Below are 107,928 nucleotides of genomic sequence, written 5' to 3' on the forward strand. Positions count from 1 at the left end.
ATCACGGCTTTATTCGGAGGGATCGTCGTTGGTGTGCTGATCATCGCTGGCGCCGTGTGGCTATGGGGCGGCCAACAGTCCAGCGGTGGTGTCGCCCCCACGGCCTCCTCGTTCGTACCGACCGCGTTCGAACTACGCGGCACTCTGGATCTGACTGACGGCGCCACTGGCTACGCTGACTCAGGCGAATGCGCCGGGTACCGCGGCTACGACGACATCGCCGAAGGCGCTCAGGTCACTGTCTACGATGCGTCCGGCAAGGCTGTGGCGTTAGGGAAGCTGAGTAACGCCCAGTACGAAGGCAGCGTGTGCAGCTTCGAGTTCGTTGTGGGGAACGTCCCGCTCGGGGAGAACATCTACCAGGTCGAGGTTTCTCACCGTGGAAAGGTGTCCTACACGTTCGAGCAGGCGAAGGCCGGCAAGGTTGCGCTGTCGCTCGGTAGGCGCTGACCACCCCTCTCCTGGTGCCTCAGTAGCGGTTGATGGCGGCTTTGATCGCGTCAATCTCGACCACGGGCACCGGGTTCGGGGAGCCGTTGACCCGCTGCCGCCGTGCCTTCGGGCACTCCACGCTGGCCGCGGTCAGCGCCTCCCCGGACCGTTTGGCGTCCCACCTGATCCGGGCCGCGAGTTCGGCGACGGCGACCAGGCCAGTCTCGTCGTCCTCGATGACGTCGACCAGCAGACCAAGCACGTCGGGTCCGCCGAGCACAGTTTCTCCTGCCGCGTCGCCAGCACCAGGCCGACGCCCTTGTGGATCCTGAGCAGCTTCGCTTATAGGTGCTGGCACCGAGGATGGCTTCCGACGGCTGCTACGTGATGACCTTGAGCGCGAACCGGGTGCCGAACTCGCCTCGCAACCGGTCCGGCAGCACCTTGCCGTCAGGCTTCTGCGTGGTCAGCACCAGCGAGTACCCGGCGGCCGGGCCGGTCTTGGCGATGTAGGTCAGCAGGTCGCAGATCCGCTGCCCGATCCTCTTGCCCTTCGGGTTCTCCGGGTCGATCGGGAGATCGTTCTCGCCCCGAGTCGAAGGTGACGCTGGAGATCATCCGCGTCCCCACCCACGGGATGCCGCTGGCCGTGATCGTGGTGGACGAAGTGCAGAACTACCTGGGCCCTTGCCGTCTGCCACGATCAACCTGACGTACAGGTCCAGGGAGGATGAGCCGCACCTCGTTGACGGCCAGCACGGACGCCAGCGCCTCCCGCTTGGCGATGACGTCGGACGCCTTCCGGGACGGCGGCAGATCCAGCACCATTGGTCCACCCGGTGGCGTCGTTGCCTGGGCGCTCGACCATCAGCAGCCCTTCGGCCTTGCCGATCGCGCCAGCCGCCCGGAACGCCTCCACGAGATTGTTGCCGTCCATCAGCATGACCAGCGACCGGGCACCGCCGAGCGCGGCCTGACGACCCGGTGAACCGTCCTTGCGGCGTCCAACAGCGGCGAGCGCCAGCGTGGTGACACCGGCGACAACGACGACTGCGACCCCGCCTGACACCCACCACCACACGGTGCCGCCGAGCCCGGTCACCACCGCGCCGGTAACGCTGATCCACGCGCGCCGGCGGCGCACGACGGCGATGTCCTGCCACCGCGTCGCCAGGGTGTCAGTCGACTTCGCGGCGGGCGTAGAAGTCGGCTACCCGGACCCACTGCCACCACGCCCGGCAGGCGACCACGCAGCCGCGCAGAACGGTTCGGCAAGCCCCGCATCGCCGCCGCGGATCCCGGGCAGGGGGCGCCCGAGCAGGCGCCCGGCTACGGGGTCGAGGCCGAGGAGCCCGACGTGGTCCCCGAGGACGACGACCGCGACTAGCCGCCCAGCTCGTTGACGGCGGTGGAGATCGTGGCCGCCTCACGTTCCAGCGCGTCGTCCGGCGAACTCTCGTCGACGCCCCGGCCCAGCAGCTCGGCCCTCGACACGAGCAGCATCGCACCGCGGAGGCCGTCGGTGTCCAGGTCGTCGACCTTGACCACCTCGACCCTGCCCTCGACCAGCACCAGGGTGGGGTCCGGCACATCGGACGCCAGCAGGGCGCGCAGGTCACTCGCCTTCACCGTCATGGCTTCGACCTACCCGCCGCCGGCCCCGTGAAACGCGGGCCGTTCTTGAGCACACCCGCGCCCGGGTGCTCAAGAACGGCTCCCAGTGTCACGCCGGGGTCGCCACCTGCTCGCTGACCACCTGCGCCGCCGCCGACACGAGCGCCGTCACGGACGGGTTGGTGGAGTTGTCCTGGCGCCACGCGAACTGCGTGTACACCCGGAACGGCGGCACCCAGGGCAGTCGGCGCAGCCGGCCGTCGGCGAGCTCCGCCGCGACCGTCACCTCGGGGACGAGCGAGATCCCCAGGCCCGAGGCGACCGCCCGCTTCGCGGCGTCGATCGAGTCGAGCGCCAGCACGGGCGACTTCGACTCGGCGTCCTGCAGGCCCAGCGCCTGCTCGAACTGCTCGTAGTAACTGGCGCCGTTCTCGGCCCGGATGAGCGTGCTCCCGCGCAGCTCGTCCTCGGTGATCACCGAACGCCTGGTCAGGGCGTGGGTCGGCCCGGCGACCATGACCAACGGCTCGGGGCACAGCACCGTCGTCTCCAACCCCTCGCGGGGCTCCACGGAGCCGATGAAGAAGGTGCAGTCGAGCCGTCCCTCGCGCACCGAGGTCAGGTTGGCCTGGGTGTTGCGCGAGTGGAGTGAGATCTGGACGCTCGGGTAGCGCCAGCACATGTACTCGATCAGTGGTAGCAGACGGTAGTCGGTCAGACTCTGTGCGCTGCCGATGACCAGCTTGCCGTGCGGCTCGCCGTTCATCGTGATCGCTTTCCTGGCCTTGTCGGTCAGGGTGATGATGTTCCGCGCGAAAGGCAATAGCTCGACACCGGCAGAGGTCATCTGGATGCCGCGCGGAAGTCGTCGGAACAGGGGGACGCCGAGGGTCTCCTCGAGCGCCTTGATCCGAGTGGTTATAGTGGGTTGTGAGCAATTCAGCGTGGCGGCTGCCTTGGTGAAACTGCCCGTTTGAACCACAGTTGTGAACGCCAAAAGCTGACGCGTCTCCATGGAGCTCCCCAACGGTGCGTGTAAGTGGTCCACGATGAGGCCGGTACGGGACGGCATCGTGATCTCTTGTGCGTGGCGGCAGTTGACCTGGCCGTGCTGATCAGGCGCGGCCCGAGGTCGATCAACATCGCCGCGCTACCGCCAGGGGTGGAACGCGGTGGCCGGGAGGCTCCCCGGGGGCCGGTCGGACCCCGAAGCGACAGCCGGCGCCCAGTGGTGGTCCTGGGTTAGTGTTCGGCAGCGGCGGAATGGATCTCATCGGGTCATCGGCACCTTGTCTGGTAGGTGGTTAAAGAGCTCGATGACATTGTCTCGCTCGTTCCTGTCGGTCCCGGTTGCCGGTTGCGTCCGCTGCTGACCCCCCAGAACGTCCGGCAACGCCAATTATTGCTGGTCCAACATGCGGATCCGGGCGTCACGCTACCTGAAACCCACACTAATGGACTACGGCGGTTGGAGTCATCTCGACAAGTGAAAGTTTTCTGGCGAGCGCTACTCCAAACGGCCTCAATTCACTCTTTGTGGCGAACCTCCCCTCCGCGATGGTTGCCGACTGTTAGTCGCCTCTACGACATACGTGTTACACGACCCGGGTCCTGCCTCGCTCGGTGCTGACGCTCTCCGCAGTGCTCACGGCTCCCATTGCCACTCGAACGGAGTAACGGATCACCCTGTCGATCGACCGTTGGGCCGCATAGGTACACCCGAATCGCCTCTGGCGAAACCGCGAAAATGCGGTCTGCTAGCCCGTTGACGTGAAGCTGCCGGCCGTGGTTGGGGGTCGCGGCGGGCGGCCCGGCGGGACAGCCGGGGAGCGCCGGCGGCGGGTGGTTAGGAACCAGCGTTGTGATTTCCACCGCCCGCGGCGGCCGTCCCGCGAGGTGGACGCGGGGCCCGGCGGGTGCGTCCGGACGGCGGTACGGAGGGGCGCGGCGGAGCCCCTGGCCGACAACCCCCTCGAAAGGGTGAAATTCCGCCGCCCGCGCGAATTCCCGAAGCGCCGGCGAAGGCATTCCCGGCCACCCGGTATTGCCGCCGCAATGGCCGGCGGCGGCCGTCGGGCCCGCCGTCACGCCCGGTTGCGGCACCCGGAGCCGGGGTGCTAGCGCCGCCGCGTCCGCCGACCGCCTAGACTCAGGCGGAATCCCGGCACGCGCCCACGCGTTCCCCGGGGTGTTCCGCACGTCATGCCCGTTACGAGGAGACCACGTTGAAGAGCACCGTCGAGCACCTGAGCCCGACGCGGGTCCGGATCAACGTCGAGGTGCCGTTCGACGAGCTCAAGTCGGACTTCGACCGCGCGTACCGCAAGCTGGCCAAGCAGGTCCGCATCCCCGGCTTCCGCCCCGGCAAGGCCCCCGCCCGCGTGCTGGAGAGCCGCATCGGCCGCGCGCCCGTGCTGGACGAGGTCGTCCAGGAGGCCATCCCGGCCAAGTACCTGGAGGCCGTCACCTCCGGCGAGCTGCGCACCCTGGGCCGCCCCGACTTCGAGGTGACCAAGATCGAGGACGGCGAGTCGCTGGCGTTCACCGCCGAGGTCGACGTCCGCCCCGAGATCACGGTCCCCGCGTTCGGCGAGCTGACCGTCAGCGTCGACGACCAGGAGGTCACCGACGAGGACGTGGACACCCAGCTCGACGAGCTGCGCGCCCGCTTCGCCACCCTCACCGGCGTCAAGCGCCCCGCCCAGCAGGGCGACTTCGTCGTGGTCGACCTGTCGGCGACGGTGGACGGCGAGGAGGTCGAGGAGGCCAAGACGACCGGTCTGTCCTACGAGATCGGGTCCGGCCAGCTCGTCGAGGGCATCGACGACGCCCTGATCGGCGCGTCCGAGGGCGAGTCGAAGAACTTCACCACCACCCTGGTCGCCGGTGACCACGCGGGCCGCGACGCCGAGGTCACCGTGGTGCTGAACTCGGTCAAGGAGCGCCAGCTCCCCGAGCTGGACGACGAGTTCGCGCAGCTCGCCAGCGAGTTCGACACGCTGGACGAGCTGAAGGCCGACCTGCGCACCCGGCTGGCCCGCGTGAAGAAGATGCAGCAGGGCGTCCAGGCCCGGGACAAGGTGCTGGAGGCGCTGCTGGCCAGCGTCGACGTGCCGCTGCCCGAGGCCGTCGTGCAGGGCGAGGTCGAGGCGCGGGCGCACGACGCCATCCACGCGCTCGACCACGACGAGGCGCGCTTCGCCGAGTGGCTGGCCGAGCAGGGCCAGACCCAGGAGGAGTTCGACGCCGAGGTCCGCCAGGCGTCCGAGCAGGCGGTCAAGACCCAGCTCGTGCTGGACGCGATCGCCGACGCCGAGCAGCTCAACGTCACCGACGCCGAGCTGACCGAGCGCATCATCTACCAGGCCCAGCGGTTCGGCATCAGCCCGGACGAGTACGTCAAGCGGGCGCAGCAGTCCGGCCAGCTCGGCGCGATCTTCGCCGACGTGCGCCGCGGCAAGGCGCTGGCCTCGGTCGTGCGGCAGGCGACCGTCAAGGACTCCGCCGGCAACACCCTGGACCTGGACGAGCTCTTCGGCGAGACGAAGTCCACTGAGGAGCAGGAACCCGCGAACGCGGAGTGAAGCCCTGAGCGAACGCGGGCGGTGTCGGGACGTCGACGCCGCCCGCCTTCGTTAAGGTCGTTGCTACGAGACTCTTTTCGGCACAGCTAGTCGGCAAAGTTAGGCAGGCAGACGTGACGCAGCATTCCTTCCCGACGCCCTTGATGCGAGCGGCCACGGGGATGAACCTCAACGACTCGGTCTACGAGCGCCTGCTCCGCGAGCGGATCATCGTGCTGGGGTCGCAGGTCGAAGAGGGCATCGCCAACCAGATCACCGCCCAGCTCCTCCTGCTCGCCGCGGAGGACCCGGAGAAGGACATCACGCTCTACATCAACTCGCCCGGCGGCTCGGTGACCGCGGGCATGGCGATTTTCGACACGATGCAGCTCATCGAGCCGGACGTGGCCACCTACGCGATGGGCCTGGCCGCCTCGATGGGGCAGTTCCTGCTCTCCGCGGGCACGCCCGGCAAGCGGCACGCGCTCCCGCACGCCCGCATCCTCATGCACCAGCCCTCGGCCGGTGTCGGCGGCACGGCGGCGGACATCGCGATCCAGGCGGACATGCTCACCAGGACCAAGCACGAGATGGCCGAGCTCATCGCGCAGCACACGGGTCAGCCGGTCGAGCGCATCATCGCCGACTCGGACCGCGACCGCTGGTTCACCGCCCAGGAAGCCCTCGAGTACGGCTTCGTGGACAAGGTGATCACCCGTGCCAGCCAGGCGACGACCAACTGACCGCGAGCAGAGCACCAGGAGACCTGAAGTGAGCCAGTTCCACGCGCCGCAGTCCCGGTACGTGCTCCCGTCGTTCGTCGAGCGCACCAGCTACGGCATCAAGGAGTCCAACCCGTACAACAAGCTGTTCGAGGAGCGCATCATCTTCCTCGGCGTGCAGGTGGACGACGCGTCGGCCAACGACGTGATGGCCCAGCTGCTCGTGCTGGAGTCGGAGGACCCCGACCGCGACATCCTGATGTACATCAACTCGCCCGGTGGCTCGTTCACCTCGCTGATGGCCATCTACGACACCATGCAGTTCGTCCGCCCGGACATCCAGACCTACTGCCTGGGCCAGGCGGCCTCGGCGGCGGCCGTGCTGCTCGCGGCGGGCACCCCCGGCAAGCGGCACGCGCTGCCGAACGCCCGGATCCTGATCCACCAGCCGGCCACCGAGGGCGTCTACGGGCAGGTCTCCGACCTGGAGATCCAGTCCAACGAGATCCAGCGGGTCCGCCGGCTGCTGGAGACCACGCTCGCGCGGCACACCAGCCGCTCGCCCGAGCAGGTGCGCGCCGACATCGAGCGCGACAAGATCCTCACCGCCGACGAGGCCAAGGAGTACGGCATCGTCGACAGCGTCCTGCCCTACCGGAAGCTCTCGGCGAAGTAGTCCCGGCGTGGCGTCCGACACGCCGAGCCGACCAGGGGTCCTGCCCGGTTCGGCGTGTCGGGGGCACGCTGGTCCTCCCGCACAGGCGGGTAGGACAGGTACCGTCGAGGGGAACGGGCGGACCCCGCACCCAGCGGGCACTCGCCACATCAGCAGTCAGGCGCACCTCACCAGGTCGTGCGCCGGAGGGGACAGAGGTCAGCGGTCATGGCACGTATCGGTGACGGCGGCGACCTGCTGAAGTGCTCTTTCTGCGGCAAGAGCCAGAAGCAGGTGAAAAAACTCATCGCCGGACCGGGTGTCTACATCTGCGATGAGTGCATCGACCTCTGCAACGAGATCATCGAGGAAGAACTCGCGGAGGCCGGCGACGTCAAGCTCGACGAGCTGCCCAAGCCCGCCGAGATCCACGAGTTCCTCGACCAGTACGTGATCGGCCAGAACGAGGCCAAGCGCACGCTCTCGGTGGCGGTCTACAACCACTACAAGCGCATCCAGGCAGGTGACCGCGGGCGTGAGGGCCGCGACGACGGCGTGGAACTCGCCAAGTCGAACATCCTCATGCTCGGTCCGACCGGGTGCGGCAAGACCTACCTGGCCCAGACGCTCGCCAAGATGCTGAACGTGCCGTTCGCCATCGCGGACGCCACGGCGTTGACCGAGGCGGGCTACGTGGGCGAGGACGTGGAGAACATCCTCCTCAAGCTCATCCAGGCGGCGGACTACGACGTCAAGCGCGCCGAGACCGGCATCATCTACATCGACGAGGTCGACAAGATCGCTCGAAAGAGTGAAAACCCGTCGATCACGCGCGACGTGTCCGGTGAAGGCGTGCAGCAGGCGCTGCTGAAAATACTGGAGGGCACGACGGCCTCCGTGCCGCCGCAGGGCGGGCGCAAGCACCCCCACCAGGAGTTCATCCAGATCGACACGACGAACGTGCTGTTCATCGTGGCGGGCGCGTTCGCGGGCCTGGACAAGATCATCCAGGACCGGGTCGGCAAGCGCGGGCTCGGCTTCGGCGCCGAGGTGCGCACCAAGGCCGAGGTCGACGCGGCGGACTACTACGCCGAGTCGATGCCCGAGGACCTGATCAAGTTCGGTCTGATCCCGGAGTTCATCGGCCGGTTGCCGATGGTCGCGAGCGTCACGAACCTGGACAAGGCGTCGCTGGTCCGCATCCTCACCGAGCCGAAGAACGCGCTGGTCAAGCAGTACCAGAAGCTGTTCGAGATGGACGGGGTGGAGCTCGAGTTCACCCGGACGGCGATGGAGGCGGTCGCGGACCAGGCGATCCTGCGGGGCACCGGCGCCCGCGGCCTGCGGGCGATCATGGAAGAGGTCCTGCTGCCGGTGATGTACGACATCCCCAGCCGCACGGACGTCGCCAAGGTCGTCATCACGGAGCAGACCGTGAAGGAGAACGTCAACCCGACCATCGTGGCGCGGCAGCCCTCGCGGCGCGAGCGCCGCGAGAAGTCCGCCTGAGGACCGGTCCGGGTTGTCCCTCCCGCACGTCCTGATCCTGCACGGCCTGGGCGGCTCCGGGCCGGAGCACTGGCAGAACTGGCTGGCAGGCGAACTGGCCCACCACGGTGGGTCGGTCGACCTGCCCCTGTTCAGCTCCCCGGACGCGCCGAGCCTGCCGGCGTGGCTGGCGGAGCTGCGGTCGCACCTGGCCGCGATGCCGGCGCCCGACTCGGGTGAACGCGTCGTGGTCGCGCACTCGCTGGCCGCGCTGCTGTGGCTGCACCACGCGGCCGGCGAGTTCGACGAGGCGCTGCGGGTCGACCGGGTGCTGCTGGTCGCGCCGCCCGCGCCCGACTACGACGGCGAGCCGCTGATCCGGGACTTCCTGGGGCCGCGGCTGGACCCGACGGCGGTGCGGCGGGCGGCGGTGTCGACCCGGCTGGTGGCGGGCGAGGGCGACTCCTACTGCACGTTGGCGCAGGCCAAGGAGCTGGCCGAGGCGTTGCGCGTGGACCTGGACGTGATCGTGGGCGGCGGTCACCTGAACGTGGACGCCGGCTACGGTCCGTGGAGCGCGGTGCTGAAGTGGGTGCGCAGCGGGCGGGTGCCGCTCACGCCGCGGTGACGGTCACCCGGAAGAGGGTGAACGAGGCCAGGAACGGGCCCATGCGCAGGTCGGTCAGCCACGCGTCGGCGGCCAGGCGGGCGAGCTGCCGGCCGACCACCGGGTGCGGCACGACCCGGTCGCACACGAAGCGGTTGAACGCCAGGTTCACGGCCACCGGGCCGGGGTCCACGGCGAGGGTCTCCCCAGTCCGGTTGCGCCAGCGCGGCGCGACCGGTGGGGCGCAGCACGCGGCGCAGCTCGGCCAGGACGGCGGCCGGGTCGGGGACCTGGTGCAGGACCCGGTCGAGCCGGGCGCGGTCCACGCTGTCGTCCTCCAGCGGGAGCGCCTGCGCGTCGGCGCGCAGCACGGTCACCGTGGTCGGCATGGGGTCAGGCAACCACAGCCGTGTGGAGGAACCGTGGGCGTCAGGGGACGCGCTTGCCGAGGAAGCGGATGACGTCGGGGACGACCTTGCGGTAGAGGGCGTCGTCGTGGCCGCCGGGGACGATGGAGGCCACGGCGGGCCGGGTGGCGGCGATGAACCGGCGGGTGCCGGTGATGAAGCGGTCCCGGTCGCCCGCCCAGACGCCGATCGGCGTCGCGCCCAGCTTGTCGGTGTTCTTCAGCGGGTCCAGCTCGGCCCAGGCGGCGGGGCTCGCGAACGCGCCGCGCTGCGACATCTCCGCCCAGTCGGTGAGCAGGGCGGGGGCGATGGCGGCGACGGCCCGGACCGGGTCGCGGCGCTCGTGGCGCCGGCGGGCGTAGAGGAGCGCGCCGAAGCCGCCCATCGACACGCCGGTGCAGGCGAACGGGGCCCCGAAGCCGCGTTCCCGCAGCCAGCGGGGCACCTCGTCGAGCAGCATGGCCAGGGGGTCGTCGCCGGGCACGTTCTCGTGCCAGTAGTGGTCGCCGCCGTCCACCGCGACGAACCCGAACGGCGGGACCTGGCGCCGGGCGACGGCCGCGACCAGCACCGCGTCCATGTTCGCCACGGACGCGAGGCGGGCGGTGCCGTGGCGGCCGTGCAGCAGGATCGACATGGGCAGGTCTTCGGTGCGGGTGTTCGGCGGCACCATGGTGAGCAGGTCCACGTCGCGGCCCCGGTGCTCGGAGCGGACGCGTTCGATCGTGACCACGGCGCGTTGGACGGCCGGCACCGGGCCCGCCACGCCGAGCGCGTGGCGCAGGGCCTCGCCGAGCGGCGCGTTGCCGTGCAGCGCGGCGGTCACGCCCGCGGTCGCCAGCGCGCCGCCCGCCAGCGCGGTGAGCGCCGTCCGTCTGCTGAGCATGGTTCACCCCTCCGGGCACATCGCTGTGAACCGCGCTCGCGTTTCTTCAGATCGCCGAGCGGCTGCGCAGTTCCGCGATCTGCTCCGGGGTGTAGCCGAGCCCGTGCAGCACGTGGTCGGTGTGCTCGCCGAGGGCGGGCACCGGCGCCGGGGTCCACGTCCACGCCGACGAGTCGACCGGCGGGCGCAGGGCGGTGACGTGGCCGCCCGGCACCGGGACGGTGGCCCGCCGGTCGCGGGCGACGAGCTGCGGGTGGGTCGGGAGGTCGGCGACGCCGCGGGTCCGGGCGGCGGGCACGTCCGCCTCGTCCAGGGCCCGGAGCAGGTCGGCGGCGGTCCAGCGGGTGAAGTCGAGCTGGGCGTGCAGCTCGTCGCGGTGGGCCACGCGGGACGCGACGGTGGTGAAGCGGGGGTCGTCGGCGAGGTCGGGGCGGTCGAGGAGGCGGCACAGGCGTCGCCACTGGGGGTCGTTCTGCACGGCCACGTGGACGGTGCCGTCCGCGCACGGGAACGGGCCGTACGGGGCGATGGTGGCGTGGTGCGCGCCGGTCCGCGGCGCGGCTCGGCCGGTGCCGGCGGCGTAGAGCATGGGCTGGTGCATCCACTCGGCCATCGCCTCGAAGAGGGACAGGCCGAGGGTGGCGCCCTCGCCGGTCCGGGCGCGGTGCAGGAGGGCGGCCAGGACGGCGGACTGGAGTTGGACGCCGGCGGCGATGTCGGCCACCGAGATGCCCACCCGCGCGGTGACGTCGTCCCTCCCGGTGAGGTCGATGAGGCCGGTCTCGGACTGGACCAGGGCGTCGAACGCCTTGCGCGCCGCGTACGGCCCCGGCTGCCCGTAGCCGGAGAGTTCGCCGATCACGAGATCGGGTTTCACCTGCCGGAGTGCGGCGGCGTCCACGCCGAGCCGGCGCGCGGCGTCCGGCGAGAGGTTGCACAGGACCACGTCGGCGGTGGCGACGAGGCGGCGCAGGACGTCGCGGGCGTCGGGGTGCTTGAGGTCGAGGGTGAGGGACTCCTTGCCGACGTTGGTCCAGGCGAAGTAGGAGGAGACCTCGCCGCAGGCGGTGTCGTAGTAGCGGGCGAAGTCGCCCTCCGGGCGCTCGACCTTGACCACCCGCGCGCCCAGGTCGGCCAGCAGCCGGGTGGCGTAGGGCACCGCGACCGCCTGCTCCAGGCTGACGACGAGCACCCCGTCCAGGGGTCTCACGCGGCGACCCGGTCGTGGCCGGTGTAGACGTTCATCGAGTCGCCGCGCAGGAACCCGACCAGGGTCACGCCCTGCTCCTCGGCCAGGTCGGCGGCCAGCGAGGACGGCGCGGAGACGGCGGCGAGCACCGGGACGCCGGCCATCGCGGCCTTCTGCACCAGCTCGAACGACGCCCGGCCGGAGACCATGAGCACGGTGCCCGCCAGCGGGACGCGGTTCTGCAGCACGGCCCAGCCGAGGACCTTGTCGACCGCGTTGTGCCGGCCCACGTCCTCGCGGACGACCAGCGCCTGGCCGGTGGTGGTGAACAGCCCGGCCGCGTGCAGGCCGCCGGTGGCGGCGAAGACCTTCTGCCGCCGGCGCAGCTCGTCGGGCAGGCCGGCGAGGACGTCCACGTCGACGGTGGAGTCGTCGTGGGCGGGTGAGTGCCTGGTCTTGAGCTTGACCGCGTCCAGCGCCGCCTTGCCGCAGACGCCGCACGACGACGTGGTGTAGAAGTTGCGCTCCACGCTCGCGTCCGGCGGCGCGACGCCCTCGGCGAGGGTGAGGTCGAGCACGTTGTAGGTGTTGACGCCGTCCGGGCCGGCGCCCTCGCAGAACCGCGCGACGGCGATGTCCTCCAGACCGGTGATGACGCCCTCGCCGAGCAGGAAGCCGTGCGCCAGCTCGACGTCGTGGCCGGGGGTGCGCATGGTCACGGTGAGCGCCTTGCCGCCCACCCGCAGCTCCAACGGCTCCTCGGCGGCGAGCGCGTCGACCCGTTTGCGGGACGTCCGTCGCGCGAACGTGACGACTGGACGACGCACGGTGACCCGCCCCATCGCGTGCCTCCTTCTGCTGGCCGGGTGGTCTCGCGGTCCAGGTTACGGACTGCGGGGCGGGGTGGTCGTCCACTTCGGACCCGCGCGGGCAGCTGCGGGATCGCGGCGGCGTCGTCTGGCAGAGTCGGGTGCGTGGATACCTACGACGTGGTGGTGGTCGGCGGCGGGCACAACGCGCTGGTGGCGGCCGCGTACCTGGCGCGGGCGGGTCGCACGGTGCTGGTGCTGGAGAAGCTCGACCACGTCGGCGGCGCGGCGGTGAGCGAGGAGGCGTTCCCGGGCGTGCCGGCGCGCCTGTCGCGGTACTCGTACCTGGTCAGCCTGCTGCCCGACCGGATCGTGGCGGACCTGGGGCTGCGGGTGGCGTTGCGGTCGCGGTCGGCGTCGTCCTACACCCCGGCGGGCGACCTGCTGGTGGAGCGCGACCCGGGCCCGGCGACCGCCGCCTCGTTCCGGGCGCTGACCGGCTCGGACGCCGAGTGGGAGCGGTGGCGGCGCTGGTACGACGACCTGGAGGTGCTGGCGGAGGCGTTGTCGCCGACGCTGCTGGAGCCGCTGCTGTCGCGCGAGCACGCCCGGCTGCGGGTCGACTCGGTGGCGCGGATGCGGCTGTGGGACCAGGTGGTGGAGCGGCCGTTGGGCGAGACGCTGGAGGAGCTGTTCGCGCACGACGTGGTGCGCGGCGTGGTCGCCACGGACGCGTTGATCGGCACGCACGCGTCGTTGCACGACCTGAAGGCGAACCGGTGCTTCCTCTACCACGTGATCGGCAACGGCACGGGGGAGTGGCAGGTGCCGGTGGGCGGCATGGGCGCGGTCACCGGCGAGTTGCTGCGGGTGGCGCGCGAGGCCGGGGCGGAGGTCGTGACGCGGGCCGAGGTGACCCGCGTCGAGGCGGACGGCGTGACGGCCGAGGTGGACTACGACGGCCGCACGGTGGGGGCGAGGTTCGTGCTGAGCGGCGTCGCTCCGTCCACTTTGGACCGGCTGTGCGGTCGGCCGGCCGCGCCGGTGGCCGAGGGCTGCCAGGTGAAGGTGAACATGCTGCTGGAGCGGCTGCCGAGGTTCCGCAGCGGCGTGGACCCCCGGGTGGCGTTCGCCGGGACGCTGCACGTGGACGAGTCGTACGGGCAGTTGGAGGCGGCGTACCGGGAGAGCGCGGCCGGTCGGACGCCGTCGGTGCTGCCGGCGGAGATGTACTGCCACACGCTGACCGACCCGTCGATCCTCGCGCCGGAGCTGGTGGCGCGCGGGTGGCACACGTTGACGCTGTTCGGCCTGCACACGCCCGCGGCGTTGTTCGAGCGGGACAACGCGGGGTTGCGGGACGAGCTGGTCGGCCGGTACCTGGCCGGGCTGAACGCCCACCTGGAGGAGCCGATCGAGTCGTGCCTGGCGAGGGACGCGAACGGCGAGCCGTGCCTGGAGGCGCGCACGCCGCTGGACCTGGAGTCGGAGCTGGGCCTGCCGCGCGGCAACATCTTCCACGACGAGCTGGCCTGGCCGTTCGCCGAGCACGAGGAGGAGGTGGGCCGGTGGGGCGTGGAGACCGACGTGGCGAACCTGTTCGTCTGCGGCGCGGGGGCCCGGCGCGGCGGCGGGGTCAGCGGGATCGGCGGGCACAACGCCGCCATGGCGGTGCTGGAGCGGTGACGCCGTGAGCGACGTCCACAACGAGATCAGCGGCACCGTGTTCGGCCCGGTGCTCCAGGTCGGCCGGGTGGACTCGCTGACCGTCGTGGGGCCGGCCGCGCCGGTGACCCCGGCGAGCCTGCCGGTGGACGAGGGGTTCGTGGGCCGGGCCGCGGAGCTGAACGCGCTGCGGGACTTCCTGTCGCCCGCCGGCGAGCGGACCGCGCTGGCCGTGGTGGGCCTGGCCGGGGTGGGCAAGTCGGCGCTGGTGGTGCGGGCCGCGCACCTGGCGGTCGGGGCGGGCTGGTTCCCCGGCGGCGTGCTGTTCGTGGACGCCCAGGGGTACAACGACGACCGGCGGTTGAGCGCGAACGACGCGTTGGCCTCCCTGCTCCGCGCGCTCGGCGTGCCCGGCGAGGCCATCCCTCCCGGCCAGGGCGATCGCGAGGCGCTGTACCGGTCGCAGCTGGCGGCGCGCCCGGCCGTGCTGGTCGTGGTGGACAACGCGTCGTCGGCCGACCAGGTGCTGCCGTTGCGGCCCGCCGGTCGGGCCCACCGCATGGTGTTGACCAGCCGGGACACCCTGCCGGTGCCCGGCGCGCGGCGGATCGAGCTGGACGTGATGAGCGCCGCCGAGGCCGTGGCGGTGCTGGAGGACGCGGTCCGCGCCGTGGACCCGGACGACGACCGGATCGCCACCGACCCGGCGGCGGCCGGCGCGTTGGCCGGGTCGTGCGGCTTCCTGCCGCTGGCGTTGCGGATCGTCGCCGAGGTGGTGGCCGACCGGCGGGGCGAGGACCTGACCCGGTTCGCCGAGTCCATCGGCGCGGCACACGACCGGTTGAGCGAGTTGGCCTACGACGACTCGGTCGACGTGCGCACGGCGTTCAACGCCTCCTACGCGCGGCTGCCCGCGGACCAGGCGCGGATGTTCCGCCTGGCCGCGCTCCACCCCGGTCGCACGGTCACCGCCGCGACCGCCGCCGCGCTGGCCGGCGTCACGCCCGCCCTGGCCGGGGTGTTGTTGATCCGATTACGGCGCGCGCACCTGCTCCAGCGCGGTGTGGTGGCCGACGAGTACCGGTTCCACGACCTGCTGCGCATCTACGCCGCCGAAAGGTGCGCCGCCGTGGAGTCCGAGGAGGCACGCCGCACGGCGCAGCGCGCTCTGGTGGACCACTACGTGACGCGCGCCAAGGGCGTGCACAGCCACCTGGACCCCGGCTCGGCCGTCCGGGAGGTGTTCGCCGACCGCTCGGCGGCCCTGGCCTGGTTCGACAGCGAGGTGCACAACCTGCCGCCGGTGCTGGACCTGGCCGCGCGCCACGGGTGGCACGCCGAGGTGCGCGACGCGGGCAGCGCGTCGTTCCGGTACTTCGACCTGCGCCGCCCCCCGGAGTGGATGCCGGTCGAGCTGATGGCGCTGGCCTCCGCACGGGCCCTGGGCGACCGGATCGGGGAGGGCAAGGCGCTGAACGGCCTGGGCAGCGCCCACCACCGGCTGCGGCGGTTCGACGAGGCGCTGACCCACTTCCGGAGCGCGTTGGCGTTGTTCTCCGAGGCGGGGTCGCTGCGGGACCAGGCGCACTCGCTCAACAACATCGCCTCGACCTACGCGGTGACCGGCCGCTTCACGGAGGCCGTGCCGCACCTGGAGCGCAGCGCCGCCGCGTACCGGGCCGCCGGGGACCGGGACGGCGAGGCGCGGTGCCTGGCGAACCTCGGCAAGCTGCACAACGACCTGGGCGACCCCGGTCGGGCGATCGACTTCTACCGGCGCGCGCTGGACCTGCGCCGGCAGGTCGGCGACCGGGACGGCGAGGGCGACTGCCTCAACGGCCTGGGCATCGCCTGCGAGCGCCTGGACGCGCTGGACGAGGCCGAGCGGCACTACCTGGCCGCGCTGGAGGTGTACCGGTCGACGGGCAACCGGCACGGCGAGGGGCAGGTGCTGGGCAACCTCGGGCAGGCGCTGGGCGGCGCGGGCCGGTTCGCCGAAGCGCTCGGCTACCACGAGCGGGACCTGGCCATCGCGCGGGAGGTCGGCGACGCGCACGGCGAGGCGATCTCGCTCTACAACCTCGGGCTCACGCACTGGTCGTTGGGCGACCCCGACCGGGCCGCCGAGCACCTGCGGCACGCGGCCGGGCGGTTGGACGAGACGAACGACCCCGCCACGGCCGAGGCGGCCCGCGACTCGCTGCGGCGGCTGGAGGCCGAGCGGACCGCGGGCCGCACGTGGTTCAGAGGGCGGCGAAGAGGTCGGTGACCAGCCGCTGGGCCCGGTCGGCGGTCGCGCCGGACGTCACGGTGATCTCGATCGCGCCGGCGCGGGCGACGACGGCGGTCAGGACGACCTCGCCCGTGACGGCGGTGGCGCGGTACGCCTCGTCGTGGAAGCCGGGCAGGTCGGTGACCTGGCCGTGCTCGCGCCGCCCCTCGGCGAAGGAGGCGGCGTCGACGCCGGTCCGGAAGCGGACCTCGGTCGTGCCGCCGTCGTAGGTGCAGCGCACGACGTTGCCGGCGATCGTCTGCCGCGGGTGGTTGAGCCGCAGCCCCAGGGCCGCGCCGACCACGTCCGGCGGCGCGTCCGCGCAGGTCAGGCCGGCCGAGTCGGTCGCGGCCGGTGACGCCTCCGGCGCGGCGGCCGGCGGGCTCGGCGGCGCGCTCGTGCACGCGGCCAGCACGAGCAGGGCCACGGCGGGGAGCACGGTCCTCATCACGTGCGTAGGTTCGCCCGAACGGCCGCAGGCGTTACCGGCCGTCAGACCGCCTCCAGCCGCACCACGATGGACTTCGACGTCGGCGTGCCCGACCCGGTGGCCGTGGAGTCCAGCGGCACCAGCGCGTTGGCCTCCGGGAAGTACGCCGCCGCGCAGCCCCTCGCCGTCGGGTAGGCGACCACCCGGAACCGCTCGGCCCGCCGCTCGGTGACGCCCGTCGGGTCGTCCGGCCACTCGCTGACCAGGTCCACGTGCTGCCCGTCGCGCAGGCCGAGCGCCGTCAGGTCCTCGGGGCTGACGAACACCACCCGCCGGCCGTCCTTCACGCCCCGGTAACGGTCGTCCAGCCCGTAGATCGTGGTGTTGTACTGGTCGTGGCTGCGCAGCGTCTGGAGCAGCAGCCGGCCCGGCGGCACGCGCAGCACGGTCAGGTCGTTCGCCGAGAAGTGCGCCTTGCCCGACCGGGTGCCGGTGAACTCGCGGGCGTCGCGGGGCGCGTGCGGCAGCACGAAGCCGTCCGGCCGGCGCACCCGCTCGTTGTAGTCGGCGCAGCCCGGCACGACCCGCGCGATCCGGTCCCGGATCAGGTCGTAGTCCTTCTCGAACTCCTCCCACGGCACGGGGTGCGCCGGCCCCAGCACGGCCCGCGCCAACCGGCACACGATCGACACCTCCGACAGCAGCCGGTCGCTCGCCGGGGCCAGCCGCCCCCGCGAGCGGTGCACGACCGACATGGAGTCCTCGACCGTCACGAACTGCTCGCCGGTGTGCTGCACGTCGCTCTCCGTGCGGCCCAGCGTGGGCAGGATCAGCGCCGTGCGCCCGTGCACCACGTGCGACCGGTTCAGCTTGGTCGACACGTGCACGGTCAGGTCCAGCTTCCGCATGGCCGCCTCGGTCACCGCCGTGTCCGGGGTGGCGGAGACGAAGTTCCCGCCGACGGCGAAGAACACCTTCGCCGCGCCGTCGCGCATGGCCCGGATCGACGCCACGGTGTCGAACCCGTGCTCGCGCGGCACCTCGATGCCGAACTCGGCCTCCAGCGCGGCCAGGAACTTCTCCGGCATCTTCTCCCAGATGCCCATGGTCCGGTCGCCCTGCACGTTCGAGTGGCCGCGCACCGGGCACAGGCCCGCGCCCGGCTTGCCGATCATGCCGCGCAGCAGCGCCACGTTCGCGATCTCGCGGATCGTCGGCACGGCGTGCTTGTGCTGGGTCAGCCCCATGGCCCAGCAGAAGATCGTGCGCTCCGACTCCGCGAGCATCCGGGCGAACCGCTCCACCTGCGCCCGCGGCAGCCCGGTGGCCGCGTCGACCGACGCCCAGTCCAGCCGCCGCACGTGCTCGGCGTACTCGGCGAACCCGTCGGTGAAGCCCTCGACGAACGCGGTGTCGACCGCGTCCCAGGACAGCAGCAGGTTGCCCGCCGCCTGGAACAGCGCCTGGTCGCCGCCCAGCCGGATCTGCAGGAACTCGTCGGCCAGCTTCGTGCCCGCGCCGACCAGGCCGCGCGCGTTCTGCGGGTTCTTGAACCGCAGCAGCCCGGCCTCGGGCAGCGGGTTCACCGCCACGATCCGCGCGCCCGCGCGCTTGGCGTCCTCCAGCGCGGACAGCATCCGCGGGTGGTTCGTGCCCGGGTTCTGGCCCACCACCACGATCAGGTCGGCGCGGGCGAAGTCGTCGATGCCCACCGAGCCCTTGCCGATGCCGGTCGTCTCCGACAACGCCGCGCCGGACGACTCGTGGCACATGTTCGAGCAGTCCGGCAGGTTGTTCGTGCCGAACGAGCGCACCAGCAGCTGGTACAGGAACGCGGCCTCGTTGCTGGTGCGGCCCGAGGTGTAGAACACGGCCTCGTGCGGGCTCGCCAGCCCGTTGAGGTGGGAGGCGACCAGCGAGAACGCCTCGTCCCAGGCGATCGGCTCGTAGTGCGTCGCGCCCTCGCGCAGCACCACCGGCTCGGTGATCCGGCCCTGCTGCCCGAGCCAGTAGTCGGTCTTGCCGGCCAGCTCCGCGACCGGGTGCGCGGCGAAGAACTCCGGGCCGACGCGCCGCCGGGTCGCCTCCTCGGCGACCGCCTTCGCGCCGTTCTCGCAGAACTCGGCGAGCTTGCGGTGCCCCTGCGGCTCCGGCCACGCGCAGCCGGGGCAGTCGAACCCCTCGCGCTGGTTGAGCAACCGCAACGTGGTCGCCGTGCGGGTGACGCCCATCTGCTCGACCCCGCGCCGCAGCGACACCGCGACGCCGGGCAGGCCCGCCGCCCACCGCTTGGGCTCGCTCACGTCGAGCCGGGACTCGTCGATGTCCTGCCGGGGCGGGGTGCGGTCCATGGCCCCATTGTGCAACCAGCCGGTACGCCGCCGGCGCGCCCCGCGCGAGCGCGCCGGCGGTCTGTCCGATCGCCGGCCGCGCCGAGGGCGACGCGGACCGCTGCCACGGGCCCCAAGGGGTTGCGATCGGCCCGTGGAACCGACGTCCTCACCTGCGGCGATCCGGTGATCAACGCTCATTGTGATCGCCGTCACTGTGCTGCGAATCGTCCGATCGGGTGACCTCAGCGGTGGCAGCTGTCGGCCGTCGGCATCGGTCGGTCCGGGTCGAAGTAGTGCTCCGGGTCCTCGCGCGCGTCGGCCCCCACCGGCGCCCGGCGATCCGCGATCGCCGGCGCGAGGAACCCCCGGTCGGCCGCCTCGCACGACATCGAGTAGCGGAAGCCGGACGACTCCCCGGTCCACAGGCCGTGGCTGCCGTCCCGGAAGGTCGGGCCCGAGCGCACCACGTAGGTCATCCTGACGCGATCGAGCGCGACGATGTCCATCGGACCGGTCAGCCGGCCCGGCTCCGCCGTGGCGAACGCGTAGGCGACCGCGTAGTTCGTGTGCACGACCAGCTCGCCGGCCTTGCCCGCCTCCGCCCGCATCGACCCGCTGACCTTCGGCGCGACCGGCAGCAGCGGCCACTCCCGCGCCACCCGCGTCACCACCAGGCCGGCCTCGACGTCGTGGCGGCCGTCGAACAGCGGGCGCATGTGGTCCTGCAGGTCCGGGGCGAGCAGCCCCAGGAACGGCTCCACGTCGTGCCCCTCGACCACGCGCCGGTCCAGCCGCGACGTGACGACGGCCCACCGGACCCGTTCGTACGCCGCCGCCACCCGGTCCGCGGTGAACTCGCCGAACGCCTCGGCCCGCGGCACGACGACCCCGGCCTCGCCGTCCGCCCACCCCTCGACGGGCGTGCCGGCGAACGGCCGCGCCAGGTCCACCCCCGACCACGGGCCCGGTCCCGACCCGTCCCGCTCCCGCAGGCTCCACCACGACGCCCCGACGAGCAGCGCCACGACGAGCGCCACGGCCGTGACCGTCCGGGCGCGGCCGGCGGGCAGCCGCCGTCGCGGTCGGCGCACCCGCTTCGGGCGCTCGGCGCGGGCCGCCTTCTCCGCCCGCCGGGTCGCCTCCCGGATCCACTTCTCGTCGTTCAAATCCGGGTGGTCTTCCAACCCGTACGCGTCCACAGTCCCCCCAGGCGAGTGATGCCCTCACTCGATCGCCGCGGGGAACGGACGCGTTACCGCCCGTCGCGGGTCAGTCCGGACAGCCGTCGGTGGGCGACGACGGCGCGCCCAGGTCGAAGTCCAGCCCCGTCGGCAGGGCGGGCTCGGTGAACGCGGGCGCGAGGAAACCCCGCTTCGCCGCCGAACACCCGATCGAGTGCAGCGACCCCACCGACGAGTCCGCCCACAACCCCTCCACCCCGGGACCGCCCGTGCGCAGCGAGTACCGCACCTGGAACCGCGACAACGCCACCACGTCCAACGGCCCCCGCACCGCCTCCGGCCGGTCCGGCGTGAACGCGTACGCGAACGTGTAGTCCGTCCGCACCGCCAACTCGCCCTCCGGCCCCACCTCGGCCACCATCCCGCCGCGCACCTTCGGCTCCGCCTCGGCGAGCCGCACCCCCTGGTCCACCCGCGTCACCGCCAACGCCGCCTCGCCGTCGTTGCGGCCGTCGAACAGCACCCGCAGCGAATCCCGCAGGTCCGGCGCGAACAGCCCGAAGAACGGCTCCAGGTCGTGGTCGCGCACCACCCGCCGGTCCAACCGCGCCGCGACCACCGCCTCCCGCACCCGCTCGTAGGCCGCCGCCACCTGCTCGGCCGAGTACGGACCCACCGGCCCCGCCTCCGGCGCCACGACACCCTCCGCGCCGTCCGCCCACGACGCCGCCGCCGTGCCCGCGAACGGCCGGTCCGGGTCCACCGGCGCGTCCAGCCCCCGGCTCACCGCGCCGTCCGTCCCCGTCGCCAGCACGGCCCACCCCAGCAGCACCGCCGCCACCGCGATCGCCGCCCCGACCCAGAACCGCCGCCGCGGTCGCCGCGGCAACGACCGCAACCGCGCCGCCCGCGCCTCCCGCTCGGCCCGCCGCACCACGTCCCGAGCCCACTTGCGGTCCTGCAGGTCCGGGTGGTCCTCGATCCGGTACTCGTCCACGTCACCGCCCCCACGCTCGCCAAGCCCTACCCAAGGCGTTACCAGGTGACGGGTGAGTTGTCGATACGGACGGTCACCGCCGGGGCGCCGTGCGGCACCCCGCCATCGGCCACCGGCGCCGCTACCAGGTATCTGGTGAGAAGTCGATACCCGCCCCTCCGTAGACTTTCGGGCGTGACTGAGACCCCCACCGCACCCCAGCGCTCCGAACTCCCGCCGGCCTGGAACCCGGCCGAGGTAGAGGCCGGGCTGTACGAGCGGTGGGTCGAGCGCGGCTACTTCACGGCCGACGCCACCAGCGACAAGCCGCCGTTCACCATCGTGCTGCCGCCGCCGAACGTCAACGGCAGCCTGCACATGGGCCACGCGCTCAACCACAGCATCATGGACGCCCTCAGCCGCCGCCGCCGCATGCAGGGCTACGAGGTCCTCTGGCTGCCCGGCACCGACCACGCGGGCATCGCCACCCAGACCGCCGTCGAACGCGCCCTCGCCGGCGAGGGCAAGTCCCGCCACGACGTCGGCCGCGAGAAGTTCGTCGAGCGCGTCTGGGAGTGGCGCGAGGAGGTCGGCGGCAAGATCCTCGCGCAGATGCGCCGCCTCGGCGACGGCGTCGACTGGACCCGCCTGCGCTTCACCATGGACGAGGGCCTCTCCCGCGCCGTCCAGACGATCTTCAAGAAGCTCTACGACGACGGCCTGATCTACCGCGCCGAACGCATCATCAACTGGTGCCCGCGCTGCCAGACCGCGCTGTCCGACATCGAGGTCGACCACTCCGAGGACGACGGCGAACTCGTCTCCATCCGCTACGGCTCCGGCGACAACTCCATCGTCGTCGCCACCACCCGCGCCGAGACCATGCTCGGCGACACCGCCGTGGCCGTGCACCCCGAGGACGAGCGGTACCGCCACCTCATCGGCACCGAGGTCGAGGTGCCGCTGACCGGCCGGCACGTCCCCATCGTCGCCGACGAGCACGTCGACCCCGCGTTCGGCACCGGCGCGGTCAAGGTCACGCCCGCGCACGACCCCAACGACTTCGAGATCGGCCGCCGCCACGACCTGCCCGCGCTCACCGTCATGGACGGCCGCGGCGTCATCACCGCGCACGGCCCCTTCGAAGGGCTCGACCGCTTCGAAGCCCGCCCCGCCGTCGTCGCCGCCCTGCGCGAACAGGGCCGCATCGTGGCCGAGAAGCGCCCCTACAAGCACTCCGTCGGCCACTGCTCCCGCTGCGACACGGTCATCGAGCCCCGCCTCTCCATGCAGTGGTGGGTCAAGGTCGCCCCGCTCGCCGAAGCCGCCGCCGAAGCCGTCCGCGACGGCCGCACCACCATCCACCCGCAGGAGCTGAACAAGCGCTACTTCGACTGGGTGGACAACCTCAACGACTGGTGCATCTCCCGCCAGCTCTGGTGGGGCCACCGCATCCCCGTCTGGTACGGCCCCAACGACAAGGTCATGTGCGTCGGCCCCGACGACGAGCCGCCCGGCGAGGGCTGGGTCCAGGACGAGGACGTCCTCGACACCTGGTTCTCGTCCGGCCTGTGGCCGTTCTCCACCCTCGGCTGGCCCGACCGGACCGCCGACCTGGCCAAGTTCTACCCGACCACCGTGCTGTCCACCGGCTACGACATCCTGTTCTTCTGGGTCGTCCGGATGATGATGTTCGGCCTGTACGCGATGGACGGCAAGCAGCCGTTCGACCACGTGTTCCTGCACGGCCTCATCCGCGACCAGTTCGGCAAGAAGATGTCGAAGTCGCGCGGCAACGGCATCGACCCCATCGACTGGATGGACGCCTACGGCACCGACGCCACCCGCTTCACCCTGCTGCGCGCCGCCAGCCCCGGCTCCGACATGGCGCTCGCCGACGAGTGGGCCGCCGGCTCGCGCAACTTCACCACGAAGCTGTGGAACGCCTCCCGCTTCGCGCTGAACAACGGCGCCACCGCCGACCGCCCCCTCCCGCCGCGCGACGAGCTGACCGACGCCGACCGCTGGATCCTCGACCTGCTCGACCAGCTCGTCACCGACGTCGACGGCCACTTCGAGAACTTCCAGTTCGCCAAGCTCAGCGAAGCGCTCTACCACTTCACCTGGGACGAGTTCTGCGACTGGTACCTCGAACTGGCCAAGGTCCAGCTCGCCGAGGGCGGCGCCCGCGCCGACGCCACCCGGACCGTCCTCGGCCACGTCCTCGACGTGCTGCTGCGGCTGCTGCACCCGCTCACGCCGTTCATCACCGAAACGCTCTGGACCACCCTGACCGGCGGCGAGTCCCTCGTGGTCGCCGACTGGCCCCAGCCCACCGGCGCCGCCCGCGACGAGGTCGCCGCGACCCGCGTCGAAGGGCTCAAGAAGCTCGTCACCGAGATCCGCCGGTTCCGCTCCGACCAGGGTCTCAAGCCCGCGCAGAAGGTCGCGGGCAAGGTCCGCGGCGCGTGCTGCGTCGACCTGCTCGACCAGGTGCCCGCCGTGCGGTCGCTGACCCGCATGACCGAACCCGGCGACGACTTCACCGGCAGCGTCTCCCTCGACGTCGGCCTGCCCAAGGGCACCGTCAAGGTCGAGCTGGACCTGTCCGGCGCGATCGACGTCGTGGCCGAGCGCAAGCGGCTCGCCAAGGACCTCGCCGTGGCCGAGAAGGAACGCGCCCAGTGCGAGGGCAAGCTCAACAACGCCGCGTTCCTGGACAAGGCCCCCGCCGACGTCGTGGCCAAGATCCAGGCCCGGCTGGCGGCGGCCAACGCCGAGATCGACCGCATCCACGCCCGCCTCGACACCCTCCCGCAGGACAACTCGTGACCGGGTTCGAGACGGGCGGGCTGGAGGAACTGCGGCAGGTCGAGTCGGAGCTGAACACCCGCTGGCCCGAGACCAAGATCGAGCCGAGCCTCGACCGGATCCGCGCGCTCGCCGACATCCTCGGCGACCCGCAGACGTCCTACCCGGTGGTGCACGTCGGCGGCACCAACGGCAAGACGTCCACGTCGCGCATGATCGACGCGCTGCTCACCAGGATCGGCCTGCGCACCGGCCGCTACACCAGCCCGCACCTGCAGCTCGCGACCGAGCGGATCAGCGTCGACGGCGCGCCCATCAGCCCCGAGCGGTACGTCGAGATCTACCGCGACATCGAGCCGTACCTGTCCATCGTGGACGCGCGCGGCGACGTGCCGATGAGCAAGTTCGAGGTGCTCACCGGCATGGCGTTCGCCGCGTTCGCCGACGCCCCCGTGGACGTCGGCGTGATCGAGGTCGGCATGGGCGGGTCGTGGGACGCGACCAACATCGTGGACGGCAAGGTCGCCGTGATCACGCCCATCGGGCTCGACCACGTCGAGTACCTCGGCGGCGACCTGGCCGGCATCGCCGCGGAGAAGGCCGGGATCATCAAGCCCGGCGCGGTCGCGCTGCTCGCCAAGCAGGAGGCCGCCGCCGAACAGGTGCTGCTGCGGCGGTGCGCGGAAGTGGACGCCACCGTGGCCCGGCTCGGCTCCGAGTTCGGCGTCACCCAGCGCGACATCGCCGTCGGCGGGCAGGTGCTGCGGCTCCAGGGCCTCGCCGGCGAGTACGACGACGTGTTCCTGCCCCTGCACGGCGCGCACCAGGCCGCGAACGCGGCGCTCGCCCTGGCCGCCGTGGAGGCGTTCTTCGGCGCGGGCGCCGACCGGCAGCTCGACGTCGAAGCCGTGCGCGAGGCGTTCGCCACCGTCACCTCGCCCGGCCGGCTGGAACGCGTGCGCACCGCGCCGACCGTCCTGGTCGACGCCGCCCACAACCCGCACGGCGCGGAAGCGCTGGCCAAGGCGCTGGACGAGGAATTCGGCTTCCGCAAGCTCGTCGCCGTCGTCGGCGTGATGCAGGAGAAGGACGCCGTGGGCATCCTCAGCGCCCTCGAACCGGTCGTGCAGGAAGTCGTCCTGACCGCCAACTCCTCGCCGCGCGCCATGGACCCCGACCTCTTGGCCGGCGTCGCGATCCCGATCTTCGGCGAGGACCGGATGGTCGTCCAGCCGCACCTCGACGACGCGATCGAGGAGGCGGTGCGGCTCGCCGAGGAGAGCGACGACGGCGACATCGTGTCCGGCGGCGGCGTCGTGGTGACCGGCTCCGTCGTCACGGCGGGCGACGCGCGGGCGCTGTTCGGCAAGGAGCCGTCATGACCTCCACCCCGCAGCCGGACCCGCAACCGGAGCCGGGCTCACAGCCGGCCGCGGAGGGGCGGTCCGCGCCGGCGCCCGCTCCGAAGAAGGACCCGATGAAGTCCTTCCGCGGCATCATGGCCGGCACGCTGATCCTCGAGGTGATCGTCGTCGCGCTGGCCCTGCCGGTGGTGGCCAAGCTGGCCGGCGGCGTCGGCACCGGGACCGGTTACCTGGTGCTCGGGCTGATCGTCGCGCTCATCGGCACGTGCGCGCTGCTCAAGCGCCCGTGGGCGGTGTACGTGATCGTGGCGATCCACGTCGTGATGGTCGCGTCGTGGTTCGCCCTGACCGCGCTCGGCGGGATCGGTGTCGTGTTCAGCCTGGTGTGGGTGTACCTGCTGTGGCTGCGGCGCGACGTGGCCAAGCGCATGGCCCAGGGGCGGCTGCCGAGCCAGCAGCAGGGCTGACGACCCCGCCCGACCCACCGCCCGACCCGCTCGCGCGCGGACCTGCCGCTCGTCCGCAGGCCCGCTGCCCGCCCGCTCGCTGCCCGTCCGCTCGTACGCGGCCTTGCCGCTCGACTGGTTCGTCCGCACCTCCCCGTGCTCGATCAGTTCGTCCGTGCCCCTGCGCTCGACCAGCCGCGGCGTCGTCGCTCGACCGGTTCGTCCGCAGCTCGTCGGCGGCCTCGGACTGGGCGTGGTGGTCGCCGCCGGGGCCGGGGCCGTTTTTCTCCGGCTAACGTGAGACATGCGGTTCAGGTTGTCCCGGGTTGCGCTGTTCGCTGGACCGGGTGATTCCGCGATCGTCGTGCGAGATGGCGAGTGTCGTGGTTCCCGCCGCCCGCCCGGCCAGTGGCGGACGGTTCCCGTTCACCCGGAATTCCACTGCGGCGATTACAAACCGGCGCATGAGCGATGGTGTGGTGAACCGGCGGACGCTGCTGCGCGCCGGCGCGATCGGAACGGCGGCGGCGTTCGTGCCCGGTGGGGTGGCGCTGGCGCGCGGCGGGGATCGGCCGGTGCTCACGCACGGCGTGCAGTCCGGTGACGTGACGGTCGACGGCGGACTGGTGTGGACGCGGGCCGACCGGCCCTCGCGGATGCTGGTGGAGGTGTCGTCGGACCCGTCGTTCCGGCACGTCCGGACCGTGCGGGGCCCGGTGCTGACGCCCGAGACCGGCGGCACGGGGCGGGTGCGGCTGCGCGGCCTGCCCGGCGGGCGCGAGGTGCACTACCGCGTGGTGGCCGAGGACCTGCACGGCCGCACCCGCAGCGAGGCCGTGGTCGGCAGCTTCCGCACCGCCCCGGTCGGCCGGGACGAGGTGCGGTTCGTGTGGTCCGGCGACGTGGCGGGCCAGGGCTGGGGCAGCAACCCCGACCTGGGCGGCATGCCGATCTTCGGCGCGATGGCGGCGCGCCGGCCCGACTTCTTCATCAACAGCGGCGACACGGTGTACGCGGACGGTCCGCTGCAGGAGTCCGTGACGCTGCCCGACGGGCGGGTGTGGCGCAACGTCGTCACGCCGGAGAAGCTGAAGGTCGCCGAGACGCTGGACGAGTACCGGGGCCAGTTCGCCTACAACCTGCTCGACCCGGAGTACCGGTCGTTCGCCTCCCGCGTGCCCATGATCGTGCAGTGGGACGACCACGAGGTGACCAACAACTGGTACCCCGGCGAGATCCTGACCCTGCCCGCCTACACCGAGAAGCGGGTGGACGTGCTGGCCGCGCGGGCGTTCCGGGCGTTCCACGAGTGGCAGCCGATCGACCCGCGGCAGGCCGTGGACGGCCGGGTGTACCGCAAGTTCCGCTACGGCGCGCACGTCGAGGTGTTCGTGCTCGACATGCGGTCGTACAAGGACGCGAACACCTCCCCGCGTGACGGCCGGGGTGTCGTGCTGGGCGAGGCGCAGGCCCGCTGGCTGGTCGACTCGCTGGACCGCAGCCGCGCCACGTGGAAGATCATCGCGGCGGACCTGCCGATCGGCCTGACCGTGCCGGACGGCGTGGACATCGAGGGCGTGGCGAACGGCCTGCCGGGCGCGCCGGGCGGGCGTGAGCACGAGCTGGCGTGGGTGCTGGGCGAGCTGAAGCGGCGGCGCGTGCGCAACACCGTGTGGTTGACGGCGGACGTCCACTACACGGCGGCGCACCACTACTCGCCGGAGCGGGCGGCGTTCCAGGACTTCGACCCGTTCTGGGAGTTCGTGTCGGGGCCGCTGAACGCGGGCGCGTTCGGCCCGAACGCCCTGGACCCGACCTTCGGGCCGGAGGCGGTGTTCGTCAACGCCCCGCCGGCCGCCAACACCACCCCGCTGGACGGCTTCCAGCACTTCGGGGAGGTGCGGGTCACGCGGGACGGCGAGCTGACCGTGTGGCTGCGCGACATCAAGGGCGCGTCGCTGTGGAGCAAGACCCTCCAGCCCACTCGGCGCTGAGGGCCGCAACGATCTGCAAGGAGTTGCAGCCTTCTGGGCCTTGTCCGGTCTTGATTGTCGTGGTTTCGTGCACTCCGTCCCGGCGGCTGCCGGGACGGGGGTTGCAAATTCTTGCGACAAGGAGGTCGCGATGCGTCGGGCCGTCGCCGCGCTCATCGCCCTGGCCGTTGTGCCGTTCGTACCACCACCCGCCGGCGCCGCGCCCGAAGCCCGCAGGCTCGCCGTCGGCGCGGTCACCGACATCGCGCCCGGTGTGCGGGGCGGTGACAAGGCGCTGGCCAAGGACGCGCTGCGGGCCGACCTGACCGGTGAGCGCTTCTACTTCGTGATGCCCGACCGGTTCGCCAACGGCGACCCGCGCAACGACCGCGGCGGCACGGCCGAGACCGACCGGCTCAAGAGCGGGTTCGACCCCGCCGACAAGGGCTTCTACCACGGCGGCGACCTCAAGGGCCTCCGGGACAAGATCGACTACCTGGACGACATGGGCATCACCGCGATCTGGATGACGCCCATGTTCCAGAACCGGTGGGTGCAGGGCTCCGGCGACGACGTCTCGGCCGGCTACCACGGCTACTGGACCACCGACTTCACCAAGCTCGACCCGCACTTCGGCACCACGAACGACATGCGGCGGCTCATCCAGGACGCGCACCGCCGCGGCATCAAGGTGTTCTTCGACATCGTCGCCAACCACACCGCCGACCTCATCGACTACGCCGAGGGCCGGCACGACTACATCGGCACCGGCGCGCAGCCCTACCTGGACGAGCAGGGCAACCCGGTCGACATCTCGAAGATCGCGGGGCAGGAGCCGTTCCCGAAGCTCACCGCGCCGTACACGCCGGTCGTCCAGGGGAAGAAGACGCCGGACTGGCTCAACGACCCGCAGCTCTACCACAACCGCGGCGACTCGACGTTCAGCGGCGAGTCCAACGAGTACGGCGACTTCTTCGGCCTCGACGACCTGATGACCGAGCACCCGACGGTCGTCAAGGGCATGAAGCGGATCTTCACGAGCTGGATCGACACGCTCGGCATCGACGGCTACCGGGTGGACACCGTCAAGCACGTCAACATGGAGTTCTGGCAGGCCCTCGCGCCGCACGTGAAGCGGTACGCGGCGATGCGCGGCAAGGAGGACTTCTTCGTCTTCGGCGAGGTGTTCGACGCCGACCCGGCCTTCACCTCCCGCTACACCACCACCGGCCGGATGCAGGCGACGCTGGACTTCCCGTTCCAGAGCGGCGCGGCGGCGTTCCTGTCCGGCCAGGGCTCGGCCCGGCTCGGCGAGGTGCTGGTGGACGACGACCGGTACACCGACGCGGACTCCAACGCGTCCTCGCTGCCGACGTTCCTCGGCAACCACGACATGGGCCGCATCGCCTGGATGGTCCGGCAGGCCCGGCCGGGCGTCTCCGAGGCCGAGCTGCTCCAGCGGCTCAAGCTCGGCAACGCCCTGATGTACCTGTGGCGCGGCAACCCGGTCGTCTACTACGGCGACGAGCAGGGCTTCGCGGGCACGGGCGGCGACAAACTGGCCCGCCAGGACATGTTCGCCTCCAGGACCCCCGAGTACGCGGCCGAGGACCTGATCGGCAGCGACCGCACCGGCGCGGTGGACAACTTCCGCACCGACCACCCGCTGTACCGGCAGCTCAAGGACCTGGCGGCGTTCGTGGACCGCGACCCGGTGTGGCGTGAGGGCAACCAGGCGCTGCGGCTCGCCGACGGCGACGTGATCGCGTTCAGCCGCACGGGCCGCACCCAGCAGGTCGAGCACGTCGTGGTGGCCAACGCGGGCACCGCGCCCGCCACCGTCGAGGTGCCCGTGGCCGGACGCGGCTACCGGCCCGTCTGGCCCTCCGCCGGCGGCCAGGTCGACGCGGCGAACGGCAAGGTCACCGTGACCGTGCCCGCGCTGTCGGCCCTGGTGCTCCGCTCCACCGGCAGGATCCCGTCCGCCGCGCCGACCCCGACGCTGGCCGTGCCGCCGACCGGCGCCGTGCTGGACGACCGGGTCGAGCTGCGGGCCGACGGCGTCACCTCGCCGTACGCGCAGGCCACGTTCGCCGCCCGGGTCGAGGGCGAGCGGGACTGGCAGGTGCTCGGCACCGACGACGCCGCGCCGTACCGGGTGTTCGCCGACCTGTCCGCGCTGCCGGGCGCGGCCGTGGGCAAGAACGTCGAGCTGCGCGTGGTCGCGAAGGACGCCAAGGGCTCCCTGGGCGCGGACGGCGCGAAGGTCGGCCTGGTCGCCGCGCCGGTGGTCGAGCCGCCGACCGCGGTGACGTCGGACTGGCTGGTGGTGCACTACAACCGCCCGGCCGGCGACTACGACGGGTGGGGCCTGCACGCGTGGGGCGACGTCGAGGACGCGCCCACGTGGGACGCGCCGCTGCCGTTCGCCGGGGAGACCCCGTACGGCCGGTTCGCGTGGGTGAAGCTCAAGCCGGGCGCGCGGTCGGTCGGCGTCATCGCCCACCGCGGCGACGAGAAGGACACCGACGGCGACCGGTTCGTCGACCCGAGCGCGACACCGCAGGTGTGGCTGCGGCAGGGCCAGACCGCCGTGCACGCGAGCGAGGTCGCGGCGACCGGCCAGGCCGTGATCACGCACACCGGGGACGCCGCGGGCCTCGCGGTGCGCGTCAACGGCGTCGACCACCCGTTCACCGGGGGAGTGGCGACCGTCCCGGCCACCGCGCCGGTCGAGTTCTCCGTGGTGCGCGGCGACACCGTGCAGGCCACCGGCCGCACGGCGGGACGCGCGTGGGTCGACGGCGACAAGGTCTACGCGAGCCTGGCCGCCGCGCAGAACCGCGCGGTGATCCACTACAACCGGCCGGACGGCGACTACACCGACTGGACGCTCTACCACTGGACCGGGTCGCTGGAACCGAGCCCCGGCTGGAACCAGTCCCGCGTGCCGGACGGGACCGACGGGTTCGGCGTGTACTGGTCGGTCCCGCTGGAGCCGGGCGCGGCCGGGCTGAGCAACATCATCCACCGCGGTGACGCCAAGGACCCCGGGCCGGACCAGTTCCTCGACGTCACCGGCACCGGCTACGAGGTCTGGTACGTGTCCGGCTCCACCAGGCCGGACGGGTCGATCTCGTACGTGCTGCCCCCGTCGGGCGGCGAGGGCGTGGACGACGACCCGACCAAGGCCAAGGCGATCTGGGTGACCAAGGACCTGGTCGTGTGGGACGTGCCGGTGGTGCCGACCGACGGCTACCGGCTGGAGTACGACGGCAAGGTGCTGCGGCTGGAGCCGGCCGCGGACGCCGTGCCGGAGCGGTTCCCGCACCTGCGGGGCAAGCCGGTGTTCCGGGTGCGCGACGGCGCGCGGCTGGACGAGGCGTTGCGCGGCAGGCTGTCCGCCGTGCACGTGGACGCCGGCGGCGGGCTGCGGCACCGCACGGGCGTGCAGCTCGCCGGCGTGCTGGACGACCGGTACGCCGCCGCGGCGGCGAAGCTGACCTACGGGCCGACGTTCGACGGCGACCGCGTGACCGCGCGGCTGTGGGCGCCCACCGCGTCGTCGGTGCGGCTCCAGGTGTTCGACCAGCCGGGCGGCGCGGCGCGCACGGTGGCCATGACCCGGGACGACGCGTCCGGCTCCTGGTCGGCGACCGGGGCGTGGCGGGACAGGTTCTACCTGTTCGAGGTCACCGTCGCCGGGCGCACCGCGACCGTCACCGACCCGTACTCGGTGGCGCTGGCGGTGAACTCGACGCACTCGCAGTTCGCCGACCTCGGCGACGCCCGCACGATGCCCGCCGGCTGGGCCGCGCACGTCGCCCGCGGCCTGGGCGACGACCCGACCGAGCACGGCATCACCGAGCTGCACGTCCGGGACTTCTCGATCGGCGACACGTCCGTGCCGGAGGCCGACCGGGGCACCTACCGCGCGTTCACGCACTCGTCGTCGGTCGGCATGACGCACCTGCGCGAGCTGGCGGCGGCGGGCCTGGACACCGTGCACCTGCTGCCCACGTTCGACATCGCCACCATCCCGGAGAAGCGCTCCGACCAGCAGCGGCCCGCGTGCGACCTGGCGTCGCTGCCCGCCGACTCGCCGGCGCAGCAGGCGTGCGTGGCCGAGGCCGCCGCGAAGGACGGCTTCAACTGGGGCTACGACCCGTACCACTACGACGTGCCCGAGGGCTCCTACGCGACGGACGACGCCCAGACCGGGTGGGCGCGCTCGAAGCAGTACCGCGAGATGGTGAAGTCGTTGCACGACAACGGCAACCGGGTGGTGGTCGACGTGGTCTACAACCACACGGCCGCCTCCGGCGACGCGCCGACGTCCGTGCTGGACAAGGTCGTGCCCGGCTACTACCAGCGGCTCGACCTCGACGGCACGGTCGCCGACTCCACGTGCTGCGCCAACACCGCGCCGGAGAACGCGATGATGGGCAAGCTCGTCGTGGACTCCGTGGTGCGGTGGGCCCGCCTCTACAAGGTGGACGGCTTCCGGTTCGACCTGATGGGCCACCACCCGAAGGCCAACATCCTGGCCGTGCGCGCGGCGCTGGACGCGTTGACCGTCGAGCGCGACGGCGTGGACGGGCGCAAGATCCGCGTCTACGGCGAGGGCTGGGACTTCGGCGAGGTCGCCGGCAACGCGCGGTTCGAGCAGGCCACGCAGGCCAACCTGGCCGGGACGGGCATCGGCACGTTCAGCGACCGGCTGCGCGACGCGGTGCGCGGCGGCGGCCCGTTCGACGCCGACCCCCGCGTGCAGGGCCTGGCGTCCGGGCTCGCGGGCGACCCGAACGGCTCGCCGGCCAACGGCGACGTGGCCGCCCGGCTCGTCAACCACACCGACCTGGTGAAGCTCGGCATGGCGGGCAACATGGCGTCGTTCCGGTTCCGGTCCACCGCCGGCGGCGAGACCACGGGCCGTGACGTGTCGTACAACGGATCGCCCGCCGGGTACGCGGGCGGTCCGGCCGACGTGATCACCTACGTCGACGCGCACGACAACGAGACGTTGTTCGACTCGCAGACCTACAAGCTGCCGGTCGGCACGTCCATGGCGGACCGGGTGCGGATGCAGAAGGTCGCGCTGGCCCCGGTGCTGCTCGGCCAGGGGCAGCCGTTCCTGCACGCGGGCGCGGAGTTCCTGCGCTCGAAGTCGTTGGACCGCAACAGCTACGACTCGGGCGACTGGTTCAACCGCTACGACCCGTCGTTGCGGGACAACGGCTTCGGCCGCGGCCTGCCGCCCGCCCCGGACAACGGGGACAAGTGGCCCTACGCCGCGCCCCTGCTGGCCGACGCGTCGCTGAAGCCGTCGTCGGCCGACATGCGCACCGCCCTGGGCAACACCCTGGAACTGCTCCGCATCCGCGCGTCCTCGCCGCTGTTCACCCTGAACGACGCGGCGCTCGTGCAGCGGAAGCTGACGTTCCCGGAGGCCGAGCCCGGTGTGGTCGCGGCCCTGCTGGACGACACGGTGGGACCGGACGTCGACCCGGCCCGCGACGCCGTCCTGGTCGTCGTGAACCCGTACCCGACCGGGAAGTCGGTCGCGGTCGCGGGCGACTGGCGCAACCACCCGCTGGCCGCGGACGAGGCGGCGGTGGCCGACGGCCGGATCACCGTGCCGGCCCGCTCGGTCGTCGTCCTGACCCGGTAACGGCCGGCGCGACACCCTCGGCGCGCAGGACGCGGGACCACTCCCGCTCCTGCGCGCCGAGCGCTTTCCCGGACCCGCTCGGGGGGAAAGTCGGCCATTCCCGTGGTCGGGACCGGCGCGGCCGTATATAACCCGTGCATGGCGGAGCCGCGGTGGGAAGGACTGCTGAGCGGGGATCCCGGTCAGGCCGAGCGCAGCATCGACGACTGGGTCGAGGGCATGCGCGGCCGGGCCGATCGCCTGCAGGCGTTGCGCGACCGGGTCGACCGGATCCGGGTGACGGAGACCAGCGCGAACGGCGCGGTCACCGTGACCGTCGACGCCACCGGGGGCCCGGTGGACGTCCGGTTCACCGACCGGGCCGCCGCGGTCCGGCCGGAGGAGCTGGGGCCGCTGGTCATGGCCACCCTGAACGCGGCCCGCGCCCGGATCGCCGGCGAGGTGCGGGCGGCGACCGAGGCGGAGGTGGGCGACGACCTGCCCGACACGCGCCGCATGGTGGTGGACGCCTACCGCGACCGCTTCGGGGACGCGCCCCCGCCCCCGCCGCGCACGCGGCGGCGGGACGACGACGACTTCAGCGGTGACTCGTACCTTGCGTGAGGGGACGGCATGACCGGTTACGAGGCTCTACCCGGCGAGCTGCGGGCGCACGCGGCCAAGCTGGACGCGTTGGCCGAGCGGTTGGGCGAGGCGGTGCACGCGGCGCGGGCGGTCGGCATGGCCGACGGCGCCTACGGGCAGCTGTGCCAGTTCCTGCCGGCCGTCATGCGCGACATCGAGGACCAGGCGAGCGAGGCGTTGACGGCGGGCACCAAGGGCCTGGCCGACACCGCCACCAACGTGCGGTACACCGCCGACGAGTACGAGCAGCGCGAGGACGACGCGGCCGTCATGTTCGGGAGCCTGCGGTGACCGCCGGCGGGAACCCGTTGATCGCGCCGGTGCAGGACAGCACCCGGTGGTACTCCGGCATCGGGATCGCCGAGTCGGCCGCCGACGTCAAGGACGGCATCGAGAGCGGGAGCTGGGTCGACATCGGCCTGGGCGTCGCGGGCGCCGGCCTGGAGGCGCTCAGCTTCGTCGTGGACCCGCTCGGCTCCCTGCTGTCGGCGGGCGTGTCGTGGCTGATCGAGCACGTCAAGCCGCTGTCCGACGCGCTGGACTGGCTCGCGGGCAACGCGGACCTCGTCGCGTCGCACGCCGCCACGTGGAAGAACGTGGCGAAGGCCGTGGCCGACGTGCGGGACGACTATTCGCGCGACGTGGCGGCCGACACCGCCGGGTGGGTCGGGCAGGCGGGCGACGCCTACCGGGCCGTGGCGAAGAACAACGCCGACGTGCTCGGCGGCGCGTCCACCGCCGCGGACGGGTTCGGCTCGGCGGTCGAGATGGCGGGCGTCGTGGTCGCCGTGGTGCGCGAGGTCGTGCGCGACCTCATCGCGGACCTCGTCGGCCGGCTGATCTCGTGGGCGCTGGAGGTCGCGTTCACCCTCGGCCTGGCGACGCCCGTCGTGGCCGCGCAGGCGTCCGCGGCGGTGGCGCGGTGGGCCGCGAAGATCGGCGACATCCTCAAGAAGCTCGTGCGCACGATCGGCAAGCTCGTCCCGCTGCTGCGCAAGCTCGGCGACGTGTTCGGCAAGGTGCGCAAGGTCCTCGACGACCTCAAGGCCCCGGCCCGGTCCGGCGACGAGCTGCCCCGCCCCGGCCAGACCGGCGGCGCGCGGCCGGTGGACGACGGGTCGCTGCGCGCCTACGACCGCATCGACCGCTGGTCGGAGAACGCCTACCAGTCGATCCGCGGGTCCGACGACATCGACGACGTGGCGGGCCACGTGGCCGACGTGCCGCGGGTCGGCGGCGGGACGGGGTTCACCCGGGCCGAGATCGAGCAGATCAAGAACCACGTGTTCGAGGACCTGCACCCGCTGGAGGGCGTCGACGGCGGCACGGTGATGGCCCGCTTCGACCCCAACCCCGACATGGCGGAGGCGTGGCTGCGGCTGCGCGCGGGCCGGGCGCAACCGTCGGACATCGCCCTGCTCGAGCACGAGTTGGCCGAGGCGCGATACTGGCAGCAGAACCCGAACGCCTCGTACCGCGAGGCCCACGCGGCCGCCAACGACGTGTCGCGGTGGGAGACGCAGGTCCCGCCCGCGTCCAACGAGGACTACAGCGAGCCCTGGAGGTGATCGCGTTGGCGATGCTCGTCTACCTGGACAAGGAGAGCGAGACCGAGGCCGAGGCGCGCTACCGGTTCCACACCGACGGCGGCGCGCACCGGTACCTGGTGCTGGACAAGCGGTCCGAGGTCATCGCGCCCGACGACGGCAACCGCGACGGCGTGTTCCGCGCCGCGGCGGCCAAGCTCGCCCGGACGTGGCTCAGCACCGGCGCGGCGCCGGACCGGCTGGTCCACCAGAGCTGACCGGGCGGCCCGGCCCCGGCGGTGGTCACGGCGGACGCCGCCGCCCCTCCGGTTACCCTTGACCGAGTCGCATCACCCCGTACGTAAGGAGCACCGACCGCCGTGAGCGAGCGCACCCTGGTCCTGGTCAAGCCCGACGGCGTCAGCCGCGGCCTGGTCGGCGAGGTCATCTCCCGCATCGAGCGCAAGGGCCTGAAGCTGGCCGCGCTGGAGCTGCGCGTCGTGGACCGCGCGACGGCCGAGCAGCACTACGCCGAGCACGACGGCAAGCCGTTCTACCAGGACCTGGTCGAGTTCATCACCGGCGGCCCGCTGGTCGCCCTGGTGGTGGAGGGCTCCCGCGCGATCTCGGCGTTCCGCCAGCTCGCCGGCGGCACCGACCCGGTCGAGAAGGCCACCCCCGGCACGATCCGCGGCGACTTCGGGCTGGAGGTCCAGTTCAACCTGGTCCACGGCTCGGACTCGCCGGAGTCGGCCGAGCGCGAGATCAAGCTCTGGTTCCCGAACCTCTGAGCCGACCGCCACGACGGCCCGGACCCCGCGCGGGTCCGGGCCGTCGTGCTACGAGCCCGCCGGCACGCGCGCCGGGGACGAGCCGAGGCCGCCCGGCGCCGAGCCGTGCAGCACCACCCCGTCCGGGTAGCCCAGGGGCAGGTACATGCGGACGTCGTCGAACCGCACGTCGCCCACCGCGATCACGTTCGGCAGCCGGCCCCACTCGCGGAAGCCGAGGCTCTCGTAGAGCCGGATCGCGCCGTGGTTGTTGCCGCGCACGCCCAGCGTCAGCATCTCCAGCCCCGCCGCGCGGGCGTCCTCCACCACCGCGCGCACCAGCCGCGCGCCCAACCCGAGCCCTCGCGCCGCCGGGTGCGCGGTCACCCGCCGCACCTCGGCCATGTGCCGGAACACCTCGCTCTCGGAGCGCCGCCACGTCGCCGTGCCGCGCAGCACGCCGTCCACCCGCGCCACGACGAGCGCGCCGTCGCGCGGGGAGGCGAACACGGTGTCCAGCCACGCGTCGGTGTCCGCCCGCGACGGCGGCGCCTGCCAGCCGATCGCGCCCCCGGCGGCCACCACGGCGTGCAGCACCTCGTGCACTTCGGCCCGAAGCCGTTCGTCGGCCACCGCGGGCTTGCTGAGCTGGATCTCCACGGCCCCAACCCTAAAACGGCTCCGGGAATGTCGGACGCCGTCGCTACCGTGACGCACGTGACCCCCACCCTCGTCCACGCCCAGGGCCTGACCAAGCACTTCGGCTCGTTCGAAGCCGTCCGGGGCATCGACGTCGAGGTGCGCCGGGGCGAGGCGTTCGGCTTCCTCGGCCCCAACGGCGCGGGCAAGTCCTCGACCATGCGGATGGTGTCGTGCGTGTCGCCGCGCACGGGCGGCGAGCTGCGCGTGCTGGGCCTGGACCCGGACACCGACGGCCCCCGCATCCGCGCCCGCCTGGGCGTGGTGCCGCAGCAGGACAACCTCGACACCGAGCTGACCGTCCGGCAGAACCTCCAGGTGTACGGCCGCTACTTCGGCCTGTCCCGGGCGGCGGTGCGGGAGCGCGCCGTGGAGTTGATGGAGTTCGCCCAGCTCACCGACCGCGCCGACGCCGAGGTGGAGCCCCTGTCGGGCGGCATGAAGCGGCGGCTCACCATCGCCCGCTCGCTGGTCAACGACCCCGAGCTGCTCCTGCTCGACGAGCCGACCACGGGCCTGGACCCGCAGGCCCGCCACCTGCTGTGGGACCGGCTGTTCCGGCTCAAGCAGTCCGGCGTCACGCTCATCATCACCACGCACTACATGGACGAGGCCGAGCAGCTGTGCGACCGGCTCGTGGTGATGGACGGCGGCCGGATCGTGGCCGAGGGGTCGCCGGCGGAGCTGATCCGCCGCTACTCGACCAGGGAGGTGCTGGAGCTGCGCTTCCCGCCCGGCGAGCAGAGCGCCGCCGAGGTGCGCGACCTGGCCGACCGGGTCGAGGTGCTGCCGGACCGGGTGCTGCTCTACACCGCCGACGGCGAGGCGGCGCTGTCCGCGGCGCACGCGCGGGGCGTGCGGCCGGTGTCCGGCCTGGTGCGCCGCAGCACGCTGGAGGACGTGTTCCTGCGCCTGACCGGCCGGACGTTGGTGGACTGAGATGAGCGCCCACGTCGTCGGACCCTGGCGCGCCGCGCTCATCGCGGTCGAGCACCACTGGACCTGGTACCGCCGCAACTGGCGGGCCACGGTCATCTCCAACTTCCTGCAGCCCGTGCTGTTCCTGCTCGCGATGGGCGTCGGCTTCGGCTCGCAGGTCCGGGTGGGCGAAGCCACCGGCGGCCACCCGTACCTGGTGTACCTGGCGCCCGCGCTGATGGTGCTGACCGCCGTGCAGAACGCCGTGTTCGAGTCCACCTGGGTGGTGTTCTCGTCCTTCCAGTGGCAGCGCACGTACCTGGCCGTGACGGCCACCCCGGTCACGCCCGCCCAGGTGCTCCACGGCCAACTGCTGTGGATCGCGCTGCGGCTGGCGTCCGGCGCGGCCGTGTTCCTGCTCATCGCCGCCGCCCTGGGCGCGATCACCAGTCCGGCCGCGCTGCTGGCCGTGCCGTTCGCCGTGCTGGCCGGCATGGCGTTCAGCGCGCTCACGGTCGCCTACACCGCGACCAGGTCGAAACCCGACTCGTTCAGCGCCCTCCTCCGCTTCCTGGTGACGCCGATGACCCTGTTCACCGGCGCGTTCTTCCCGCTGGACCAGCTGCCCGGCTGGCTGCGCCCGCTGGCCTGGCCCACCCCGGTCTGGCACGGCATCGAGCTGGCCCGCGGCGCGACGTTCGGCACCCTGCGCCCGCTGCCCGCCCTGGGCCACGTGGCGTACCTGTCCGCCCTGGTCGTGCTCGGTGTCGTGCTGGGTCGCCGCTACTTCCGCCGGAGGCTGGCCGGATGAGGCACGAGACCGCCACGCGCCCGCCCGCCCCGGCCCCGTCGCGCCCCGGCACCGGGCTGCTGCTGCGGGTCGTTCCGCCCGGCCTGTACGCGGGCCGCTCGCACGTCCTGGTCGAGCGCTCCTACCTGGTCAGCAGGCGGGTCTGGCTGCAGGTGGTGTCCGGGTTCGCCGAGCCGCTGTTCTTCCTGTTCTCCCTCGGCTACGGCCTCGGGCAGCTCGTCACCACCGTCGAGGGACCCGACGGGCCGGTGCCGTACGCCGCGTTCGTCGCGCCCGCCCTGCTGGCCGCGTCGGCGATGAACGGCGCGGTGTACGAGGCCACCTTCAACCTGTTCTTCAAGTTCAAGCACGCGAAGGTCTACGACGCGGTGCTGGCCACCCCGCTCGGCCCGGTCGACATCGCGGTCGGCGAGGCGGCGTGGTGCCTCATCCGCGGCGGCCTGTACTCGGGCGGGTTCCTCGTGGTCATGCTCGGGTTCGGGCTCGTCGGCTCGCCGTGGGCGCTGCTGGCGCTGCCCGCGTGCCTGCTGGTCGCGCTGGGGTTCGCGGCGGTCGGCATGGCCGCGGCCACGTTCCTGCGCTCGTGGCACGACTTCGACCTGGTGCAGCTCGCGGTGATGCCGCTGTTCCTGTTCTCGACCACGTTCTACCCGCTGTCGGTCTACCCCGGCTGGTTGCGGGCGGTGGTCCAGTGCACCCCGCTGTACCACGCGATCGAGCTGATGAGGGACCTGACCACCGGGCACGTCGGCTGGGACGCGCTCGGGCACGTCGCGTACTTCCTGGTCATGGCGGTCGTCGGGGTGGCCCTGGCGGCCCGCAGGCTCGGCAAGTTGCTGCTGACCTGAGCCGGTTGAACACTGGACGAACCCCGAGCACCGGAGGTCGTCATGGACGTCATCGCACTCATCGGCCGCATCCTGTTCGTGTTCCTGTTCTTCGGCTCCGCCTTCGGCCACATGACCCAGACCGAGGCCATGGCCGGCTACGCCGCGTCCAAGGGCGTCCCGTCGCCCAAAGCCGCCACGTTCGGCAGCGGCGTGCTCATGGCCGTCGGCGGGTTGATGCTGCTCCTGGGCGTGTGGGCGGACCTCGGCGCGCTGCTGCTGGTGCTGTTCCTGCTGCCCACGGCGTTCCTCATGCACGCGTTCTGGAAGGAGACCGACCCGCAGAACCGGCAGGTCGAGATGATCCAGTTCAACAAGGACCTCGCGCTCGCCGGCGGCGCGCTCATGTTCTTCGGCCTGTACGCGGGCCCGGGGTCCGAACTCGGCCTCACCATCACCGGACCGTTGTTCTGACTCGCGCCGGCGCTGCCGTTACCCTGGTCGCGTGAGTGTCGAGTCGGTCTTCCCCGCCCTGGAACCCCTGCTGCCGAGGGTCTCCAAGCCGGTGCAATACGTCGGCGGGGAACTCAACGCCACCGTGAAGGACTGGGACGCCGCCGCGGTGCGGTGGGCGCTGATGTACCCCGACGCCTACGAGGTCGGGCTGCCCAACCAGGGCGTCATGATCCTGTACGAGGTCCTCAACGAGCAGCCGGACGTGCTGGCCGAGCGCACCTACGCGGTGTGGCCCGACCTCGAACGGCTGATGCGCGAGCACGGCGTCCCCCAGTTCACCGTCGACGCGCACCGGCCCGTCGGCGCGTTCGACCTGCTCGGCGTCAGCTTCGCCACCGAGCTGGGCTACACGAACCTGCTCAACGCGCTCGACCTGGCCGGCATCCCGATCCACGCCGCCGACCGCACCGAGGATCACCCGATCGTGGTGGCCGGTGGGCACGCGGCGTTCAACCCGGAGCCGATCTCGCCGTTCGTGGACGCGGCCGTGCTCGGCGACGGCGAGGAAGCCGTCCTGGAGATCACCGACCTCGTCCGCGCGTGGAAGGCCGAGGGCCGCCCCGGCGGCCGCGACGAGATCCTGACCAGGCTCGCCGAGACCGGCGGCGTCTACGTGCCGCGGTTCTACGACGTCGAGTACCTGCCCGACGGCCGCATCCAGCGCGTGGTGCCCAACCGCGAGCGCGTGCCGTACCGGGTGTTCAAGCGGACCACGATGGACCTCGACGCGTGGCCCTACCCGAAGCAGCCGCTGGTGCCGCTCGCGGAGAGCGTGCACGAGCGGATGAGCGTGGAGATCTTCCGCGGCTGCACGCGCGGCTGCCGCTTCTGCCAGGCCGGCATGATCACCCGCCCGGTGCGCGAGCGGTCCATCGAGGGCATCGGCGCGATGGTGCAGCGCGGCCTGGAGGCGACCGGGTTCGAAGAGGTCGGCCTGCTGTCGCTGTCCAGCGCGGACCACTCCGAGATCGCCGAGATCACCAAGGGCCTGGCCGACCGCTACGAGGGCACGAACACCAGCCTGTCGCTGCCCTCGACGCGGGTGGACGCGTTCAACATCGACCTGGCCAACGAGCTGTCCCGCAACGGCCGCCGGTCGGGCCTCACGTTCGCCCCCGAGGGCGGCAGCGAGCGCATCCGGCGCGTGATCAACAAGATGGTGTCGGAGGAGGACCTGATCCGCACGGTCAGCGCGGCGTTCGCCGCGGGCTGGCGGCAGGTGAAGCTGTACTTCATGTGCGGCCTGCCCACCGAGACCGACGACGACGTGCTCCAGATCGCGGAGATGGCCAAGAACGTCATCCGCGCGGGCCGCGAGGTGTCCGGTCGCAAGGACATCCGCTGCACGATCTCCATCGGCGGGTTCGTGCCCAAGCCGCACACCCCGTTCCAGTGGGCCTCGCAGTGCGACCCGGACACGGTGGACGAGCGGCTGCGCAAGCTGCGCGAGGCGGTGAACTCCGACCGGGCGCTGGGCCGCAACATCGGCATGCGCTACCACGACGGCAAGCCGTCGCTCATCGAAGGGCTGCTCTCGCGCGGCGACCGGCGCGTCGGCCTCGTCATCGAGCGCGTGTGGCGCGAGGGCGGCCGGTTCGACGGCTGGTCCGAGCACTTCTCCTACGACCGCTGGGTCCAGGCCGCCGAGGCCGAGCTGACCCCGCTGGGCGTCGACCTGGCGTGGTTCACCACGCGCGAGCGCGAGGAGCTGGAGGTCCTGCCCTGGGACCACCTCGACTCGGGGCTCGACAAGGAGTGGCTCTGGGCGGACTGGCAGGACGCGCTCGACGAGCGCGAGCAGGACGACTGCCGCTGGACGCCGTGCTTCGACTGCGGTGTGTGCCCGGCGATGGGCACCGACATCGAGGTCGGGCCCACCGGCCGGACCCTGCTGCCGATCTCGCCGGTCGGCAAGGGCTCCCCGGTGCGCAACCCGGCGTTGGCGAAGCCCTGACCGGGGTGTTGACCTGCGGATTCCCGTAGGCGATCGGGGGCGGATCCGCGCGTGGGCGCGAGTCCGCCCCTCTACTCCCGCACGGCGGCGAGCGCGTCGACCATGCCGTGCCCGTAGAAGCCGTTGTACTCCGAGTACCCGGTGCAGTAGGCGTCCTGCGCCCCCGTGCCGTTGAGGTCGTAGTCCGCCGGGCACGGCAGCGTCTCCGCCTGCGCGTTCAGCATGCGGGTCAGGTCCCCGGGACCGGCCTCGGGGTGCGTGGACGCGAGCAGCGCCGCCACCCCGGACACGTGCGGCGCGGCCATCGACGTGCCGCACGAGTAGTCGTACCCGGCGGCCGGCACGGTCGACAGCACGCACGAGCCCCGCCCGTCGTCCGGGGCCTGCCGGCGGTCGCCGCCCGGCGCGGTCACGTCCACCGCGCCCAGCCCGTAGGAGCTGTACCCGGCCTTGACCTTGTTCGCGCCCACCGACGACACCGCCACCACGTTGCGCAGCTGCGCCGGCAGCACCAGGCACGAGTTGTCCACCGGCCGCGGCCGGACGTCCTCCGGCGCGGCGTTGGTCGGGCTCACCGCGTCCCGGCCCGGCTTGGTCAGGTCGACGGCCGCGTTGCCCGCCGCCGCCACCGTCAGCACGCCCCGCGCGGACGCGTGCTCGACCGCCCGCCGCACCGCCTCGTAGACCACGGACTGGCCCTGCTGGTCCTGGCAGGTGAACACCCAGGGGTCGATGAAGTAGCTGTTGTTGGTGATCGTCATGCCCCGTTCGGCGGCCCACATGAACCCGCACACCGCGTACTCGGGGTAGATGAACCCGGCGTCGTCCACGACCTTCACCGACGCGATCCGCACGCCCGGCGCGACGCCCGTCGTGCCCCGGCCGTCGTCGGCCGCCGCGATCGTGCCCGCCACGTGCGTGCCGTGCCCGGACGTCGTCGGGGACCACGCCGCGGGCGACGGGTCCGCCACCCCGGTCGTGCAGCCGGCCGACAACGCCGGGTCCAGCGCGCCGACGAGGTCCGGGTGCGTCGGGTCGATGCCCGAGTCGAGCACGCCCACCACCACGTCCCGGCTGCCGGTGCTCACCGCGTGCGCCTCGGCCGCCCGGATCAGGTCCATGTCCCACTGCTCGGCCGTGCGGTCCACCGGCGCCTGCTCGGCGCGCGCGCCGCCCGCCTCGTCGTCCTTCTTCTTCCGGGCGGGCGCGCCGGTGCGCTTGGACAGGCCGTCGAGCTGCGCGCTGTACGCCCGGTGCGGACCGATGCGCCGGCCGAACGCGGGGTCGGGCGAGGTGGCCACGGCCACCGCGATCTGCGGGTAGTAGTGGGCGGTCGCGCCGCACGCGGCGGCGATCTCCGCCTCGGCCAGCGGCGCGCTCGTGCCGGGGGTGAAGACGATCAGGTAGCGCAGCGTCGGGCCGGGCTGGACGCAGTCCGCCGCGGTCACCGGCGACCCGGGCTCGGCCGCGGCCGCCGGGGCGGCCAACGGCAGGCAGCCGGTCGCGAGCAGCGCCGCGCTGACCGCGACCGCTTGGACGCGGCGGTGCAGAGGCACGGGGGACCTCCAGGGCTGTACCGGTCGGGGCTGCTGGTGCCGGACGGTAGCCAGGCGGGGCGGAGCAGACAAGCGCAACGCTGCCGAACAGGTCCAAGGTACCGTCCTCGTGGACTAGGAGCGTGGACCGTCGGGGTGCTCACCCCGCCGCGGCCCACCCGGGCACCCCAGGGGAGTAGCACTGAGCCGCCAGCAGCAGCCCAACCCGTCGGCCGCACCTGTGCAGAAGCTGCGTCTGCGCTATGCCAAACGCGGTCGGCTGCGGTTCACGTCACACCGTGACATCGCACGCACGTTCGAGCGTGCGTTGCGCCGGGCAGGTGTCCCCATGGCCTACTCCCAGGGCTTCAACCCTCACCCGAAGGTGTCCTGGGTCGGCGCGGCGCCCACCGGGGTGGCGAGCGAGGCCGAGTACCTCGAGGTGCAGGTGGTCGACCCGGTCGACCCGGAGGCGCTGCGGACCGCGCTGGACGCCGTGCTGCCGCCCGGCCTGGACGTGCTCGAGGTGGTCCAGGCGGCCGGCGGGGCGCTGCCCGAGCGCATCGAGGCGAGCGCCTGGCGGGTCGAGCTGCCCGGTGTGCCGCCGGAGCGGCTCGCCGACGCCGTGACCGCGTTGATGGGGTCCGGGTCGGTCGAGGTCGAGCGGCTGACCAAGGACGGGAAGAAGATCGTGGACGTGCGGCCGGCGATCGTGTCGGCCGCGGTCGAGGCGCAGGTCGGCGTGCATTCGAGCGACGCCGGACACGATGCACGGGATTTGTCACAGCCGTATGGGATACTCATGACGGTCGTACGGCAGACAACCCCTACCGTGAGACCCGACGACGTGCTGAGCGCGCTCCGAGTCGTCGCCGACCTGGTTCCGCCGGTGCCCGCGAAGGCGACCCGGATGGCGCAGGGGCGGCTGGACGAGGAAGGCCGCCTGGTCGACCCGCTCGCCCCGGACAGGGCGGCGGAGGTCTGATCGCGCGGTGCGGAGCGGCGCTGACGGCGTCGTCGACCAGTGTTACCGGACCTGCTGTGCCGCGTGCCCCACGGGCGGGCGCCACAGCGCGAGGCAAGGATTCCCGCCGCCAGCCGCGGCGGTGAGTGGACAAGAGAGGCCCCTGCGCGGCCGCGTCGGTTGGGACGCGCCCGGGGGCGGAGGAGCTGCATTGTCGAACACGGAAAAGCCTGCCGGCGCCGCCGGCGGGGGTAGCGCCACATCCGCACACCCGGATCTGGCCGACCTGCCCGCGAAGCTGCGGGTGCACGCGCTGGCCAAGCTGCTCGGCGCGAGCAGCAAGGACGTCGTGGCGGCCCTCGCCGACCTCGGCGAGACGGTGAAGGGCGCGCAGTCCAGCGTGAGCCGCGACCTCGCGCTCAAGGTCGCCGAAAGCCTGCTGAACTGGGACGACATCGTCACCGGCGAGGTGGACGAGCAGACCGAGGAACCGGTGGCGGTGGCCCGCGAGGTCGCGCCGCTGGTGCCGCTGTTCGCCCCGCCGTCGGCGGTCTTCCTGCCGCCGACCCCGGTGGCCGCCCAGACCCCGGTGAGCCGCGACGACGACCTCGACGAGCACGAGGACGACGCGGAGGAGCACGCGGGCGCCGACGACGCCGGCGACGAGGGCGAAGGCCGCCGCCGCCGTCGTCGTGGCCGGCGTGGCCGCGGCCGCGGCAAGGGCGTGGGCGAGGACAACGGCGAGGAGGAGCAGGTCGAGGAGCCGGCGGAGGCCGCCGAGGCCGAGGCCGAGACCGCCGACGAGACCGCCGCCGAGGACGAGGGCACGGGCAGCCGCCGCCGTCGGCGTCGCCGTCGCCGCAAGACCGGCGCGGACGAAGAGGCCGCGCCGAACGAGGACGACCCGCCGAACACGGTCGTGCACGTCCGGGAGCCCGCCCGCGACGCCCGCGACGACAAGGCCGACTCCGAGGCCGCGCAGAACGAGGTGCGCAGCGTGCGCGGCTCGACCCGGCTCGAGGCCAAGCGCCAGCGCCGCCGGGACGGCCGCGAGGCCGGTCGCCGCCGCGCCCCCGTGCTGTCCGAGGCCGAGTTCCTGGCCCGCCGCGAGGCCGTCGAGCGCACGATGGTGGTGCGCGAGCGCGGCGACCGCACGCAGATCGGCGTGCTGGAGGACGGCGTCCTGGTCGAGCACTTCGTGACCTCGTCGGGCAGCGGCTCGCTGGTCGGCAACGTCTACCTCGGCCGGGTGCAGAACGTGCTGCCCTCGATGGAGGCGGCGTTCATCGACATCGGCCGGGGCCGCAACGCGGTGCTGTACGCGGGCGAGGTCGACTGGGACGCGGCCGGCCTGGAGGGCAAGGCCCGCAAGATCGAGCAGGCCCTGTCCACCGGCGACAGCGTGCTGGTGCAGGTCACCAAGGACCCGGTCGGCCACAAGGGCGCGCGGCTCACCACCCAGATCAGCCTGCCCGGCCGCTTCCTGGTGTACGTGCCCGGCGGCGGCGCGACCGGCATCAGCCGCAAGCTGCCCGACAACGAGCGCAAGCGCCTCAAGGACATCCTCAAGCGCGTCGTCCCCGAGGACGCGGGCGTCATCATCCGCACCGCCTCGGAGGGCATCGCCGAGGAGGAGCTGGCCCGCGACGTGACCCGCCTGCAGGCGCAGTGGCAGGTCATCAAGGAGAAGGCCGACGCGCCCAAGGCCCAGGCCCCGCAGCTGCTGTACGAAGAGCCGGACCTGCTGGTCAAGGTCGTGCGCGACCTGTTCACCGAGGACTTCTCCGCGCTCATCGTCCAGGGCTCGGACGCGTGGGAGACCATCGACGCCTACGTGCGGCACGTGGCGCCCGACCTCCAGGACCGGTTGCGCAAGCACGTGGGCACCAGCGACGCGTTCACCGAGTACCGCATCGACGAGCAGCTGCTCAAGGCGCTGGACCGCAAGGTCTGGCTGCCGTCGGGCGGCTACCTGGTCATCGACCGCACCGAGGCGATGACGGTCATCGACGTCAACACCGGCAAGTTCACCGGATCGGGTGGAAATCTCGAGGAGACGGTGACGCGGAACAACCTGGAGGCGGCCGAGGAGATCGTCCGCCAGCTCCGGTTGCGCGACATCGGCGGCATCATCGTCATCGACTTCATCGACATGGTGCTGGAGTCCAACCGCGACCTGGTGCTGCGCCGGCTGACCGAGTGCCTCGGCCGCGACCGCACGCGCCACCAGGTGGCGGAGGTGACGTCGCTGGGCCTGGTGCAGATGACGCGCAAGCGGGTCGGCACGGGCCTGCTGGAGGCGTTCTCGACCACCTGCGAGCACTGCCGCGGGCGTGGCCTGGTCGTGACCACGGAGCCGATGCACGCGCACGGCAACGGCAACGGCGGCCAGTCGCAGCAACAGCAGCAGGGCGGCGGCCGCAAGTCGCGCCGCGGCAAGCAGGTCGACGTGCCGGAGCCGGTGGCCGAGCCGACCGTGGAGCCGACGGAGGAGCCCGAGGCGATCGCCGAGCAGCCGACCTCGGAGGACCCGGTGGCCGCCGTGGTCGAGGAGGAGGCGGCGCCGGAGACCCCGAAGCGCGAACGCCGCCAACGCCGCCGCGCCCGCCGCGAGGCCGGGGCCGTCGTCAAGCACGGCGACGAGCCGGCCACCGAGCCGACCGCCGAAGCCGCGCCCGAAGCGGTGTCCGAAGGCACGGCCGACACCCCGGCCGCGCCCACCGAGCAGCCCCGGCCCGCCGAGGCCGGGTCGGCGCAGTCGGAGCCGGGCCGGTCGGCGTCCGCCCGGCCGGAGTCGGGTGAGCCGGGTCGGGCGCAGTCGGCGGGGTCCGCACGGAGCCGGACCCGGTCCGGCCGCACCGTGCCGGCCCAGCCCGCGCAAGCCGAGCCCGCGCCGGCCCAGGCCGAGTCGGGTTCCGCCGCGCCGAGCCAGTTCCAGTCGGAGCAGGCCCAGTCGCAGCAGGCCCAGTCCGGTCAGGCGCAGTCGGGTCAGGCCGAGCCGGCCCAGTCCGGATCCGGCACCCCGGTGACCCGGCCGGAGCAGGCCACCGCCCCGGTCTCGGCCCAGCCGGCCGAGCCCGCCGCCCAGGCCCAGCCGGAGCCCGCCGCGCAGCCCGAGCCCGCCGCCCAGGCGCAGCCCGAGCCCGCCGGGCAGGCTCGGTCCGCCGAGCCCGCCGCCCAGCCGGAGTCCGCTGCCCAGCCCGAGCCCGCCCAGGCGGAGCCCGCGGCCGAGCAGCCGCTCAACGGCCGGACCCCGGAGCCCGCGGCCCCGGTGGTGACCACCACGCGTCGCCGCCCGGCCCGCCGCGCCGCCTCCCGGCCCGCCGGCCCGCCCCTGGGCGCGGTCAAGGAGGGCTGATCCACCACGCCGCGAACCGCTGCCCGGACAGGCCGGGCAGCGGTTCGCCGCGTGCGGGCCACCTCCGCCCTGCCGCCCGTGACCAGCGGGAACGCGGTTGGGGCACCCCGGTTTGACCACCCCGTCCACCGCCACGTAACCTGATACGCGGCCCGCCGTCCGGTGGGCCCTGTCGCGTGAAGCCCAGCGTGCTCGTTACCAGTGCAGCCGAGGCGCGCGCGATCCCGTCCCGTCGAGTAGCAGGAGACTTCCGTCCCGATGTACGCGATCGTCAAGACCGGCGGCAAGCAGTACAAGGTGGCTGTCGGCGACGTCATCGAGGTCGAGAAGCTCGAAGGCGAGCCGGACACCGAGATCACCTTCGCGGCGCCGCTCCTCGTTGTGGACGGCTCCGACGTCACTTCCGACGCCGACGCCCTGGCGAAGATCTCGGTGACCGGCAAGGTCGTCGAGCAGACCAAGGGTCCCAAGATCCGCATCCACAAGTTCAAGAACAAGACCGGCTACCACAAGCGCCAGGGTCACCGCCAGAAGCTGACCCGCGTCGAGGTCACCGGCATCACCGGTAAGTGAGGATCTGACTAGCCATGGCACACAAGAAGGGCGCATCCAGCTCCCGCAACGGCCGTGACTCGAACCCCCAGTACCTCGGGGTCAAGCGGTTCGGCGGTCAGGTCGTCAAGGCCGGCGAGATCCTGATCCGCCAGCGCGGCACCAAGTTCCACCCCGGCGTCAACGTCGGCCGCGGCAAGGACGACACGCTGTTCGCGTTGGCTCCCGGTGCGGTCGAGTTCGGCACCAAGCGCGGTCGCAAGACCGTGAACATCGTCCCGGTCGAGGCTGCTGCCTAAGCGCCTCGGGCGAAGACGGAACGACCTCGCGACGAGGGGCGGGACCGGTGCATTCCGGCTCCCGCCCCTCGTTGCTTCTGCCAGAGAGGAATCCCCGTGTCCCGCTTTGTCGACCGGGTCGTCATCCACGTCGCCGCAGGTGACGGGGGCAACGGGGTCGCGTCCGTGCACCGCGAGAAGTTCAAGCCGCTGGGCGGCCCCGACGGCGGCAACGGCGGCAAGGGCGGCGACGTGGTCCTGGTCGTCGACTCGCAGGTCCACACGCTGCTCGACTTCCACTTCCGCCCCCACGCCAGCGCCGGCAACGGCAAGGGCGGGCAGGGCGGCAACCGCGACGGCGCGAACGGCGCGGACCTCGAACTGCGCGTGCCCGACGGCACGGTCGTGATGACGCCCGACGGCGAGGTCGTCGCGGACCTCGTCGGCGAGGGCACCCGGCTGATCGCGGCCCAGGGCGGTCGCGGCGGCCTCGGCAACGCCTCGCTGGCCTCCAAGGCCCGCAAGGCCCCCGGTTTCGCCCTGCTGGGCGAGCCGGGCGAGCAGCACGACCTGGTGCTGGAGCTGAAGTCCGTCGCCGACGTCGGCCTGCTGGGCTTCCCGTCGGCGGGCAAGTCGTCGCTCATCTCGGTGCTGTCCGCGGCCAAGCCGAAGATCGCCGACTACCCGTTCACCACCCTGGTGCCGAACCTGGGCGTGATCACCGGCGGCGAGACGATCTTCACCATGGCCGACGTGCCCGGCCTGATCCCCGGCGCGTCCGAGGGCAAGGGCCTCGGCCTGGACTTCCTGCGGCACATCGAGCGCTGCGCGGTGCTGGTGCACGTCGTGGACTGCGCCACCTACGAGCCCGGCCGCGACCCGCTGTCGGACATCGACGCGCTGGAGGAGGAGCTGGCCAAGTACACCCCCTCCCTGGCCGACGACTTGGCCGAGCGGCCGCGCGTCGTGGTGCTGAACAAGATCGACGTGCCCGAGGCCCGCGAGCTGGCGGAGCTGGTGCGCCCGGACATCGAGGCCCGCGGCCTGCCGGTGTTCGAGGTGTCCACGGCCAGCCGCGAGGGCCTGCGCGAGCTGACGTTCGCGTTGGCGCGCGTGGTGGAGGAGTACCGGGCGTCGCGGCCGAAGCAGGAGTCGACGCGGATCGTGCTGCGGCCCAAGGCCGTGGACGACCAGGGCTTCACCGTGGTGGAGGACCCGCAGACCGAGGGCGGCTTCATCGTGCGCGGCGAGCGGCCCGAGCGGTGGATCCGGCAGACCGACTTCAGCAACGACGAGGCCGTCGGCTACCTGGCCGACCGGCTCGCCCGCCTCGGCGTCGAGGACGTGCTGGTCAAGATGGGGGCCGTGCCGGGCTGCCAGGTCACCATCGGCGACCTGGTGTTCGACTGGGAGCCGACCACGCCCGCGGGCATTGCCATGACCATGTCCGGTCGCGGCACGGACGCGCGGCTGGAGGCGAGCAACCGGGTGGGCGCGGCCGAGCGGTTGGCGGCGAAGAAGGCACGCCGCCTCCCCGGCGCGTACGACGAGTTCGAAGAGGACGACGACGAGTGATCGGTTCGGTGGCGGCGTCGCAGGCCCGGCAGGCGGTGTCCGCGGCGTCGCGGGTCGTGGTGAAGGTCGGGTCGTCGTCGTTGACCACCGCCGCCGGCGGGCTGGACCGGTCGCGGCTGGACGCGCTGGTGGACGCGGTCGCGGCGCGGTGCGCGGCGGGCAGCCAGGTGGTGCTGGTGTCGTCGGGCGCGATCGCGGCCGGCCTCGCGCCGTTGGGCGTGTCGCGGCGGCCGCGTGACCTGGCCACGCAGCAGGCGGCGGCGAGCGTCGGGCAGTTGGCGTTGGCCCACGCGTATGCGAACTCGTTCGGGCGGTTCTCGCTGACCGTCGGTCAGGTGCTGCTCACCGCGGACGACGTGGTTCGGCGCGCGCACTACCGCAACGCGCAGCGCACGTTCTCCCGGCTGCTCGCGCTCGGCGCGGTGCCCGTGGTGAACGAGAACGACACGGTCGCCACCGAGGAGATCCGGTTCGGCGACAACGACCGGCTGGCCGCGCTGGTGGCGCACCTGGTCGGCGCGGACGCCCTGTTCCTGCTCTCCGACGTGGACGCGCTCTACGACGGCGACCCCCGGCAGCCGGGCGCGCGGCGCATCACCGAGGTGGCGGGCGCGGGCGACGTGGACGGCGTGAAGGCGGGATCGGTCGGCGCGTCGGGGCTGGGCACCGGCGGCATGGCGTCGAAGCTGGCCGCCGCCCGGTTGGCGGCGTCGGCGGGCATCCCCGTGCTGCTGGCGGGCGCGGCGGACGCGGCGCGGGCGTTGAGCACGGCGGACGTCGGCACGGCGTTCGCGGTGACCGGCCCGCGGCTGTCCGCGCGCCGGTTCTGGCTCGGGCACGCCGCCGACGCGACCGGCAGGCTGGTGCTGGACGACGGCGCGGTGGCCGCGGTCGTGGGCCGCCGCCGTTCGCTGCTGGCGGCGGGCATCACCGGCGTGGAGGGCGCGTTCGAGGCCGGTGACGTGGTCGAGCTGGTCGACCCGTCCGGGCACGTGGTGGCGCGCGGCGTGGTCGGCTTCGACGCCGCCGAGCTGCCGTCCCTGATCGGGCGCAAGAGCGGCGACCTCCCGGCTGAGCAACGCCGGGAAGTCGTGCACGCCGACGACCTCGTGCCCTTGCGGCCCTAGCCTCACCGCCGGTTTCCCCGCTGCCCGGACTCGCCGGCGCACCCATCGACCCGCCCGCCGGTCCGCAAACGGTTGCCTACCGCTCCCACCGCCGGCTGGCTCGTCCGCAGACCCTCAGACCCGGTTGGCCCGCCGACCCACCAGCCTGCCGACCCGCTAGCCCGCCAGCCCGCGCACCCGAGGGCCGGCCAACCCGGTGGCCCGCGGACTCGGTTGGGCTCGCCAACCGGGTGGCCCGTCGACCCGACGGCTGGCCAACCCGACGGCCCGTTGGTCCCCGGATCGGCCGTGACGGCTACCGCAGCTCGCTGCCCTTCGTCTCGGGCATCGTGAGGATCACCAGGAACGCGACCGCGGCCCCGGCCGCGACGTAGAAGAAGAACGTGGTGCCCGGCAACGCCTGGATGACCAGCGGCGCGGTGCCGCCGAACAGCGCGACGGTCAGGTTGTACCAGGACCCGATGCCCAGGGCGCGCAGCTCGGTCGGGAACAGCTCGCTCATCACGGCGGGCGCGATCGACGTCATCGCCGTGTAGAGGCCCAGGCCGACGCAGAACACCACGAGCAGGTTGCCCACGCCCGGCCCGATCAGCGTGGACAGCGGCACCACCAGGATCGCGGTCGCGGCCGACCAGACGAGCAGTTGCGGCTTGCGGCCGACCCGGTCCGACAACGCGCCCATCGGGTATTGCAGGACGATGAACAACGCCGTCGCGATCGACAGGGCGAGGAACACGTCCCCGGCGTCCGCGCCGCGCTTGGACACCGCGAACGGCGTCAGCGCGCTGAAGAACGTGTAGTAGCACAGCGTCGACAGCATGGTGAACCCGATGAGCCGCCCCACCGCCCTGGGGTGCTCGCGCAACGTCGTCAGCAGCGGCCTCCTCAGCCGCTGCGCCTTGGCCTTGTTGTGCTCGAACTGCTCGGTCTCCTCCATGCTGCGCCGCAGCCACAGGCCGACCAGGCCCAGCACGCCGCCGATCAGGAACGGGATGCGCCAGCCGTAGGACTCCAGCTGGGCCTTGTCCAACGCGCGGGCCAGCCAGAACCCGAGCAGCGACGCCACCAGCACCGCGGTGCCCGTGGAGATGTAGAAGAACGCCGAGTACCGCCCGCGCCGGTGCGGCGGCGCGATCTCCGCCAGGTAGGCCGACGCGTTGGACACCTCACCGCCCAGCGACAGGCCCTGCGCGACCCGGGCGAGCAGCAACAGGACCGGAGCCAGCCACCCGACCTGCGCGTAGGTCGGCAGCAGCCCGATCGCGACCGACCCGCCGGCCATCAGGACGATGGTCAGCAACATCGCCGTCCGCCGCCCCCGCAGGTCGGCGAACCGCCCGAGCAGGTACCCGCCGAGCGGCCGGAAGAAGAACGCGATCGCGTACGCCGCGAGCGTGTTGATCAACGCGAGCCGCGGGTTGTCCTTGGGGAACACCTGGGTGGCGAAGTAGATGGAGAAGGTCGCGTAGATGGTCCAGTCGTACCACTCGATGGCGTTGCCGATGCTCGCCGCGACGAGCTTGCGCAACGGCAGGCGGTGCTGGGTCTCGGTGCCGGTCTCCAGGGCGGCCATGGTGGGGACACAACCACAAACCGCCCAAAGCCGGTAGATCCTTCACCGAACCGGCCGCCCGCCCCGATCGTGGGCACGCAGTCGACCTCCGGCGAGGCCGAACGCCCGTCGACCACCGCCGAATCACCCCGAACCCTCCGTCTGCCGAACGGTTCGCCGCCGGAGCGGTTCGATGCCGAGTCCGCCACCCCCGTCAACGCTCCGGACGTGGTGGCCCACCGGCCCCCCGCACCGCGACCCCATCACTCTCGGTGCGGCACCACACGGCCGCTCGGCGTCGTGGCCGCTCGACGTGCCGAGGCTGCCGGGCGGTTCGGCATACCGAGAGCTTCGGTCGGTGCGGGCAGGTGGCTTCGGGAGCCGTTGTCGGTCAGGCCCCGCCCGAGCGCCAGTCCGCGGCCAGCAGGCCGAACAGCAGGTCGTCGGTCCACTCTCCCTTCATCCACGTGCTCCGCACCCGGTGCCCCTCCTGCCGGAACCCGAGCCTGGTCAACAACCGCGCGGAGCGCACGTTGCGCGCGTCGCACTCCGCGGCCACCCGGTGCAGCCCGCGCACCTCGAACAGGTACGCCAGCACCCGCCGCACGGCCTCCGTCGCGTAGCCGCGCCCCTGGTGCGCGGTCGCCAGCGTGTACCCGAGGTCCGCCTGCATCCGGTTCTCGTGCAGCCCCACCCCGACGTCACCCACGAGCACCCCGTCCGCCTCGACCGCGAACTGGTACCAGCCCGGCGCGGTCGGGTCCGCCGCGCCCACCTCGCGCACGAACTCCTCGGCCTGCGCGAGCGAGAACGGAGCGTCCCACCCCTGGTACCTGGCCACGTCCGGGTCGGACCGGTACGCGGCGAACGCGGGCGCGTCGGCCGGCGTGAAAGGCCGCAGCACCAGCCGTTCCGTCGTCAGTCTCACCGTGTCATCCTCGCCCCTTCCCCCTCACGCCGTCACCGCCAACGCGAACGGCAGCACCGCCGCCGCGCCCGCCCGCCGCAGCAGCCGCGCGGCGACCGTCATCGTCCAGCCGGTGTCGACCTGGTCGTCCACCAGCAGCACGGGACCGTCCACACCGGACAGATCCGGCACGTCGGTCGCCCGCACCAGGCCCGCCAACCGCTGCGCGCTGTTGGCCCGGCGCGCCGCCTCGCCCAGCCACACCTGCCCGAGCAGCGGCAGCCGGCCCACCTCGGCGATCCGCCGCCCGAAGCTGCCCACCAGCTCGGGCCTGGTCCGCGACCCGACCGTCACCACGCCCACCGGCCGCTCCGCCCAACCCCACGCGGACAGCACCTTCACGCACGCGGCGAACACCTCGTCGGGGATCGCCCGGTCGCCCTCCGCGAACAGCGACCGCAACCGGTTGCCCCAGCCGATGTCGGTCAGCCGCCCCAACGCCCGCCCCGTCGTCGCCAGCTCGCCCGGCGGGATCTTCCCGGACAGCGCCACACCCGCCGCCGCCATCCCGGTCGGCCACATCTTGCGCGGCTCCACCTCCACGCCCGGCCGCAGCAGCCGCTCCCGCGCCGCCGACGCCGCCGCGTCCGACACCTCCGCCGACGGCCGCTCCCCGGTGCAGTTGTCGCACCGGCCGCACGGCGCGGCGTGCGGGTCGTCCAACTGCCGCAGCAGGAACTCCATCCGGCAGCCGTCGGTGGCCAGGTAGTCCAGCACGGCCTGCCGCTCCACCCGCCGCGCCGCCTCGATCCGCTCGTACCGCTCGGCGTCGTAGGACCACGGCTGCCCCGTCGACACCCAGCCGCCGCGCACCCGCCGCACGGCCCCGTCCACGTCGAGCACCTTCAACACCACTTCCAGCCGGGTGCGCGACAGCTCCACCACCGGCTCCAGCGCCGCCGTCGACATCGGCCGGTCCGCCGGCAACGCGTCGAGCACCTGCCGCACCACCCGTTCCGGCGGGAACGCCAGCGACGCGAAGTACGCCCAGATGTCCTTGTCCTCCGGGCCGGGCAGCAACAGCACCTCGGCGCGCTCCACCCCGCGCCCCGCGCGGCCGATCTGCTGGTAGTAGGCGATGGGGGAGGGCGGCGCGCCGAGGTGCACCACGAACCCCAGGTCCGGCTTGTCGAACCCCATGCCCAGCGCCGAGGTGGCCACCAGCGCCTTGACCCGGTTGGCCAGCAGGTCCTCCTCGGCCCGCTGCCGCTCCGCCGGGTCGGTGCGCCCCGAGTACGCCGCCACCCGGTAGCCGCGGTCCCGCAGGAACGCCGCCACGTCGTCGGCCGAGGCCACCGTGAGCGTGTAGACGATCCCGGAGCCGGGCAGCCGCTCCAGCCGCTCGGCCAGCCACCCCAGCCTGGCCTCGGCGGTCGGCAGCCGCACCGCCGACAGCCGCAGGCTCTCCCGGTCCAGCGGCCCGCGCAGCACCAGGGTGTCCGAGCCCGCGCCCAGGCCCAGCTGGTCGGCCACGTCCCGCACCACCCGGTTGTTCGCGGTGGCCGTGGTGGCGAGCACCGGCACGCCCGCCGGCAGCTCGGTCAGCAACGTCCGCAGCCGCCGGTAGTCCGGCCGGAAGTCGTGGCCCCAGTCGGAGATGCAGTGCGCCTCGTCCACCACCAGCAGCCCCGCCGACGCGGTGAGCGACGGCAGCACCGAGTCCCGGAAGTCCGGGTTGTTCAGCCGCTCCGGCGACACCAGCAGCACGTCCACCTCGCCGGCCGCCACCCGGTCCTGCACGTCCTGCCACTCGTCGGTGTTGGCCGAGTTGATGGTCGCCGCGTGCACGCCCGCCCGCGCGGCCGCGTCGACCTGGTTGCGCATCAACGCCAGCAACGGCGACACGATCACCGTCGGCCCCTCGCCCAGGGACCGCAGCAACGCCGTGGCGATGAAGTACACGGCGGACTTGCCCCACCCCGTGCGCTGCACCACCAGCGCCCGCCGCCGCTCGGACACCAGGGCGTGGATCGCCGTCCACTGGTCGTCGCGCAGGACCGCCCGAGGGCCCGCCAAAGCCCTCAGCCGTTCCTCGGCCAGTTCGCGGAGTGCGCTGTCGTCCATGCGGCACACCATGGCAGAAGGCACCGACAGAACGGACACCTGTGCGAGCTGCCTTCGTCGGGCTTCACCCGAAGTGGTGACGAGTCCGTTCTGCGGGAACCTCGGCGACAGCCACCACCGGGTGACCGTAGGCTGGACGACGTGACTGATGACCTGCGCGAACAGGTGCACGCCGCGGCCCGGCGCGCCCGTGTCGCCGCCAACGAGCTCGTCCTCGCCACCCGTGAGCGCAAGGACGCCGCACTGCACGAGATGGCCACCGCCCTGCGCACCCGCGCCACCGAGGTGCTGGAGGCCAACGCCAAGGACCTGGAGGCGGGCCGCGCGTCGGGCCTGGCCCAGAACCTGCTGGACCGCCTCGCGCTGACCGAGGCGCGCGTCGACGCCGTCGCCGGCGGCCTGGAGACCGTCGCCGGCCTCGCGGACCCGATCGGCGAGGTGCTGCGCGGCTCGATCCTGCCGAACGGCCTGGAGCTCAAGCAGGTCCGCGTCCCGATGGGCGTGGTCGGCATGGTCTACGAAGCCCGCCCGAACGTCACCGTGGACGCGGCCGGCCTGGCGCTGAAGTCGGGCAACGCGGCCCTGCTGCGCGGCTCGTCCAGCGCCGAGCACTCGAACACCGCGCTCGTCGCGATCCTGCGCGACGCCCTGGAGTCCGTCGGCCTGCCCGCCGACGCCGTGCAGCTCCTGCCGTGCCACGACCGCGCGTCCGTCACGCACCTGATCACCGCTCGTGGCCTGGTCGACCTGGTCATCCCGCGCGGCGGCGCGGGCCTGATCAACGCCGTCGTGCAGCAGGCCACCGTGCCGACCATCGAGACCGGCGTGGGCAACGTGCACGTCTACGTGGACGCGAGCGCCGACCTCGACATGGCGCAGCGGATCGTGCTCAACTCCAAGACCCGCCGCACGAGCGTCTGCAACGCGGCGGAGTCGCTGCTGGTGCACGCCGCCGTCGCGGACGAGTTCGTGCCCCGCATCACCGACGCCCTGAACGCGCAGAACGTCACGATCCACGGCGACGAGCGGTTCGCCGCCGACCCCCGGGTGCGGGCCGCGACCGACGAGGACTGGGACACCGAGTACCTGTCCCTGGACATCGCCGCCCGCGTGGTGGGCTCGATCGACGAGGCCATCGAGCACATCGCCGCGCACGGCTCGGGCCACACCGAGGCCATCGTGACCGGCGACCTCAACGCGGCCCGGCGGTTCACCGCGCGGGTCGACGCGGCGGCGGTCATGGTCAACGCGTCCACCGCGTTCACCGACGGCGGCGAGTTCGGCATGGGCGCGGAGATCGGCATCTCGACCCAGAAGCTGCACGCCCGCGGCCCGATGGGGCTGACCGAGCTGACCTCGTCGAAGTGGGTGGTCTGGGGCGAGGGGCACGTCCGGCCGGCCTCGTGAGCAGACCCCGGGACGCCGCCGCGACCAAGGCGGCGCTGCTGGAGGCCGCCACGAGGCTGTTCGGCGAACGCGGGTTCGACCACACCACGGTGCGCGACATCGCGAACCTGGCGGGCGTGAACCAGGCCCTGCTGTTCCGCTACTTCGGCAGCAAGGACGCCCTGTTCGCGGCCGTGCTGGCCACGCGGAGCCGTGAGCTGCTGGAGGACTCGCCCGCCGAGCACCTGCTCCGCAACGTGCTGCTGCGGATGATGGACGAGCCGCGGCGCGAGGACCACCCGCTGTACGCGGCGTTGCGGTCCTCGCACCACGACTCGGCGGCCGAGGTGGTGCGGCGGCGACTCGGGGAGGACTACGCGCGCGTCCTGTCGTCCCTCACGGACGCGGAGGACGCGGAGCTGCGCGCGGACCTGGTGCTGGCGTGGGTCGTCGGCATCGGCGTGCTGCGCAGCGTGTTCGGCAAGGAGCCGCTCGCGGCCGCCGACGGCGCCAAGGTGGCCGCCCTGGTGACGCGGGCGGCGTCCGTCCTCCTGGAGCACATCGAACCGGTTGACGGTCAGTGACGAGCTGCCTACTGTCGGATGTAAGCGAATGCTTACATGGGGGTTTATCCGATGGAGACCAGGTCCTACCCGTTCGCCGAGATGGACGACCTCGAACTCAACCCGGCGTACCTGGAGCTGCTGCGCGACGAGCCGGTGTCGAGGGTCCGGCTGCCCTATGGGGGCGAGGGGTGGCTGGCCACCCGCTACGACGACGTGAAGACGGTGCTGGCCGACCCGAGGTTCAGCCGGGCGGCGGTCATGGAGCCGGGCGCGGACGTGCCGCGCACGCTGCCCACCATGCCGACCGAGACGAACATCCTGAGCATGGACCCGCCGGACCACACGCGGCTGCGCAAGCTGGTCGCGAAGGCGTTCACCGCGCGGCGCACGGAGCAGTTGCGCGAGCGGGCCCAGGGCATCGTGGACGGCCTGCTGGACGGGATGGAGGAGCAGGGCCCGCCCGCCGACCTGGTGGAAGCGCTGGCCATGCCCCTGCCCATCACGATCATCTGCGAGATGCTGGGCGTGCCGTTCGACGACCGCCGCGACTTCCGGGCCTGGTCGGAGGCCGCGGTGGCGATCACCGCGTTCAGCCACGAGGAGATCCTGGCGGCCGGCCAGTCGCTGCGGACCTACATCGCCGGGCTGGTCGGGCGCAAGCGCGCCGAACCCGCCGACGACATGCTGTCCGTGCTGGTCGCGGCACGGGACAACGAGGACCGGCTCACGGAGGAGGAGCTGGTGTCGTTCGGCGTGACGCTGCTGGTCGCGGGCCACGAGACCACCGCGAACCAGATCGGCAACTTCGTCTACCAGCTGCTGCGCCGGCCCGAGCGGCTCGGCGAGCTGCGCGCCGACCCGTCGCTGATCCCCGCCGCGGTCGAGGAGCTGCTGCGGATCACCCCGCTGGGCGGTTCGGCGGGGTTCCCGCGGATCGCGACGGCCGAGGTCGAGCTGTCCGGCGTGACGATCAAGCCCGGCGAGGCGGTGTTCGTCAACAACGTCACGGCCAACCGCGACCCGTCGGTGTTCGAGAACCCGCACGAGGTCGACTTCCACCGGGCGCACAACCCGCACCTCATGTTCGGCCACGGCGTGCACCACTGCATCGGCGCGCCCCTGGCGCGGATGGAGCTGCAGGTCGCGATCGGCACCCTGCTCAAGCGGTTCCCGGGGCTCCGGCTGGACGGCGAGGTGGCGTTCAAGAAGGGCCGGCTGATCCGCGGCCCGCTGGCGCTGCCGGTGAGCTGGTGAGCGGCATGGGCGAGTGGAAGGTCGAGGTCGACCGGGGCGCGTGCATCGGCACCGGGATGTGCACGTCGATCGCGCCGGCGCACTTCCGGCTCGACGGCTCCACGTCCACGCCGGTCGACGCGGACGTGGAGCCGTCCGACGCGGTGGTGGACGCGGCCGAGTCGTGCCCGATGGAGGCGATCCTGGTGCGTTCGGCGGACGGCTCGGTGGTCGCGCCGCAGACCTGACGGCGGGAGGGCTCCGCAGCGCCGCCGGTGAAAGCCGTAGCGGTGCGCGCGGAGCCCTCCCCGCGCGCCCGGGGGCCTACCTACTGTCGGGTGCAGGTGATCACTCGCAGTGGGGGTTCCGATGGCGGCCCGGCCCTACCCGTTCCCCGAACCGGACGATCTCGACGTCCACGAGACCTACCTGGAACTCCAGCGGGACGAGCCGGTGGCCAGGGTGCGCCTGCCGTACGGCCGCGAGGCGTGGCTGGTCACCCGGTACGCCGACGCGAAGGTCGTGCTGGCCGACCCGAGGTTCCGCCGCGCGCCGGTGATGGACGCCGAGTACGACCCGCCGCGGACCATGCCCGAGGTGCCGCGCATCACCACCATCCTCAGCATGGACCCGCCGGAGCACACCCGGCTGCGCCGGATCCTGGCCAAGGCGTTCACCGCCCGCCGCACCGCCCAGCTGCGGGAACGCGCCCAGCAGATCGTGGACCGCCTGCTGGACGCGATGGAGGAGCAGGGACCGCCGGCGGACCTGGTCGACGCCCTGTCCATGCCGGTCGCCATCACGCTCATCAGCGAGATGCTCGGCGTGCCGGACCTCGACCGGGTGAAGTTCCGGGAGTGGTCGGACGCGGCGGTGGCGATCACCGCGTTCACCGTGCCGGAGATCGAGGCGGGCGCGGCGTCGCTGCGCGCCTACATCCGCGACCTGGTCGAGGAGAAGCGCCGCAACCCCGCCGACGACATGCTCACCGTGCTGGTGCACGCGCACGACAACGACGACCGGCTCACCGAGGAGGAGCTGGTGTCGTTCGGCGTCACGCTCCTCATCGCGGGTCACGAGACCACCGGCAGCGAGATCAGCAACTTCGCCTACCAGCTGCTGACCCACCCGGACCGGCTGGCCGAGCTGCGCGCCGACCCGTCGCTGCTGCCCGCCGCCGTGGAGGAGCTGCTGCGGATCACCAAGCTGTCCGGCGCGCCGGGGTTCCCCCGGATCGCCACCGCGGACGTGGAGCTGTCCGGCGTGACGATCCGCGCGGGCGAGGCGGTCTTCGTGGACGGCCTGGTCGCCAACCGCGACCCCGCCGTGTTCCCCCACCCCGCCGAGATCGACTTCCACCGCCCGCACAACCCGCACTTCGCGTTCGGCCACGGCGTGCACCACTGCATCGGCGCGCCCTTGGCAAGGATGGAGTTGCAGGTGTCCCTCTCGAGCCTGCTCACTAGGTTCCCGAACCTGGAGTTGGCCGACGACGTCGTGTTCAAGAAGGGCAGACTGGTCCGCGGCCCGGAACGCCTGCTGGTGAGGTGGTAGACCGATGAGCGAGTGGACGATCGAGGTCGACCGGGGCACGTGCCTCGGGACCGGGATGTGCACGTCGATCGCGCCGGGGCACTTCCGGCTCGAAGGCGGCACGTCCACGCCGGTCAACAGCACCGTCGACCCCGACGCCGCGGTGATCGACGCGGCCGAGTCGTGCCCGATGGAGGCCATCCTGGTCCGCTCCGCCGACGGCTCGGTCCTCGCGCCGGAGAACTAGTCGAAAAAAAGTCCGGCCGATCGCGTCATAGCCGTGTGACGTGCGCGTTCCTCCTCTGCACGGCTCATTCGGGGTGGGCCGGGCTTGCCGCGGCAGCGACCCCCTCCCCCTGGGCCGCCGCCGGGGTGGGCGGTGCGCGGGTGGCCATTCGGGGAGTGACGGGTCGCCCGCGCACCACCCGAACTAGGCTCACGTCCCATGTCCAACCGGCGTATCGGCGTCATGGGTGGCACCTTCGACCCGGTGCACCACGGCCACCTCGTCGCGGCCAGCGAGGTCCAGGCCCGGTTCGACCTCGACGAAGTGGTGTTCGTGCCGACGGGCCAGCCGTGGCAGAAGGGCGACCGCGAGGTCAGCCCCGCCGAGGACCGCTACCTGATGACGGTCATCGCCACGGCGTCCAACCCGCGGTTCTCGGTCAGCCGGGTCGACATCGACCGGCCGGGTCCCACGTACACCGTGGACACGCTGAGCGACCTGAAGGACACGTACCCGGACGCGGACCTGTTCTTCATCACCGGCGCGGACGCGTTGGAGCAGATCCTGTCCTGGCGGCGGGCCGACCGCGTGTTCGACCTCGCCCACTTCATCGGGGTCACCCGACCGGGTTATGAGCTGGTCGACACGCACCTGCCGCCGGGCGCGGTGTCGCTGGTGGAGGTGCCCGCGATGGCCATCTCCTCGACCGCCGTGCGCGACCGGACGGCCTCCGGCCTGCCCGTCTGGTACCTCGTGCCGGACGGTGTCGTGCAGTACATCTCCAAGCGCCGGCTTTACTCGATGCCGGACTGAGCGCGGACGCCGGTACCCTCATTGACTCGTGTGGGCGTATCGGCGTCCGCCGGTGTGATGAGGAGTGACGTGGCAGCCACCGACGAGGCACGACGGTTGGCGCTGGTCGCCGCTAACGCGGCAGCCGACAAGAAGGCGCACGACGTGATCGTGCTCGACGTGTCCGACCAACTGGTGATCACGGACTGCTTCGTGATCGCCTCCGCTCCCAACGAGCGGCAGGTCGGCGCGATCGTGGACAACGTCGAGGAGAAGTTGCGCGAGGCCGGGCGCAAGCCGGTCCGCCGCGAGGGCGCGCGCGAGGGTCGTTGGGTGTTGCTGGACTTCGTGGACGTCGTCGTGCACGTCCAGCACGTCGAGGAGCGCACCTTCTACGGCCTGGAGCGGCTGTGGAAGGACTGCCCGCGCATCGAGTTCGACGCCGGGCCCCCGGCCGACGAGGCCGCCGGGGTATGACGCTGAACCGGCTCGTGCTGTGGCGGCACGGTGAGACCGACTACAACGCGACCGGCCGCATGCAGGGCCACCTGGACTCGGTGCTGACCGAGACCGGGTGGAACCAGGCCCGGTTCGCGGTGCCGGTGCTCGCCGGGTTCACGCCCGAGCTGGTGGTGGCCTCCGACCTGCACCGCGCCCGGGACACCGCCACGGTGTTCACCGAGGCGACCGGGGTCGGCCTGCGCATCGACGAGCGGCTGCGCGAGACGCACCTGGGCAAGTGGCAGGGGCTGACCCCGGCCGAGATCGAGGTCGAGTGGCCGGGCGCGCTGGACCTGTGGCGCGTCGACGGCACGCTCGCGCCGCCGGAGGGGGAGACCCGGGTCGAGGTCGCCGAGCGCGCGCTGGCCGTGGTGTCCGAGGTGGACGAGGAGTTCTCCGGGACGGTCATGCTGTGCGCGCACGGCGGGCTGATCAGCGCGTTGACCGGGCGGTTGCTGGAGCTGCCGGTCGACCGCTGGGCGTTGCTGGGCGGGATCGGCAACTGCCACTGGACGGTGTTCACGCGGCGGCCGCACGGTGACGGCCGGTGGCGGCTGTCGTCGTACAACGCCGGTATCACCCGGTGAGACTGCTCGTCCTCGGCGACTCCCTGTCGTTCCACGGCCCGCAGGGGCCACTGCCCGCCGACCACCCCCGGCTGTGGCCGAACGTCGCCGCGTCGGCGTTGGGCGGGCACGCGGAGCTGGCGGCGGGGTTCGGCTGGACCGCCCGGGACGCGTGGTGGTCGCTGACCGGGGACCCGAGGGTGTGGTCGTTGCTGCCGCGCACGGACGTGGTGGTGCTGGCCGTCGGGCACATGGACACGCTGCCGTCGCCGTTGCCGACGTACCTGCGGCAGGGGCTGCGCCACCTGCGGCCGGACGGGCTGCGGCGACGGGCGCGGGCGGGCTACCGGACGTTGCAGCCGGTGCTGTCGCGGGCGTTCCGCGGGCGCCCGGTGGCGCTGCCGCCGCACCTGACCGTGCGGTACCTGGACGACTCGGTGCGCGCCGTGCGTGCCCTGGAGCCGGGGATCGGGGTGGTCGGGATGACGCCCTCCGTGCACCGGTCGGCCGCTTACGCGGGGGTGCACCAGGGGCGTGCGGCGGGGGAGCGCGCGGTGCGTGCGTGGGCGCGCGGGGCGGACGTGCCGCTGCTGGACGTGCCGCCGCTGGTGGGCGACCACGTCGGGTCACCGTGCGGCAACCCGGACGGCATGCACTGGGGGTGGGAAGGGCACGAGCGGGTCGGGCGGGCCATGGCGGAACTGATCAGGTCCGTGGCGGTCGGCCACCCGGGTCCGGTCGAGCCGTAGTCTCGGCACTCGTGTCCACCACGATCGTCACCGACTCCACGGCGTACCTGCCCGAGGGGTTCGCCGAGCGGCACGGCATCCGGGTCGTGCCGCTGCACGTGGCCGTGGACGGTCGCAGCAGGCTGGACGGGGTGGACTTCGGCCCGGCGGAGCTGGCCGCGGCGCTGGGGGAGCACCGGCGGGTGACCACGTCGCGGCCGACGCCGGGCGAGCTGGCCGACGTGTACCGCGCCGCGCTGGCCGACGGCGCCGACGCGATCGTGTCCGTGCACCTGTCGCGCGACCTCTCCGGCACGTGGGAGGCCGCGCGGTTGGCCGCGGAGGAGGTCGACCCGACCCGGATCAGGGTGGTCGACTCGCGGGCCACGGGCATGGGGCTGGGGTTCGCCGCGCTGGCTGCGTGCGCCGCAGGCGACGACGCCGACCGCGCGCGGGAAGCCGCCGCGGCCGCCGCCTCCCGGGTCAGGATGTTCTTCTGCGTGGAGACGCTGGACCACCTGCGGCGGGGCGGGCGGATCGGCGCGGCCGCCGCGCTGGTCGGGACGGCGCTGGCGGTGAAGCCGCTGCTGCACGTGGACGACGGTCGCATCGTGCCGCTGGAGAAGGTGCGCACGATGGGGCGGGCGATGGGCCGGCTGGTCGACCTGGCCGCGTCGGCGGCGGGTTCCGGGCCGGTCGGGCTGGCTGTCCACCACCTCGCGGCCCCGGAGCGCGCGGCGGAACTCGCGACGTTGCTGGACGACCGCGTCCCCGGCTCGACCGGATGCCTGATCTCCGAGGTGGGAGCGGTGATCGGGGCGCACACGGGTCCCGGCGTGCTCGGTGTGGTGGTCCTGCCCGGAGGCGTGTCGTAGCCCTCGTTATCCATCATTCGGCAGTTATCCACAGATTCCGAACACCCTCCCCACGCCCTGCTCCGTCCGGCCTAACGTCGATCGCATGTTCGACAACAACCCGGAAACCACGACCGCCCGCCTGAAGGCCCTCGTCTCGCAGGAGCGGGGCAGGCACCGCGCGTCGGACGCCGAGACCCTGGTGTTCGTCTCGTCGGACGGTGGCGCCGACCCTCCCCACCCGCTGCGCCGCCTCCTGCGCCGCTGGCTGCCCGAACCGACCGTCCCGCACCGACGCAGGCTCCTGCTCGCGGGCGTGATGGCCGGCGTGGCGCTGGCGGTCGCCCTGGCCCTGTGGTGGCAGCGCCCGGTGCCGGAGAGCCCGCCGGAACTCCCCGTGGCGGAGGCCGCCGCAGTCACCCGTGCCGAGGAGCACCTGGTCGTCAACGTGGTCGGCCTGGTGCCCACGCCGGGCCTGGTGACCGTGCCGAGCGGGGCCAGGGTGGCCGACGCCCTGCGCGAGGCGGGCGGAGCGCACCCGACCGCCGACCTCACCACGCTCAACCTCGCCCGCAAGGTCGTGGACGGGGAGCAGATCGCCGTGGGCATCCCGTCACCGCAACCGGCCGGCGCCGCCACCGAACCGCTGAACCTCAACACCGCGACCAAGGACCAGCTCGACACGCTGCCGGGCGTCGGCCCCGTGACGGCACAGCGGATCGTCGACCGACGGCAGAAACGCGGCCCCTTCACCTCCCTGGACCAGCTCGCCGAGATCGAAGGCATCGGCGACCAGAAGCTCGCCAAACTCCGCGACCTCGTCCGTCTCTGACAACCCGACCCCTCGACGCAACAGGAGCCCGACCGTGCCCGACAACCACCGACCCGACGCCACCCACCGACCCGTCATCCCGTTCCGCCGGCCCGAACCCGCCCCGCTCCCGCACCGACGCCCCGCTCCGCCGACCCGTGCCCGCCACCTGATCCGCCGCATCCTCACCCGCCTGACCACCCTGTCGAGGTCGCGCTGGTTGGGCTCCTGACCTCGACCCGACCCCCGACCGGGCCGAAACGGCACTCCGCACCCGCCCGTGACATCCGCCGCTGCCTCGAACCCGAAACCGGAGGTGTGACCATGCGTGGCCCACGAACCCCGTCTCGCGTCGCTATCCGCAGCGGCCGCACCGCGCACCCGGAGGTGGAGCCGTGAGCCCCCGCGCGTACCTGGTCCCGACGGCACTGGTGGTGTGGGCGACGGCGCTCGCCGGCCTGCTGTGGGCGTGGTGGGCCGCGCCGGCGGTCGGCCTGGCCGGCGCGCTCCTCGGCGGTCTGGCACTGCGCCCGTGGCGGCAGGCGGCGGTGGCGGTGGCCGTCGCGGGCCCGGTGGCGGCGTGCTGGATCGGCGCACAGGTCCACGGCTCCGCGCACCACCCCCTCCGCGCGGCGGCCGAGCGCGGCGGGTCCGTCACCGTCCGCTTCGAACTCGACAACCGGCCGCACGGCCTGCGCAGCAGCGGGTTCGGCTCCCGCGCGGGCGGCGTGGACCTGGTCCTCGTCCGGGCCACGGTGGACGGTGGTGGCCGGATCGCCGTCCTAGCCCCGGCAGCCGGGTGGCGGGAACTCCTGCCGGGCCAACGGGTTTCCGCGCGCGGCACGCTCGCCCCGCCGCGCGGCGGGGAGTTGACGGTGGCGGTGCTGCGGGTCCGCGGACCGCCGCGGGACGTGACGGGAGCGCCGGTGTGGCAACGCGTCGCCGAGGACCTGCGGGCGGGACTGCGCGACGCGAGCACCGCGCTCGACCCCGAGCCGGCCGGCCTGCTGCCCGCGCTCGTCGTCGGCGACACCTCGGAACTGCCACCCAGGGTCGTGGAGGAGTTCCGCACGGCGGGCCTGGCCCACGTGCTCGCCGTCAGCGGCGCGAACCTGGCGATCCTCTGCGGCGCGGTCCTGTTGCTGCTGAGGCTCCTCCGGGTCGGTCCGCGGGGCTGCGCGGTCGGCGCGATGGCGGCGTTGGTCGGGTTCGTCGTGCTGGCCGGGCCGGAGCCGAGCGTGCTGCGGGCCGCCGTGATGGGCGCGGTGGCGTTGCTCGCGCTGGTGCTGGGACGGGAGCGGTCGGCGTTGCCGGCGCTCGCGGCCTCGGTGGTGGTCCTGGTCCTCTACGACCCGGAGCTGGCCACCGAACCGGGGTTCGGCCTGTCGGTGGCGGCCACGGCGGCGCTGGTGCTGCTCGCGCCGAGGTGGGCCGCCGCCATGAAGGAGCGGGGCGTCCCGGTGGGCTTCGCCGAGGCGCTGGCGGTGCCGGTGGCCGCGAACCTGGCCACCGCGCCGCTGGTCGCCGGGCTGTCCGGCCAGGTGAGCCTGGTCGCGGTGTTGGCGAACCTGCTGGTCGCGCCGGTCGTGGCGCCCGCCACGGTGCTCGGTGTGCTGGCCGCCGTGCTGGCGCAGGTGCACGACCAGGCGGCCAGGCCGGCCGTCGAGGTGGCCGGCCCGGCGGTGGGCTGGCTGATCACGGTCGGCCGGCACGCGGCGGCGGTGCCGGGTGCGGCGGTCGGGTGGCCGGGCGGCTGGGTCGGCGGGGCGTTGCTGGCCGGGGTGCTGGTGCTCGGCTACGTGGTCGTCAGGGTGCGCCGGCTGCGGGCGCTGGTCGCGGCGGCCGTCGTCGGCGCGGTGGTGGTGGCCGTGCCGGTCACCGTCGTCTCGCCCGGTTGGCCGGCGCCCGGCTGGTCGGTCGTGGCGTGCGACGTGGGCCAGGGCGACGCGGTCGTCCTCGCGACCGCCGAACGCGACCGGGCGGTGCTGGTCGACACGGGACCGGACCCGGTGCCGGTGCTGTCGTGCCTGCGCCGGCTGGGGGTGCGCCGCATCCCCCTGGTGGTGCTCAGCCACCTGCACGCCGACCACGTCGGCGGGCTGGCGGCGGTGATGGCGGAACGGGGCGTGGGCGCGGTGGCCGTGGGGCCGTCGCGGCAGCCGGACTGGGCGTGGGAGGAGGTGCGGGAACAGGCGCGGGCGGCCGGGGTCCGTGTGGTCGAGCTGGGCGCGGGCCGGCGGCTGAGCTGGCCGGGGCTGCGGCTCGACGTGCTGGGTCCGCGTGCGGACCCGGTGGGCGACACGAACACGGCGGTCAACGACGCGTCCCTGGTGCTGCGGGCCTCCACCGCGGCCGGGCGGGTGCTGCTGACCGGGGACGTCGAACTGGCCGGGCAGGCGGACCTGCTCGGCGGGCACGTGGACCTGCGGGCCGACGTGCTCAAGGTGCCGCACCACGGCTCGCGGTACTCGTCGCCCGCGTTCCTCGCGGCGGTGCGGCCGCGCATCGCGTTGGTGAGCGTCGGCGCGGGCAACCGCTACGGCCACCCCAGCGGGGTGCTGGTGGAGGCGTTGACGAGCAGCGGCGTGCTGGTGCTGCGCACGGACCGGGACGGCGACACCGCCGTCCTGGCCGGCCCGGACGGGCCGAGGGTCGCCCGCAGAGGCGGCGGCCCGACCGACAACGGACAAGGGGAGATCGATGAAGAACGACGTGTGGGTCCGATTGCACTCCGGCTGGGCCCCGCAGGGCGGCAACCGCGCGATCGCGTGGGCCCTGTGGCAACCCGGCTACGTCGCCGAGCCCTGGCCACGCGAGCAGCTCCGGCCCTCGTTCACCTACTACGTGTGCGAGGACCTGCCCAAGGGCGAACGGGGCATCGTGGCCAGGGCCACCGCCACCGGCGTGGTCCGCCTGGCACAGGTGCCGTCGGCCGACTCCGCCTACCGCCTGGTCGCCGACGCGTTGTTCGACGACGACCTGGCGATCCCGCCGGAGGAGTGGCACTCCGAGCGCTACAACCAGGAGAAGGCGAAACGTCCCTGGCCGCAGATGCTCACCGCGTGGCGCGTGGTCACCGAGCCGGTCGGGCCGCACGTCCTGCCGGAACTGGCCGCGTTCCCGCGCACGGGCTGGCTCCGCACCCCGAGGATCGCCCTGTGACCGGCGGTACCGCGGCCGGGACGTCCGCGGGCCGACGCCATACCGGACCACGGCCGGCGGCCCGACCACCGCCGGTCCGCCGTCCGCCCACCTGAAGGCGGCTCGTGCTCCAGGGGCGTGGGACACCTCCGTCACGGGACGGCGTGATCCGGCCCGTCGCGGGCAGGGTCCCGCACGCGCGTCGTCTCGTGCAGCCGACCGTCGGCTCGCGGGTTGCGGCCGCCGGGTGGGCCGGTCGTGCCCACCCGGCGGGCCGGCTGCCGGGTCAGTCCCGGAGGGCCGCGATGACCGCTTCGGCCGAGGGCGGGACGTTGGCGCGGGGGCCGACGCGGTCGCCGAGGGCGTCCAGGGTCTTGAGGCCGTCGCCGGTGATGAGGAGCACCGTCTCGCCGTCCGGGTCGAGTTGGCCGGTCTCGATGAGCTTCTTCGCGGTCGCGACGGTGACGCCGCCGGCCGTCTCGGCGAAGATGCCCTCGGTCCGGGCCAGGAGGCGGATGCCCTCGACGACCTCTTCGTCGGTGACGTCCTCGATCGCGCCGTTGGTGCGGCGGACGGCGTCCAGCACGTAGGGGCCGTCGGCCGGGGCGCCGATCGCCAGCGACCGGGCGATGGTGTCCGGGCGGACCGGGCTGACCACGTCGTGGCCCGCCTTGAAGGCGGCCGAGACGGGAGAGCAGCCGGTGGCCTGCGCGCCGAACACCCGGTAGGGGGTCTGCTCGACCAGGTCGAGCTCGCCCAGCTCGCGGAAGGCCTTGTCCACCTTGGTCAACTGGGAGCCGGACGCGATCGGCACGACGATCTGGTCGGGCAGCCGCCAGCCGAGCTGCTCGGCCACCTCGTACCCGAGCGTCTTGGAGCCCTCGGCGTAGTAGGGGCGGACGTTGACGTTGACGAACGCCCAGTCCTCGTGCTCGGCGGCCAGTTCCTGGGCCAGCCGGTTCACGTCGTCGTAGTTGCCGTCGACGGTGATCAGGTTGCCGCCGTACACGGCGGTCATGAGGATCTTCGCCTGCTCCAACGTGGACGGCACGAGCACGACCGACTGCCAGCCCGCGCGGGCCGCCGCGGCGGCCACGGCGTTGGCCAGATTGCCGGTGGAGGGACATGCCAGGACCTTGAAGCCCAGCTCACGGGCGGCGGCGAGGGCGACGCCGACCACGCGGTCCTTGAACGAGTGGGTGGGGTTGCCGGTGTCGTCCTTGACCCACACCTTGCGCACGCCCAGGGCCTTGGCGAGGCGGTCGGCCTCGACCAGGCGGGTGCCGCCGGGGTTGGTGTTGGGGTGCGACTCGACGGTGGAGGGCACGGGGAGCAGGCCGCGGTAGCGCCAGATCGACCGGGGGCCCGCCTCGATGTCCTCGCGGCGGACCCGTCCGAAGTCGTAGGCCACTTCCAGCGGCCCGAAACACTCGAGACAGGCGTATTCGGGGGCGAGCGGCGTCTCGTGACCGCACTCGCGACACGACAGCGCGCGGGCGGGACCGAGGTCGAAGGAGGTGGTGGCCGAGGGCACACTGACGGCAGTCATCGCGAGGTATCTCCTCATCTTTCCCGCGCGTCGCGGGTCGGAATTGGCACCGTGATCGCCAGCGGACGCTGTGCGACGGGTTGCCGGGGCTTCTTCGGGCCGATCCCTCTGCCCCTCTGGATGAGCGGTATTCGGTTGTGGCTTCAACTTACGTCACCATCCCGACCCTCAGCCAGAGACGTCCACCATCCGGACGTCGGCCGGCCCGTGGGAGGATCGCGGCGTGAGTTCGTCCGCTGACACGCCCGACGCCGTGCACCTGGTCGTCGGCGAGGAGGAGTTGCTGGTCGAGCGCGCGGTGCGCGGTGCGCTGGCGGCGGCCCGCCAGGCCGATCCGCAGGCCGACCTGACGCGCGTCCGCGTGACCGATCTCACCCCGCCTGAGCTGGCCGAACTGGTGAGCCCGTCGCTGTTCGCGGAGGGGCGCGTGGTCGCGCTGGAGGCCGCCCAGGAGGCCGGCAAGGAGATCGCCGACGCGGTCGTCGCCTACGCCAAGGCGCCGGCCGACGGGGTGACGCTGGTGGTCGTCCACAGTGGCGGCGGGCGGAGCAAGGCGGCCAAGGAGCTGCCCGCGGCGCTGCGCAAGGCGGGCGCGCGGGTCACCGAGTGCCCCAGGATCACCAAGGCGGCGGACCGGGAAGCGTTCGTGCGCAACGAGATCCGGGCGGCGGGCGGCGGCAAGGCCGACCCGGAGGCCGTGGCCGCGCTGATCGAGGCGGTCGGGTCGGACCTGCGCGAGCTGGCGGCGGCGGCGTCGCAGCTCGTCGCCGACACCGGCGGCAAGGTCGACGCCGAGGCGGTCCGCCGTTACCACCGCGGGCGGGCCGAGGTGACCGGGTTCGCGGTCGCGGAGAAGGCCGTGATGGGCGACCGGGCCGGCGCGCTGGAGGCGCTGCGGTGGGCGATCCAGCTCGGCGTGCCGCACGTGCTGGTCGCCGACGCGCTGGCCGACGCGGTGCGCACGATCGCGCGGGTGTCCGCGGTGGGGCGGGGCGATCCGTTCAAGCTGGCGAGCGAGCTGGGCATGCCGCCGTGGAAGGTGAAGAAGGCCCAGGGGCAGTCACGCGGCTGGGAGGACCGGGGGCTGGCGGCCGCCATGACGGTGGTCGCGGACCTGAACGCCGACGTCAAGGGTGTCGCGGCGGACTCCGGCTACGCCCTGGAACGCGCGGTGCTCAAGATCGTCGCAGCGCACGGACGGCGCTGACCCACCACAGGCGGGAGCCGGACAGGCCCGCGCTCACCTGCCGCCGGCACGAAAAGCGCCGCCCACCCCGGCGTGGGGTGGGCGGCGCTCCGGCGTGAGGACCGGATCAGATCTGGTTGGCGCGCCGCGCCAGCGCCGACTTCTTGTTGGCGGCCTGGTTGGCGTGGATGACGCCCTTGGTGACGGCCTTGTCGAGCTTGCGGGAAGCCTCCCGCGCCAGCGCGACGGCCTTCTCCTTGTCACCGGCCTCGGCGGCCTCACGGAACTTGCGGATCGCGGTCTTGAGCGACGACTTGACGGCCTTGTTGCGCAGGCGCGCCTTCTCGTTGGTCTTGATCCGCTTCATCTGGGACTTGATGTTCGCCACGCGAAAGCCACCTTTTCCTCGGTCTCGGAGTCGCACCGCGCCTGTCACCGGCTCCGCCCCCGAAGGGGCGGTCTTCCTCCACAGCGGAATGCCGCGCGATACGGCCGAGAAGGATATCAGGGCAGCTCACCGCACCGTGAATCGAGTCCCGTCACCACACCGCGGACCGGGTTCGTCACCGCACCGCGAGTCGAGGCCGGTCACCGCATCGTGGGCCGGGTTCGTCACCGCACCGTGAACCGGGCCCGCCCGTCGCCGACCACCACCTCGTAGTCGCCCCTGGCCACCTCGGGCTTGCCGGAGCCGTCCATGTCGCCGGCCGTCACCGCGAGCCGCTTGACGTCGAACACGACCTCGACCGCCCGCTGCTCGCCCGCCTTCAACGCCACGCGCGTGAAGCCGACCAGGCGCTGCTGCGGCGTGAGCACCTTGCTCACCGGCTGGTGCACGTACACGGGCACGACCAGGGTGCCGTCCCGGCCCCCGGTGTTGGCCACCGTCACCGACACCTTGACCTGACCGTCCCGGCGCACCTCGGCGGACGCCAACTTCGGCGCGGACGTGGTGAACGTCGTGTACGACAGGCCGTGCCCGAACGCGAACGCCGGGTCGTACGCCGAGCTGGGCGCGGTGTTCGCGCCACGCGGCTGGTCGTAGGAGAACGGCTGGTCGCCGACCGTCTTCGGCCACGACACCGGCAGCCGGCCGCTCGGGTTGACCGTGCCGAAGAGCACGTCGGCGATCCCCGACCCGCCCTCGGAGCCGGGCAGCCAGCCCGCGAGCAGCGCCGGCGCGTCCGCCACCGCGCCCAGCACCATCGGCCGGCCGGTCAGCAGCACGACCACCACGGGCTTGCCGGTCGCCCGCACGGCGGCCACCAGGCCCTGCTGCTCGGCGGTCAGCGCCGGCTCCTCGGTGTCCGCCTCGCCCTCCGCGCCCTGGTCCTCGCCGAGCACCACGACGACCGCGTCGGCGTCGGCGGCCTGGGCGACCGCGTCGGCCTGGGTGGGTGCGCTCACGACGTTCGTCGCCGGGGCGGCGGCCTTGATGCCCTGGAGCACCGTGACGGCCGGCGGCACGGGGGACGAGGCGGGCACGCCCTGCCAGCCGATCGACCAGCCGCCGAGCTGCCGCGCCACGGAGTCGGCCGAGTCGCCGGTCACCACGAGCTTGCCCGCGCTCTTCGACAGGGGCAGCACGCCCTCGTTGCGCAGCAGCACCGCGCTCTCCGCCGCCGCCTGCCGGGCCAGCGCCCGGTCCGCGCCGTTGACGATCGCGTCGGCCTTGGCGGCGTCCACGAACGGCTTCTCGAACAGCCCCAGGTCGAACTTGAGCTTCAGGATGCGCCGCACGGCCTGGTCGATCCGCTTGCCCGGGACCGCCCCGCTGCGCACGGCCGCCAGCAGCCCGGTGGTGAACTCGGCCGCGTTCGACGGCTCCATCGCCATGTCCACGCCCGCGTTGACGGCCATCGCGATGGCCTCCTGGTAGTCCGCCGCCACGTGGTAGCGGTCCACCAGGAACCGGATGTCCTCCCAGTCGGTGATCGCCACGCCGCGGAAGCCCATCCGGTCGCGCAGCTGCGTGGTCAGCAGGTACTTCGACGCGTGCGCGGGCACGCCGTTGACCGCGCCGGAGTTGATCATCACCGTGCCGACGCCCGCGTCGAACTGCGGCTGGAAAGCCGGCAGCACGGTGTCCTGGAGGTACCGGATGGGCAGCTGCGCGGGCGCGCGGTCGTGGCCGTTGAACGGCTCCGAGTAGCCCGCGAAGTGCTTCGCGGTCGCGGTGAGCTTCGCGGTGCCGTCGGTCGGGTCGCCCTGCTGCCCGCGCACGTTCGCCGCGGCCAGCTCGCCGGCCAGCACCGGGTCCTCGCTGTAGGTCTCGTAGTAGCGGCCCCACCTGGTGTCGCGCGCGATGTCGGACACGGGCGCGAAGTTCCAGAACACGCCGGTCGCGCGCATGGCCCGGCCGGTGGACTCGCCCAGCTGTCGCATCAGCTCCGGGTCCCACGTCGCGCCGAGGCCGATCTGGTGCGGGAACATGGTGGCGCTGAGCACGTTGTTGTGGCCGTGCACGCCGTCCGCGCCGTAGAGGACCGGGATGCGCAGCCGGCCGTGGTCCAGCGCGTACTTCTGGATGGCGTTGGTCATCTCGGCCCACGCGCGGGGCGTGTTGGGACTCGGCGCCTCGCCGCCGCCGGACAGGATCGAGCCGACCTTGGCGTCCTCCAGCACGGCCTTCATGCAGTCCTCGCGCAGCGGACCGGGGTTCCACTCGCAGTTGCCGCGCAGCTTGCCCACCCGGATCTGCGTCATCTGGCCGACCTTCTCCTCCAGCGTCATCCGCTTGAGGAGGTCGTCGACCCGCCGGTCGACGGGCGCCCGCGCGTCCAGGTAGCCCTGCCCGGTGGGCTCCATCACGCCGCTGGCCTGCGCGCCGGTGACCAAGAGGGCCATCGTGGCCAACGCGGCCACGATGGTCCGCTTGCGGGATCTCAACACCGAGAACCTCCAGGTGGATCGGGGGTACGCCCGGGAACACCCTCTCTGTGTGAAACCGCCCACAACAGGGCTGAACGGCGCATTCTGGGAGCGCTCCCACCCCGGTAAGGCATGAAATGCAGTACGCCCGTCTTGTTTCATGGGCGCGTGACCGCCGCACTCGACTGGCCCGGCTTCGGGCACATCTCGCTCGCCGCCCTGCTGTTCCTCTGCCTCGCCGCCGCCCTCGCGGGCGCGGTCGACGCCGTGGTGGGCGGTGGCGGACTGATCCAGCTGCCCGCGCTGCTGCTCGTCGCGCCCGGCGGCCAGCCGCTGTACGCGCTGGCCACCAACAAGATCGCGTCCGTGGTCGGCACGGCCGCGGCGGTGCGCGCCTACTCGCGGCAGACCCCGATCGACTGGTCGTCGGCGCTGCCGATGGCGGTCGCCGCGTTCGCCGGCGCGGTGGGCGGCGCGGCGTTCGCGGGCGCGTTGGCGCCGGGAGTGCTCAACGGCGTGGTGCTCGTCGCGCTGGTCGGCGTCGGCCTCTACACCTGGCGCAAGCCGGAGCTGGGCGTCGCCGAGGCGCCGAGGTTCAGCCGGGCCGCGCAGGTCGCCGTGATGGCCCTCGGCGGCGCGGTGGTCGGGTTCTACGACGGCCTGGCCGGGCCGGGCACCGGCGCGTTCCTGGTGTTTCTGCTCGTCGGCCTGGTCGGGTTCGCGTTCCTGCGCGCCTCGGCCACGGCCAAGGTGGTCAACGTGGCGACCAACCTCGGCGCGCTGCTGTACTTCGTCCCGGCCGGGAAGGTGCTGTGGGGCCTGGGCCTGGTGCTCGCGCTGTGCAACGTGACGGGCTCGGTCTTCGGCGCGCGGCTCGCGGTGCGGCGGGGCTCCGCGTTCGTGCGCCGCGTGTTCCTCACCGTCGTGGTGGCGCTGGTGGTCAGTCTGGGGTGGAAGGCGGCGGTTGGATGACCCGGAACGTCGCGCCCATCGGGTCGCCGACCGTGGTGAACCGGCCGAACCGCGACTCGACCACGTCGCCGACCGTGACGCCGCCCAGCTCGCGCACCCGCCGGGCGGCTGCGTCCGCGTCGGCCACCGCGAAGTAGGTCATCCAGTGCGGCGGGATCTCCGCGGGGATCTCGTTGGCCATGCCGAACACGCCCGCCACCGGTCTGCCGTCCACCCGCAGCTGCGTGTACGGGATGTCCGGCAGCGGGTCCAGGCCCACGCCGAACACCAGCCGGTAGAACTCGGCCGCGCCGAACGCGTCCCGGGTGGCCAGCTCGTTCCACACGACCGAACCGGGCTCGTTGACCACGTACGCGCCGATGTGCGTGCCCGCCTCCCACAACCCGAACGCCGCGCCGTACGGGTCCACCGCGATCGCGCCGCGCCCCGGCCCGCCGGTGTCGAACTCCGGCACGAGCACCTTGCCGCCGTTGGCGTTCAGCTTCTCCACCGACTCGTCCAGGTCGTCGGTCGCCAGGTAGGTCGTCCACACCACGGGGAACATCGCGTCGGACGGCATCTCGCCGAACCCGGCCACGGGCAGCCCGCGCACGAGCGCCATCGTGTAGTGCCCGGTCTCCGGGCCGCCGACCTCGAACTCCCAGCCGAACAGGCCGCCGTAGAACGCCGCGGTGGCCTGCCGGTCGGTGGTCATCATGTCCACCCACGCGGGCGTCCCGGGCGCGTACGGGGAGGTCAGCTCGCTCATCCGGCCAACGGTCGCACCGGCCGCCGCACGCCGCGAGTCGATCAACGCCGGGACGCGCGCCGGCGGCCCGCAGCAACGCCGGGACGCCGCCGGGGCAGTGGCCCGCGACGCCGGGACGCCGCCGGCGCGGTGGTCCGCACCGACGGCGTCGGGTCACCCGGCCGGTCCGTCCCCGCGTTCGGCGGGGTTCTTGCGCGGACGGCCGCGCCTGGGTTGGTCGCCCGCGCCGTTGGGCAGGCGGCCGGCTTCGGCGAGCGCGCGGCGCAGCAGGAACTCGATCTGCGCGTTGGTGCTGCGCAGCTCGTCGTTCGCCCACCTCGTCAGGGCGTCGTGCACCGCCGGGTCGAGGCGCAGCAGGACGCTCTTGCGCTCGGCCACGTCAGGTGTAGAGCGACCCGGCGTTGACCACGGGCTGCGTGGATCGGTCGCCGCAGAGCACGACCAGCAGGTTGGACACCATCGCCGCCTTGCGCTCCTCGTCCAGGTCCACCACGTCCTCCTCGGCGAGCCGGTCCAGCGCGAGCTGCACCATGCCGACCGCGCCCTCCACGATCCGCGTCCGCGCCGCGACCACCGCGCCCGCCTGCTGGCGCTGGAGCATCGCCTGGGCGATCTCCGGGGCGTAGGCGAGGTGCGTGAGGCGTGATTCGATCACCTTCACGCCGGCCGCCTCAACCCGGGCCGCGATCTCCGCCGACAGCGTCTCGGTGATCTCGTCCGCGTTCTCCCGCAGCGACAGGCCGGACTCCTCGTGGTTGTCGTAGGGGTAGCTGGTCGCGATGTGCCGCACCGCGGTCTCGGTCTGGATGCCGACGAACCGCACGAAGTCGTCCACCTCGAACATGGCCCGCGCCGTGTCGTCCACCTGCCACACCACCACGGCGGCGATCTCGATCGGGTTGCCGTCGGCGTCGTTGACCTTCAACGTCGCGGTCTCGTGGTTGCGGATCCGGGTGGAGACCTTGGCCCGGGTGCTGAACGGGTTCGCCCAGCGCAGCCCGTCCTGGCGGACCGTGCCCGTGTAGCGGCCGAGGAACTGCAGCACCCGCGCCTCGCCCGGCGCCACGGTGAACAGCCCGCGCAGCCCGATGCCGCCGCCGGTGAGGACGACCAGCCCGGCGACCGCCGCGGGCACGTTCGGGTCCTCCGGGTCGGGGACCACCGACACGACCACCAGCAGCACCCCGACCGCCAGCGCCAGCAGCCCGATGAAGAACGCCAGGATGCCGGGCGCGGCGACCGCCGCCTTCTCCCGCACCGCGGGCGCGGGCATCCGCACCGCCACGTCCGTCGTCGCGTCCATGTCCCACCTCTGATCTCATATCGCGTGCTTAGCAAAGTGATATCACTTTTTTTCGCCGCACGGCAAGTCGCGACGCTATGAGGACCGGAGTTGTCCGCAATCGTTCCTACTCTGGGCGCATGATCCCGGTACTGAGCCGTCGCGCCCTCGGTCGCGCCACCCTGGCCAGGCAGTTCCTGCTGGCCCGCACCGACGCGACGGTGCCCGAAGTCGTCACCCGCCTGGTCGGGCTCCAGGCGCAGACCCCGCACACCTGGTACACCGGCCTGTGGTCGCGCGTCGCCGGCTTCACCCCGGACCTGGCCGCCGACGCGCTGGTGGACCGGCGGCTCGTGCGCATCGCCCTGATGCGCTCGACCATCCACCTGGTCACCGCGGCCGACGCGCTGGAGCTGCGCCCCGCCGTGCAGCCCGCGCTCGACCGGGACCTGTTCCGCAACTACACCCACGGCCGGGACATGCGCGGTCTCGACGTGGACGCCGTGGTGGCCGCCGGCCGCGCGTTGCTGGCCGAGGCGCCGCGCACGAACAAGGAGCTGGGCGCGCTGCTCCGGCAGCGGTGGCCGGACCGGTCCGCCGCCGCGCTGGCCTACGCCATCCGCTGCCTCGCGCCGCTGGTGCAGGTGCCGCCGCGCGGGGTGTGGGGTCGCAGCGGGTCGATCGCGCACACGACCGTGGAGACGTGGCTGGGCGCGTCCGTGGCGGACAAGCCGTCGGTGGACGGCCTGGTGCGGCGCTACCTGGCCGCGTTCGGGCCCGCGACGGTGAAGGACGTGCAGACGTGGTCCGGCCTGACCCGGCTGCGCGAGGTGGTCGAGGAGCTGCCGCTGCTGCGGCTGCGCGACGAGGACGGCCAGGAGCTGTTCGACCTGCCCGACGCGCCCCGGCCGGACGAGGACGTGCCCGCGCCGGTGCGGTTCCTCTACGACTTCGACAACGTGCTGCTCTCGCACGCCGACCGGCGGCGGATCGTCACCGACGACGTGCGTGCGCGCGACTACGACCCGCACGGGCCCGTGCCGCAGTTCTTCCTGGTCGACGGCGTCACGGCGGGCGACTGGGCGGTGCACCGCACCAGGGAGGCCGCCACGCTGGAGCTGCGGCCGTTCCACCGCCTGACCGCGCCGGACGAGGTGGAGCGGGAGGGCGAGCGGCTGCTGTCGTTCCTCGCCCCGGACGTGCCTCGGCACGAGGTCCGGACGACCCCGCCGGCGGCATCGCGTCCCTGAGCGGCACCGTGCGCGTGACGCGGGCACGGGACCGCTCGAGCGCGGCCGGCGCGGGGTCGGCCGCGCGGACGCGCACGGGCGAATGGCGCTCGACCCGACCGTGTGCTGGCCTGGGGACGTGGAGATCCTCAGCAGCCGCGTCCTGATCCGGTCACGCGACCCCGAGCGCGCCCGCGCGTTCTACCGGGACGTGCTGGGCCTGGCCGTGCACCGCGAGTTCCCCGGCGGCACCGTGTTCTTCCTCGGCCAGGGGTTCCTGGAGGTCTCCGGCCACGCCGACGCGGACCCCACCGACGCCACGCAGCTGTGGCTCCAGGTGCGCGACCTCGCCCGCGCCGCCGAGGACCTCGCCGAGCACGTCGTCCGGCCCGCCCGGCGCGAGCCGTGGGGCCTGGACGAGCTGTGGGTCGCCGACCCGGACGGGCGGCGGATCGCGCTGGTGGAGGTGCCCGCCGACCACCCGCTACGCCGGGACCCGCGCCAGTAGCTGCACGGCCGGCCCGACCACGCCGCCGTACTGGTGCAACGACGTGCGCACCTCGGTGAACCCGGCCGCCTCGGCCTCCCGGATCAGGTCGTACTCGGACGTGTCCAGCGCCCGCCGGTGCACGGAGGCGACCAGCCTGCCGCCGGGCCGCAGCACCCGGAACAGCTCGTGGAACGCGGCCGGCCGGTTGCCCCAGAGCTGGAGGTTGTTCACCGACACGACCACGTCCACCGAGTCCTCCGGCCGGCCGGTCCGCGTCGCCGCGCCCTCGTGCAGCTCCACCCGGCCCGCCACGATCAGCTCGGCGCACCGGACCCGCGCCTCGTCCAGCATGACCTGCGACGGGTCGACGCCGATGGCCTTGAGCGCGCGTTCGCCGGCCAGCTTGAGGCCCACGCCCGGACCGGGGCCGAGCACCAGCACGACCTCCTCGGCCGTCGGCGCGGCCACCTCGGTGACGTGCTCCTCCACCTTGGCGTTCAGCACGGCCATCACCCGGCCGCCCAGCTCGCCCACCTTGCCGCGGGGGTGCCCGAACGCCGCGTCGAGCGCCTTCATCAGGTTGTTCGCCATGACCCCAGGGTCGTCGGCGGGTGGTCGGGCGGCATCGGGGATCGCCCCGAGGCGATGCCGGAGATGCGCCCCCGAAGCCCTCGCCGGCCCCTGAGGACCCCGCCGCGCCTCAGCGCCAGCCCAGCCGCCGCAGCGCGTCCACGACCAGCGAGAACCGCTCCGGCTCCAGCACCGAGCCCTCGCGCCGGATGTCGTCCTCGTCCAGCTCGAACACGCGGTCCAGGCGCAGGTAGGAGTGCCGCCCGTCCCGGTCCCAGCGGCCCGAGCCCAGGTCGAGGCAGTCGTCCGCCTCGTGCCGGTCGGGGGTCTTGCTGGTCAGCATCAGGCCCAGCAGCGCGCGGCGGTGGCGGCCGACGACCAGCAGCGGGCGGTCCTTGCCGCGGTTCGGGTCCTCCTCGAAGGGCACCCAGGCCCACACCACCTCGCCCGGGTCGGCCAGGCCGTCCAGGTCGGGCGAGTACTCCAGGGTGGCCGCCACCGCGGCCGAGTGGACCTCGCGCACCGCGCCCCTGGCCGGGCGGGGGTCTTCACCGTTCGCGTACACGGCGGGCAGCTTATGGCCTCGGTCACGCCCAGGGGGGACGCCGCCACGCCGGGACATGAGATGCTGTGTGTTGTCGAACTGGGCCTTCGTCCGCGTCCAGTGAAGTAGGCCCCCGTCCTTCCTGTGCGAGGAACCTGAGTGAGCACGTTCGCCGACCAGACGTTCACGCCTCCGGAGCTGATCCGGAACTTCTGCATCATCGCGCACATCGACCACGGCAAGTCGACGCTGGCCGACCGCATGCTGCAGCTCACCGGCGTCGTCGAGGAGCGGGCGATGCGCGCGCAGTACCTCGACCGCATGGACATCGAGCGGGAGCGCGGCATCACGATCAAGGCGCAGAACGTGCGCCTGCCGTGGCAGCTCGACGGCCAGGACCACGTGCTGCACATGATCGACACGCCGGGTCACGTCGACTTCACCTACGAGGTGTCGCGGGCCCTGGAGGCGTGCGAGGGCACCGTGCTGCTGGTCGACGCCGCCCAGGGCATCGAGGCGCAGACGCTGGCCAACCTGTACCTGGCGATGGAGAACGACCTCACCATCATCCCGGTGCTGAACAAGATCGACCTGCCCGCGGCGGACCCGGACAAGTACGCCAAGGAGCTGGCGCACATCGTCGGGTGCGAGCCCGAGGAGGTGCTGCGGGTCTCGGCCAAGACCGGCCTCGGCGTCGGCGAGCTGCTGGACGAGGTCGTGCGGCGGGTGCCCGCGCCGGTCGGCGACGCCGACGCGCCGGCCCGCGCGATGATCTTCGACTCGGTCTACGACACCTACCGCGGCGTGGTCACCTACATCCGCGTGGTGGACGGCCGGATCACCCCGCGCGAGCGGATCAAGATGATGTCCACCGGCGCGACGCACGAGCTGCTGGAGGTCGGCATCATCTCGCCCGAGCCCAAGCCCAGCCGCGGGCTCGGCGTCGGCGAGGTGGGCTACCTGATCACCGGCGTGAAGGACGTGCGGCAGTCCAAGGTCGGCGACACCGTCACCTGGGACAAGAAGGGCGCGACCGAGCCGCTGGCCGGGTACCGCGAGCCCAAGCCCATGGTCTACTCGGGGCTGTACCCGGTGGACGGCTCCGACTACCCGGTGCTGCGCGAGGCGCTGGAGAAGCTGCAGCTCAACGACGCCGCGCTGACGTTCGAGCCGGAGACGTCGGCCGCGCTCGGCTTCGGCTTCCGGTGCGGCTTCCTCGGCCTGCTGCACCTGGAGATCACCCGCGACCGGCTGGAGCGCGAGTTCGGCCTGGACCTGATCTCCACCGCGCCGAACGTGGTGTACCGCGTCGTCATGGACGACGGCACCGAGCACGTCGTGACCAACCCGTCCGACTGGCCCGAGGGCAAGCGGGCCGAGGTCTACGAGCCGGTCACCAAGTGCACGATCATCGCGCCGAGCGACTACATCGGCGCGATCATGGAGCTGTGCCAGTCCAAGCGCGGCCAGCTCGGCGGCATGGACTACCTGTCCGAGGACCGCGTCGAGCTGCGCTACACCATGCCGCTCGGCGAGATCATCTTCGACTTCTTCGACTCGCTGAAGTCGCGCACGCGCGGTTACGCGTCGCTGGACTACGAGGAGTCGGGCGAGCAGAACGCCGAGCTGGTGAAGGTGGACATCCTGCTCCAGGGCGAGCCGGTGGACGCGTTCAGCGCGATCGTGCACAAGGACCACGCCTACGGCTACGGCACCAAGATGGCCACCAAGCTGCGCGAGCTGATCCCGCGGCAGCAGTTCGAGGTGCCGATCCAGGCCGCCATCGGCGCGCGGGTGATCGCCCGCGAGACGATCCGCGCGATGCGCAAGGACGTGCTCGCGAAGTGCTACGGCGGTGACATCACCCGCAAGCGCAAGCTGCTGGAGAAGCAGAAGGAAGGCAAGAAGCGGATGAAGATGGTGGGCCGCGTCGAGGTCCCCCAGGAAGCCTTCGTCGCCGCCCTGTCCACCGAGGACTCCGGCAAGGACAAGGGCAAGAAGTAGGACCACCGGCCAATTCCGCGCCGATCGGCACATCTTCGGGTGGTTGATCGGCGCGGATGCCTTTTTTCGCGGATTCCCTCTGCCATGGTTGGCGCGACAACCGGAAGGAGGGGACCATGACCGTCATGGTTGAACACAGGAGCGGTCCCTACACGGTCGAAGACCTGGAGGGCATGCCCGATGACGGACGTCGCTACGAGCTGGTCGACGGTGAGCTGCTCGTGAGCCCGGCACCCGGATTCCGCCACCAGAAGATCGTCCTCAAACTCGGCTCGCTCCTGGACGCGCGGTGCCCGGAGGACTTGAGCGTGTTGACGGCCCCGTTCGCCGTGCGGGCGTCCGCGATGACCGAGGTGCAACCCGATGTCCTTGTCGGCCGCAATGCCGATTTCACGGACAAGGTGCTGCCCGTCGCGCCATTGCTGGCGGTGGAAGTGCTTTCGCCGAGCACGGGTATCCGTGACCTGACCGTCAAGAAGAACGCCTACGAACGCATGGGTGTCGTGAGCTATTGGGTGATCGATCCCCAGGAGCCGGTGATGGCCGTGTTCGAACTCGACGGCGAAGGCCATTACCGGCAGGTGGCCGAGGTGAAGGGGGAGGACCCGTTCGACGCGACGCTGCCGTTCCCGGTGCGGGTCGTGCCCGCCGAGCTGCTCGGTGCGCTGCGGGAGACGTCGGAATGACGGAAGGGCCTTCAGGACGCCCCTGTCCTGAAGGCCCTCGCAGGGTGCGGCGGCTCAGCTGTGGTTGCGGAGCATGCCGTTGAGCGCGTGGCGGCGGAGGATCGCTTCGATCTCACGCGCCTCGTGGCTCGAGTGGCGGGCGAGGATGGCTTCCATGTCCATCCGGGCGCTCGGGGTGTCGTAGGCGGCCAACTCGCGGTTCAGGTCCGCTTCCCGCTTGCGGATCTGCCGCCGGGTGGCGAAGTACGTGCGAACGGTCTTCAGAGCGTTGGTCATGTCGCCTTTCGGTCGGCCATCTGTATCGGTTCACCTACCATGATGCCGCACGTCAGAGCCTTGCGCGACCGCCTGCGCCGTGATCTCCGCCGCAACTGTCACGGCCGCGTGAAGGCCGTGTCACCGGTCCAGCAGGTCGAGCGCCCGCGCGTACTTCGCGCGCAGCCGGTCGCGGGTCGCGGGGTCCAGCAGCGCCAGTCGGGGCGGTGACGTGTTGTCGGCGATGTCGGCCCGCTTCACGGCCACCGCGACGGGGTCGGTCCGCACCCGGGCCAGGTAGTCCTCCTGCGACTCGCCGTCGCGGTGGCTCAGCGCCAGCACGGTCGCGACCACCTCCGGCGGGCACCCGGCGGCCCGCAGGTCCTCGGCGGTGACGTCGGTGTCCTCGACCACGTCGTGCAGCACGGCGGCCATGCGCGCGTGCTCGCCGGACACCCGGGCCATCACCCGCAGCGGGTGGTCGATGTACGGCCGGCCGGACTTGTCGACCTGCCCCTCGTGGGCGGCGCGCGCGATCCGGATCGCGTCATCAACGGTGAACGTCACGAGCCCATGGTCACACCCTTGACAAGGCCCAGTGGTCTAGTCCATTTTTCGAGTGGCCCACGTCACCTGTGCTGGGCTTTGGCCGCCGACGAGAACGTGGAGGTGGACGTGGTTCCGAGGACGAGACGCGTGCTGGGCGCGGTGCTGGCGGGCCTGCTGGCCGTCGCGGGCCTGACCCTGGTGGTCGCGGGCAGCGCGTCGGCCGCCAACCTGGTCGCCAACCCCGGCTTCGAGGGCGGCACGGGCGGGTGGACGTGCAGCGCCGCGGCGACGGCGGTGACCACGACCAAGCGCAGCGGCACGGCCGCCCTGGCGGGCACCCCGGCGGGCCAGGACAACGCCCGCTGCTCGCAGACGATCGCCGTGCAGGCCAACACCGCCTACAAGCTGTCCGCGTGGGTGCAGGGCAGCTACGTGTACCTCGGCGTGACGGGCACCGGCAGCGGCGACAAGAGCACCTGGACGCCGGGCTCGGCGGGCTTCGGCCAGCTCTCGATCGACTTCACCACCGGCGCGACCGGCAGCGTGACGATCTACCTGCACGGCTGGTACGGCCAGCCGACGTTCTACGCCGACGACGTGAGCCTGGACGGCCCCGGCACCCCGCCGACGAGCACCACGACCAGCACCACCACGTCCACCACGACGACGACCACGACCACCACCACGACCACCACGACGACCACCACGACGACGACCGGCAATCCCAACCCGTCGCTGCCGAAGCACCTGCTCACCGGCTACTGGCACAACTTCGACAACGGCTCGCGCCTGCTCAAGCTCGCCGACGTGCCGACCACCTACGACATCGTGGCGGTCGCGTTCGCCGACGCCACCACCACTCCGGGCGCGGTCTCGTTCACGCTCGACCCGACGTTGTCGAGCAAGCTCGGCGGCTACACCGACGCCCAGTTCAAGGCCGACGTCCGCACGCTGCAGTCCCGCGGCCAGAAGGTGATCATCTCGGTGGGCGGCGAGAAGGGCACGATCAGCGTCGGCAACGCCACCGCCGCGACGAACTTCGCCAACAGCGTGAAGACCCTGATCGCGAACTACGGGTTCGACGGCGTGGACATCGACCTGGAGAACGGCGTCAACGCCACCTACATGGCGCAGGCGCTGCGCGCGATCAACGCGGCCGGCGGCAAGGTCATCACGATGGCCCCGCAGACCATCGACATGCAGTCCACCGGCCAGGAGTACTTCAAGCTGGCGCTCGCGGTGAAGGACATCCTCACCGTGGTGAACATGCAGTTCTACAACTCCGGCACGATGCTCGGCTGCGACCAGAAGGTCTACGCCCAGGGCACGGTCGACTTCCTGGTCGCGCTCGCCTGCATCCAGCTCCAGAACGGCCTGCGGCCCGACCAGGTCGGCCTGGGGCTGCCCGCCTCGCCGTCGGGCGCGGGCGGCGGCTACCAGTCGCCCGCCAACGTCAACGCGGCGCTGAACTGCCTCGCCAAGGGCACGAACTGCGGGTCGTTCAAGCCCTCGCAGACCTGGCCGGGCATCCGCGGCGCGATGACGTGGTCGATCAACTGGGACGCCTCGAACAACTGGCAGTTCGCCAACACGGTGGCCCCGCACCTGGACACGCTGCCCTGACCCACCGCGCCGGGCGTAGGACTCTCGCGCGAGTCCTACGCCCGGCACGCGCGTGTCCTGCGTTCGGCACGCGCGTGTCCTGCGTTCGGAACGCGCGTGTCCTGCGTTCAGAACGCGCGTGTCCTGCGTTCAGAACGACCGTGTCCTGCGTTCAGAACGCCCGGGTTGTCCGCCCGGAACGGTCCGTTTTGCCGCCCCGGGCCCGTGAGCTGCCACGACGTGACCGCGGCGGTGACGGGGTTTAGGGTCGTTCCATGTTGGACCGACTCGAAGTGCCCGTGATCGCCGCGCCGATGGCGGGCGGGGTGTCCACACCCGCGCTCGTGGCCGAGGTCGGCCGGGCGGGCGGTCTCGGGTTCCTGGCCGCCGGCTACCTGTCCGTCGAGGCGCTGGCCGAGCAGATCACCGCCACCACCGCGCTGTCCGACCGGCCGTTCGGGGTCAACCTGTTCGTGCCCGGCCCCCGGTCGACCGCCGACCTGTCCGGCTACCGCGACCGGGTGCGGGCGCAGTCGCCGACCGAACCGGGCGAGCCGCGGTGGGACGACGACTCCTACGCCGCCAAGCTCGAACTCGTGATGGCGCTGCGGGTCCCGGTGGTCTCGTTCACGTTCGGCCTGCCCGCCCCGGAGGACGTGCACCGCCTGCACGCGGCGGGCTCGACGGTCGTCGTCACGGTCACCACCCCGCAGGAGGCCGTGCAGGCGGCCCAGGTCGGCGCGGACGCGCTGTGCGTCCAGGGCGGCGACGCGGGCGGGCACCGCGGCACGTTCAGCGACGACGGCGTCTCGCCCGGCGGCGGCGAGCTGCTGGGGCTGCTGGCCGCGCTGCGCCTGGTGCGCGCCAAGGTGGACCTGCCGCTGGTCGCGGCCGGCGGCCTGGTGCACGGCGCGGACGTCGCCGCCGTCATCGTCGCGGGCGCGGTCGCGGCGCAGCTGGGGACCGCGTTCCTCGCCACGCCGGAGGCGGGCACGTCCGCCGCGCACCGCCAGGCCCTCGCCGAAGGCACCCGCCGCACGGCGTTGACCAGGGCGTTCAGCGGACGTCCCGCGCGCGGCCTGGTGAACCGGTTCCTGCTGGAGAACCAGGACCGGGCGCCGGCCGCGTACCCGGAGGTGCACCACCTGACCCGGCCGGTGCGCGCGGCGGGCGACCCGGAGCTGATGTCGTTGTGGGCCGGGCAGACGTACGCGTTGGCCCGACCGGCCCCGGCGGCCGAGGTCGTCGCCCGGTTGCTCGCCGAGGCGCGCCAGGCGCTTTCCGTCGCGAACACGCGCATTCCCCCGGCGTAGCACCACAGAATGACGACGTGACCACCGCGCGCGAACTCGCCGACGAGATGCTGACCCTGGTCCTGGACGCCGATCCCGTCATGGCCACGCTGCTCGGGATCCCCGGCTGGGACGACCGGCTGCCGGACCCGAGCCTCGACGGCGAACGCGCGCTGCGCGACCGCGCCCACGACATAGCGCGCCGTGCGCGCGGCGGGGACGACGACGCGGTGACGCGTGCGGTGGTCGCGCAGGAGGCATGGGGTCTGGTGCACCGCCTGGACTCGCACCTGGTGGAGCACACCCACGCCGGAGGGCTCAACGCGCCGCTGGTCGTGCTGCTCGGCGCGCTGCCGCTGGTCCGGCCGTCCGACGACCGGGCGCGGCAGGCGTACCTGACCCGGCTGTCGGCGTTACCCGCCTACCTGGACGCGCTCACCCGGCGGCAGCGCGACTCCGCCCGCCGTCCGCTGCGGCACCTCGTGGAAGCCGCCGTCGGCCGCATCGACCGCTACCTCGCCGAGGACGACGACCCGCTCTGCACGCCGTTGCGCGGCACGCCGTTCGCCGACGTCTGCGCGCGGCTGCTGCACGAGGTCGTGCACCCGGCCGTCGCCCGCTACCGCGAGTTCCTGCGCGCCGAGGTGGTCGGCCGCGGTCGTGGCGAGGACCAGCCCGGCCTGTGCTGGCTGCCCGACGGCGACCTGATCTACGCGGACCTCGTCCGCACGTACACCACCACCGGCCACACCCCCGAGGAGCTGCACCGGATCGGCCTGGACCTGATCGAGCGGCTGGACGGGGAGTACGAGGAGATCGGCGGCCGGGTGTTCGGCCCCACCACGGCCGCCGGCGTGCGCGCCCGCCTGCTCGCCGACCCGGCGCTGCGCTGGGGCCGCGCCGAGGACATGGTGTCGCTGGCCGCGGCGACCATCGCCCGCGCCGAGGCGGTCGCGGGGGACTGGTTCGGCACGGTGCCGTCGACCCGGTGCGCGGTGGAGGCCGTGCCCGAGGCGGAGGCGCCGAACGCGCCGCTGGCCTACTACGTGGACCCCGCGATGGACGGCTCCCGGCCGGGCACCTACTTCGTCAACACGCACCAGGCCGAGCTGCGCGACCGGTTCAGCGCCGAGGCCACCGCGTTCCACGAGGGCGTGCCGGGCCACCACTTCCAGATCGCGCTCGCCCAGGAGTTGCGCGACCTGCCGCTGCTGCGGCGGTTCGCGTCCATCGAGGCGTACCTGGAGGGGTGGGCGCTCTACACCGAGCGGCTGGCCGACGAGATGGGCCTCTACAGCGACGACGTGGCGCGGCTGGGGATGCTGTCGGCCGACTCGCTGCGCGCCGCCCGCCTGGTGGTGGACACCGGCCTGCACGCGATGGGCTGGTCGCGGCAGCAGGCCGTGGACTACCTGCGCGCCAACGCGGTCATGCCCGACGTGGACATCTTCTCCGAGGTCGACCGGTACATCGAGAACCCCGCGCAGGCGCTGGCCTACATGGTCGGGCGGCTGGAGATCCAGCGCCTGCGCGGCGAGTCGGAGCGGCGGCTGGGCGACCGCTTCGACATCCGGGCGTTCCACGACGTCGTGCTGGGCGGCGGCCCGTTGCCGATGGCCGTGCTCGCCGACGTGGTGGAGGACTGGTGCGACTCAGTCCTCGGTCTTGACGGGCGCGGGGTCGTTGAGGACTGACCTGCGCCGGCTGTAGGCGAAGTAGACGACCAGGCCGATGGCGAACCACACCGCGAAGCGGAGCCAGGTCTCCGGCGCGAGGAACGTGATCAGCCACAGCGAGAAGACCACGCCGATGATCGGCACGATCGGCATGCCCGGCGTCTTGAACGTGCGCGGCAGGTTCGGCTGCTTGTACCGCAGCACGATGACCGCGACGCAGACCACCACGAACGCCAGCAGGATGCCGATGTTGGTCAGCTCGGCGGCCTCGGCGATGGGCAGGAAGCCCGCGATGACGGCGGACGCGATGCCGAGCACCCACGTGGTGCGCGTCGGCACGTGCTTGACGGGGTGGGTCTTGGCGAACCACTTCGGCAGCAGCCCGTCGCGCGACATCGAGTAGCCGACCCGCGCCGCGCCCATGAGGAAGGTGAACAGCACGGTCGTGATGCCCAGCACCGCGCCGACGGAGATGACGATGCCCAGGGCGGGCAGGCCGATGTCGGCGAACGCGGAGGCGAACGCGCTCTCCGAGTCCACGTCCTTGTAGTTGACCATGCCGGTGAGCACGAGGCACGCCAGCACGTACAGCACCATCGAGATGGCCAGCGAGTAGATGATCGCCTTCGGCATGTGCCGCTGGGAGTCCTTGGACTCCTCGGCGGCCGTGCTCATCGCGTCGTAGCCGAACACCGCGAAGAACACGGTGGCCGCGCCGGTCAGCGCGCCGGAGACGCCGAACGGGAAGAACGGGTTGTAGTTGTCGGTGTTGATGTGGAACGCGCCGACCACGATGACCAGCAGCACCACGCCGACCTTCAGGTACACCAGGGTCGTCTCGAAGCGGGCCGCGTTCTTCATGCCCAGGTTGAGCACGAACGCGATCAGCAGGCACAGCAGCACGGCGAACAGGTTGACCTTGTAGCTGCCCGCCGCGACGCCCGTGCCCTCGGTGCCGGGCGCGCCGAGCATCCACACCGGCAGGTCGATGCCGAGCAGGTTCAGCAGCTCGTTGAAGTAGCCGCTGATGCCGATGGCGACCACGGCGACGATCGCGGTGTACTCCAGCAGCAGGTCCCAGCCGATGAACCAGCCGACGATCTCGCCGAGCACGGCGTAGCCGTAGGTGTAGGCCGAGCCGGCCCTGGGGATCAGGCCCGCGAACTCCGCGTAGGAGAACGCGGCGGCGGCGCTGGCGATGCCCGCGACCAGGAACGAGATGAGCACGGCCGGGCCCGCGGTCTGGTTCGCCACGGCGCCCGCCAGGGAGAAGATGCCGGCGCCGATGATGCCGCCGACGCCGATGGCGGTGAGCTGCCAGAGCCCGAGGGTCCGGGTCAGCGCCGTCTTCTCGTCACTGATCTGCTCGATCGGCTTGCGGCGGAAGACGCCGCTGCCCCGGCCGAATCCGTCCTGCACCGTCATTCGTCCAGCTCCCTCGGTGGAATTGGTGTGCGGCGAACCGTACGCCGGTCAACTGTCACCGGGTTTGTTCGATCGCACCATTCGGGGAACCGGATCTTGTGCGGATGGACGATTGAGTCGAGGGCGGCGGCGGTCGTCCTCAGCTCCGCGAGAAGACGATCTTGCCCGCGGTCTCGCCGTCGAGCATCGCGCGCATCCCCTCCTCGGCCCGCTCGAACGGCAGCTCGGCGCCGATCTGCGGGCGAAGCCCCGTCAGGTCGCAGAACGACAGCAGGTCGGCCAGCTCCTGCCGGGTGCCCATGGTCGAGCCCACCACCCGCAGTTGCAGGAAGAACAGCCGCGGCAGCTCGGCCGCCGACGCGTCACCGCTCGTCGCGCCGGAGATCACCAGGGTCCCGCCCGGCTTGAGCGCCTTCATCGAGTGCGACCAGGTGGCCTTGCCGACGGTCTCGAACACCGCGTCCACGCGTTCGGGCAGGCGCGCGCCGGACTCGAACGACCGGTGCGCGCCCAGGCTCTCGGCCAGCGCGCGCTTCTCCTCCGTGCGGCCGGTCACCCACACGCGGAAGCCCGCCGCGCGGCCCAACTGCACCAACGCGGTCGAGACGCCGCCGGACGCGCCCTGCACGAGCATCGTCTGGCCCGGCCGCAGGCCCGAGTTCACGAACAGCATCCGGTACGCGGTCAGCCACGCCGTGCCCATGCACGCCGCCTCGGCGAAGCTCAGCCCCGCGGGCTTGGGCAGCGCGTTGCGCTTCGGGACGACGACGTAGTCGGCGAACGTGCCCTGGTGCTTCTCGGTGAGCAGCGTGCGGCGCGGGTCCAGCGTCTCGTCGCCCGTCCAGTCCGGGTCGCCGATCACGGAGTGCAGCACGACCTCGGTGCCGTCCTCCAGCACGCCCGCGCCGTCGCAGCCCAGGATCATCGGGAACTGGTCCGGCTTGATCCCCACCCCGCGCAGGGTCCACAGGTCGTGCATGTTCAGGCTGGCCGCCCGCACGGCCACCTTCACCCACCCGGCGGGGACTTCGGGGTCCGGCCGCTCGCCCACGCGCAGGGCGGCGATCGGGTCTTCGGGGCTCGGCTCGGCTGCGTAGACGGCGAACATGCGGGCAACTTACCGAGTGGTAGCGATCCGTGTGCGGTGAAGCACGTCACGGGACTAGGCTCGGTGGCGTGGTGGACGCGTTCGAGCAGTGGTGGGACGGGGTCGAGCTGTGGTTGGCGCAGCTCGCGTTCCCGTTCCAGTTCGGACTGCTCATGTGCGTGCTGCTGCCGCTGTGCCTGGGCGCGGCCCGGCTCATCGACCGGGTGGTGGACAACGCGTCGACCAGGTTCAACCCGGTGCCGAAGGTCGACCGGGCCGGTGACGGGCCGCAACCCCCGGCGGTGGACGCGAGCGGTCCTTCGTAGGCTCTGGGACCGTGACTCCCGCCCGGCGGCTCTCCGTCGCACTGATCGGCCTGATCGCGCTCGTCGTGGTCGGCTACTTCGCCAAGGACCTCACCGGCTCCTCGTCGGGCCCCGCGTCGTCGGGCCCCGCGCCGGCCTCGGTCGCGGCCTCCGGGGTGCCCGGCGCGGACTCGGGGCTGCCGGTCGAGGCGCTGTCGCGGCTGCCCGAGCAGGTGCGGGCCACCTGGGAGCTGATCGGGCGCGGCGGGCCGTTCCCGTACCCGCGCAACGACGGCACGACGTTCCAGAACCGGGAGAAGCGGCTGCCCGCCAAGCCGGCGGACTACTACCGGGAGTACACGGTGCCGACGCCGGGCAGCGACGACCGCGGCGCGCGGCGGCTCGTGACCGGGTCGTCCGACGAGGTGTACTACACGCCCGACCACTACGGGTCGTTCGTCGTCGTGGATGTGAGGAAATGACCTACCGCCACGTCGTGCGCCGGGGCGCGCGCTCGAAGCAGGCCGCCATCGCGGCGATCGCGGACGCGTTGAGCTTCCCCGCCTGGTTCGGGCACAACCTCGACGCGCTGCACGACTGCCTGACCGACCTGTCGTGGCTGCCCGAGGGCGAGCACGTGCTGGAGTGGGAAGGCGGGAACGCCGAGGTGGAGGCCGTGCTGGCGGACGCGGTGGCGCGCACGGCCGAGCTGGGCGACCGGGTGCTGACCGTCGTCTACACCGACTAGTCCCGTCCCGTCCGGTCTGGTCCGGTCTTTGTTGCAGGGGTTCGCCCGGCTCGGCCGCGCGTGCGGGGCGTCAGTCGTCGGTCGGCACCCACGACGGCTTGCGCTTGCCCACGAACGCGGCGATGCCCTCCTGGCCCTCGGGGCCGCCGAAGTGCCGGGCGGACAGGGCCAGCATGTCGGCGAACACCTCGTCCAGGTCGTTCGACCGGGGTTCCCGGAGCATCCGCTTGGTCGCGGCCAGGGCGTTGGGCGCGCCCAGCGCCAGCATGTCGGTGTAGCGGGTGACCTCGGCGTCCAGGTCGTCGGCCGGCACCGCGGCGTTGATCAGGCCGATGGCCACGGCCTTCGGCGCGGCGAACGTCTCGCCGGTGAGGAACAGCTCGTGCGCGGCGCGCGGCAGCAGGCGGGGCAGCACGGTCACCGAGATGACGGCCGGCACGACGCCGATGCGCACCTCGCTGAACGCGAACGTGGCCGTGTCCACCGCCACCGCGATGTCGCAGGCCGCGACCAGGCCGACGCCGCCCGCGCGGGCCGGGCCGTTCAAGCGGGCGACGACCGGCTTCGGGCTGGTCCAGAGCTGTCGCAGGATCGCGGGGAACTCGTTGACGCCCTGCCGGTCGGCGCTCGCGCCGCCCGCTTCCTTCAGGTCCATGCCGGAGCAGAACACCGGTCCGGTGTGGCTCAGCACGATCACCCGCACGGCGTCGTCGGCCGTGGCGGTCTCCAGGTGCGCGGTCAGCTCGGCGCGCAGCCGGGCGGACAGGGCGTTGCGGTTGTGAGGTGAGTCCAGCGTGATCGTCGCGATGCCACGCCGCACCTCGTAGTGGACCAGCTCGTCTGCCATGGGCGGCACTCTAACGGTGCGGCGTTGGTTGACAGTGTGCTGTCAAGATGACAGGATGCTGTCATGACAACGAAGACGGTCCACCTCGCCCTCTACGACACGCTGGCCGACTGGGAGTTCGGGCACGCGGTGGCGCAGATCAACACGCCGCAGTTCCAGAAGGCGCCGGGCCTGTACCGGGTGCGGACCGTCGGGGCGACGCTCGACCCCGTCACGTCCATCGGCGGGCTGCGCATCACGCCGGACCTGGCGCTGGAGGACGTCGACCCGGCGGACAGCGCGATGCTGATCCTGCCCGGCGCGGACACCTGGGAGAGCGGCGCCAACGCGGCGTTCGCGAAGGCGGCTCGGCGGTGGCTGGACGCCGGCGTGCCGGTGGCGGCGATCTGCGGCGCGACGATCGGCCTGGCGGCGGAAGGGCTGCTGAACGACCGGCCGCACGGCGGGAACGTGGTGCAGCAGTTGGAGGCCGTGCCCGGGTACACCGGGTCGTCGCTGTTCAGCGCGGAGCGCGCGGTGCGGTCGGGTGGGTTGATCACGGCCGGCGCGGCGTCGTCGTTGGAGTTCGCGCGGGAGATCTTCGCCGAGTTGGACCTGTACGAGCCGGCCGTGCTGGAGGCGTGGTACGGGCTGTACCGGACGGGGGACCCGGAGTGGTTCGGCAAGCTGGTGCAGGCGGTGTCGTGAGCGGGGGTGTCGTGGGGGCAGCCGTGAGCGGGGACGCGGTGAGCGGGGAGGTCGAGCCCCGGACCGAGGCCGGGGACGTGCTGACCGAGGTCATCATGCGCACGTTCCGGTTGTACGGCGGGTTCCTGGAGGCGGCGGAGGTGATGACGAAGCCGGTCGGGTTGACGGCTGCCTGGTGGCAGGTGCTCGGTGCGGTCCTGCGGCAGCCGTTGCCGGTGTCGGGCATCGCCCGGGAGATGAGCCTGACCAGGCAGAGCGTGCAGCGCATCGCGGATCTGCTGGTGGAGAAGGGGTTGGCCGAGTACCTGCCCAACCCGGCGCACAAGCGCGCGAAGCTGTTCCGGCCCACGGGGGCGGGGTACGAGGCGGTGTCGCGGTTGGCGCGGGCGCAGCACGCGTTCACCAACCGCATCTCGCGTCAGGTGGACCTCGATGACCTGCGCACGACGCTGAAGGTGATGGAACGGTTGGTGGAGGCGTTGGACGCGGAGCCCGAAGATCAAGAGCGGTGAAAAGCGTCCTCGCCGGACGGGCAGATCAGCAGGATGACAGGCCATCGTCGAGGGCTGCGGTCTCGTTGTGGGTCCGGGGTTCGTGTCATCCCGCCGACCTCCCGGAGGGCTACCACACGCGTCAAGGGGGCGACATCAGCGCACGAACGGGCAAGACGTGCACGGCGCCCCCTTGACACGTGCGGTAGGGCTGCGCCAGGTCGGCGGGATGACACGAAGCCCTCCTTTGTGGAGGAAGGCCGGCACGGACGCGTAACGGGGCCGGTGAGCCGCTTTGTCGTGCGAGGGCTCCGTGTTGTTCTGTCGGTCTGCCTGTTCGGGGAGGACGCTTGTCGGCGTTTCCACAACCCCGACCCGATCAAGCGCTCTCCGCCCACCGACCACTCAACGCCGCGTCGTAACGGTGCAGGATCAGCTCCGCCACCTCCGGGTCCGGTCCCAACGGGGGCGCGATGATCGCGCCCTCGCCCGCCAACCGCGTCACGCGGTCCGGCAGGAAGCCCGGAGCCAGGAACCACGACGCCACGGCGATCCGCCGGGCGCCCCGCGCCCGCAACCGCGCGACCGCCGTCGGCACGTCGGGCTGGGCGGAGGCGGCGAAGGCGGGTTCCACGCCGGCCCACCCGGCGCCGGCGGCCCACCGCGCGGCGATCGAGGACACCAGCGCGTTGGCCGGGGCGTGCGACGACCCGGCGCCGGCCAGGACCACGCCCAGCGTGCGGTCGCGGGACCGCACGCCCACCGACGCCAGCCGGCGCAGGGCAGCGGACTCCAGGCGGGGATCGGGGCCGAGGACGTCGGCGATCGCCACGTCCATGCCGGGCAGGCGGGCGTCCGCCACGGCGCTCGGCACGTCGACGCGCGCGTGGTAGGCCTTCCCCAGCAACAGCGGCACGACGACGGCCGAGCGGTGGCCGTCCGCGTGCGCCCCGCGCAGCACGTCGCCCAGCAGGGGCACCGAGAGGTCGAGGAACGAGCCGCGCACGTCCAGCGACGGGGCCAGCGCCCGCACGACGTCCAACAACTGGTGCACCACGGCCGCCGACCGGGGGTCCCGACTGCCGTGCGCCACGGCCACCAACGCGGTCACAGGGCACCCGTCAATCCGCGCGCACGCAGCACGATCCGCTCCAACGGTCGGAACACCAGCAGTTCGATCCCGACGCCGACCAGCAGGATCAGGAAGATCGCCGCGATCACCACCGAGATGTCGTTCAACGCCGAGCCGTTGTGCAGGTACTGGCCCAGCCCCTCGCCGAGCTGCGGCGACGTGGCGATGATCTCCGCCGCCATCAACGAGCGCCACGAGAACGCCCAGCCCTGCTTCAGCCCGGCCAGGTAGCCCGGCAGGGCGGCGGGCAGCAGGATGTGCCGGGCCGCGGCCAGCCGGGTCGCGCCCAGGGCCTGACCGACCCGCGGCAGCAGCGGCGGGATCTGGTCGATGCCCGACACCAGGCCGTTGGCGATCGACGGCACCGAGCCCATCAGCACGACGAAGTAGATGGTCGCGGGCGTCGCGCCGAACCAGAGGATGCCCGCCGGCACCCACGCGACTGAGGGCAGCGACTGCAGGCCGGTCAGCAACGACCCGATGGCCGCGCGCACCACCCGCACCTTGGCGATCAGCAGCCCCAACGGGGTGGCGATCACCACGGCGGTGAGGAAGCCGAGCACGGCGCGGCTGACCGAGGTCCACAGCACCTCGAACGCCCGGCCGGTCCGCACCGCCTCGACCACCGCGGCCCACACCGTCCCAGGCGCGGGCAGCTGGTACTCCGGCCAGAACGCGAGCGCCCACAACGCCTGCCACACGCCCAGGAGCAGGGCGAACGCGATCAGCGGCGGCACGGCGGTGCGGAGGAACCGCCTGCCGAACGACGCCCGCCGCTCCGACGGGGGCGCGTCCAGCGCGTCGAGGCCCGCGCCGACCGCCGCGAGGTCCGGGTCAAGCCGCTGCATGACCGCTGATCACCTCGCGCAGGTGGGTGGTGATGTCGTCGATGAGCGCCGGCTCGTCGTGGTCCGCGGTGGACCACTCGCGCACCACGCGGCCGGGCCGGGAGGACAGCAGCACGACCCGCTGACCCAGCCGCACGGCCTCGCGCACGTCGTGCGTGACGAACACGATCGCCGTCGAGGTCTCCCGCCACACCCGCACCAGCTCGGCCTGGAGCACGTCGCGGGTGATGGCGTCGAGCGCGGCGAACGGCTCGTCCATCAGCAGCAGGCCGGGAGTGCCGTCCCCGGCGCTGCCCAGCGTGGACGCCAGGGCGCGGGCCAGCGCCACGCGCTGCCGCATGCCGCCGGACAGCTCGTGCGGGCGCTTGTGGCCCGCGCCGACGAGCCGCACGAGCGACAGCAGCTCGCCGGCCTTCGCCCGCCGCGCGCCGCGCTTGACGCCCGCGAGCCGCAGCGGCAGCTCGACGTTGCGCGCCGCGGTCAGCCACGGCATCAGCGCGGCCTCCTGGAACATCACGGCGGGCCGCGACGTGGTCAGCTCGATGTGGCCGGACGTCGGCTCGTCCAGCCCGGCGACCAGGTTCAGCAGGGTGGACTTGCCGCAGCCGGACGCGCCGAGCAGGCACACGAACTCGCCGGGGGCGACCGAGAGGTCGACGCCGTCGAGCGCGACGACGCCGTTGGCGCCGTGGCCGAAGACCTTCCGGACCCCGGACAGGGTCACCGCGGCGTCCGAGCGGGACACCGCCGGCGGGTTCTCAAGCGTGGCGGTCATGGCGTGCCTGCCTTCCTCGAGTCACTTGCGGTCCAGCCCGGCGGCGTCCACGGTCGGCTCGCCCGCCGCCGAGAGCACCTCGTTGAGCAGCGTGAAGTCGGCGAGGCCGGCCACGTTCGCGGCCTTCTTCGCCACGCCCGCGGTCACCGCGTCCTGCGCCAGCCGCGGGAAGCTCCCGGCCCGCGGGTCCAGGGTCAGCTCGATGTGGTCGAACGCCCGGTCGAGCACCGGGCCGGCCAGCGCCTTGCCGGTGAGCCGGGCCAGCGCGTCGTTGACGACCTGCTTGGCCTCGGCCTCGTGGTCCCGCGCGAACCGGGTGGCGGCGAGGTGGCCGCGCAGCAGCGCCTCGACCGTGGCCGGGTGCTCCTTGAGGAACCTCGTCCGCACCAGGACCACCGTGGTGGGGAACCGGCCCCCGTCCCACAGCGACGCCTCGTCGAGCAGCACCTTCGCGCCCGCCTCCAGCACCAGCCGCGACGACCACGGCTCGGGAGCCCAGGCCCCGTCGACGTCGCCGCGCTGGAACAGGTCGAGCGACTGGGCGTTCTCGACGTTGGTCACCTGCGTGTCGAGCCGTTCGCCCGCCAGCCACTTCTTCAGCGCCACGTCCTGCGTGTTGCCGAGCTGCGGCGCGGTGAGCACCTTGCCGCGCAGGTCGGCGGGCGTGGTCACGTCCGGCCTGACCACGAGCTGCGCCCCGCCCGAGGTCGCGCCGGCGACCAGCCGGACCGCCTGCCCGTCGGACTTGGCGTAGGCGTTGACGGCCGGGCCGGACCCGATGAACGACACGTCCAGCGAGCCGCCGAGCAGCGCGTTCACCGCCGCCGGACCGGCGTTGAAGGTCTGGGTGGTGAGCCTGGTGCCGCCCAGCTCCCGGGCGAAGAACCCCCGGTCGACGCCGATCAGCGCGGCGGCGTGGGTGACGTTGGGGAAGTAGCCCAGGCGGACCTCCGCCGCCGCGCCCAGGTCGCGGGCGTCGGCGGCGGAGTCGCCGCCGTCGATCCGGGAACACCCGGCGAGCACCACCAGCGCCGTCAGCGCTGCCAGCGTCCTGGTGAGGCGGCGTCCCGGGCCCATGGTCGCGCGACCCCTCACGGACCGGGGGAGACGAGGGCGTGGCTGTCCGGCTCGGCGGTGTCGCCGTCCGCGTCGTCCACGCCGTCCACCTCGGGCAGCGGGGCGCCCACGAGCCCGGCGGCCAGCGTGCTGCCGTCGCCCGCGTCGATCACCAGGAACGCGCCCGTGCGGCGGTCCTCCGCGTAGTCGTCCACCGGGATCGGCTCGGCGGTGCGCAGCGCGACCTGGCCGATCTCGTTGAGCGACAGGGACCCGGGCGCGTCGGTGGTGGCGAGCCGCTGCTCGTCGAACCGGGTGCGCAGCTCGGTCACGATCGCCTGCACGGTCCGGGTGCCGGTCTTGACCAGCACCCGCGCGCCGGGCGTGAGCGCCTTCTCCGACAGCCAGCACACGGTGGCGTCGAACTCGTCGGTCACCCTCGGCGGCCGGGTCGCGCCGGCGATCAGGTCGCCGCGCGCGATGTCCAGGTCGTGCGCCAGCAGCAGGGTCACCGACTGGCCCGCGGCGGCCTCCTCCAGCGGGCCGTCGGCGGTGTCGATGCCCGTCACGGTGGAGCGCAGCCCGCCGGGCAGCACGACGACCTCGTCGCCGACCCGCACGGTGCCCGCCGAGACCTGGCCCGCGTAGCCGCGGTAGTCCGGGTGCTCCGGGGTGCGCGGCCGGATCACGTACTGCACCGGGAAGCGGAGCGGCGCGTCCTGAGGGTCGGACTCGACCGGCACCGACTCCAGGTGCTCCAGCAGCGTGGGGCCGTCGTACCAGGGCGTGCGCGTGGAGCGCTCCACCACGTTGTCGCCCGCCAGCGCCGACACCGGGATCTCCACCACGGCGTCCTCGTCGTACCCGAGGGCCGTGGCGTGGGCGGTGAACTCCTTGGCGATGCGGGCGAACGTCAGCTCGTCGAAGTCCACCAGGTCGATCTTGTTGACCGCGAGCACCAGGCGCGGCACGCCGAGCAGCGCCAGCACGGCCGCGTGCCGGCGGGTCTGCTCGATGACGCCCTTGCGCGCGTCGACCAGCAGCACGCCGAGCTGCGCGGTGGACGCGCCGGTCACCGTGTTGCGGGTGTACTGCACGTGACCGGGGGTGTCGGCCAGCACGAACGAGCGCTTCGGCGTGGCGAAGTAGCGGTAGGCCACGTCGATGGTGATGCCCTGCTCGCGCTCCGAGCGCAGGCCGTCCACCAGGAGCGACAGGTCGGGGGTGGTCAGGCCGCGGTCGGCGCTGGCGCGGTGCACCGCGTCGAGCGTGTCCGCGAGGACCGACTTGGTGTCGTACAGCAACCTGCCGACCAGCGTGGACTTGCCGTCGTCCACGCTGCCCGCCGTCGCCAACCTCAACAGGTCGCTCATCTAGAAGTAGCCCTCCCGCTTGCGGTCTTCCATGGCGGCCTCGGACAGCCGGTCGTCCGCGCGGGTCGCGCCGCGCTCGGTGAGCCTGCTGGCCGCCACCTCGGCGATGACGGCGTCGATGTCGGCGGCGTCGGACTCGACCGCGCCGGTGCACGACCCGTCGCCGACGGTCCGGTAGCGGACGGTCTTCTCGACCAGCTCCTCGCCCTCGCGCGGGCCGCCCCACGGGCCTTCCGCGAGCCACATCCCGTCGCGCAGGTACACCTCGCGCCGGTGGGCGTAGTAGATCGACGGCAGCTCGATGCCCTCGCGGGCGATGTAGCGCCACACGTCCAGCTCGGTCCAGTTGGACAGCGGGAACACCCGGACGTGCTCGCCGGGGCGGTGCCGGCCGTTGTAGAGGTTCCACAGCTCCGGGCGCTGCCGGCGCGGCTCCCACTGGCCGAAGGCGTTGCGCAGGCTGAAGATCCGCTCCTTGGCGCGGGCGCGCTCCTCGTCGCGCCGGCCGCCGCCGAACACCGCGTCGAACCGGTGCGTGGTGATCGCGTCCAGCAGCGGCACCGTCTGCAGCGGGTTGCGGGTGCCGTCGGGCCGCTCGGCCAGCCGGCCATCGTCGATGTAGTCCTGCACCCGGGCGACTTCCAGCCGCAGCCCGTGCCGCGCCACGACCCGGTCGCGGAACTCGATGACCTCGTCGAAGTTGTGCCCGGTGTCCACGTGCAGCAGCGGGAACGGCACCGGCGCGGGCCAGAACGCCTTGACCGCCAGGTGCAGCAGCAGGGTGGAGTCCTTGCCGCCGGAGAACAGGATCACCGGCCGGTCGAACTCGCCCGCCACCTCGCGGAAGATGTGGATCGCCTCGGACTCCAGGCGGTCCAGCGTGTCGAGGACTGTCGCGGTGGTCATCCGTGCAACCCGCATTCGGTCTTGGCCAGGCCCGCCCACCGGCCGCTGCGCGGGTCGGACCCGGGCAGCGGCTTCGCGGTGCAGGGCGCGCAGCCGATGGAGGGGTAACCCGCCTGCACCAAGGGGTTCTCGAGGATGCCGTGGCGGGCGATGTAGGCGTTGAACTCGTCGTCGGACCAGGGCGCGATCGGGTTGACCTTGACCAGCCCGTTGCGCTCGTCCCACTGCACGATCGGCGTGTTCGCCCGGGTCGGCGCGTCCACGCGGCGCACGCCCGTGACCCACGCGTCGTAGTCCTTCAGGGTGCGCTGCAACGGGATGACCTTGCGCAGGTGGCAGCACCGGTTCGGGTCGGTCCGGTTGAGCTGGCCGAACTGCGCCTCCTGCTCGGCCACCGACTGCTCGGCCGCGGCGTTGACGATCCGCACGTCCGGGTAGACCAGGTCCACGGCGTCCCGCGTGCCGATGGTCTCGGCGAAGTGGTAGCCGGTCTCCAGGAACAGCACGTCCACGTCCGGCTTGACCTTGGTCGCCAGGTCGATCAGGACGGCGTCCTGCATGTTCGACGCGACGATCCAGCTCTCGCCGAACGTGCGGGCGGTCCACGCGAGCGCCTCCTCGGCACTGGCGTCCGCCAGCTCGACCGAAGCGGCCTCGGCGATCACCTTCAGTTCCTCGACCCTGGTGGGGGCGGTCATCGTTGCACCTCCTGAGGAAGGTTGAGACCAACGAACTTGACGGTGAACACGCGGCGGCAGGAGGCGCACAGCCACGAGTGGCCGGGCTCCTCCTGGGGACGGAGGTCCTCGTCGCCGCAGTACGGGCAGTAGAAGGGGGTGGCGCGCTCGCTCACTTCAGGTCGTCCTCGTCGGCGCGGGCGACCCACTGGGGGAAGCGCTCGTCCGGCTCCCGCTTGGCCACGAAGTTGCGCACCACGCGCTCCACGTAGTCCGACAGCTCGGCGGCCGTGACCTTGTGGCCGCGCAGCTTGCGGCCGAACCCGGCGTCCAGGCCCAGCCCGCCGCCCAGGTGCACCTGGAAGCCCTCGACCTGCCGGCCCTCGGCGTCGGTGACGATCTGCCCCTTCAGGCCGATGTCCGCGGTCTGGATCCGGGCGCAGGAGTTCGGGCAGCCGTTGATGTGCACCGAGATCGGCTCGGTGACGCCCGCCACGACATCGGCGAGCCGGGACTCCAGCGCGGCCACCAGCTCGACCGCGCGGGCCTTGGTCTCGACGATCGCGAGCTTGCAGAACTCGATGCCGGTGCAGGCCATCACACCGCGCCGCCACGGCGACGGCTCGGTCTGCAGCCCGAGCTTCGCCAGGTCGGCCTGGAGGGTCTTGACCTCGCCCTCGGGCACGTCGAGCACGACCAGCTTCTGCTGCGGCGTGAGCCGCACCCGACCCGAGCCCGCCCGCTCGGCCACCTTGGCCACCTCGACCAGCGTGGACCCGCTCACCCGGCCCGCGATCGGGGCCGCGCCGACGTAGTAGAGGCCGTCCTTCTGCCGGTGCACGCCGATGTGGTCGCGCGGCACGGCGGGGTTCTCCGGCGCGGGGCCGTCGATCATCCTGCGCTTGAGGTACTCGGTCTCCAGAACCTCCCGGAACTTCTCCGGGCCCCAGTCGGCGACCAGGAACTTGATCCGGGCCCGGTGCCGCAGGCGGCGGTAGCCGTAGTCGCGGAAGACGCTGACCACGCCCTCCCACACGTCCGGCACCTCGTCCACCGGCACCCACGCGCCCAGCCGCTTGCCGATCATCGGGTTGGTCGACAGGCCGCCGCCCACCCACACGTCGAAGCCCGGCCCGTGCTCGGGGTGCTCCACGCCGACGAACGCCACGTCGTGGATCTCGTGCGCCACGTCCGGCAGCCCGGAGATCGCGGTCTTGAACTTGCGCGGCAGGTTCGCGAACCGGGGGTCGCCGATGTAGCGGCGCAGCACCTCCTCGATCGCGGGCGTGCCGTCCACCACCTCGTCCGCGGCGATGCCCGCCACCGGCGAGCCGAGGATCACGCGCGGGCTGTCGCCGCACGCCTCCATCGTGGTCAGGCCGGCGTCCTCCAGCTTCTGCCAGATGGTCGGCACGTCCTCGATGCGGATCCAGTGGTACTGCACGTTCTGCCGGTCGGTGATGTCGGCCGTGTCGCGCGCGTAGGTCTGGGACAGCTCGCCGATCAGCGCGAGCTGCCGGGTGGTCAGCCGCCCGCCGTCGATGCGCACGCGCAGCATGAAGTACTCGTCGTCCAGCTCCTCCGGCTCCAGCGTGGCCGTGCGGCCGCCGTCGATGCCGGGCTTGCGCTGCGTGTAGAGCCCGTACCAGCGGAACCGGCCGCGCAGGTCGGCCGGGTCGATGGAGTCGAAGCCGCCGCGGGCGTAGATGTTCTCGATCCGCGACCGGACGTTGAGCGGGTTGTCGTCCTTCTTGCTCCGCTCGTTGGGGTTCAGCGGCTCGCGGTAGCCCAGCGCCCACTGCCCCTCACCTCGGCGCTGCTTGGGGCGCTGAGGCGTCGTCGTCGGGGGGACCATCCTCGTCCTCCGGGGTTCGGGGCGCTGGTGCGCGTGCGAGTCCCGGTGGAGCCGTGGTGGGGGTCTCGTCAGCGCACCCGGCGCCGACGGGAACAAAAAGGCAGGCGCGGGTTATGCCGAGCGACGGCACATCGCGCTGGAGACACGACGGAAGTCGACGTGGCGGCGGACCACCAGGCGCACTCCGGTCGATGTCATGTCGGTCAGCGTGCCACGCGTCCACCCCGTGGTCCACCGCCATCCGCATCGTGGGACGGGGTTGCGCTGCTGGTAGATGGGACAATGGGGCCATGCCCTCCGCCCTGCCGACCGGCGACCCGGCGCCCCCCGACGGCTCGCTGCCCCCGTCCGCGCTCACCGGTCTCGGTGACCGCCCGTTCGGGGTCTACGTGCACGTGCCGTTCTGCGCGACCCGGTGCGGTTACTGCGACTTCAACACCTACACGGCCGGTGAGCTGGGCACATCCGCCTCCCCGGCGTCGTGGCTGGAGGGCCTGCGGCGCGAGTTGGACCTCGCGGCGACCGTGTTGGGGGTCGCACCGCCGGCGGAAACGGTGTTCGTCGGGGGTGGCACACCGTCACTGCTCGGCGCGGCCGGGCTCGCCGACGTGCTCGACGCGGTGCGCTCCTCGTTCGGCCTCGCGCCCGGCGCGGAGGTCACCACCGAGTCCAACCCGGAGTCCACCTCGCCCGATTTCTTCGCCGCGATCCGTGACGCTGGTTACACCCGGGTGTCGCTCGGCATGCAGTCGGCCGCCCGGCACGTGCTGGCCGTGCTCGACCGCGCGCACACCCCGGGCCGCCCGGTGGCCGCCGCCCGCGAGGCCCGCGCCGCCGGGTTCGAGCACGTGAACCTCGACCTGATCTACGGGACGCCGGGCGAGTCCGCCGACGACCTCCGCTCCTCGCTGGACGCCGTCCGCGAGGCCGGCGTGGACCACGTGTCCGCCTACGCGCTGATCGTGGAGGAGGGCACCGCGCTGGCCCGCCGGGTGCGCCGCGGCGAGCTGCCCATGCCCGACGACGACGTGCTCGCGGACAAGTACGAGCTGATCGACGCGGCCCTGACCGAACACGGCCTGCGCTGGTACGAGGTGTCGAACTGGGCCGCGTCGGCCGACGCCGCGTGCCGGCACAACCTGCTCTACTGGCAGGGCGCCGACTGGTGGGGCGCGGGCCCCGGCGCGCACAGCCACGTGGGCGGCGTGCGCTGGTGGAACGTCAAGCACCCGGCGAAGTACAGCGGGCTGCTCGCCTCCGGCCTCTCGCCCGCCGCGGGACGCGAGGTGCTCGACGAGGACGACCGCCGCGTCGAACGCGTGCTGCTGGAGCTGCGCCTGGCCACCGGCCTGCCCCTGGACGTGCTGGACGACGACGGCCGCGCCGAGGCCAAGATCGCCGCCGACGACGGCCTGCTCGACCCGGTCGCCCTGGACCGCGGCCGCTGCGTGCTCACCGACCGGGGCCGCCTGCTCGCCGACGCCGTGGTGCGCCGGCTGACGTGACGGCCGACACCCGGTGATCCGCGGCGCACCCGACCGCCGGGAACACCGCCGTCACGCCCCCGGGCGGGGTTGAGCGCACGGGGCGCAACCGGGGTGAGCCGAAGCTCGGCGACTTTGTTTTCCGATCCGTGCCCCGACGTCCGTAAACTCAAGGTGAAGCAGGCAGGTACGCCCTGGAGGTGACGCGCGTGAACGCCGATGAGCGCCGGTTCGAAGTGCTGCGCGCGATCGTCGCCGACTACGTGTCGAACCAGGAGCCGGTCGGCTCCAAAGCCCTGGTGGAGCGGCACAACCTCGGCGTTTCGAGCGCGACCGTCCGCAACGACATGGCCTCCCTGGAGGAGGACGGGTACATCACCCAGCCCCACACCAGCGCCGGCCGCGTGCCCACCGACAAGGGCTACCGGCTGTTCGTGGACCGGCTCAGCGAGGTCAAGCCGCTGTCCACGCCCGAGCGCAAGGCCATCCAGAACTTCCTGGAGGGCGCCTACGACCTCGACGACGTGCTGCGCCGCAGCGTCCGCCTGCTGGCCCAGCTGACCCGCCAGGTCGCCGTCGTCCAGTACCCCACGCTCAGCCGCTCCACCGTCCGGCACATCGAGGTGCTCGCGATCACCCCGGCGCGCCTGATGCTGGTGCTGATCACCGACACCGGCCGGGTCGACCAGCGCTCGGTCGACCTCGGCGACGTGATCAGCGAGGACAACGTGGCCCGCATCCGGGCCATGCTCAACGGCGCGATGGTCGGCAAGCGCCTGTCCGACGCCTCCGCGGAGGTCGCCAAGCTGCCCGACGAGGCGCCGGGCGAGCTGCGCGACATCGTGCTGCGGGTGAGCACCGTGCTCATCGAGTCGCTGGTGGAGCACCCCGAGGAACGCCTGGTCCTGGGTGGCACGGCGAACCTCACCCGCAACGTGGCAGACTTCCCCGGTTCGCTGCGCCAGGTGCTCGAGGCGCTGGAGGAGCAGGTCGTGGTGCTCAAGCTGCTCGCCGCGGCCCGCGACCCCGGCCGGATCCTGGTGCACATCGGCGAGGAGAACGAAGCGGCCGAGATGCGCAGCACCTCGGTCGTGTCCATCGGCTACGGCAGCCGGGACAACCTGCTCGGCGGCATGGGCGTGGTCGGGCCGACCCGCATGGACTACCCCGGCACGATGGCGGCGGTGCGAGCGGTCGCCAACTACGTGGGTGAGATCTTGACCGGACGGTGACGGCGGGGGAACACCGCGGTCCCGAAGGACGTTCCGCAAGCGAGCGAGCGCGTGTCGAAGCGCGTTCGCAGGAGGAAACACGGTGGCGAGGGACTACTACGGCACGCTCGGGGTCGCCAAGAACGCGACTCCCGACGAGATCAAGCGCGCCTACCGCAAGCTCGCGCGGCAGCTGCACCCCGACGTCAACCCCAACGAGGAAGCGCGCTTCAAGGAGGTGACCGCCGCCTACGAGGTCCTGTCGGACCCGAAGAAGCGGCAGGTCGTCGACCTGGGCGGCGACCCGTTGGAGCCCGGCGGCGGTGGGATGCGCGGCGGCGGGGACCCGTTCGCGGGGTTCGGTCTCGGCGACATCATGGACGCGTTCTTCGGCGCGGGCGGCGGTGGCGGACGCGGTCCGCGCAGCCGCGTGCAACCCGGCTCCGACGCCTTGATCCGGCTCTCGATGACGCTGGAGGAGTGCGCGGCCGGCGCGTCGCGCGAGCTGACCGTCGACACGGCCATCCTGTGCGACCGGTGCGTGGGCAGCGGCTGCGCCGAGGGCTCGTCCCCGGTGCGCTGCGACACGTGCGGCGGCCGGGGCGAGGTGCAGTCGGTGCAGCGCTCGTTCCTCGGCCAGGTCGTGACCGCGCGGCCGTGCCCGGTGTGCCGCGGCCTCGGCGAGGTCATCCCGGACCCGTGCCAGCAGTGCGCGGGCGAGGGCCGGGTCCGCTCCCGGCGGACCATCTCGGTGCAGATCCCGGCCGGCGTGGCCGAGGGCATGCGGGTGCGGCTCGCGGGCCAGGGCGAGGTCGGCCCCGGCGGTGGGCCGGCCGGCGACCTCTACGTCGAGGTCGAGGAGGTGCCGCACGAGGTCTTCGAGCGCGACGGCGCGAACCTGCACTGCTCGGTGCGCATCCCCATGACGACCGCCGCCCTGGGCGCGGTGCTGCCGCTGCAGACGCTGGACGGCGAGGAGGAGCTGGAGATCGAGCCCGGCACCCAGCCGAACACCGAGCTGGTGCTCACCGGGCGCGGCATGCCCCGGCTGCGGTCCAGCGGCCGCATCGACGGCCGCGGCGACCTGCACGTGCACCTGGAGGTCGTCACGCCGACCAAGCTGGACGCGCGCCAGGTCGAGCTGCTGCGCGAGCTGGCCGTCGTGCGCGGCGAGGACGAGCCGACGCTCGCGCACAACGGCAAGGGCGGCGGCGGGCTGTTCTCGCGGCTGCGGTCCGGCCGCAACCACCGGTGACGCTGCCGGTCTTCCTGGTCGCCGCGCTGCCGCCCGGTGACGAGGCCGTCCTGGACGGCCCCGAGGGGCGGCACGCGGCCACCGTGCGCCGGTTGCGGGCGGGGGAGGAGCTGGTGCTCTCCGACGGCACGGGCGCGCAGGTGCGGTGCGTGGTCACCGAGGCCGTGAAGGACGCCCTGCGGCTGCGGGTCGTCGAGCGCTGGGTCGTGCCCGAGCCGTCCGTGCGCGTGGTCGTGGCGCAGGCGCTGGTGAAGGGCGACCGGGGCGAGCTGGCCGTGGAACTGGCCACCGAGGCGGGCGTGGACGGCGTCGTGCCGTGGCGCGCCTCGCGCTGCGTGACGAAGTGGGAGGACGGCCCGCGCGGCGCGAAGGCCCTCGAACGCTGGCGCAGCACCGCGCGCGAGGCGGCCAAGCAGGCCCGGCGGGCCCGCGTCCCGTCGGTCGCGGAACCCGTTTCGACGTCCGGACTCGCGCGGTTGGCGGCTTCCGCGGCGGCCACACTGGTTTTGCACGAATCCTCTTCGGCGGCGCTCGGATCGGTTCAGTTGCCCTCTTCGGGCGATGTGCTGCTCGTCGTCGGACCGGAAGGCGGCATCACCGACGAGGAATTGTCCGCGTTGACCGCGGCAGGCGCGCACGTCGTGCGACTCGGACCCACCGTTCTGCGGGCGTCGACCGCCGCCGCGGTCGCTTTGGGTGCGCTGGGTGTGCTGACCGATCGCTGGCGGTAATGGGCCTTGCTCCCTTCTGGCGAACACCTGACTCAGGGGTTACCCTCATGGCAGAGGGGCTGCATTCGCCTAGCCGCGATCAGCCGCTCCGACCGACTCGCCGGACACCTCCCCCCTCGGTCCGGCGCCGCCGCGTCGCGGTGGGACGACCCCCAGGTCCCACCGCGACGCGGCCTCTTTTTTGCCCAAGGGGTTTCGATTGCGCATCGTCTACGGCCCGCACCCCAGCCAGTTCGGCGAGTTTTCCACGCCGACTGGTGAATCATTTCCCGTTGTCGTGGTAATCCATGGTGGTTTCTGGCACCAGCGGTACGGATTGGAACTCGGCCGCCCCCTGGCCGCCGACCTCGTCGCGCACGGCGTCGCCGCGTACAACATCGAGTACCGGCGGCTGACCGGCGGTGGCGGGTGGCCCGCCACCGGCGCCGACGTCCTGGCCGCCCTCGACGCCCTCGACCCAGCGCTCGGCCCGGTCGTCACGCTCGGTCACTCGGCGGGCGGCCACCTGGCGGTGTGGGCCGCCGCCCGGCACCCCCGCGTGGCCGGCGCGGTCGCCCAGGCGGGCGTGCTCGACTTCCTCCGGCACCCGGCCATCACCCGCCGCGCCGCCGAACTGCTGGGCGGCACCCCGGACGAGGTGCCCGACCGCTACGCCGACGCCTCGCCCGCCGCCCAGCTGCCCATCGACAAGCCGATGGTCCTCGTGCACGGCGAGGACGACGAGGACGTGCCGTTCGAGCAGAGCGAGGCGTTCGCCCGCGCCTCCGGCGCCGACCTGGTCGCCCTGCCCGCCACCGACCACATGGCCCTGATCACCCCCGGCACCGCGGCCTGGGCCGCCTGCCGCACCGCCGCCCTGACCCTGGCCCACCGCACCCGACCGTAGAACTCACGTCCCCCGACCGTTCGACACACGCGCCGCGAACGTAGGACACACGCGCGTGTCCTACGTTCAGAACGCGCGTGTCCTACGTTCAGAACGCGCGTGTCCTAGAGCGTTATTCAGAAGGTTGATCTTGGGGTGGCAGCGCAACAGCCCCGTCTGGGTAGGGTCGGTTTCCTCTCACAGAAGCTCGACCAAC

At 72.7% G+C, this 107,928-nt stretch carries 99 protein-coding genes, 2 pseudogenes and 1 riboswitch (1 of these 102 only partly in view); of the genes and pseudogenes, 61 read left to right on the forward strand and 40 right to left on the reverse strand.

The window, feature by feature from the left end; genetic code table 11:
• Positions 1 to 450 carry the 3' portion of a hypothetical protein gene (locus tag ACWEFJ_RS04200; RefSeq protein ID WP_449712878.1) on the forward strand. It extends 69 nt beyond the left edge of the window, so 450 of the gene's 519 nt are visible here — the last part of the coding sequence; the start codon falls outside the window, past its left edge; its stop codon occupies positions 448 to 450.
• Between the two features lie 19 nt (positions 451 to 469).
• Here the strand turns inward: ACWEFJ_RS04200 and ACWEFJ_RS04205 are convergent, their stop codons facing one another.
• From ACWEFJ_RS04205 to ACWEFJ_RS04220, 4 genes are all read right to left on the reverse strand, one after another.
• On the reverse strand, positions 470 to 712 hold the full coding sequence (locus ACWEFJ_RS04205) for a hypothetical protein (RefSeq protein WP_449712879.1): 243 nt from the start codon (positions 710 to 712) through the stop codon (positions 470 to 472).
• Positions 713 to 1,135: 423 nt separating this feature from the next.
• Positions 1,136 to 1,534 carry a hypothetical protein gene (locus ACWEFJ_RS04210; protein WP_449712880.1) on the reverse strand — a complete coding sequence of 133 codons (399 nt, stop codon included), beginning with the start codon at positions 1,532 to 1,534 and terminating at the stop codon, positions 1,136 to 1,138.
• A gap of 281 nt (positions 1,535 to 1,815) precedes the next feature.
• Positions 1,816 to 2,067: a hypothetical protein gene (locus ACWEFJ_RS04215; protein WP_378087131.1), complete on the reverse strand. Its 252-nt coding sequence runs from the start codon at positions 2,065 to 2,067 to the stop codon at positions 1,816 to 1,818.
• An 88-nt stretch (positions 2,068 to 2,155) separates the two neighbouring features.
• A complete protein-coding gene (locus tag ACWEFJ_RS04220; RefSeq protein WP_378087133.1) occupies positions 2,156 to 3,061 on the reverse strand; it encodes a LysR family transcriptional regulator in 906 nt (301 codons plus the stop codon).
• Between the two features lie 1,210 nt (positions 3,062 to 4,271).
• On the opposite strand from ACWEFJ_RS04220, the gene tig reads away from it, so the two are divergent.
• The 5 genes from tig (at position 4,272) to ACWEFJ_RS04245 (ending at position 9,102) form a co-directional block, all read left to right on the forward strand.
• Positions 4,272 to 5,630 (forward strand): trigger factor, encoded by a 1,359-nt coding sequence (gene tig / locus ACWEFJ_RS04225; RefSeq protein WP_449712881.1) that lies wholly within the window; start codon positions 4,272 to 4,274, stop codon positions 5,628 to 5,630.
• A gap of 113 nt (positions 5,631 to 5,743) precedes the next feature.
• The gene (locus ACWEFJ_RS04230; protein WP_378087137.1) at positions 5,744 to 6,352 is read left to right on the forward strand and encodes an ATP-dependent Clp protease proteolytic subunit; all 609 of its coding nucleotides are present in this window, start codon (positions 5,744 to 5,746) and stop codon (positions 6,350 to 6,352) included.
• A gap of 28 nt (positions 6,353 to 6,380) precedes the next feature.
• Positions 6,381 to 7,007, forward strand: a complete 627-nt coding sequence (locus ACWEFJ_RS04235) for an ATP-dependent Clp protease proteolytic subunit (protein ID WP_378087139.1) — start codon at positions 6,381 to 6,383, stop codon at positions 7,005 to 7,007.
• A 207-nt stretch (positions 7,008 to 7,214) separates the two neighbouring features.
• Complete coding sequence (gene clpX, locus ACWEFJ_RS04240; RefSeq protein ID WP_204841888.1) at positions 7,215 to 8,495, forward strand: ATP-dependent Clp protease ATP-binding subunit ClpX; 1,281 nt, start codon at positions 7,215 to 7,217, stop codon at positions 8,493 to 8,495.
• Positions 8,496 to 8,508: 13 nt separating this feature from the next.
• Positions 8,509 to 9,102: an RBBP9/YdeN family alpha/beta hydrolase gene (locus ACWEFJ_RS04245; RefSeq protein ID WP_378087141.1), complete on the forward strand. Its 594-nt coding sequence runs from the start codon at positions 8,509 to 8,511 to the stop codon at positions 9,100 to 9,102.
• Here ACWEFJ_RS04245 and ACWEFJ_RS04250 read toward each other — a convergent pair.
• The 5 genes and pseudogenes from ACWEFJ_RS04250 to fdhD all read right to left on the reverse strand — a co-directional run bounded on the left by ACWEFJ_RS04250 (position 9,089) and on the right by fdhD (position 12,405).
• Positions 9,089 to 9,274 carry a hypothetical protein gene (locus ACWEFJ_RS04250; protein ID WP_449712927.1) on the reverse strand — a complete coding sequence of 62 codons (186 nt, stop codon included), beginning with the start codon at positions 9,272 to 9,274 and terminating at the stop codon, positions 9,089 to 9,091. The two genes, ACWEFJ_RS04245 and ACWEFJ_RS04250, sit on opposite strands and share 14 nt — an antisense overlap.
• Positions 9,275 to 9,302: 28 nt before the next feature.
• Positions 9,303 to 9,470: pseudogene (locus ACWEFJ_RS04255) on the reverse strand (methyltransferase domain-containing protein); the annotation flags it as partial.
• A 40-nt stretch (positions 9,471 to 9,510) separates the two neighbouring features.
• Positions 9,511 to 10,374, reverse strand: coding sequence for an alpha/beta hydrolase (locus ACWEFJ_RS04260; RefSeq protein WP_449712882.1), 864 nt, complete (start codon positions 10,372 to 10,374; stop codon positions 9,511 to 9,513).
• Between the two features lie 46 nt (positions 10,375 to 10,420).
• Positions 10,421 to 11,584 carry a CaiB/BaiF CoA transferase family protein gene (locus tag ACWEFJ_RS04265; protein ID WP_449712883.1) on the reverse strand — a complete coding sequence of 388 codons (1,164 nt, stop codon included), beginning with the start codon at positions 11,582 to 11,584 and terminating at the stop codon, positions 10,421 to 10,423.
• The gene (fdhD, locus tag ACWEFJ_RS04270) at positions 11,581 to 12,405 is read right to left on the reverse strand and encodes a formate dehydrogenase accessory sulfurtransferase FdhD (RefSeq protein WP_449712884.1); all 825 of its coding nucleotides are present in this window, start codon (positions 12,403 to 12,405) and stop codon (positions 11,581 to 11,583) included. The genes ACWEFJ_RS04265 and fdhD overlap by 4 nt, the downstream gene beginning before the upstream one ends.
• 132 nt (positions 12,406 to 12,537) lie before the next feature.
• On the opposite strand from fdhD, the gene ACWEFJ_RS04275 reads away from it, so the two are divergent.
• Both ACWEFJ_RS04275 and ACWEFJ_RS04280 read left to right on the forward strand, forming a co-directional pair.
• A complete protein-coding gene (locus ACWEFJ_RS04275) occupies positions 12,538 to 14,058 on the forward strand; it encodes a phytoene desaturase family protein (RefSeq protein ID WP_449712885.1) in 1,521 nt (506 codons plus the stop codon).
• Positions 14,059 to 14,062: 4 nt separating this feature from the next.
• Complete coding sequence (locus ACWEFJ_RS04280; protein ID WP_449712886.1) at positions 14,063 to 16,306, forward strand: ATP-binding protein; 2,244 nt, start codon at positions 14,063 to 14,065, stop codon at positions 16,304 to 16,306.
• On the opposite strand, the gene ACWEFJ_RS04285 is transcribed toward ACWEFJ_RS04280, so the two are convergent.
• The 4 genes from ACWEFJ_RS04285 to ACWEFJ_RS04300 form a co-directional block, all read right to left on the reverse strand.
• Entirely contained in the window at positions 16,281 to 16,757 is a 477-nt protein-coding gene (locus tag ACWEFJ_RS04285; RefSeq protein ID WP_449712887.1) for a hypothetical protein, read from the reverse strand. The genes ACWEFJ_RS04280 and ACWEFJ_RS04285 overlap by 26 nt on opposite strands.
• Before the next feature lie 44 nt (positions 16,758 to 16,801).
• Positions 16,802 to 19,090, reverse strand: a complete 2,289-nt coding sequence (locus ACWEFJ_RS04290) for an FdhF/YdeP family oxidoreductase (protein WP_449712888.1) — start codon at positions 19,088 to 19,090, stop codon at positions 16,802 to 16,804.
• A gap of 224 nt (positions 19,091 to 19,314) precedes the next feature.
• The gene (locus ACWEFJ_RS04295; RefSeq protein WP_449712889.1) at positions 19,315 to 20,238 is read right to left on the reverse strand and encodes a hypothetical protein; all 924 of its coding nucleotides are present in this window, start codon (positions 20,236 to 20,238) and stop codon (positions 19,315 to 19,317) included.
• Positions 20,239 to 20,341: 103 nt separating this feature from the next.
• Complete coding sequence (locus ACWEFJ_RS04300; protein WP_449712890.1) at positions 20,342 to 21,250, reverse strand: hypothetical protein; 909 nt, start codon at positions 21,248 to 21,250, stop codon at positions 20,342 to 20,344.
• Positions 21,251 to 21,424: 174 nt separating this feature from the next.
• On the opposite strand from ACWEFJ_RS04300, the gene ACWEFJ_RS04305 reads away from it, so the two are divergent.
• The 10 genes from ACWEFJ_RS04305 to ndk all read left to right on the forward strand — a co-directional run bounded on the left by ACWEFJ_RS04305 (position 21,425) and on the right by ndk (position 36,435).
• Positions 21,425 to 24,061 (forward strand): valine--tRNA ligase, encoded by a 2,637-nt coding sequence (locus tag ACWEFJ_RS04305; RefSeq protein WP_449712891.1) that lies wholly within the window; start codon positions 21,425 to 21,427, stop codon positions 24,059 to 24,061.
• A complete protein-coding gene (gene folC, locus ACWEFJ_RS04310; protein WP_378087164.1) occupies positions 24,058 to 25,422 on the forward strand; it encodes a bifunctional tetrahydrofolate synthase/dihydrofolate synthase in 1,365 nt (454 codons plus the stop codon). Before ACWEFJ_RS04305 ends, folC begins: the two co-directional genes overlap by 4 nt.
• Positions 25,423 to 25,517: 95 nt before the next feature.
• Positions 25,518 to 25,871 (forward strand): DUF4233 domain-containing protein, encoded by a 354-nt coding sequence (locus tag ACWEFJ_RS04315; RefSeq protein WP_449712926.1) that lies wholly within the window; start codon positions 25,518 to 25,520, stop codon positions 25,869 to 25,871.
• Between the two features lie 443 nt (positions 25,872 to 26,314).
• Positions 26,315 to 27,844, forward strand: a complete 1,530-nt coding sequence (locus tag ACWEFJ_RS04320; RefSeq protein ID WP_378087167.1) for an alkaline phosphatase D family protein — start codon at positions 26,315 to 26,317, stop codon at positions 27,842 to 27,844.
• A 130-nt stretch (positions 27,845 to 27,974) separates the two neighbouring features.
• On the forward strand, positions 27,975 to 33,494 hold the full coding sequence (pulA, locus tag ACWEFJ_RS04325; RefSeq protein ID WP_449712892.1) for a pullulanase-type alpha-1,6-glucosidase: 5,520 nt from the start codon (positions 27,975 to 27,977) through the stop codon (positions 33,492 to 33,494).
• A gap of 138 nt (positions 33,495 to 33,632) precedes the next feature.
• On the forward strand, positions 33,633 to 34,097 hold the full coding sequence (locus ACWEFJ_RS04330; protein WP_378087171.1) for a YbaB/EbfC family nucleoid-associated protein: 465 nt from the start codon (positions 33,633 to 33,635) through the stop codon (positions 34,095 to 34,097).
• Between the two features lie 9 nt (positions 34,098 to 34,106).
• A complete protein-coding gene (locus ACWEFJ_RS04335) occupies positions 34,107 to 34,409 on the forward strand; it encodes a type VII secretion target (protein ID WP_378087173.1) in 303 nt (100 codons plus the stop codon).
• Positions 34,406 to 35,686: a WXG100 family type VII secretion target gene (locus tag ACWEFJ_RS04340; protein ID WP_378087175.1), complete on the forward strand. Its 1,281-nt coding sequence runs from the start codon at positions 34,406 to 34,408 to the stop codon at positions 35,684 to 35,686. The genes ACWEFJ_RS04335 and ACWEFJ_RS04340 overlap by 4 nt, the downstream gene beginning before the upstream one ends.
• Entirely contained in the window at positions 35,683 to 35,922 is a 240-nt protein-coding gene (locus tag ACWEFJ_RS04345) for a hypothetical protein (protein ID WP_378087177.1), read from the forward strand. Before ACWEFJ_RS04340 ends, ACWEFJ_RS04345 begins: the two co-directional genes overlap by 4 nt.
• Before the next feature lie 102 nt (positions 35,923 to 36,024).
• The gene (gene ndk, locus ACWEFJ_RS04350) at positions 36,025 to 36,435 is read left to right on the forward strand and encodes a nucleoside-diphosphate kinase (protein WP_378087178.1); all 411 of its coding nucleotides are present in this window, start codon (positions 36,025 to 36,027) and stop codon (positions 36,433 to 36,435) included.
• Between the two features lie 48 nt (positions 36,436 to 36,483).
• Here the strand turns inward: ndk and ACWEFJ_RS04355 are convergent, their stop codons facing one another.
• Entirely contained in the window at positions 36,484 to 37,074 is a 591-nt protein-coding gene (locus ACWEFJ_RS04355) for a GNAT family N-acetyltransferase (protein ID WP_378087180.1), read from the reverse strand.
• A 27-nt stretch (positions 37,075 to 37,101) separates the two neighbouring features.
• On the opposite strand from ACWEFJ_RS04355, the gene ACWEFJ_RS04360 reads away from it, so the two are divergent.
• Genes ACWEFJ_RS04360 through ACWEFJ_RS04380 form a run of 5 tightly spaced genes read left to right on the forward strand, consistent with a single transcriptional unit; the run spans position 37,102 to position 42,139 of the window.
• Positions 37,102 to 38,052 (forward strand): ABC transporter ATP-binding protein, encoded by a 951-nt coding sequence (locus ACWEFJ_RS04360; RefSeq protein ID WP_378087182.1) that lies wholly within the window; start codon positions 37,102 to 37,104, stop codon positions 38,050 to 38,052.
• A gap of 1 nt (position 38,053) precedes the next feature.
• Positions 38,054 to 38,842, forward strand: coding sequence for an ABC transporter permease (locus ACWEFJ_RS04365; RefSeq protein ID WP_378087184.1), 789 nt, complete (start codon positions 38,054 to 38,056; stop codon positions 38,840 to 38,842).
• Positions 38,839 to 39,690, forward strand: coding sequence for an ABC transporter permease (locus ACWEFJ_RS04370; RefSeq protein WP_449712893.1), 852 nt, complete (start codon positions 38,839 to 38,841; stop codon positions 39,688 to 39,690). Before ACWEFJ_RS04365 ends, ACWEFJ_RS04370 begins: the two co-directional genes overlap by 4 nt.
• Before the next feature lie 42 nt (positions 39,691 to 39,732).
• Complete coding sequence (locus ACWEFJ_RS04375; protein ID WP_378087188.1) at positions 39,733 to 40,143, forward strand: DoxX family protein; 411 nt, start codon at positions 39,733 to 39,735, stop codon at positions 40,141 to 40,143.
• Between the two features lie 31 nt (positions 40,144 to 40,174).
• Positions 40,175 to 42,139: a TIGR03960 family B12-binding radical SAM protein gene (locus tag ACWEFJ_RS04380; protein ID WP_378087190.1), complete on the forward strand. Its 1,965-nt coding sequence runs from the start codon at positions 40,175 to 40,177 to the stop codon at positions 42,137 to 42,139.
• Positions 42,140 to 42,210: 71 nt separating this feature from the next.
• On the opposite strand, the gene ACWEFJ_RS04385 is transcribed toward ACWEFJ_RS04380, so the two are convergent.
• Positions 42,211 to 43,695, reverse strand: coding sequence for a S8 family peptidase (locus ACWEFJ_RS04385; RefSeq protein WP_378087192.1), 1,485 nt, complete (start codon positions 43,693 to 43,695; stop codon positions 42,211 to 42,213).
• A gap of 220 nt (positions 43,696 to 43,915) precedes the next feature.
• Between ACWEFJ_RS04385 and ACWEFJ_RS04390 the strand changes: the two genes are divergently transcribed.
• The 6 genes from ACWEFJ_RS04390 (at position 43,916) to proB (ending at position 51,528) form a co-directional block, all read left to right on the forward strand.
• Entirely contained in the window at positions 43,916 to 44,659 is a 744-nt protein-coding gene (locus tag ACWEFJ_RS04390) for a TIGR03936 family radical SAM-associated protein (protein WP_378087194.1), read from the forward strand.
• Between the two features lie 190 nt (positions 44,660 to 44,849).
• The gene (locus ACWEFJ_RS04395; RefSeq protein WP_449712894.1) at positions 44,850 to 47,996 is read left to right on the forward strand and encodes a translation initiation factor IF-2 N-terminal domain-containing protein; all 3,147 of its coding nucleotides are present in this window, start codon (positions 44,850 to 44,852) and stop codon (positions 47,994 to 47,996) included.
• Between the two features lie 258 nt (positions 47,997 to 48,254).
• Positions 48,255 to 48,569, forward strand: a complete 315-nt coding sequence (rplU, locus tag ACWEFJ_RS04400; RefSeq protein WP_378087198.1) for a 50S ribosomal protein L21 — start codon at positions 48,255 to 48,257, stop codon at positions 48,567 to 48,569.
• 14 nt (positions 48,570 to 48,583) lie between these two features.
• Positions 48,584 to 48,847: a 50S ribosomal protein L27 gene (rpmA, locus tag ACWEFJ_RS04405; RefSeq protein ID WP_073889563.1), complete on the forward strand. Its 264-nt coding sequence runs from the start codon at positions 48,584 to 48,586 to the stop codon at positions 48,845 to 48,847.
• Positions 48,848 to 48,943: 96 nt separating this feature from the next.
• On the forward strand, positions 48,944 to 50,401 hold the full coding sequence (gene obgE, locus ACWEFJ_RS04410) for a GTPase ObgE (RefSeq protein ID WP_449712895.1): 1,458 nt from the start codon (positions 48,944 to 48,946) through the stop codon (positions 50,399 to 50,401).
• Positions 50,398 to 51,528 carry a glutamate 5-kinase gene (gene proB / locus ACWEFJ_RS04415; protein WP_449712896.1) on the forward strand — a complete coding sequence of 377 codons (1,131 nt, stop codon included), beginning with the start codon at positions 50,398 to 50,400 and terminating at the stop codon, positions 51,526 to 51,528. Before obgE ends, proB begins: the two co-directional genes overlap by 4 nt.
• A gap of 295 nt (positions 51,529 to 51,823) precedes the next feature.
• Here the strand turns inward: proB and ACWEFJ_RS04420 are convergent, their stop codons facing one another.
• The 3 genes from ACWEFJ_RS04420 to ACWEFJ_RS04430 form a co-directional block, all read right to left on the reverse strand.
• Positions 51,824 to 53,101, reverse strand: a complete 1,278-nt coding sequence (locus ACWEFJ_RS04420) for an MFS transporter (RefSeq protein ID WP_378087204.1) — start codon at positions 53,099 to 53,101, stop codon at positions 51,824 to 51,826.
• A 370-nt stretch (positions 53,102 to 53,471) separates the two neighbouring features.
• The gene (locus ACWEFJ_RS04425) at positions 53,472 to 54,008 is read right to left on the reverse strand and encodes a GNAT family N-acetyltransferase (RefSeq protein WP_449712897.1); all 537 of its coding nucleotides are present in this window, start codon (positions 54,006 to 54,008) and stop codon (positions 53,472 to 53,474) included.
• A gap of 24 nt (positions 54,009 to 54,032) precedes the next feature.
• Positions 54,033 to 56,111 (reverse strand): RecQ family ATP-dependent DNA helicase, encoded by a 2,079-nt coding sequence (locus ACWEFJ_RS04430; protein WP_449712898.1) that lies wholly within the window; start codon positions 56,109 to 56,111, stop codon positions 54,033 to 54,035.
• A 141-nt stretch (positions 56,112 to 56,252) separates the two neighbouring features.
• Here ACWEFJ_RS04430 and ACWEFJ_RS04435 point away from each other — a divergent pair, with 141 nt between their 5' ends.
• The 13 genes and pseudogenes from ACWEFJ_RS04435 to ACWEFJ_RS04495 form a co-directional block, all read left to right on the forward strand.
• The gene (locus ACWEFJ_RS04435; RefSeq protein ID WP_378087210.1) at positions 56,253 to 57,518 is read left to right on the forward strand and encodes a glutamate-5-semialdehyde dehydrogenase; all 1,266 of its coding nucleotides are present in this window, start codon (positions 56,253 to 56,255) and stop codon (positions 57,516 to 57,518) included.
• Positions 57,515 to 58,081 (forward strand): TetR/AcrR family transcriptional regulator, encoded by a 567-nt coding sequence (locus ACWEFJ_RS04440; RefSeq protein ID WP_378087212.1) that lies wholly within the window; start codon positions 57,515 to 57,517, stop codon positions 58,079 to 58,081. The genes ACWEFJ_RS04435 and ACWEFJ_RS04440 overlap by 4 nt, the downstream gene beginning before the upstream one ends.
• Before the next feature lie 51 nt (positions 58,082 to 58,132).
• Positions 58,133 to 59,317 (forward strand): cytochrome P450, encoded by a 1,185-nt coding sequence (locus ACWEFJ_RS04445; RefSeq protein ID WP_378087214.1) that lies wholly within the window; start codon positions 58,133 to 58,135, stop codon positions 59,315 to 59,317.
• A 5-nt stretch (positions 59,318 to 59,322) separates the two neighbouring features.
• Positions 59,323 to 59,544: a ferredoxin gene (locus ACWEFJ_RS04450; protein ID WP_449712899.1), complete on the forward strand. Its 222-nt coding sequence runs from the start codon at positions 59,323 to 59,325 to the stop codon at positions 59,542 to 59,544.
• A 109-nt stretch (positions 59,545 to 59,653) separates the two neighbouring features.
• Positions 59,654 to 60,850, forward strand: coding sequence for a cytochrome P450 (locus ACWEFJ_RS04455; RefSeq protein WP_449712900.1), 1,197 nt, complete (start codon positions 59,654 to 59,656; stop codon positions 60,848 to 60,850).
• 4 nt (positions 60,851 to 60,854) lie between these two features.
• Entirely contained in the window at positions 60,855 to 61,076 is a 222-nt protein-coding gene (locus ACWEFJ_RS04460) for a ferredoxin (protein WP_449712901.1), read from the forward strand.
• A gap of 198 nt (positions 61,077 to 61,274) precedes the next feature.
• Positions 61,275 to 61,868 (forward strand): nicotinate-nucleotide adenylyltransferase, encoded by a 594-nt coding sequence (gene nadD, locus ACWEFJ_RS04465; RefSeq protein WP_378089735.1) that lies wholly within the window; start codon positions 61,275 to 61,277, stop codon positions 61,866 to 61,868.
• A gap of 69 nt (positions 61,869 to 61,937) precedes the next feature.
• Complete coding sequence (rsfS, locus tag ACWEFJ_RS04470; RefSeq protein ID WP_378089733.1) at positions 61,938 to 62,324, forward strand: ribosome silencing factor; 387 nt, start codon at positions 61,938 to 61,940, stop codon at positions 62,322 to 62,324.
• A complete protein-coding gene (locus ACWEFJ_RS04475) occupies positions 62,321 to 62,935 on the forward strand; it encodes a histidine phosphatase family protein (RefSeq protein ID WP_378089731.1) in 615 nt (204 codons plus the stop codon). The genes rsfS and ACWEFJ_RS04475 overlap by 4 nt, the downstream gene beginning before the upstream one ends.
• A complete protein-coding gene (octT, locus tag ACWEFJ_RS04480) occupies positions 62,932 to 63,663 on the forward strand; it encodes a diglucosylglycerate octanoyltransferase (protein WP_449712902.1) in 732 nt (243 codons plus the stop codon). Before ACWEFJ_RS04475 ends, octT begins: the two co-directional genes overlap by 4 nt.
• A gap of 11 nt (positions 63,664 to 63,674) precedes the next feature.
• The gene (locus ACWEFJ_RS04485) at positions 63,675 to 64,517 is read left to right on the forward strand and encodes a DegV family protein (RefSeq protein ID WP_449712903.1); all 843 of its coding nucleotides are present in this window, start codon (positions 63,675 to 63,677) and stop codon (positions 64,515 to 64,517) included.
• 85 nt (positions 64,518 to 64,602) lie between these two features.
• The gene (locus tag ACWEFJ_RS04490; RefSeq protein WP_449712904.1) at positions 64,603 to 65,328 is read left to right on the forward strand and encodes a helix-hairpin-helix domain-containing protein; all 726 of its coding nucleotides are present in this window, start codon (positions 64,603 to 64,605) and stop codon (positions 65,326 to 65,328) included.
• A gap of 374 nt (positions 65,329 to 65,702) precedes the next feature.
• Positions 65,703 to 67,973 (forward strand): annotated as a pseudogene (locus tag ACWEFJ_RS04495) (DNA internalization-related competence protein ComEC/Rec2); the annotation flags it as partial.
• A 761-nt stretch (positions 67,974 to 68,734) separates the two neighbouring features.
• Here ACWEFJ_RS04495 and thrC read toward each other — a convergent pair.
• Complete coding sequence (gene thrC, locus ACWEFJ_RS04500) at positions 68,735 to 69,997, reverse strand: threonine synthase (protein ID WP_378089723.1); 1,263 nt, start codon at positions 69,995 to 69,997, stop codon at positions 68,735 to 68,737.
• Between the two features lie 11 nt (positions 69,998 to 70,008).
• A riboswitch (SAM riboswitch) is annotated at positions 70,009 to 70,124 on the reverse strand.
• A gap of 96 nt (positions 70,125 to 70,220) precedes the next feature.
• On the opposite strand from thrC, the gene holA reads away from it, so the two are divergent.
• The gene (gene holA, locus ACWEFJ_RS04505; protein WP_378089720.1) at positions 70,221 to 71,204 is read left to right on the forward strand and encodes a DNA polymerase III subunit delta; all 984 of its coding nucleotides are present in this window, start codon (positions 70,221 to 70,223) and stop codon (positions 71,202 to 71,204) included.
• A 106-nt stretch (positions 71,205 to 71,310) separates the two neighbouring features.
• Here holA and rpsT read toward each other — a convergent pair whose 3' ends face one another.
• Entirely contained in the window at positions 71,311 to 71,571 is a 261-nt protein-coding gene (rpsT, locus tag ACWEFJ_RS04510) for a 30S ribosomal protein S20 (protein WP_378089718.1), read from the reverse strand.
• 224 nt (positions 71,572 to 71,795) lie between these two features.
• Positions 71,796 to 74,075 (reverse strand): glycoside hydrolase family 3 N-terminal domain-containing protein, encoded by a 2,280-nt coding sequence (locus ACWEFJ_RS04515; RefSeq protein ID WP_449712905.1) that lies wholly within the window; start codon positions 74,073 to 74,075, stop codon positions 71,796 to 71,798.
• Positions 74,076 to 74,222: 147 nt separating this feature from the next.
• On the opposite strand from ACWEFJ_RS04515, the gene ACWEFJ_RS04520 reads away from it, so the two are divergent.
• Entirely contained in the window at positions 74,223 to 75,026 is an 804-nt protein-coding gene (locus tag ACWEFJ_RS04520) for a sulfite exporter TauE/SafE family protein (RefSeq protein ID WP_378089714.1), read from the forward strand.
• Here the strand turns inward: ACWEFJ_RS04520 and ACWEFJ_RS04525 are convergent.
• The 3 genes from ACWEFJ_RS04525 to ACWEFJ_RS04535 form a co-directional block, all read right to left on the reverse strand.
• Entirely contained in the window at positions 74,995 to 75,774 is a 780-nt protein-coding gene (locus ACWEFJ_RS04525; protein WP_449712906.1) for a VOC family protein, read from the reverse strand. The genes ACWEFJ_RS04520 and ACWEFJ_RS04525 overlap by 32 nt on opposite strands.
• Positions 75,775 to 75,927: 153 nt before the next feature.
• Complete coding sequence (locus ACWEFJ_RS04530; RefSeq protein WP_378089710.1) at positions 75,928 to 76,152, reverse strand: hypothetical protein; 225 nt, start codon at positions 76,150 to 76,152, stop codon at positions 75,928 to 75,930.
• 1 nt (position 76,153) lies between these two features.
• Positions 76,154 to 77,077, reverse strand: a complete 924-nt coding sequence (locus ACWEFJ_RS04535; protein ID WP_378089708.1) for an SPFH domain-containing protein — start codon at positions 77,075 to 77,077, stop codon at positions 76,154 to 76,156.
• A 119-nt stretch (positions 77,078 to 77,196) separates the two neighbouring features.
• Here ACWEFJ_RS04535 and ACWEFJ_RS04540 point away from each other — a divergent pair, with 119 nt between their 5' ends.
• The gene (locus tag ACWEFJ_RS04540; protein ID WP_449712907.1) at positions 77,197 to 78,306 is read left to right on the forward strand and encodes a winged helix DNA-binding domain-containing protein; all 1,110 of its coding nucleotides are present in this window, start codon (positions 77,197 to 77,199) and stop codon (positions 78,304 to 78,306) included.
• A 118-nt stretch (positions 78,307 to 78,424) separates the two neighbouring features.
• Positions 78,425 to 78,793, forward strand: a complete 369-nt coding sequence (locus tag ACWEFJ_RS04545) for a VOC family protein (RefSeq protein WP_378089705.1) — start codon at positions 78,425 to 78,427, stop codon at positions 78,791 to 78,793.
• Here ACWEFJ_RS04545 and ACWEFJ_RS04550 read toward each other — a convergent pair.
• On the reverse strand, positions 78,770 to 79,366 hold the full coding sequence (locus ACWEFJ_RS04550; protein ID WP_378089703.1) for a class I SAM-dependent methyltransferase: 597 nt from the start codon (positions 79,364 to 79,366) through the stop codon (positions 78,770 to 78,772). The two genes, ACWEFJ_RS04545 and ACWEFJ_RS04550, sit on opposite strands and share 24 nt — an antisense overlap.
• A gap of 109 nt (positions 79,367 to 79,475) precedes the next feature.
• Entirely contained in the window at positions 79,476 to 79,910 is a 435-nt protein-coding gene (locus ACWEFJ_RS04555; protein ID WP_378089701.1) for a type II toxin-antitoxin system PemK/MazF family toxin, read from the reverse strand.
• Positions 79,911 to 80,048: 138 nt separating this feature from the next.
• Between ACWEFJ_RS04555 and lepA the strand changes: the two genes are divergently transcribed.
• Together lepA and ACWEFJ_RS04565 are read left to right on the forward strand one after the other, a co-directional pair.
• Complete coding sequence (gene lepA / locus ACWEFJ_RS04560; RefSeq protein WP_378089699.1) at positions 80,049 to 81,893, forward strand: translation elongation factor 4; 1,845 nt, start codon at positions 80,049 to 80,051, stop codon at positions 81,891 to 81,893.
• A 116-nt stretch (positions 81,894 to 82,009) separates the two neighbouring features.
• Positions 82,010 to 82,579, forward strand: coding sequence for a Uma2 family endonuclease (locus tag ACWEFJ_RS04565; protein ID WP_449712908.1), 570 nt, complete (start codon positions 82,010 to 82,012; stop codon positions 82,577 to 82,579).
• Positions 82,580 to 82,633: 54 nt separating this feature from the next.
• On the opposite strand, the gene ACWEFJ_RS04570 is transcribed toward ACWEFJ_RS04565, so the two are convergent.
• Positions 82,634 to 82,855 carry a hypothetical protein gene (locus ACWEFJ_RS04570; protein WP_378089694.1) on the reverse strand — a complete coding sequence of 74 codons (222 nt, stop codon included), beginning with the start codon at positions 82,853 to 82,855 and terminating at the stop codon, positions 82,634 to 82,636.
• A gap of 120 nt (positions 82,856 to 82,975) precedes the next feature.
• Positions 82,976 to 83,401, reverse strand: coding sequence for an HD domain-containing protein (locus ACWEFJ_RS04575; RefSeq protein WP_449712909.1), 426 nt, complete (start codon positions 83,399 to 83,401; stop codon positions 82,976 to 82,978).
• 108 nt (positions 83,402 to 83,509) lie between these two features.
• Here ACWEFJ_RS04575 and ACWEFJ_RS04580 point away from each other — a divergent pair, with 108 nt between their 5' ends.
• From ACWEFJ_RS04580 to ACWEFJ_RS04590, 3 genes are all read left to right on the forward strand, one after another.
• Positions 83,510 to 85,006 (forward strand): chitinase, encoded by a 1,497-nt coding sequence (locus ACWEFJ_RS04580; protein WP_449712910.1) that lies wholly within the window; start codon positions 83,510 to 83,512, stop codon positions 85,004 to 85,006.
• A 254-nt stretch (positions 85,007 to 85,260) separates the two neighbouring features.
• Complete coding sequence (locus ACWEFJ_RS04585; RefSeq protein WP_378089688.1) at positions 85,261 to 86,298, forward strand: NAD(P)H-dependent flavin oxidoreductase; 1,038 nt, start codon at positions 85,261 to 85,263, stop codon at positions 86,296 to 86,298.
• 17 nt (positions 86,299 to 86,315) lie between these two features.
• Entirely contained in the window at positions 86,316 to 87,971 is a 1,656-nt protein-coding gene (locus ACWEFJ_RS04590) for a DUF885 domain-containing protein (RefSeq protein ID WP_449712911.1), read from the forward strand.
• On the opposite strand, the gene ACWEFJ_RS04595 is transcribed toward ACWEFJ_RS04590, so the two are convergent.
• Together ACWEFJ_RS04595 and ACWEFJ_RS04600 are read right to left on the reverse strand one after the other, a co-directional pair.
• Positions 87,930 to 89,378, reverse strand: a complete 1,449-nt coding sequence (locus ACWEFJ_RS04595) for an amino acid permease (protein ID WP_449712912.1) — start codon at positions 89,376 to 89,378, stop codon at positions 87,930 to 87,932. The genes ACWEFJ_RS04590 and ACWEFJ_RS04595 overlap by 42 nt on opposite strands.
• 139 nt (positions 89,379 to 89,517) lie before the next feature.
• Positions 89,518 to 90,486, reverse strand: coding sequence for a quinone oxidoreductase family protein (locus tag ACWEFJ_RS04600; protein ID WP_378089682.1), 969 nt, complete (start codon positions 90,484 to 90,486; stop codon positions 89,518 to 89,520).
• Positions 90,487 to 90,554: 68 nt separating this feature from the next.
• On the opposite strand from ACWEFJ_RS04600, the gene ACWEFJ_RS04605 reads away from it, so the two are divergent.
• Genes ACWEFJ_RS04605 through ACWEFJ_RS04615 form a run of 3 tightly spaced genes read left to right on the forward strand, consistent with a single transcriptional unit; the run spans position 90,555 to position 91,518 of the window.
• Positions 90,555 to 90,791 carry a hypothetical protein gene (locus ACWEFJ_RS04605; RefSeq protein ID WP_378089680.1) on the forward strand — a complete coding sequence of 79 codons (237 nt, stop codon included), beginning with the start codon at positions 90,555 to 90,557 and terminating at the stop codon, positions 90,789 to 90,791.
• Positions 90,792 to 90,802: 11 nt separating this feature from the next.
• Positions 90,803 to 91,252, forward strand: coding sequence for a ribonuclease domain-containing protein (locus ACWEFJ_RS04610; RefSeq protein WP_449712913.1), 450 nt, complete (start codon positions 90,803 to 90,805; stop codon positions 91,250 to 91,252).
• Positions 91,249 to 91,518, forward strand: coding sequence for a barstar family protein (locus tag ACWEFJ_RS04615; protein ID WP_378089676.1), 270 nt, complete (start codon positions 91,249 to 91,251; stop codon positions 91,516 to 91,518). Before ACWEFJ_RS04610 ends, ACWEFJ_RS04615 begins: the two co-directional genes overlap by 4 nt.
• Before the next feature lie 70 nt (positions 91,519 to 91,588).
• Here the strand turns inward: ACWEFJ_RS04615 and ACWEFJ_RS04620 are convergent, their stop codons facing one another.
• Positions 91,589 to 92,365, reverse strand: coding sequence for an enoyl-CoA hydratase family protein (locus ACWEFJ_RS04620; RefSeq protein ID WP_449712914.1), 777 nt, complete (start codon positions 92,363 to 92,365; stop codon positions 91,589 to 91,591).
• Between the two features lie 63 nt (positions 92,366 to 92,428).
• On the opposite strand from ACWEFJ_RS04620, the gene ACWEFJ_RS04625 reads away from it, so the two are divergent.
• Together ACWEFJ_RS04625 and ACWEFJ_RS04630 are read left to right on the forward strand one after the other, a co-directional pair.
• Positions 92,429 to 93,052, forward strand: coding sequence for a DJ-1/PfpI family protein (locus ACWEFJ_RS04625; RefSeq protein ID WP_449712915.1), 624 nt, complete (start codon positions 92,429 to 92,431; stop codon positions 93,050 to 93,052).
• A 23-nt stretch (positions 93,053 to 93,075) separates the two neighbouring features.
• A complete protein-coding gene (locus tag ACWEFJ_RS04630) occupies positions 93,076 to 93,564 on the forward strand; it encodes a MarR family winged helix-turn-helix transcriptional regulator (protein WP_378089670.1) in 489 nt (162 codons plus the stop codon).
• A 358-nt stretch (positions 93,565 to 93,922) separates the two neighbouring features.
• On the opposite strand, the gene ACWEFJ_RS04635 is transcribed toward ACWEFJ_RS04630, so the two are convergent.
• From ACWEFJ_RS04635 to ACWEFJ_RS04675, 9 genes are read right to left on the reverse strand one after another with little or no spacing between them, the layout of a single operon-like run.
• A complete protein-coding gene (locus ACWEFJ_RS04635) occupies positions 93,923 to 94,654 on the reverse strand; it encodes a sirohydrochlorin chelatase (protein ID WP_449712916.1) in 732 nt (243 codons plus the stop codon).
• Positions 94,651 to 95,523, reverse strand: a complete 873-nt coding sequence (locus ACWEFJ_RS04640) for an ABC transporter permease (protein WP_378089667.1) — start codon at positions 95,521 to 95,523, stop codon at positions 94,651 to 94,653. The genes ACWEFJ_RS04635 and ACWEFJ_RS04640 overlap by 4 nt, the downstream gene beginning before the upstream one ends.
• Positions 95,510 to 96,298 (reverse strand): ABC transporter ATP-binding protein, encoded by a 789-nt coding sequence (locus tag ACWEFJ_RS04645; RefSeq protein WP_449712917.1) that lies wholly within the window; start codon positions 96,296 to 96,298, stop codon positions 95,510 to 95,512. Before ACWEFJ_RS04645 ends, ACWEFJ_RS04640 begins: the two co-directional genes overlap by 14 nt.
• Positions 96,299 to 96,319: 21 nt before the next feature.
• A complete protein-coding gene (locus tag ACWEFJ_RS04650) occupies positions 96,320 to 97,375 on the reverse strand; it encodes an ABC transporter substrate-binding protein (protein ID WP_449712918.1) in 1,056 nt (351 codons plus the stop codon).
• A 14-nt stretch (positions 97,376 to 97,389) separates the two neighbouring features.
• Positions 97,390 to 98,727, reverse strand: a complete 1,338-nt coding sequence (locus tag ACWEFJ_RS04655) for a sulfate adenylyltransferase subunit 1 (protein WP_449712919.1) — start codon at positions 98,725 to 98,727, stop codon at positions 97,390 to 97,392.
• The gene (cysD, locus tag ACWEFJ_RS04660) at positions 98,728 to 99,633 is read right to left on the reverse strand and encodes a sulfate adenylyltransferase subunit CysD (RefSeq protein WP_378089659.1); all 906 of its coding nucleotides are present in this window, start codon (positions 99,631 to 99,633) and stop codon (positions 98,728 to 98,730) included.
• Positions 99,630 to 100,331, reverse strand: a complete 702-nt coding sequence (locus tag ACWEFJ_RS04665; protein WP_449712920.1) for a phosphoadenylyl-sulfate reductase — start codon at positions 100,329 to 100,331, stop codon at positions 99,630 to 99,632. The genes cysD and ACWEFJ_RS04665 overlap by 4 nt, the downstream gene beginning before the upstream one ends.
• A complete protein-coding gene (locus ACWEFJ_RS04670; protein ID WP_123743578.1) occupies positions 100,328 to 100,486 on the reverse strand; it encodes an Insertion element protein in 159 nt (52 codons plus the stop codon). The genes ACWEFJ_RS04665 and ACWEFJ_RS04670 overlap by 4 nt, the downstream gene beginning before the upstream one ends.
• Positions 100,483 to 102,165, reverse strand: coding sequence for a nitrite/sulfite reductase (locus tag ACWEFJ_RS04675; protein WP_449712921.1), 1,683 nt, complete (start codon positions 102,163 to 102,165; stop codon positions 100,483 to 100,485). The genes ACWEFJ_RS04670 and ACWEFJ_RS04675 overlap by 4 nt, the downstream gene beginning before the upstream one ends.
• Before the next feature lie 290 nt (positions 102,166 to 102,455).
• On the opposite strand from ACWEFJ_RS04675, the gene hemW reads away from it, so the two are divergent.
• From hemW to ACWEFJ_RS04700, 5 genes are all read left to right on the forward strand, one after another.
• Complete coding sequence (gene hemW, locus ACWEFJ_RS04680; RefSeq protein WP_449712922.1) at positions 102,456 to 103,670, forward strand: radical SAM family heme chaperone HemW; 1,215 nt, start codon at positions 102,456 to 102,458, stop codon at positions 103,668 to 103,670.
• Between the two features lie 188 nt (positions 103,671 to 103,858).
• Positions 103,859 to 104,881, forward strand: a complete 1,023-nt coding sequence (gene hrcA, locus ACWEFJ_RS04685) for a heat-inducible transcriptional repressor HrcA (protein WP_378089651.1) — start codon at positions 103,859 to 103,861, stop codon at positions 104,879 to 104,881.
• Positions 104,882 to 104,963: 82 nt separating this feature from the next.
• Entirely contained in the window at positions 104,964 to 106,115 is a 1,152-nt protein-coding gene (gene dnaJ, locus ACWEFJ_RS04690) for a molecular chaperone DnaJ (protein ID WP_378089649.1), read from the forward strand.
• Entirely contained in the window at positions 106,112 to 106,846 is a 735-nt protein-coding gene (locus ACWEFJ_RS04695) for a 16S rRNA (uracil(1498)-N(3))-methyltransferase (RefSeq protein ID WP_378089647.1), read from the forward strand. Before dnaJ ends, ACWEFJ_RS04695 begins: the two co-directional genes overlap by 4 nt.
• Before the next feature lie 199 nt (positions 106,847 to 107,045).
• Positions 107,046 to 107,732, forward strand: coding sequence for an alpha/beta hydrolase family protein (locus tag ACWEFJ_RS04700; protein WP_449712923.1), 687 nt, complete (start codon positions 107,046 to 107,048; stop codon positions 107,730 to 107,732).
• The last annotated feature ends 196 nt before the right edge of the window (positions 107,733 to 107,928 follow it).

Source organism: Actinosynnema sp. NPDC004786 (assembly GCF_053601135.1).

What these genes read in the sequence shown, in the direction of transcription:
- ACWEFJ_RS04620 (WP_449712914.1), bottom strand. Translation starts at nt 92,365, where the DNA reads ATGGCAGACGAGCTGGTCCACTACGAGGTGCGGCGTGGCATCGCGACG.
- ACWEFJ_RS04640 (WP_378089667.1), bottom strand. Translation starts at nt 95,523, where the DNA reads ATGCAGCGGCTTGACCCGGACCTCGCGGCGGTCGGCGCGGGCCTCGAC.
- ACWEFJ_RS04525 (WP_449712906.1), bottom strand. Translation starts at nt 75,774, where the DNA reads ATGAGCGAGCTGACCTCCCCGTACGCGCCCGGGACGCCCGCGTGGGTG.
- ACWEFJ_RS04220 (WP_378087133.1), bottom strand. Translation starts at nt 3,061, where the DNA reads ATGGAGACGCGTCAGCTTTTGGCGTTCACAACTGTGGTTCAAACGGGC.
- thrC (WP_378089723.1), bottom strand. Translation starts at nt 69,997, where the DNA reads ATGACTGCCGTCAGTGTGCCCTCGGCCACCACCTCCTTCGACCTCGGT.
- ACWEFJ_RS04460 (WP_449712901.1), top strand. Translation starts at nt 60,855, where the DNA reads ATGAGCGAGTGGACGATCGAGGTCGACCGGGGCACGTGCCTCGGGACC.
- ACWEFJ_RS04320 (WP_378087167.1), top strand. Translation starts at nt 26,315, where the DNA reads ATGAGCGATGGTGTGGTGAACCGGCGGACGCTGCTGCGCGCCGGCGCG.
- ACWEFJ_RS04285 (WP_449712887.1), bottom strand. Translation starts at nt 16,757, where the DNA reads ATGAGGACCGTGCTCCCCGCCGTGGCCCTGCTCGTGCTGGCCGCGTGC.
- ACWEFJ_RS04215 (WP_378087131.1), bottom strand. Translation starts at nt 2,067, where the DNA reads ATGACGGTGAAGGCGAGTGACCTGCGCGCCCTGCTGGCGTCCGATGTG.
- ACWEFJ_RS04360 (WP_378087182.1), top strand. Translation starts at nt 37,102, where the DNA reads ATGTCGGACGCCGTCGCTACCGTGACGCACGTGACCCCCACCCTCGTC.
- ACWEFJ_RS04535 (WP_378089708.1), bottom strand. Translation starts at nt 77,077, where the DNA reads ATGGACGCGACGACGGACGTGGCGGTGCGGATGCCCGCGCCCGCGGTG.
- ACWEFJ_RS04420 (WP_378087204.1), bottom strand. Translation starts at nt 53,101, where the DNA reads ATGGCCGCCCTGGAGACCGGCACCGAGACCCAGCACCGCCTGCCGTTG.
- ACWEFJ_RS04365 (WP_378087184.1), top strand. Translation starts at nt 38,054, where the DNA reads ATGAGCGCCCACGTCGTCGGACCCTGGCGCGCCGCGCTCATCGCGGTC.
- pulA (WP_449712892.1), top strand. Translation starts at nt 27,975, where the DNA reads ATGCGTCGGGCCGTCGCCGCGCTCATCGCCCTGGCCGTTGTGCCGTTC.
- ACWEFJ_RS04260 (WP_449712882.1), bottom strand. Translation starts at nt 10,374, where the DNA reads ATGCTCAGCAGACGGACGGCGCTCACCGCGCTGGCGGGCGGCGCGCTG.
- ACWEFJ_RS04600 (WP_378089682.1), bottom strand. Translation starts at nt 90,486, where the DNA reads ATGTTCGCCGTCTACGCAGCCGAGCCGAGCCCCGAAGACCCGATCGCC.
- fdhD (WP_449712884.1), bottom strand. Translation starts at nt 12,405, where the DNA reads ATGGGGCGGGTCACCGTGCGTCGTCCAGTCGTCACGTTCGCGCGACGG.
- ACWEFJ_RS04550 (WP_378089703.1), bottom strand. Translation starts at nt 79,366, where the DNA reads ATGGCGAACAACCTGATGAAGGCGCTCGACGCGGCGTTCGGGCACCCC.
- ACWEFJ_RS04650 (WP_449712918.1), bottom strand. Translation starts at nt 97,375, where the DNA reads ATGGGCCCGGGACGCCGCCTCACCAGGACGCTGGCAGCGCTGACGGCG.
- hemW (WP_449712922.1), top strand. Translation starts at nt 102,456, where the DNA reads ATGCCCTCCGCCCTGCCGACCGGCGACCCGGCGCCCCCCGACGGCTCG.
- ACWEFJ_RS04585 (WP_378089688.1), top strand. Translation starts at nt 85,261, where the DNA reads ATGTTGGACCGACTCGAAGTGCCCGTGATCGCCGCGCCGATGGCGGGC.
- clpX (WP_204841888.1), top strand. Translation starts at nt 7,215, where the DNA reads ATGGCACGTATCGGTGACGGCGGCGACCTGCTGAAGTGCTCTTTCTGC.
- ACWEFJ_RS04335 (WP_378087173.1), top strand. Translation starts at nt 34,107, where the DNA reads ATGACCGGTTACGAGGCTCTACCCGGCGAGCTGCGGGCGCACGCGGCC.
- ACWEFJ_RS04675 (WP_449712921.1), bottom strand. Translation starts at nt 102,165, where the DNA reads ATGGTCCCCCCGACGACGACGCCTCAGCGCCCCAAGCAGCGCCGAGGT.
- ACWEFJ_RS04595 (WP_449712912.1), bottom strand. Translation starts at nt 89,378, where the DNA reads ATGACGGTGCAGGACGGATTCGGCCGGGGCAGCGGCGTCTTCCGCCGC.
- ACWEFJ_RS04540 (WP_449712907.1), top strand. Translation starts at nt 77,197, where the DNA reads ATGATCCCGGTACTGAGCCGTCGCGCCCTCGGTCGCGCCACCCTGGCC.
- ACWEFJ_RS04655 (WP_449712919.1), bottom strand. Translation starts at nt 98,727, where the DNA reads ATGAGCGACCTGTTGAGGTTGGCGACGGCGGGCAGCGTGGACGACGGC.
- nadD (WP_378089735.1), top strand. Translation starts at nt 61,275, where the DNA reads ATGTCCAACCGGCGTATCGGCGTCATGGGTGGCACCTTCGACCCGGTG.
- ACWEFJ_RS04290 (WP_449712888.1), bottom strand. Translation starts at nt 19,090, where the DNA reads ATGGACCGCACCCCGCCCCGGCAGGACATCGACGAGTCCCGGCTCGAC.
- ACWEFJ_RS04625 (WP_449712915.1), top strand. Translation starts at nt 92,429, where the DNA reads ATGACAACGAAGACGGTCCACCTCGCCCTCTACGACACGCTGGCCGAC.
- ACWEFJ_RS04315 (WP_449712926.1), top strand. Translation starts at nt 25,518, where the DNA reads ATGAAGTCCTTCCGCGGCATCATGGCCGGCACGCTGATCCTCGAGGTG.
- ACWEFJ_RS04645 (WP_449712917.1), bottom strand. Translation starts at nt 96,298, where the DNA reads ATGACCGCCACGCTTGAGAACCCGCCGGCGGTGTCCCGCTCGGACGCC.
- ACWEFJ_RS04565 (WP_449712908.1), top strand. Translation starts at nt 82,010, where the DNA reads ATGACCGTCATGGTTGAACACAGGAGCGGTCCCTACACGGTCGAAGAC.
- ACWEFJ_RS04475 (WP_378089731.1), top strand. Translation starts at nt 62,321, where the DNA reads ATGACGCTGAACCGGCTCGTGCTGTGGCGGCACGGTGAGACCGACTAC.
- rpmA (WP_073889563.1), top strand. Translation starts at nt 48,584, where the DNA reads ATGGCACACAAGAAGGGCGCATCCAGCTCCCGCAACGGCCGTGACTCG.
- ACWEFJ_RS04570 (WP_378089694.1), bottom strand. Translation starts at nt 82,855, where the DNA reads ATGACCAACGCTCTGAAGACCGTTCGCACGTACTTCGCCACCCGGCGG.
- cysD (WP_378089659.1), bottom strand. Translation starts at nt 99,633, where the DNA reads ATGACCACCGCGACAGTCCTCGACACGCTGGACCGCCTGGAGTCCGAG.
- ACWEFJ_RS04615 (WP_378089676.1), top strand. Translation starts at nt 91,249, where the DNA reads ATGACCTACCGCCACGTCGTGCGCCGGGGCGCGCGCTCGAAGCAGGCC.
- ACWEFJ_RS04445 (WP_378087214.1), top strand. Translation starts at nt 58,133, where the DNA reads ATGGAGACCAGGTCCTACCCGTTCGCCGAGATGGACGACCTCGAACTC.
- ACWEFJ_RS04490 (WP_449712904.1), top strand. Translation starts at nt 64,603, where the DNA reads ATGTTCGACAACAACCCGGAAACCACGACCGCCCGCCTGAAGGCCCTC.
- ACWEFJ_RS04430 (WP_449712898.1), bottom strand. Translation starts at nt 56,111, where the DNA reads ATGGACGACAGCGCACTCCGCGAACTGGCCGAGGAACGGCTGAGGGCT.
- ACWEFJ_RS04665 (WP_449712920.1), bottom strand. Translation starts at nt 100,331, where the DNA reads ATGACCGCCCCCACCAGGGTCGAGGAACTGAAGGTGATCGCCGAGGCC.
- ACWEFJ_RS04450 (WP_449712899.1), top strand. Translation starts at nt 59,323, where the DNA reads ATGGGCGAGTGGAAGGTCGAGGTCGACCGGGGCGCGTGCATCGGCACC.
- ACWEFJ_RS04375 (WP_378087188.1), top strand. Translation starts at nt 39,733, where the DNA reads ATGGACGTCATCGCACTCATCGGCCGCATCCTGTTCGTGTTCCTGTTC.
- ACWEFJ_RS04370 (WP_449712893.1), top strand. Translation starts at nt 38,839, where the DNA reads ATGAGGCACGAGACCGCCACGCGCCCGCCCGCCCCGGCCCCGTCGCGC.
- rplU (WP_378087198.1), top strand. Translation starts at nt 48,255, where the DNA reads ATGTACGCGATCGTCAAGACCGGCGGCAAGCAGTACAAGGTGGCTGTC.
- ACWEFJ_RS04330 (WP_378087171.1), top strand. Translation starts at nt 33,633, where the DNA reads ATGGCGGAGCCGCGGTGGGAAGGACTGCTGAGCGGGGATCCCGGTCAG.